Genomic DNA, 115,343 nt, shown 5'->3' on the forward strand with positions numbered 1-115,343 from the left:
TTTCGGGTAGTAGTAGAGGCGCATCTCGGCCACGTTGATGACGATCCCTTCGCGGGGAGCGTTGGGCAGGATCAGCTGATGGGGAATGATCAGCTTGCTGCCAGCCTTGGGCAGGTAGGGGTCGACGCCCGGGTTGGCTTCCATGATGTTGGTCAGACCCAGCTGGAAGTCAGAGGCGATCTGCTCCAGCGGACGGTTGTCCGCGGGCACCACGTATTCCTGGTTCTCGCCGATCAGGCGGCTGTTGGCGGCGGGCAGCTGGTATTCAACGGCGGCAGCCTGCTGGCCGGCCAGTGCCAGCGTACATAAAAGAGCCGAAGCGGCAATGCGAAGGGGATTCATAAAATTCCTGTGTGGTTTCCTGTACCAAGTTGGCCGAAGGCCGTGTCATCCTCGGTTGCGCCGGGGCGCGAAGCTGGCGTCCGCGGTCGATTACCGAGCGCGCATTCTTTCCTGAGTCGGCCAAAATTTCAACGTCGAAAACGCTCTTTTTTGCATGAAAAGGCGCATCCGGCGCCACTGGCGCAGCCTGCTGTCATGATGGCCACGCTAGCAGCCACAAACTGAGCAGAAGCTGAACAAAAAGGGAGGCCGTCTGGCCTCCCCTTCATCACGGTATCAAGGTCGTCCGCCGAGCAGATCCGCCACGCTCGCGGCGATGGCGGCGCGGCCATCGAGCGCCGCCATCTCCTCGGCCAGCAGCCTTGCCCTTGCCCGATAGCGCGGCTCACTCACCACCTTGCGTACCGCCGTGGCCACCATGGCCGCCGTCGGCTCGTTGCTGTGCAGATTGATGCCGGCCCCGCTCCAGGCCACCCGGGTCGCCACCTCCGCCTTGTCCTCTCCGGTGCCCGCCACCACCAGCGGCACCCCGTGGGCCAGCGCGGACTGCACCGAGCCGTAGCCGCCGTTGGTCACCAGGGCGGTGGCGCGAGGCAGCGCCAGCTCGAACGGCACGTGGTCGGTGACGATGGCATTGGCCGGGATGGCATCGCCCAGCAGCGCCGGATCCCGCCCGCCGGTGGTCAGCAGCAGTTGCAGCTCGTCGCCGGCCAGCCCCTGCATGGCCGGCAGCAGCAACTGCCCCAGATCCACGTTGGCCAGGGTGCCCTGGCTGACGATGACCAGCGGCCGCTCATCGAGCCTCTCCCACCAGGACGGCGGTGTCAGCTCAAGCCGGGGTGGCAGCAGCGGGCCGACATAACGGATCACCCCCTCCAGCTCCGGCCGCTCGTATTCAAAGCCGGCGCAGGAGAGCTGCAAAAAGGCATCGGGCGCCGTCACCATCACGTCGGTGAAGGGGGCCGTCAACGGCGGCGCCCCCGCCTCGGCCAGGGCGGCATCAAAGCGCTGTTGCACCTCCCTTTGCAGTTGCCGGGTCGGCTCATCGAGCCAGGGCAGCTCGCCAAGGGAGCGGCGCAGCTCGGGGGGAATGCGCGGGCCGTAGAAGATGGCGTCCGGACTCGAGAAAGAGACAGGGTTCACCCCCAGCATCAGGATCGGCACCGGCCGGCCATGGGGCTGCTGCAACAAGGGCAGCGCGCCGTAGAAGCCGTTCTCCACCAGCAGCAGATCCACCCTCTCCGCCGCGATCAGCGCCCGCAGCTGACTGTCGTGCTGCGCCATGGGGGCGGCGAAGAAGCGTTTGAGTGCCAGCGCCATCTGGGCGGTGCCGCTCAAGCTGGCCCGCTCGGGAAAATGCCGCTCCAGCACCCGGTAGTCAAAGTCCACCTCGGGGGCGAAGGGCACGAACTCGGCACCGGTTGCGCGGATGCGCTGCTCGAACAGGGCGCCGCACAGCATCAGCACTCTATGCCCCTGCGCCACCAGCAGACGGGCCGCCGCCAGCATGGGATTGACGTGGCCCGGGGTGGCGGTGGCCGCCAGCAACAGGGTCGCCATCACGCCGCCCCTTGCGGCGCCAGCGCCGGGTTGAGGCAGACCGGGCTGGCCTGGATGTGGACCCGCTGGATGTGGCGCGCGGAGCGGGCGGTGAACCCCTCGCGGCCGTGCAGCAGGCCGAGGTTGTCGGCGATCACCACGTCCCCCCCCTGCCACTGGTGGGCATAGAAATAGCGCGGGTCATAGAGCCGCTCGTGCAGATCCTGCAGGAAGGCGGCCTGCTCGGCCGGCGCCACCCCCTCGATGTCGAGGGCATGCTGGTTGAGAAAACGCACTCCCTCGCGCGGCGGCTCGTTGTAGCGCAGCACCGTCTCGCCGCTCACCGGGTGGGGCACCAGCAGTGGCGAGCGCACCTGGCCGCCGTAGTGCACCACCTGCTTGATGCGATAGGTGATGTGCACCCGCTCCCAGCGGGCCAGCCGCTCGCCATCGAGCTCGGTGAGCAGCTGGCGGGTATTGATGAAGGTGGTGCGCCCCCCTTCGTCCGCCGCCGGGGCGTGCACGCAGTGAAACAACTGGAACTCGGGCAGGGTCGGCTTGTACATGCCGTCCCAGTGCAGCGGCACATAGCTGGAGTCGAAGATGTGGTCGGTGGCGTTCTCGTGCTCCTTCACGTCCAGCACGGCGCCGAAGGGCCACATCATGATCTCGCCCCACTCCTCGCCGTAGCGGGTCAGCCGCTCGGGATCGGTGAAGCCCGACTCGAACCCGCGCAGGATCAGCACGCCGTGGCGGCGGGCCAGCTCGCGCAGCGCCTCGATAGCCAGGCTCTGCACCGGCTGGCCGTTGCGGGTCGGCTCAATCAGCAGGCCGAACGGGGCCTGCGGCAGAATGCGGCAGCGCTCGCCGCCGAGGGTAACGATGGATGCAGTCATGGGAAACTCCTCAGGCGGCGGCCTGCTTGCCGTTGATCAGGTAGTGGCTCGGACGGCCGTGGATGTGGACCAGCTCATGCTCCATCGCCAGTACGTCACGCCGCTTCATCAGCACGAACTGGCCATCCAGGTTGGCCGCCACCCCGTGCCAGGGGGTGAGCCAGTCATCCCGGGTCGGCAGCATGTGGATGCCCATCTTCAGGCTGTGGCTCGCCTGGGGGTGGATGGAGAGACGGATCGCCTCGGGGAAGCGCTCCGCCAGCAGGTTGCCCCAGGCGCGGCTGCGCTGGATCACCGCATGGGTGCGCCCTTTGGCATCCCGCTGCAGCGCCGTGTTGGAGAGCGGGGTGTCCGGCAGCTGGCTGTCTTCATAGAGGAAGCGGGTCATGGCGCGATAGAGGCGAATGCCCTCCTCGGTGCTTCTCACCTCCTGCGCAATCAGTTCCAGCGGCTCGGCGTAGCGCTCCACCAGCTGTTCGCGCAGGGTGTCGAAGTCGCGGCTGGCGCAAAACTCGGCCATACCCGCCACCATGCCCAGGTGGAAGACCCCGAGATGGGTCGCCCCCAGCTCCAGGATCAGCTGCTCGATATGGGCCTGATAGGCATCGATGGCCGGATCGGGCACCCGGATGAGGTCACCGAACACGTGGCCATCCGAGCAGATGAGGATCCGCATGCCGGGCGCATAGTGCAGCTGGATGCGCTGGCAGAGGTGGTTGAGAAAACTGAGGGAGAGCCGCTCCGCCATGTCCGGCAGAGAGCCCAGCACCTTGTTAGGATTGGGCGACTTGGTGGGAAAGGCGGGCAACACGCAGAGGATGGTCTCGCCCCGCTCGATGAAGTCTTGCAGACGGGGGATCTGGATGGCGGCCACCTCTGCCTCCTCCTGCTGCCGATCCAGGATGGGATCGGGGAAGCGGCGGCGATAGGGCAACAGCTCGGCAAATATATTCTGGGCAATTTGATGGGAAGATAAACCACTCATTATTCCGGCTCCTTTGGCAGGATTAAAATCAATAAAGATGACTCTTTATCAATGCGTCCAGTCTCTGTTGTTATTATTTGTGTATCCGTTTGCTACCCAAACGAATCGAGAGGGGACAGTAGCCGAGATAAAGTCAGGCTATCAATTCGCCATTGATGTAAACAGCTTCAACCCTGCGCTAATAATCTTTACCGCATAAGCAATTCACATTTATCTATATGAATAAAAACAAAATAATGAATATTAAAGCGGTTACAAAAAACCCTTTTTCCAAAAAGTTCCCTAGCCATTATTTTATTTGGTCACAAGTTGACTCAGCCATTATTTAGCAGAGCTTAATAGTGATAGCGGCTCAACGGAATAATAGTGACCACTTCGCCGAAAATATCGCAAACAATTATTTATTCACATAATAAGCCGATGCGCCATGGCCGGGTTCCGGGATGGCGCAGACACAAAAAAACCGGGTTGCCCCGGTGCTTTGCATCTCGTCCCAGCGACGCTGCCTATGGTCGACCGAATCTCCTCAGGCCGGCACCGGCTCCGCCGCCAGATAGTCGAGGGCTGCCTGCCAGCCCATCCGGTAACCCTGCTCCAGCCTCGCCCGGTCGGTGGTCATGCGGCCGACCCGAAAGTGTGCCGGCGGTACTATGACCCGGATGCGGCAATCGGCCGGCGGCTGGCGGATGAAGTCGATGGCATCGTTGTAGCTTTGATGGCGCGACAGGCTGGCGCGAGCCAGCGCCGGCGTCTCGCGCAGCAGGTAGCGATGCAGGGCAGGCAGGCGCGGCGCCCGCTTGCGATAGCCCAGCGGCCGGGAGAGCACCACTGTGATGTCGCGCGCCCCCTGCTCATAGGCGTGGCGCACCGGAATGGAGTCGGCCACCCCGCCGTCCGTCATAGCCTCCCCGTCGATGCGCACGAAGTCCCGGTAGACCAGCGGTACCGAGCAGGAGGCCTTGATCTGCTGCTCCAGCTCGGCGGCATTGGCCCTGAGGTAGGCGGCCTGACCGTCCGTGACCCGGGTGGTCACCACCGTCAGCGGCACCGGGTTGGCGGCAAAGCGCGCCAGATCGAGCCGGCACTCGCGAATGGTGATCGCCCACAGCCAGTCGAGATCGAGCCAGTGACCGCCGCGCACGAACTTGGCCAGGTTGATGAACTCGGGACGGCAGGAGTAGTCGGTGATGACGTTGTGGTTGCGCCCCTGCTGGCCGGCCAGAAAGGCCGCCAGATTGACCGCCCCGGCCGATACCCCGATGCAGTGATCAAACGCCGTGCGCCCCTTGGCCAGAAACGCATCCAGCACCCCGGCGGCAAAAATGCCGCGCATGGCGCCCCCCTCGACCACCAGGGCCGTTTGTCGCCGACTCATCTCGCCTCCCCGTTTTGCTCTGTGAATGGTCTCACACTTTGGCCCATTCAGAGCCCGGCTGCCTGCCGGGATCCCTATAATGGGCCCTCCTTCGCTCCCCATGAGCAAGGTATAACTTATTGATGCTACGGAATATTACAATGAAAAATATCAGCAAGTCCCTGCTCGCGGCTGCCATTTCCCTCGGATTGATGGCAGGCTGTAACAGCCAGAATGACTCCGAGACCCCGACGCCCATGGTTCGCTTCGCTACTTTCAACCTCTCCTTCGATCGCACCGCCGCCGGCATGCTCGCCGGTGAACTGGCTCTGAGCCGCACCGAGCAGGACGCCCTGCTGGCCCGCCTCGCCGACGGCACCTTGAGCGGCGCCGAGAAGACCAAGGCCCTCGACGTGCAGCAGATCCGCAACATCGCCGAAATCATCCAGCGCACCCGACCCGACGTCTTCCTGCTCAACGAATTCGACAATGACGGCAAGGGCAGCGACACCAAGGACCTCAAAGCCTTCAACGACAACTACCTGGCCCACGCCCAGCACGACGAGGTGAAGGCCATCAGCTACCCGGTGCTGCAGAACTTCGCCACCAACACCGGCCTGATGAGCGGCCATGACCTCAACCTGGACGGCAAGGTCAACAACGGGCCGGACGACGCCTGGGGCTTTGGCAACTATCACGGCCAGTACGCCTTCGCCGTGATGTCCCAGTACCCCATCGATACCAAACAGATCCGCACCTTCCAGAAATTCAAGTGGAAGGATATGCCGGGCGAAACGAACCCCGTCATCGACGACTGCAACAATGCCAAGGCGCCGATCCCGGCCGGCCGCCAGTGCGGCGATGCCTGGTATGACGACGCCGCCTGGCAGGCCTTCCCGCTCTCGTCCAAGAACCACGCCGACGTGCCGGTGCGCATCAAGCGCGGCAACAAGGAGGAGGTGATCCACTTCCTCATCTCCCACCCGACCCCGCCCATCTTCGGCAACGCGGCGCGCCACAACGTCAAGCACAACCGGGCCGAAGTCGCCTTCTGGCAGGACTACGTGGAGACCGCCAGCTACATGGTGGATGACGCCGGCAAGGCCGGTGGCCTGCCCGCGGGCGCCAAGTTCGTCATCGCCGGCGATCTCAACGCCGATCCCCAGATTGGCGATGGCGACCTCACCGCCATTCAGGATCTGCACAACCATGTGCTGGTCAATCAGGCCGTCACCAACGGCGCCCTGATCCCGGTCAGCCAGGGCGGCCCCGAGTGCCTCGCCAGCCAGCCGGATCAGTGCAAGCGCAACAACAACCGTCCCACCCCGGAGCGCATCACCAGCAGCAGCGGCCTGCAACTCGACCACGTGCTGCCCTCCGCCAACCTGAATGCGGTCGCCTCCGGCGTGTTCTGGCCGGCCAGCTTCGAGCCGGGCTACCACCTGGTGTATGACGCCAAGCTCGGCATCGCCAAGGGAGTCAGCTCGGATCACCGCCTGGTGTGGGTCGACTTCAAGCTCGACTGATCGTGCCAGGCAGACCAAGGGGGCCTGCGGGCCCCCTTGTGCTTTTGTGGCCGCCGACGAAATTCAAAGAGGCCCCTGACCCCTGGATCTCCTCTGATCTGCCACCTCATCGTCCCCGGCACCCACCCGTTCGGCACCATGACGCCTGTCGCAGGCCCAGCAGTGCCTGGCCTCTCTTTGGTTAAAAATCGGTCTCATCAGGGTACATGGCGAGTCGATCACAGAACCCGACGCCGGATCGGGCTAGAATGGGGGCTTCCGTCAGCCGGCCGGGGCCGGTGACCTCTTCGCGCTTTCACTTATCGAGGACACGCTTCATGGAACTGCTTCTTCTCAGCAACGGCAAAGCCACCGAATGCCCGGGCCTGCTCGGTTGGGCCCGGGATCGGGTGCAGACCCTGCTCGCCCGTAAACAGGTCAAGCGCATCCTGCTCATCCCCTACGCGGTGATCCGCAGCGACTGGGATGCCCGAGCCCTGGAGCTCAGCGAGAGCCTGGGAGTGGAGGCCATCAGCATCCATCAGTTCGACGATCCGGTGGACGCCATCCAGCAGGCGGAGGCCATCTTCATCAGCGGCGGCAACACCTGGCGCCTCAACCAGTTGCTGCACGAAAACGGCCTGGTGGTGCCCATCCAGCGCGCCGTGCGCGAGCGAGGCGTGCCCTATGTGGGCTGGAGCGCCGGTTGCAACGTGGCGACCCCAAGCATTCGCACCACCAATGACATGCCGGTCTGCAGCGCCGCCGTGCTGCCGGCGCTGGGGCTGTTCCCGCTGCAGATCAACCCCCACTACTTGGACGCCAGCATCAGCGGCCACATGGGGGAGACCCGCGACGAGCGCCTGGCCGAGTTCTGCGCCATCAACCCGAGCGAGCACGTGGTGGCCCTGCGCGAGGCGAGCCTGCTGCAGGTAAGTGGCGAGCAGATCGAGTACTGGAGCGCCCGCGGCGAAGGCTTCAAGATCTTCAAGCACGCCGAGACCACCCAGGAGTTCAGCACGGCGGCGCCGCTGGCCGAGCTGACGCCGTTTCGCCTGCGCGGCTGATTGGCACTGACCGGCGGATAATTCGACAGGGGCGCAGGATGTCGCCCCTTTTTCGCAATGAAGGGAGAACGAGATGAAGAGCAGGAGTGAACACGACAGCTTCGGCGAGATAGCCGTACCGGCCGACCGGCTGTGGGGAGCCCAGACCCAGCGCTCCCTGCAGCACTTCGATATCTCCGGCGAGCGCCAGCCGATGGCGCTGATCCACGCGCTGGCCCGCATCAAGTCGGCCTGTGCCCGGGTCAATCACGCCAAGGGGCTGCTGCCCGCCCGCACGGCGCAGGCCATCATGAGCGCCGCCGACGAGATCCTGTGCGGCCAGCATGATGAAGAGTTCCCGCTGCGGGTATGGCAGACCGGCTCCGGCACCCAGACCAACATGAACCTCAACGAGGTACTGGCCAACCGGGCCAGCGAGCTGCTCGGCGGAACCCGTGGCGAGGGGCGGCTGGTGCACCCCAACGACGAGGTGAACAAGAGCCAGTCCAGCAACGACGTCTTCCCGAGCGCCATGAACCTGGCCGCCGTCACCACCCTCACCCAGCAACTGCTGCCCGCCCTGGCCACCCTGAGCGCTACCCTGGCCGGCAAGGCGGCTGCCTTCGACGACATCGTCAAGATAGGCCGCACCCATCTGCAGGATGCCACCCCGCTCACCCTGGGGCAGGAGTTCTCCGGCTGGGTGGCCCAGCTCGAGCAGGGGGAGCGCCATATCCGGGCCACCCTGCCCCATCTGTGCGAGCTGGCGCTGGGGGGCACCGCCGTCGGCACCGGCCTCAACACCCCGCCCGGTTTCGCCGAGGCGGTAGCCGCCACCCTGGCCGAGCAGACCGGCCTGCCGCTGGTGAGCGCCCCCAACAAGTTCGAGGCGCTGGCCGCCAGCGACGCCCTGGTGCATGGCCACGGCGCCCTCAAGACGCTGGCCGCCTCCCTCATGAAGATCGCCAACGACGTGCGCTGGCTGGCGAGCGGCCCCCGCAGCGGGCTGGGGGAGCTGCTCATCCCGGAGAACGAGCCCGGCTCCTCCATCATGCCCGGCAAGGTCAACCCGACCCAGTGCGAGGCCCTCACCATGCTCTGCGCCCAGGTGATGGGCAACGACGTGGCCATCAACATCGGCGGCGCCAGCGGCAACTTCGAGCTCAACGTGTTCAGGCCGATGATCGCCCACAACTTCCTGCAAAGCGTGCGGCTGCTGGCGGACGGCATGCAGAGCTTCCACGATCACTGCGCGGTCGGCATCAGCCCGAACCAGCCCCGCATCGACGAGCTGCTGGCCCGCTCCCTGATGCTGGTAACGGCGCTCAACCCTCATATCGGCTATGACAAGGCGGCAGAGATCGCCAAACGGGCCCACCATGAGGGGCTCAGCCTGCGGGAGGCGGCCATCGCCTCCGGCCACCTGACGGCGCAGCAGTTCGATGCCTGGGTGCTGCCGGCCGACATGGTGGGCCGACACGGCAGCTGAAGCACCCTGGCGGAAGAGACGAGATAAAAAAGAAGCCGGGCTGCACCGGCTTCTTTTTATCGACAAATCAGGATTTGATCAGCTTGCTGAGCGCGTCCAGCTCGCGTTGGGCGGCCAGCAATTTGGTCTGGGCCTCTTCCAGCTTGGCCTGCTTCTTGGCGATCTTGTCGGGCTTGCCCGTCACCCGGGCGTTCTGCAGCTCGACCAACCGCTCGTTGACCTGCTCCTTGAGCTCGGCCACCCGCTGCTGCTGCTCCTTGAACAGGCCCGCATCGGTGCAATGGGTCTCGATATTGCGCAGGGCCCGCTCCAGCCCGGCCACCTGGTCCCCGTTGTCGTGCGCCTTGGCAATGGCCAGCTGCTCCTTGACGGCCTGCTGGCGCGCCTTGCAACCGACAGCCTCACTGCCGTAGGCCTGACCGGCCAACAGCAGCATGCTCATTCCGATAACCTTCCACATAACGACCTCGTTCCCCTGTCATGTTTGATGGCCGCCTATCAGACCGTACTCAGCCGGCCGGGTCAAGGCGCGGGCAAACCGCTACGACAGAGTTTGTGCGACGTCACGCCAATGGTGGGCTGCTGGGTCTACAATGGCGACTTTCATGAGGAGTCTGTTATGAATCAAGAGATTGTCATCATCGCCAACGGCGCCCCCTATGGCAGCGAATCCCTGTTCAATGCCCTGCGCCTGGCCATCGCCCTGGGCGAACAGGGCGGTACCAGCCTGAAACTGTTTCTGATGTCCGATGCGGTCAGCGCCGCCCTGGCGGGCCAGGCCCCGGCCGAGGGCTACAACCTGCGCCAGATGCTGGAGATCCTGCTGGCCCAGGGGGTCACCATCCGACTTTGCAAGACCTGTACCGATGCTCGCGGCATCACGGCGCTGCCGCTGATCGAGGGGATCGAGATCGGCACCCTGCCGCTGCTGGCCCAATGGACTCTGGCCGCCCACAAGGTGCTCACCTTCTAGCACAAGGCAAAAATGGGCGCAGAGTTGATCTGTCACAACACTGCGCCATTTGAAAACCTGCTTCAGACTGTTACTGTCTACACTGTCAATTACATAACAATGCGTGCGCCTTCATTTTTGCTCGGGAAACTGTCATGAACCCAACCGAACAGACGCTGCTGGAACAGATGCGGATCACAGAGTTCGAAATCGCCCATCGCAAGGAGCTACTGCTGCTGGACGAGCAGGATTTCCTCCTGCTCGCCAGCTATCGTCCCAAGATCGAGCCCCACATCGACGCCCTGGTCGACAAGTTCTACACCCTGCAGACCGGGATCACCGAGATTGCCCTGCTGATCGGCGACGCCGACACCCTGACCCGGCTGCGGGCGGCCCAGCGCCGCTACATTCTCGACCTGTTCAGCGGCCTGTATGACCTGGAGTACGTCAACAACCGGCTGCGCATCGGGCTGGTGCACAAGCGGATCGGGGTGGAACCCAAGCTCTACCTGGCCGCCATCAACACCCTGAAAGGGCTGCTCATCGAGGATATCTTCACCCAGATCCCCAGCGAGCAGGAGCGGGTCACCATGCTCACCGCCCTCGACAAGCTGTTCCTGTTCGACATCACCCTGGTGTTTGAGACCTATATCCGCAGCCTGGTGTCGGAAATAGAGTCCTCCAAGGAGAAATCCGAGCTTTACGCCAAGGCGCTGGAGGAGAAGGTACGCGAACGCACCCAGCAGCTGGAGGAGATGAGCCGGACCGATGCCCTCACCGGCCTGCTCAGCGTGCGCCATCTGCAGGAGAACCTCACCCGCACCCTGCGCACCTGCCAGCGTCGCTCCGAGCCGGTGGTCATCGCCTACCTCGACATCAATGACTTCAAGCAGATCAACGACACTCAGGGCCATCAGCGCGGGGACGAGATCCTGCGCATCGTCGGCGACTGCATCCGCCAGGTGTCACGGGTGGAAGATAGCTGCTTCCGCTACGGCGGGGACGAATTCTGCCTGATCCTGCCCAACTGCAACGAGGATCAGGCCAGAGACGTCTTTCTGCCCCGTCTCAACAAGACACTGGCCGAACGGACCGGTGACGTGACCCTCAGCATAGGGCTGGTGCAGACCGGGCCGGTGCAGTTCGACGAGGGCAACAGCCTGATCCGGCTGGCGGACGAGCGCATGTATGCCGCCAAGAAGGCGATGAAACAGGTCGCCCAGAAGGGTACTCACTGACCCGGGTTGGCCCGGGCCAGCTCGGGGCGCGGAATGCGGGCGCCCCACTCATAGAGCAGGAAGGTCAGCAGGCAGAGCAGCGCCATCAATGCATAGAGCAGCTGCCCGTTCCACTGGGCAAGGATCCAGCCTCCCAGCAGAGCGCCGATGGCGCCACCCAGCCCGGCCAGCGCGCCGGCCCCGAAGTAGCTCCCCTTCTGATGCGGGGGCGACATCTGATCGATCAGCACGTTGAGCAGCGGGAACAGTATGGTCTCCCCCACGCTCAGCATCAGCACGGCACCGATCCAGTGCGACCACTGCTGCGGATCCCCCAGCGCAAACAGCACCTGAGCCCCCAGAAACAGGGTGATGCCGACCTGCAGGCGCACCTTGCCCGGCCAGCGGGCCAGCAGATGCAGCAGAGGAAACTGCAACAGCACCACGGTCAGGGCATTGGTGGCTACCAGGATGGCGATGAGGCTCGCCACCTCCGGGGTCCCGGCCCGGGTCAGGTACTGCACCAGCGGTGAGTGGAACTGGGAATAGACCAGGTTCATCAGCAGGTTGGCCAGCACCAGCAGCAAGAAGCCCCGATCCCGCCACAGCACCTTGATAGCCACCCGCAAGCCCAGCTCGTTGCCACGGGTCGCCGCAACCATCCCTTGCGCAAATCCCCAGAGGAAGGCAGCCCCCAGCAGCAGATAGCTGCCGCTGAGCAGCAGGAAGGTCTGCTGCTGGGCATTGATGCCCAGGGTCACCCCCAGCAAGGGGCCGAGGGCCGCCCCCAGATTGAGCAGAAAGTAACGCAGGTGCAGCGCCAGCTCGCGGGCCTTGGCCGAAGCCAGGCTGTCGGCCATCAACGCCTTGCCGGGCGCATCGATGAGACCGGAGGAGAGGCCGCTGCCGAGCACCCCGAGCCCGAGCCAGAACACAGAGTGGGAAAAGCCGAGCAGGCCGTAGCAGAGCACGGAGACCAGGCAGCCCGCCAGCAGGATGTTGCGCCGCCCCAGCTTGTCGGAGAGCCAGCCACCATAGAAGCTGACCAGAGTGGAGATGGCTGCGGTCGCCCCCAGCATGGCGCCGATGGCGGTCGCCGAGAGACCATACTCCCGATAGAGCAAGATGGAGAGAAACGGCCAGACCATGTAATAGCTGGTGCGCACCATGAAGGTGCCCAGGATCACGGTCCAGACCAGGGGAGGAAACTGTCTGAGGAGGGCCCACGACATCACACTGCTCCTTGTTGCCCGTCGTGCGAGAAGCCTTTCGTTATAACAAGGGGCCTCAAGAGAGACAACATCAGGCAGTAAATATAAAAAAGCCGACCCTGAGGTCGGCTTTTTCAGCAAGCAGCGGCTTATTCGGCAGCCGGCTCTTCGACGGCAACGGCAGCCGGAGCGGCGGCAGCTTCGGTCGGGGCGTTCGCTTCCTTGATGGAGAGACGTACGCGGCCCTGACGGTCCACTTCCAGTACCTTCACCTTCACCACGTCACCGATCTTCAGGTAGTCGGCCACGTTCTGCACGCGCGCATCGGTGATCTGGGAGATGTGTACCAGACCGTCCTTGCCCGGCAGGATGTTGACGAAGGCGCCGAAGTCGGCCAGACGGACGACCTTGCCTTCGTAGATGCGGTTCACTTCGATCTCGGCGGTGATGGCCTCAATGCGGCGGATCGCTTCCTTGGCAGCGTCACCGTCAACGGCGGCGATGCGGACGGTACCGTCATCATCCAGCTCGATGTTGGTGCCGGTCTCTTCGGTCAGGGCGCGGATCACGGAACCGCCCTTGCCGATGACGTCCTTGATCTTCTCCGGGTTGATCTTGATGGTGTGGATGCGCGGGGCGAAATCGGAGATCTCGGCACGCGGCGCCTGGATGGCTTCGTCCATCACTTTCAGGATGTGCAGGCGAGCACCACGAGCTTGCTTCAGGGCAATCTCCATGATCTCTTTGGTGATGCCTTCGATCTTGATGTCCATCTGCAGGGCGGTCACACCTTCGGTGGTACCGGCAACCTTGAAGTCCATGTCGCCCAGGTGATCTTCGTCACCCAGGATGTCGGACAGCACGACGAAACCTTCTTCTTCCTTCACCAGACCCATGGCGATACCGGCGACGGAGGCCTTGATCGGTACACCGGCGTCCATCAGCGCCAGGGAGGAACCACAGACGGAGGCCATGGAGGAGGAGCCGTTGGATTCGGTGATTTCAGAGACCACGCGTACCACGTACGGGAACTCGTCGGCGCTCGGCATCACGGCGGCAACGCCGCGCTTGGCCAGACGACCGTGACCGATTTCACGACGCTTCGGGCTACCCATCATGCCGGTCTCACCGACGCAGTATGGCGGGAAGTTGTAGTGCAGCATGAAGCGATCGGCGCGGTTGCCGGTCAGCTCGTCAATGTTCTGGGCGTCACGCTCGGTACCCAGGGTCGCAACGACCATGGCCTGGGTTTCACCGCGGGTGAACAGGGCGGAGCCGTGGGCACGCGGCAGTACGCCGGTGGCGACGGACAGGGCGCGGATCATTTCCGGATCGCGACCATCGATACGCGGCTCGCCACGAACGACGCGACCACGGACGATGCGGCTTTCCAGGCTGTGGAACTCTTCGCCGATCTTCTTGGCATCTTCTTCCACGCCGGAAGCGATGACTTGTTCAACCACGCGAGCCTTGATGGCACCGATGGTTTCGTAACGCACGGCCTTCTCGGTGATGCGGTAGGCTTCACCCAGCTCAGCTGTCGCCAGCTCGGCAACCTTGGCTTTCAGCGCTTCGTTGACGGCAGGCGCAGTCCAGTTCCACGGCTTGGTGCCGACGTCGGCAGCGAATTCGTTGATGGCGTTGATGACGGCCTGCATCTGCTCGTGACCAAAGACCACGGCGCCCAGCATCACCTCTTCGGAGAGGATGGCCGCTTCGGATTCCACCATCAGCACGGCGTTGGCGGTACCGGCAACCACCAGATCCAGATCGCTCTGGGGCAGTTCGGTAGTGGTCGGGTTCAGCACGTACTGACCGTTCATGTAACCCACGCGGGCTGCACCGATCGGGCCGCCGAACGGGATGCCGGAGATGGCCAGTGCCGCGGAGGCACCGATCATGGCAACGATGTCAGGAGAGACGGCCGGGTTCACGGACATGACGGTGGCAACCACCTGAACCTCATTGAGGAAGCCTTCCGGGAACAGCGGACGAATAGGACGGTCGATCAGACGGGAGATCAGGGTCTCGCCTTCGCTCGGGCGACCTTCACGACGGAAGAAACCACCCGGGATACGACCAGCAGCATAGGTACGCTCCTGGTAGTTGACGGTCAGCGGGAAGAAATCACGGCCGTGATCGGCCTCTTTCTTGCCAACGACGGTCACAAATACGCAGGTATCGTCCATGCTGACCATGACGGCCGCAGTGGCTTGACGGGCCATCACACCGGTTTCCAGAGTGACGGTGTGTTGACCGTACTGGAATGACTTTACAATAGGATTCACGTGAATTTCCTTTTTACAATTTGGCGCTTTAAATTCGCGTGCAAGTATACTTGATTCGATGCAAAAGGTAAGCAGTGACACAAATTCTGTGAGGGCGGCAACAGCCTGACGCGCAATAAAAAAGGGGAACCCGGAGGTTCCCCTTTTTCGCGAAATCTGATGGTCGATTAACGACGCAGACCCAGCTTGGCGATCAGAGCAGCGTAACGCTGAACGTCTTTACGCTTCAGGTAGTCCAGCAGCTTACGACGCTGGGAAACCATGCGCAGCAGACCGCGACGACCGTGGTGGTCCTTGGAGTGCTCCTTGAAGTGACCTTGCAGATGGTTGATCTGGGCAGTCAGCAGGGCAACTTGCACTTCGGGGGAGCCAGTGTCGTTGGCGCAACGAGCGTTGTCAGCAACGATTTGAGCTTTGATCTCAGCATTTAGAGACATGGTAATACTCCAGTAGAGTGTTTAAAGGTTCACAGCCAATCTCTAATTCAGCCGTGAAATGAGGGCGGTATCATAATCGTCCCCGCCCCTTTTCGCAACGATAAAGACGCGCAACGGGCAAGCAACCTGATACCGCCGGAGGATCACTCCTCGTCGTGGTAGCGCACCAGACGCTTGGGCGCCACGCGTCCCTCGTCGTCGATCTCGCCAACCCCGATAAATTCGCGCTCCGGGCCGACCGTCATGCGGACCTGGCCGCTCTGCGGGCTACCTGCCACCTGCACGGCCTGGCCCTGGTTCACATAGGCGGCCACGGCAGCCAGCATGTTCACCTCGGGCAGGGAAGCCACCGCGGTATCCATCGGCAGCAGCAGGGGATCCAGCTGCTCGCGCGGTGGAATGCTCTCGGCCTTGGCCTGCTCGAAGATGCACTCGAGCTGCTCCAGGGTCAGCATCCGCTCATAGGGGTAGCTGGCCACCTGGGTGCGGCGCAGCTGGGTGACGTGGGCGCCACAGCCCAGCACTTCCCCCAGATCGTCCACCAGGGAGCGGATGTAGGTACCCTTGCTGCAGTGCACCTCAAGTCGCACCTCATCTCCTTCAAAGCTCAGCAGTTTGAGCTCGAAGACGGTGATAGGACGGGCTTCCCGCTCGATCTCGATGCCTTCACGGGCATATTCGTAGAGCGGACGGCCGTTGTGCTTGAGGGCCGAATACATGGACGGCACCTGCATGATGGGGCCGCGGAACTGGTCCAGCGCCTCGATCAGGGTACCCACGGCCACGTTCACCGGACGGGTGGAGACCACCTCGCCATCGGAGTCGCTGGTGTTGGTACGCTCGCCCAGCTTGGCGGTCACCTCATAGCGCTTGTCCGCCTCCAGCAGATACTGGGAGAACTTGGTGGCCTCGCCGAGGCAGATCGGCAGCATGCCGGTTGCCAGCGGGTCCAGGGCGCCGGTGTGACCAGCCTTGGCGGCGTTGTAAATCCGTTTGACCTTCTGCAACACATCGTTGGAGGTCAGGCCGGTCGGCTTGTCCAGCAGCAGGATACCGTGTACGTCACGGCCCTTGAAACGACGTCTACGAGACATCTCAGGCTTTATCCTCAGTAGTGTCATCCGGCGCGGCTTCGTCTTCTTCACGACCGGATTCGGCCATGCGACGCTTGTCTTCGCGGATGGTGTTGGTCACCAGGTTGGAGAGGCGCATCCCCTCAACCAGGGTCTGATCATAGAAGAAGCGCAACTCGGGCACCACGCGCAGGCGCATGGCACTGCCCAGCAGGCTGCGGATGTAGCCGGCGGCTTCAGTCAGAGCCTTGAGCCCTTCCTTGATGCGCTCGGCATCATTTTCCAGCTGCAAGAAGGTGACATACACCTTGGCGTAATTGAGGTCACGGGACACTTCCACATCGGAAACGGTCACCATGCCGATGCGCGGGTCTTTTACCTCGCGCTGCAGAATGAGCGCGATTTCGCGCTGGATCTGCTGTCCGACCCGACGGGTCCGGCTAAATTCTCTGGCCATATTCTATCCTGCGATAAAAGGGGGCCGCGGCCCCCTATTTAATCTGACTCTTGGCTTACAGAGTCCGTTGGATTTCAACGGTCTCGTAAACTTCGATCTGGTCGCCTTCGCGTACGTCGTTGTAGTTCTTGACCGCGATACCACACTCGTAGCCATTCTTGACTTCGTTGACGTCATCCTTGAAGCGACGCAGGGATTCCAGCTCGCCTTCATAGATAACCACGTTGTCGCGCAGAACGCGAATACGGTTGGAACGCTTGACCACACCTTCGGTAACCATACAGCCGGCAACGGCGCCGAACTTCGGTGACTTGAAGACGCTGCGCACTTCGGCCAGACCGATGATTTCCTGACGGTACTCGGGGGCCAACATGCCGCTCATGGCCTGCTTCACTTCGTCGATCAGGTCATAGATGACGGAGTAGTAACGCAGATCCAGGCTCTCGGCATCGATGACCTTGCGAGCAGAAGCATCGGCACGGACGTTGAAGCCCACCAGGATGGCGCTGGACGCGGCCGCCAGGGTGGCGTCGGTCTCGGTGATACCACCCACGCCGGAACCAACGATCTTCACCTTCACTTCGTCGGTGGAGAGCTTGACCAGCGCATCGCAGATCGCTTCCACGGAACCCTGTACGTCGGCCTTGATCACCACGTTCACTTCGGACACTTCGCCTTCGGTCATGTTGGCGAACATGTTCTCCAGCTTGGCCTTCTGCTGGCGAGCCAGCTTGACTTCGCGGAACTTGCCCTGACGATAGAGTGCCACTTCGCGGGCCTTCTTCTCGTCACGCACGACGGTGGCTTCGTCACCGGCAGAGGGAACGCCGGACAGGCCGAGGATTTCCACCGGCAGGGACGGACCGGCCTCTTTGATCTCGCGACCCAGTTCGTCACGCATGGCACGGACACGGCCGTATTCGAGACCACACAGCACGATGTCGCCCTGACGCAGGGTACCTTCCTGTACCAGCACGGTGGCAACCGGACCACGGCCCTTGTCGAGGAAGGACTCGATCACGACGCCGTTGGCCATGCCGTCAACCACGGCTTTCAGCTCCAGTACTTCAGCCTGGATAAGAATGGCTTCCAGCAGGTCGTCGATGCCTTCGCCAGACTTGGCGGAGACGTGCACGAACTGGCAGTCACCACCCCAGTCTTCGGACATGACGTTGTAGCGGGCCAGCTCGGTCTTGACGCGATCCGGATCCGCTTCCGGCTTGTCGATCTTGTTGACCGCAACAACCAGCGGCACACCGGCAGCCTTGGCGTGCTGGATGGCTTCGATGGTCTGCGGCATCACGCCGTCGTCAGCAGCAACAACCAGCACCACGATGTCGGTTGCCTTGGCACCACGAGCACGCATGGAGGTAAACGCCGCGTGACCCGGGGTATCCAGGAAGGTGATCATGCCGCTGTCGGTCTGTACGTGGTACGCACCGATGTGCTGGGTAATACCACCGGCTTCACCGGCAGCCACCTTGGCTTTACGGATGTAGTCCAGCAGCGAGGTCTTGCCGTGGTCAACGTGACCCATGATGGTCACGACCGGCGCGCGCGGCTTGGCTTCGGAGGTTTCGTCACGATCGGACAGCACCGCCTCTTCCAGCTCGTTCTCACGACGCAGCACCACCTTGTGACCCATCTCCTCGGCGACCAGCTGAGCAGTCTCCTGGTCGATCACCTGGTTGATGGTGGCCATGGCACCCATCTTCATCATCACCTTGATGACTTCAACACCCTTGACGGCCATCTTGTTGGCGAGCTCTGCCACAGTGATGGTCTCGCCGATGATGACGTCACGGTTGACGGCGGCAGCCGGCTTGTTGAAGCCATGCTTCATCGCATTCGGGGTAGCCACCTTACCACGCTTGCCTTTACGGGCGCGCGGGTCACGGGAGTTGCGGTCGTTGCGATCGTCGTCGCGGCGACCGGCCTTCTTCGGCCCCTTGGCAGCAGCAGCGGTGCGGCGGCTGGTCTCTTCCTTGCGATCCAGCTCGTCTTCAGCAGCCTGGGCGTGCTTGGAGGTGGTCACATGGTAATCGCTGCTCTCTTTGGCGCGAGCGGCTTCTTCTTCAGCCCAGCGGGCTGCGTTCTGTTCCGCCATGACGCGAGCCTCTTCGGCTTTCTTGGCGGCGAGTTCTTCAGCCTTTTGCAAAGCTGTTTGTTCCTGTTGGCGCTTCAGTTCTTCTGCTTCGCGCTTGGCCATCTTTTCTGCCTCTTGCTGAGCTGTGCTACTGGCTGCTTTGGCGGGCTGTTGAGCCTGTCGAGCCTTTTGTTGTGCCTCGATCCGCGCCTTTTCCTCAGCTTCACGACGAGCCTGCTCAGCCTCACGGCGAGCCTTCTCTTCAGCATCGAGACGAGCCTTCTCTTCGGCTTCGCGACGAGCTTTTTCTTCTGCTTCCAAACGCGCTTTTTCCTCGGCTTCCGCCTGACGCTGTTCATCTTCCAGCGCCGAGCGTCTTACATAGGTGCGAGACTTGCGCACTTCTACCTGCACTTCCTTGTTCTTGCCGCCAGTCCCCTGAACACTGATGGTGCTCTTGGTCTTGCGTTGCAAGGTCATGCGGGCAGGTGCGGCGACCTCGTCACCTCCATGCTGTTTCTTCAGGTGAGTCAGCAGAGTCTGTTTCTCAGACTCGCTGACCATGTCGTCGGCCTTGCTCTTGCTGATACCGGCATCGACAAACTGCTGGAGAAGACGATCAACCGGTGTGTCGATGTCAGTGGCAAGTTGTTTGACTGATACTTCTGCCATTCATTTTCCTCCGTTTGATCTTAACTAGACTGCTCTTCTCCGAACCAACAGATATTGCGAGCAGCCATAATCAGCTCACCGGCCTTCTCGGCGGTCAGCCCTTCGATATCAGCAAGGTCATCGATGCCTTGCTCTGCCAAATCTTCCAGGGTACCGATGCCGCGAGCGGCCAGGGCGTACGCCATTTCACGACCGAGGCCGTTCAGATTGAGCAGTTCTTCGGAAGGTTCAACACCTTCAAAGGATTCTTCTTTGGCCAGCGCCTTGGTGGTCAGGGCGTCTTTGGCACGCTTGCGCAGCTCTTCGACCATGTCTTCATCCAGACCGTCGATGGCCAGCAGCTCGTTGACCGGTACGAAGGCGATCTCTTCCAGGGTGGAGAAGCCCTCTTCCATCAGCAGGCCAGCGAAATCGTCATCGATGTCCAGGGTGCTGGTGAACAGGTTCATGATGCGGTCGTTTTCGGCCTGGTGCTTGGCACGCATGTCCTCGACGGTCATCACGTTCAGTTCCCAACCGGTCAGCTGGGAGGCCAGACGCACGTTCTGACCGTTGCGGCCGATGGCCTGAGCCAGGTTGGCGGCTTCCACGGCGATGTCCATGGTGTGGTTGTCTTCATCGACGATGATGGAGGCCACATCAGCCGGCGCCATGGCGTTGATCACGTACTGGGCCGGGTTGTCATCGTACAGCACGATGTCGGCGCGCTCGCCGCTCAGCTCGGCGGAGACCGCCTGAACGCGGGCACCGCGCATGCCGATACAGGCACCGATCGGGTCGATGCGGCGATCGTTGGTCTTGACCGCGATCTTGGCGCGGGAACCCGGATCACGGGCGGCGCCCATGATTTCGATCATCTCTTCGCCGATTTCCGGCACTTCGATGCGGAACAGCTCTTTCAGGAAGTCCGGGCTGGAGCGGCTGACGAACAGCTGGGAACCACGGGCTTCCGGACGCACAGCGTAGAGCAGACCACGGATGCGGTCGCCCGGACGGAAGGTCTCGCGCGGCAGCATGTCGTCACGGAAGATCACGGCCTCGGCGTTGCTGCCCAGATCCAGGATCACGTTGTCGCGGTTGCTCTTCTTGACCACGCCACTGATGATGGTGCCTTCTTTGTCCTTGAACTGGTCAACGACTTGTGAACGCTCGGCTTCGCGCACTTTCTGCACGATGACCTGCTTGGCGGTCTGGGTGGTGATGCGGTCGAAGGTGACGGAGTCGATCTGATCTTCAACATACTCACCGATCTGGATGTCCGGCTGCTCGATCTGCGCCGCTTCCAGGGTGATCTCGGCGTAGGGGTTCTCCATGGCGGCCTGATCCGCGATGACGACCCAGCGGCGATAGGTGTCGTAGTCGCCGGTCTTGCGATCGATCTCTACCCGAACTTCGATCTCGCCTTCATATTTTTTCTTGGTCGCCGTCGCCAGTGCGGTTTCCAGAGCCTGGAAAATCTTCTCGCGGGGAACCGCCTTCTCGTTGGACACTGCGTCAACGACCAGCAAAATCTCTTTATTCATATCCGATAGCCTCGTTAACCAAAGTTCGGCACTATGTTCGCTTTTTGGATATTGGTGAAAGCCAACACTTCGTCCTTACCATCTACCGTCAGAGTGATCATGTCGCCCTGCACGGCTTTGATTACGCCTTTGAACTTGCGGCGGTTGTTTGTTGCCATCCGAAGCGAAACCGCCGCCTCTTGGCCAACGTATTTTTCGAACTGGGCAACCTTGAACAGGGGACGATCCAGACCCGGGGAGGACACCTCGAGGTAATACTCCTCGGTGATGGGATCCTCGACGTCCATGATGGCGCCAACCTGATGGCTGACTTCTGCACAGTTCTCGACGCTCACGCCATGCTCGCCGTCGATGTAGACGCGCAAGGTGGAGTGTTTACCCGCACGGATAAACTCGATACCCCACAGTTCAAAACCCAAGGCAACGACAGGAGCCTCGAGCAGATCGGTCAAACGTTGTTCCAACGTAGCCAAAGTCACCCTCCGAAAAACAAAAAAAGGGCATAAAGCCCAGATAGAAATAGATTCAGAGTAAATTGCACATAACAAAAAGCCCCGATGTCAAATCGGGGCTTTGCGCTTTACCCTGATTGTCGCCTCGCAGCGACCGCCTTCCTGAGCGTAGGAAATGCGTGAAATTTGGTTGCGGGGGCCGGATTTGAACCGACGACCTTCGGGTTATGAGCCCGACGAGCTACCATGCTGCTCCACCCCGCGTCCGAAATCGTGCGAGATTATAGCCACTTCACTCTCGTCACACAAGACTGACTGGCTATAACACACCTGGTCACCCAGGCTTACTGCTTAATTGGTGCCGTGGGCGGGACTCGAACCCGCACACCCTAGAGCACTACCCCCTCAAGATAGCGTGTCTACCAATTCCACCACCACGGCAAAACTCTTACTCGGGAACGTCAGTGTCTTTTTTTACTGGCGCTTTGCTCTGCTCAACCTGTTGGGTCTGTTGCAGATTTTCCCATTCACTACCCTGTTTGACCTTGTTGCTGGACATAGAGCCAAGCACCAGGCTAATCAAAAAGAACAGAGTAGCCAAAATCGCTGTTGTGCGGGTCAGGAAACTGCCTGAACCACCGGAGCCGAATACGGTATTCGATGCCCCTGCGCCGAAGGAGGCGCCCATGTCAGCCCCTTTACCTTGCTGAATCATCACCAGACCAATCAGAGCCAGTGATACCAGCAGATAAACGACCAAAAGAATCTCGTACATTTAACTTGCACCCTTTGCCGCTTCAACAATTCCCAAAAACGTCTGGTCATCGAGACTTGCTCCACCAATCAGGCCGCCGTCAACGTCGGGCTGGGCAAACAACTCTCTCGCATTGGCCGGTGTCACGCTCCCACCATAGATGATTCTGACTTTCTCACCTATGACCGGAGTATCCTCCGCCAAGCGACCACGTATAAAGGAATGAACCTCTTGTGCCTGCTCGGGTGTGGCGCATTTACCTGTACCTACAGCCCAAATCGGCTCGTAGGCGATGATAGCATTATCGAAAGCCATCGCGCCATTTTTCTCTATGACGATATCCAGCTCTTCGGCAATCACCTCGAAGGTTCTTCTTGCCTGCCTTGCCGCACCCGACTCGCCCAAACAGAGGATTGGAACAAGCCCTGCCGACCTGGCCGCCGCAAACTTCTCTGCGACGATAAAACTGGTCTCACCAAAGAGACGCCTGCGCTCGGAGTGCCCTACCAACACGTATCGACACCCTGCCTCGACCAGCATCTGACACGAGATTTCACCCGTGTAAGCGCCCTGTCTGTGCTGGCTCACATTCTGAGCCCCCAACTTCATCACCCTCTGCTCATCGAGCAGAGCGGCCGTGAAGTCGAGATGCACATGAGATGGACACAAGACCACGTCTACCTGTTCATCAACGCCTTTCAGGCATTGGCCGGCAAACTGCTCTAACTGCGACCTACTACCGTGTAACTTCCAGTTGGCTGCTACAAACGGCTTGCGATGTCCCATCGGCAACTCCCTTGCGAAAGCGGGGCTGATAATATCCAGAGGATTGTCAGCTGACAAGCGCTATTTTTAAATTTTTGAATCGTTTGAACAAGATACAACCAGGGCGGCTAAAAAGCCGCCCCATTTGTTCATTAAAACGCCGATTCAACCTGTTGTGCAATGCGTTGTGCCATATCGCGCACCTGTTGCTCGTGCTCCCCCTCCACCATCACGCGGATCAGGGGTTCAGTGCCGGACTTGCGCAGCAGCACACGGCCACGACCGGCCAGCTCCTGTTCCACCCTGGCCACTTCCTGCTGTACGGCGTCAGCCGCCAGCGGGTCCTTGCCTTCGGCAAAGCGCACGTTGACCAGCACCTGCGGGAACTTGTTCATACCGGAGCGCAGCTTGGCCAGCGGCATCTCCGCGGTACAGATGGCGGTCAGCACCTGCAGGGCGGCGACGATGCCATCCCCGGTGGTGGTCTGATCCAGGCAGATGATGTGACCGGAGTTCTCGCCACCGATGCGCCAGCCCTTCTCGTTCATCATCTCCAGCACATAGCGGTCACCCACCTTGGCGCGGGCGAACGGAATGCCCAGGGTCTGCAACGCCAGCTCCAGCCCCATGTTGGCCATCAGGGTGCCGACAACACCGCCCTTGAGGCGGCCGTTACGCAGGGCATCGCGGGCGATGATGTAGAGGATCTCGTCACCGTCGATGATGTAGCCGGTATGATCCACCATCACCAGGCGATCGCCATCGCCGTCGAAGGCAACGCCGAGATCAGCCTTGCACTCCAGTACCTTGGCGGCCAGTGCCTCCGGGGCGGTTGAGCCGACGCCGTCATTGATGTTGAGACCATCCGGGCTGCAGCCGATGGCGATCACCTCGGCCCCCAGCTCGCGGAAAACGGAAGGCGCGATGTGATAGGTGGCACCATGGCCGCAATCCACCACCATTTTCAGCCCTTCCAGACTCAGATTGGAGGGGAAGGTGCTCTTGCAGAATTCGATGTAACGACCGGCGGCATCGTCGATACGCAGCGCCTTGCCAAGCTCGGCGGACTCCACGCACTTCAGTTCGTGATCCAGCTCGGCTTCGATGGCCAGCTCGACCTCGTCAGGCAACTTGGTGCCATCGGCGGAGAAAAACTTGATGCCGTTGTCGTAATAGGGGTTATGGGAAGCACTGATGACGATGCCTGCCTCGGCACGGAAGGTGCGGGTCAGGTAGGCAACGGCCGGGGTGGGCATGGGGCCCATCAGGATGGCCTTGAGACCGGCGGCGGAAAGACCCGCTTCCAGCGCCGACTCCAGCATGTAGCCGGAGATGCGGGTATCCTTGCCGATCAGCACCTTGCGAGTACCCTTCTTGGAGAGCACCTTGCCCGCGGCCCAGCCCAGTTTCATCACGAAATCCGGAGTGATCGGGTATTCACCCACCTTGCCGCGTACACCGTCGGTGCCAAAATACTTTCTTGCCATTGTCTGTTCTCGTTTTTTTATTTGGATATGAAATCTTGTCCCGTCATGACCATCCAGCCGGTGCGCAGAGCATCCATGGTCGCTCGCACGTCGTGCACCCGGATGATCCGGGCACCACGCTGCATCCCGATAAGGGCACAGGCCAGGCTGCCGGCCAGCCGTTCATCAACCGGGCGACCGAGCAGGTTGCCTATCATAGACTTTCGCGACATCCCGACCAAGAGCGGCAGCTGGTAATCGAGCAATGACTCCTGCTGTGCCAGCAGCTGATAGTTGTGCGCAAGGGTCTTGCCAAAACCATAGCCAGGATCCAGCAGCAGCTGTTCACGAGCGATGCCGGCCGTCAAACAGGCGGCGATCCGCTCATCAAAGAAGGCTCTCACCTCCCCCAACAGATCATCGTAATGGGGCTCGGCCTGCATGGTTCTCGGTTGCCCCTGCATGTGCATCAGACACACGGGGACGTCGGCAGCGGCCGCCGCAGCCAGTGCACCAGGTTCGAGCAGGGCTCGTACGTCGTTGATAAGATGGGCCCCCACCGCGCAGCCCTCCCGCATGACCGCCGCCTTGGATGTGTCGAGGGAGATCATCACGTCGAGCTCACGTACCATGTGCTCCACCACGGGAAGGACCCTGTCCAGCTCCTCTTGTTCGCTCACGTCGGGAGCGCCGGGACGGGTCGATTCACCACCGATGTCGATGAGGGTTGCCCCCTCCGCCACCATCTGGCGCGCATGGGTCATCGCCCGCTCCAGCTGGTTGAAATGGCCGCCGTCGGAGAAGGAGTCCGGCGTCACGTTGAGGATCCCCATGACGTGGGGACGTTCGAGGGAGAGGCTGAGCCCCTTGCTGATTAGCTGCATCTTCACTTCCATGGACATAAAGAAAAACCCCGGGGCCAGCCCGGGGTTTGTATCATCACGACTTATTTGGCAGGCAGGTCGTTGGCCTTGTCGATATCGACATCGGCAACCTGTTCCGCCTCGGTCACGGTCGGCTTGGGCTCGGGTGCCACAGTCGCACCACCCTGCGGGGTATCGCCGTGCTCGTCATGCCAGTTGCTGGGAGCACGCACTTCGCGACGAGCCATCAGATCATCGATCTGCTTGGCATCGATGGTTTCGTACTTCATCAGCGCATCTTTCATGCTGTGCAGCACGTCCATGTTGTCCAGCAGGATCTGCTTGGCACGGTCGTAGTTGCGGTCGATCACCTGCTTGACCTCGGCATCGATAATGCGGGCGGTGTCATCGGACATGTGCTTGGCCTTGGCCATGCTGCGACCGAGGAACACCTCGCCATCTTCTTCCGCATAGAGCATGGGACCGAGACGCTCGGACATACCCCACTGGGTCACCATCTTGCGGGCGATGTCGGTGGCACGCTCGATGTCGTTGGATGCACCGGTCGATACCTTCTCGGCACCGTAAATCAGCTCTTCCGCCAGACGGCCACCGTACAGGCTGGAGATCATGGACTCCAGATGCTGCTTGGAGTGGCTCCAGCGATCCTGTTCCGGCAGGTACATGGTCACACCCAGCGCACGGCCGCGCGGAATGATGGAGACCTTGTAGACAGGGTCATGATCCGGTACCACGCGACCAATGATGGCGTGACCCGCTTCATGATAAGCCGTCATCTCCTTCTCGGACTCTTTCATCACCATGGAGCGACGTTCTGCGCCCATCATGATCTTGTCCTTCGCCTTCTCGAACTCGGCCATGGACACCACACGGCGGCTCTCGCGCGCAGAGAACAGAGCGGCTTCGTTGACCAAGTTGGCCAGATCGGCACCGGAGAAACCAGGAGTACCGCGGGCAATCAGCGCCGGGTTGACGTCATCCGCCAACGGCACCTTGCGCATATGCACCTTGAGGATCTGCTCGCGGCCACGCACATCCGGCAGACCGACCACGACCTGACGGTCGAAACGGCCCGGACGCAGCAAGGCAGGATCCAATACGTCAGGACGGTTGGTAGCGGCGATGACGATGATGCCTTCATTGCCCTCAAAGCCGTCCATCTCGACCAGCATCTGGTTCAGGGTCTGCTCACGCTCGTCATGACCACCGCCCAGACCGGCGCCACGCTGGCGACCGACGGCGTCGATCTCATCGATGAAGATGATGCAGGGGGAGGATTTCTTGGCCTGCTCGAACATGTCGCGTACCCGGGAGGCACCCACACCCACGAACATCTCGACGAAATCGGAACCCGAAATGGTGAAGAAAGGCACCTTGGCCTCACCCGCAATGGCCTTGGCCAGCAGGGTCTTACCGGTACCGGGAGGACCTACCAGCAGTACGCCGGTCGGGATCTTGCCGCCCAGTTTCTGGAATTTGCTCGGGTCGCGCAGATAGTCGACCAGCTCCTTGACCTCTTCCTTGGCCTCATCGCAACCGGCTACGTCGGCGAAAGTGGTCTTGATCTGATCTTCACTCATCAGGCGAGCCTTGCTCTTGCCAAACGACATGGCACCTTTGCCACCGCCGCCCTGCATCTGACGCATGAAGAAGACCCAGACACCGATCAGCAACAGCATCGGGAACCAGGAGATAAAGATAGAGGTGATCAGAGACGGCTCTTCCGGCTTCTCGCCCATTACTTTGACATTGTGATTGAGCATGTCGTTGAGCAGCTGGGGATCCGGCGCCGGGATGATGGTGGTGAAGCGTTCACCGGTGCGCTTGACGCCATTAATGACCTTGCCATCCATCCGTACTTCACGGATCTGCTCTTGGGTCACTTCTTTAACGAAGCTGGAATAGTCCAGCTGGCGACTGGTGGTATCGCTGGGGCTGAAGCTATTGAACACCGACATCAACACGACGGCGATGACCAGCCACAGGATTAGGTTTTTCGCCATGTCACTCAAATCAGTAACCTCGCAGACTGACAGTTAACGATGAAGGTTAGGGTACTACAGTTTAAAACCGGTAGCCACAATGTAGACTTCTCGTGAACGGGCACGAGACGAGTCTGGTTTACGAATCTTGACAGCAGAGAAAAGCTTACGGATTTCATTGAGATAGATGTCAAACCCCTCCCCCTGGAATACCTTGACCACGAAACTGCCGTTGGAACGCAGGACCTGATTGCACATGTCCAGCGCCAGTTCGACCAGATACATGGAACGGGCCTGATCCACCTGCTGGGTACCGCTCATGTTGGGTGCCATGTCGGACATGACAACGTCAACCTTGTCCGGACCAACCCGTTCAAGCAGTGCACCCAGTACAGTTTCCTCCCGAAAGTCTCCCTGCAGGAAATCGACACCGGCGATGGAATCCATCGGCAGAATATCGCAGGCGATCACCCGGCCCTTGTCACCGACCTGATCGATGGCAAACTGGGACCATCCACCGGGGGCCGCCCCCAGGTCCACCACCGTCATGCCGGGCTTGAGCAGTTTGTCCTTGCCCTGGATTTCGTCGATCTTGAACACGGCACGGGAACGCAGCCCCAACTTCTGGGCTTTCTTGACGTATTGATCGTCAAAATGCTCTTTTAACCAGCGGGTTGAACTGGGGGAATGTTTTTTCTGGGTCATGATTGTCGACTTTAAAAAACCACAAGGGTTATTAGTATTAAGGGCTAAGTGGGGGTAGAATACGCCCCTTTCAACCCTGACTTATGAAGAAATTGCCATGATTCTCAACAATAAACAGAAACAGTACCTCAAGGGCCTTGCCCACAGTCTGAAGCCGGTCGTCCTGCTGGGACAACACGGTCTGACCGAAGGTGTGCTGGCCGAGATCGATCTGGCGCTCAACCACCACGAGCTGATCAAGGTTAAGGTTGCGTCTGAAGATCGTGAGATGAAACAGCTGGTTATGGATGCCATCGTCCGTGAAACCGGCGCGGTGAAAGTACAGAGCATCGGCCACGTGCTGACCATCTACCGTCAGGCCAACGAGCCGAAAATCCAACTGCCCCGCAAGTAACAGGAAAGAGCATCGCTCTTTCCTCTCATTTTCTCTCTTCCCAAGTCGCTTGCCAAAGTAGTCGCCAGGCCCTTAACCTGCGATGAATACTCGTGGAAACCCGCTATGGATCACCATCAGATTCTCACCGAAGATGAACTGGCCATGCTACGGGACTTGGGAAACGATCAGGAGACGGCCGCCGGGCAACCCCTGAGCGGTTATCTCGCCACTCCCCTGCTTGGCCTGTTGCAACGCGCCGACCAGCTGGTGCTAGAAGCCCGCTTCGCCGGACACCAGCTCCGTTTCCCACTGCGTTTTACTCAGGGCGATGACGGCTTCGTCGAACCACGCATCGCCGCCCCCGTCATCAAGGAGCTGGGTTACCCTCATCCGCGCACCTGGCGGCTGGATGAACAGGCCCGCTTCCAGATGGGAGAAGAGGACTACCTGGTGCACAGCCTGTCGCTGGACGGGCTGGTGGTGGAAGGCTTGCCGGCGGAGCTGGCCATGGATACCACGCTGGCAGGCACCCTGCTGATCGAAGGTCTCCCTCCTCTGCCCCTCAGCGCAGAGCCGGTCAGGCGGATCCACCGTCGCAACGGCATACAGGGCTGGGCACTGCACTTCCAGATGGCCAGAGAGGATCTTGAACAACTGCGCGGATGGATGTTTCAGCGCCATCAGGACGCCTTCACCCAGGCTTATCAGCCCCGCTGAATACAAACAGGGGAGCCGGGCTCCCCTGTTGCTGGCTGGTCGCTACCTCAGAGGTAGGCGACTTCCAGGATCTCGTACTCCACGTCGCCGGACGGTGTCTTGACGATGGCGACATCGTCCACTTCCTTGCCGATCAGGGCGCGGGCAATGGGCGAATTCACGGAGATCATGTTCTGCTTGATGTCCGCCTCGTCGTCACCCACGATGCGGTAGACCACCTCTTCTTCCGTCTCGCTCTTGAGCAGCGTCACGGTCGCCCCGAAGATGATGCGACCATTGTTGGTCATCTTGGTGACGTCGATCACCTGGGCGTTGGAGAGCTTGCTCTCAATTTCCTGGATACGGCCTTCACAGAAGCCTTGCTGCTCACGGGCAGCATGATATTCGGCGTTTTCTTTCAGATCACCATGTTCACGGGCATCTGCAATCGCTTCGATAATCTGCGGACGAAGCTCGGTCTTGAGATATTCGAGCTCTTCACGCAGCTTTTCAGCGCCGCGAACAGTCATCGGAGTATGATTCATAGTCGAAACCTGGGTTGCTTGAAAAGAGAAGCTGCGGCTATCAGAGAGAGCCGCAGCTGTCGGTTCGGATGAGGCATCTTAATATGAAGCCGGCACAAAATCCATGTCGGTCCCTGCGAGGCAGATCGCGCTTTGGCATCACAATTGTCTGTGACTATTTCTGCTCCTGGGCACTGATCGGCGCAGATACGGTCGGCTTGCCCTGCATGATGGAGATCTCCACCCGCCGGTTCATGCGCCGGTTTTCCGGTGTCGTGTTGGGCACCAGCGGCTGAGTATCCGCCATGCCCTGCACCACCAGCCGGCTGCCATCAAAACCGGGCACCTTAATCATCTGGTGGGCCACTGCCACCGCCCGCTGGGAGGAGAGATCCCAGTTGGACTGGAACAGCTCATCCTCGGTGGCCACATTGTCGGTATGGCCGGAGATGGTGATCTCGCCGGGGACATCCTTGAGCAAGGCGGCGACCTTGCGCACCACAGGCCAGAACTGGGGCTGCAGGAAGGCAGAGCCCGCCGGGAAGGCGGCTTTCTCGCGGATCCGGATGATGATCTGCTGGCCCAGCGCCTCGATCTCGATCGCCCCATCCTGGATCTGCGCCTTCATCTGATCCGCCAGCGCCTTGGCCAGCGCATTGGACTGCTCCTGTTGCTGTTTCTGCGCCTCCTGCTGGGTATCGCCCCCCACCAGCTTGTCTTCGCTCTTGTCATGACCACCAGCCTTGTCGGCGTCACCGGGCTGGAATTCCAGCTCGGTCTGGGTCATGTCGATGGTCTGCTGCATGATGGTATCGATGGGCGTTGGTTCCGGGCGACCCGGTCTGAACTCCTGGGCAATGACGGAGGTTCCCTTGGGGATGTCCTTCACCTCGAGAATGTTCTGCACCCCGAACGCCTTCTCCATGGAGCCGGCAATCTGCTTGAACTTCTGCACATCCATCTCGGCAAACGAGAGCAGCAGCACGAAGAAGCACATCAAGAGCGACATCAGATCGGCGAAAGTCCCCATGTAACCGGGCAGCCCGGGGGGCGGACATTTGCAATCAGACATACAGCCCCCTATTCATCGCCATTGTTGCGTTTCGACTGGTTGAGGTAGTTCTGCAACATGGACTGGATCACCCGAGGGTTCTGGCCATCCTGGATGCCCATGATGGCGTCCAGCACCAGGCAGCGACTCAGCTTCTCCTCACCGCTGCGCAGCTCCAGCTTGTCGGCGATGGGGATGGCAAGCATGTTGGCCTCGATGGCGCCGTACAGGGTGGTGAGCAAGGCTACCGCCATGGCCGGACCGATGGATTTGGGGTCGCTCATATTGGCCAGCATGGCCACCAGCCCGACCAGGGTACCGATCATCCCCATGGCCGGCCCCAGATCCCCCAGCGAGCGAAACACCTTGATGGCGATGACATGGCGCTCGGCGGTGAGCTCTATGTCTTTTTCCATCACGGCACGGATGACGTCGGCGTCGTGACCGTCCACCAGCATGTCGATGCCCTTTTTCATGAAGGGGTTGGGCACCTCGGCCGCTTCCAGCGCCAGAAAACCGCCCTTGCGGGCCGCATCGGCCAGCTCGACTGCCTTGACGATCAGATCGTCAAGCTTGTCTCCCTTGTACATGAATGCCTTGCCGGCCACCTTGAACGCCATCAGGAACTGGCCGATGTTGAACTTCATCATGGCGATAAAGATGGAGCCTAACACCGTGATGCAGATTGAAGGAACGTCAATGTACATCCCCACAGGGCCACCCAGCAGCATGCCATAGATGACCACCCCAAATCCCAGCACTATGCCAATCAGACTACCTAGATCCACATCCCTACTCCTGTCAGCTGAAATTTGTTGTATCTGTAGTTTGTTGAATTTTCTGCTATTGGCTCACCAGCGGCAAGGGCCGCTACCATTTTCCCCTTTGGAAGATGGCTTATTATCGGCCACTTTTCCGAGAGTTTAAGCCGATGGCATTTTTCTGCCTCCCCCCTGCCCGCCGTCGATGTTAAGATAAGCCGTTTTTTTCAATCCCCGAGGATGGACATGGCCAGTAAAAAAATCGACCGCCTGAGTTTTGATGCCACTCTGGAAGAGCTGGAAACCATAGTTCATCAACTGGAACAGGGCTCCCTGCCGCTGGAAGAGGCCCTCAAGCAGTTCGAACAGGGCATTCACCTGGTGCGTGCCGGCCAGCAGAAGCTGGAGCAGGCCGAGCAGAAGATCCAGATCCTGCTGACTCAGGCCGATGGCAGCGAGCACGCAGTTCCCTTCCAGCCAGAGCAAGGAGAGGAGTGAGTGACGCTGGACGATTTTTCCCGCCTGCACCGGCAACGTATTGACGACTGTCTATCTGCACAACTTGAATCCTTGCCACCCATGGCCCCCCGCCTGCGCGATGCCATGCGCTATGGTCTGCTGCTGGGTGGCAAACGGGTACGCCCCTTTCTGGTCTACGCCGTCGGCGAGATGCTGGGAGTAAAGCGCGAGCTGCTGGACGGCCCCGCCGCCGCGGTGGAGTGCATCCACGCCTACTCCCTGCTGCACGACGATCTGCCCGCCATGGATGACGACGATCTGCGTCGCGGCCAACCGACGGTGCACAAGGCGTTTGATGAAGGCACCGCCATTTTGGCCGGTGACGCCCTGCAGACCCTGGCCTTCTCCATTCTGGCCGATCACCCGATGCCGGATTCACTGCTGGCCAACCGGGTGCGGATGCTGAGCCGGCTGGCGCGCGCCTCCGGTTATCTCGGCATGTGCGGTGGCCAGGCGCTGGATCTGCAGGCGGAGGGGCGTCAGATCACCCTGGCCGAGCTGGAGCAGGTACACCGCCACAAGACCGGGGCTCTCATCGAGTGCGCCGTGGCGCTCGGCGCCCTGTGCAAGGCCGACGTGGATGAAACTACCCTGAGCGCGCTGCAAACCTATGCCGCCGCCATCGGTCTCGCCTTCCAGGTGCAGGATGACATCCTCGACATCACGGGTGACACCGCCACCCTCGGCAAGCGACAGGGTTCCGATCTGGCGCTGGAAAAGAGTACCTATCCGGCACTGCTTGGGCTCGACAATGCCCGTGAGCTGGCTCGCGAACTGCATGGTAAAGCCTTAACAGCCTTGCAATCTTTGCCCTACAATACCGACATTCTGGAAGCGTTTGCCGATTACATCATCGAGCGAACCCACTAAACGCTGGATAACAGTAACAATATGAGCGTTGATATAAGCAATTTCCCCAACCTGGCCCTCGCGGATACGCCGGTCGAGTTGCGATCCCTGCCCTTCGAGCGACTGCCTGTGCTGTGCAACGAACTGCGTGAATATCTGCTGCGTTCGGTGAGTCGCTCCAGTGGTCATCTTGCCTCCGGGCTCGGCACCGTCGAACTGACGGTGGCGCTGCACTACGTCTACAACACCCCGTTCGATCGGCTGGTGTGGGACGTGGGCCACCAGGCTTATCCCCACAAGATCCTGACCGGTCGCCGCGATCGGATGCAGAGCATCCGCCAGAAAGACGGTTTGCACCCCTTCCCCTGGCGCGGCGAGAGCGAGTATGACGTGCTCTCCGTCGGTCACTCCAGCACCTCCATCGGTGCGGCGCTCGGCATGGCCGTGGCGGCCGAGAGCGAAGGGCTGGGGCGCAAGGTGGTGGCGGTGATCGGCGATGGCGCCATCACCGCCGGCATGGCGTTCGAGGCGCTCAATCACGCCGGCGATGTTCACAAGGACATGCTGGTGGTGCTCAACGACAACGAGATGTCCATCTCCGAGAATGTCGGGGCACTGAACAACCACCTGGCCCGCATCATGTCCGGCAAGCTCTACACCACCATCCGCGAGGGTGGCAAGAAGGTGCTGGCCGGCCTGCCGCCGGTCAAGGAGCTGGCCAAGCGGGCCGAGGAACACCTCAAGGGAATGGTGGTGCCCGGCACCCTGTTCGAGGAGTTCGGCTTCAACTACATAGGTCCCATCGACGGCCACGACATCGAGGCTCTGGTCGAGACCCTGCGCAACATGCGCAATCTCAAGGGGCCGCAGCTGCTGCACGTCAAGACCAAGAAGGGCAAGGGCTACGAGCCCGCCGAGAAGGACCCCATCGGTTATCACGGCGTGCCCAAGTTCAATCCGGACGAGTGCACCCTGCCCAAGGCGAGTGGCGGCAAGCCGAGCTTCTCCGCCATCTTCGGCCAGTGGCTGTGCGACATGGCAGCCAAGGATGAGCGGCTGGTCGGCATCACCCCGGCCATGCGCGAAGGCTCCGGCCTGGTGAAGTTCAGCCAGCAGTATCCGGATCGCTACTTCGACGTGGCCATCGCCGAGCAGCACGCGGTCACCTTCGCCGCCGGTCTCGCCATCGCCGACCAGAAGCCGGTGGTCGCCATCTACTCGAGCTTCCTGCAGCGGGCCTACGACCAGCTGATCCACGATGTGGCGCTGCAAGAGCTGCCGGTGCTGTTCGCCATCGACCGAGCCGGTCTGGTGGGGGCTGACGGCCCGACCCATCAGGGGGCATTCGATATCAGCTTCCTGCGCACCGTGCCCAACATGGTGATCATGACCCCGTCCGACGAGAACGAGTGCCGTCAGATGCTCTACACCGGCTACCAGTGCAACGGGCCGGCGGCGGTACGCTACCCCCGCGGCAGCGGCACCGGCATCCAGGTGGAGAGCGAGATGCAGGCGCTGGCGCTCGGCAAGGGGCGGATTGTGCGTCAGGGCAAGGGCACCGCCATCCTGGCGTTCGGCACCCTGCTGCAACAGGCCAAAGCGGCTGCCGAGGCGCTCGACGCCACCCTGGTGGACATGCGTTTCGTCAAGCCGATGGACGAGGCCCTGGTGCTCTCCCTAGCCGCGACCCACGATCAGTTCGTCACCCTCGAGGACAACGCCATCATGGGTGGCGCGGGCTCTGCGGTGAACGAGCTGCTGATGCGCAGCAAACAGTGCAAGCCGGTGCTCAACCTCGGCCTGCCGGATCGCTTCGTGGAGCAGGGTACCCAGGAGGAGATCTACGCTCTGCTGGGGCTCGATGGCGCCGGCATCCAGCGCAGCATCGAGCAGTGGCTGCAGGCTTGATCCCTCAGCACACATAGCAAAAGGGCGCCGTTATGGCGCCCTTTTCGTTTGTCTGTCTCGTTTGTTTATCTGTGACCATCAGCCCTTGTAGAGCTTGGGATTGAACACATCCCGCAGCCAGTCACCCAACAGGTTGATGACCAGCACCAGCACCACCAGGCAGATGCCCGGGAAGGCGGTGATCCACCAGGAGCCGGAGAAGATGTAGTTGAAGCCTACGCTGATGAGCGAGCCCAGCGACGGCTGATCCACCGGCATCCCCAACCCCAGGAAGGAGAGCGCCGCCTCGCTCATGATGGCGTTGGCCACCTGCACCGTGGAGATGACCAGGATCGGCGACAGGCAGTTGGGCAGAATGTGGCGGAACATGATCCGCGGGGCACGAAAGCCCATCACCTTGGCCGCTTCCACATACTCCTTTTTCTTCTCCGCCAGCACCGAGGCGCGCACGGTTCGGGCGTACTGCGGCCACTCGGCGATACCGATGATCACCACCAGCATCAGGATGGCGAACTTCGAGTAGAACTCGGAGCCAAAGGTAGCCTGGAAGATGGCGGAGATGATGATCGCCACCATCATGGTGGAAAACGACAGCTGCACATCGGCAAAGCGCATCAGCAGGCTGTCGATGCGGCCACCGAAGTAGCCGGCCAGCAGGCCGATGACGATGCCGAGCACCAGCTGCAGCCCCACCGCGAACAGACCTATGGTGAGCGAGATGCGGGCGCCATAGAGGATGGTGCTCCAGATGTCGCGACCCTGGTTGTCGGTACCGAGCCAGAAACGCTCCTCACCCCCTGCCAGCCAGGAGGGCGGCAGTTCGGCATCCATCAGATCGAAGCTGGTCTGGTCATAGACGTTGTACGGGGCGAGCCAAGGCGCCAGCATGGCGGCCAGCACGAATACCACGAACACCGCAAAGCTGAACATGGCTACCTTGTCCCGCAGGAAGTAGTAGACGATGTCGGAATTTTTGAATCGAGCCCAACGGCTTGGGCTTGCAGTTACTGCATTGCTCATGTGCTTACCCCTTAGCGGTCAAGTTGACGGTCGGGTTGATCAACCCGTAGAGCAGGTCGACCAGGGTATTGGTCACCACGAAAATGAGCCCGACGAAGATGACGTAGGCGGTGATGAGGGGCGTATCGACCCGGTGGATCGCCTCGAGGAACAAAAAGCCGGTCCCCGGCCACTGGAACACGCTCTCGGTCAGTATGGTGTAAGCCACCATGGTACCGATCTGCACACCACCGACGGTAATGACCGGCAGCATGGTGTTCTTCAGGGCGTGCTGGTAATAGACCTTGTTGTTGTCCAGTCCCTTGGCGCGGGCAAACTTGACGTACTCGGAGGAGAGCTGCTCCAGCATCTCGGAGCGCACCAGCCGGATGAACAGCGGCAGCATGATGGAGGAGAGCGCCACCGCCGGCAGGATCAGATGCTTGATGCCGTCCCAGGTGAAGAAGCCCGACTCCCAGCCCAGCAAGTTGTAGGTTTCGCCGCGGCCATAGGCCGGCAGCCAGCCCAGCTGGATGGAGAAGAGGTACATCAGCATGATGGCGGTCAGGAACACCGGGATCGAGATGCCGATGCTGCTCCCCGCCATGATGATCTTGGTCGGTATGCTGTGCGGGCGGATCGCCGAGTAGACCCCAAGCGGAATGGAGACCACCACGATGATCAGCGCAGCGCCAAACACCAGCTCAAGAGTAGCCACCAGCTTGTCGAGGATAACCTCGAGAGCGGGTCGCTTGAAGAAGTAGGAAGTGCCCAGATCCCCGTGTACCGCGTTCTTCAAGAAGCGGCTGTATTTGACGAGGAAAGGATCGTTGAGGCCCATCTTCTCGCGCAATTCGTGGCGCTGGGCTTCGGAGACGGATTGTCCCACCAGCTCGCGCAGCGGATCCCCCAGGTTGTCCTGGATGGAGAAGGCGACCAGGCTGATGACGAACATCACTATCACGGCCTGATAGAACCGTTTCAGCAGGAATGTAAACATGCTTGTCCTTCTACGTGGCCTGTGTCATGGCACAGGCTTCTGTTAGCAGGCGGGGTGGCCGGCTGACCACCCCGCCCCGTCCTTCCTTGCGACTTGCGCTTACTTGCCGACCACCAGGTCACCCAGGTAAGGGAAGTTCATTACGTTGACCACCGGCTTGATGTCGGCGTTCTTCTTGGCGCCGTAGGCCAGATCTTCCCAGTGCAGCGGCACGTAGGCGGCGTCGTCGATCAGCATGGCTTCGACCTTCTTCAGCATCTCGGCGCGCTTGGCCGGGTCGGTCTCGGCGTTGGCCTGCTCGACCAGCTTGTCAGCCTCGGCGTTGGCATAGCCGGCACAGTTGTACTGGCCCATGCCGGTCTTAGCATCCTTGGTGAAGGTCAGGAACTCGAAGAAGTTCGCGGTATCTTCGGTGTCGGAGTGCCAGCCGATCAGCTGCATGTCCGCGGCGCACTTGTCAAACTCCGGCCAGTACTGGGCCACCGGCATGGTCTTCAGATCAACCTTGATGTTGATCTTGGCCAGCATGGCGGAGACGGCCTGGGCAATCTTGACGTCGTTGACGTAGCGGGCAGCCGGGGAGATGAAGCTCATCTTGAAGCCCTTCTCGTAGCCGGCTTCCTTCATCAGCTCCTTGGCCTTGGCCAGGTCATACTGGGGCTTGAGCGCCTCGTTGTGACCGGCATAGCCTTTCGGGCTCAGCTGGCCGGCGGGGGTGCCAAAGCCCTTGTTGATCTTCTCGACGATACCCACCTGGTTGATGGCGTAGTTGATCGCCTGACGCACGCGCTTGTCTTTCAGCGCCGGGTTGGTGTTCTGGTTCAGCTCGATGATGATGGCGCGGGTACCGGACAGAGTCACCAGCTGGGTGTCCTTGCCATTCTTCACGCGCTCCAGATCGTTCGGCGCAACCGGATAGATCATGTCCACGTCGCCACCCAGCAGGGCCGCCACGCGGGTGGCGTCTTCCTTGATGGGCACCACGGTCAGGTTGTCAACGTTGCCCTTGGAGGCCTTGTCCCAATAGTTGGCGTTGCGCACGTACTCCAGCTTCACGCCCTGCTCGCGGAACTTGACGCTGAACGGGCCGGTACCGGAGACGTGGGTGGAGGCGTAGGAGTCGCCGTTCTTGACGATCTCGCCCTTGTCCTTGCCCGCCTCTGTCTTGCCGGTATAGAACTTGGAGTCCATCGGGAAGATATAGGTCACGGTCTGCAGCACCAGCGGGAATGGCTTGGCGGTGACGAGATCCACTGTGTACTCATCGACCTTCTTCACTTCGGCGATGGGGTCGAAGATGGCCTTGAAGTCGACGGAGGACTTCAGACGGTTGACGGTCCACACCACGTCGTCGGCGGTGAAGTCGTTGCCAGAGTGGAACTTGACGCCCTTGCGCAGGAAGAAGCGGACGGTCTTGTCGTCGATGCGCTCATACTTCTCGGCCAGGCGCGGCTCGAACTGCAGGTCCTGGGTGTAACGCATCAGCGGATCGAACACCAGGTGGGACATCTCCAGGGTCTGACCGGAGAGCTGCTCCTGCGGGTCCAGCGAGGTGGCGTCAGAGGCGACACCGACCTTGATGTCGACAGCGGAGACGTTAAAGGCGAAACCAGCGGCAAACAGCGCCAGTGCAATCTTGGACAATCCTTTTTTCATTGTTTTCTCCATGCTTTTGGCTTTTTTATTGACATAGATACCGGCGAGCCGGTGCTTTCCTAGCTTGCGATTTCCAGCCCCTCGCGGGACATTCCCTTGAACTCCGGCATGAGGGAGATCAGCTTGCGGCTGTACTCATGCTCGGCATTGGTAAACAGTTTCTCGGTCTCGGCCACCTCCACTAGGTGACCGTGCTGCATCACCCCAATGCGATCGCACATCTGGCGGATGACTGGCAGATCGTGGCTGATGAACAGCATGGTGAGGCCAAGCTCCTGCTGCAGATCCTTGAGCAGGTTCAGGATCTGGGCCTGCACCGACACATCCAGCGCCGAGGTGGGCTCGTCGCAGATGAGGAAACGGGGCCGGGTCGCCAGGGCCCGGGCGATGGAGATGCGCTGACGCTGGCCACCGGAAAACTCGTGGGGGTACTTGACCCCGGCGCCGCGGCCGAGCCCCACGTGATCCAGCAGATCCCCCACTATGCCGGCGATCTGGCTCTCGCTGCCCGCCAGCTTGTGGAAGCGGATCGGCTCGGCAATGATGTCGCGCACCTTCATGCGCGGGTTCATCGACGAGTAGGGGTTCTGGAACACCATCTGCATCTGGCGACGCAGCGGGCGACGCTCATGCTCGCCCTTGAGGGCGGTGAGATCGATCCCCTCGAAGAAGATCTTGCCGGTATCGGGCGGATAGAGGCCGGTGATGGCGCGGGCGATGGTCGACTTGCCGGAGCCAGACTCCCCCACCAAGCCGAAGGTCTCACCTTCGAAGATCTCGAAGCTGATATTGTTGCAGGCCCGTACATACTGGCGGCGGCTCGGGAAGAAGGAGTCCTTGGTGACGAACTTCAGATCCACGTTTTCCACCCGCAACAGCGCCCCTTCATAGGCGCGTTCGTCCTGGCTCTGACCGAGCCAGTGGGTCTTGAGATCGATGCTGGTATCCGCCGCACCGGCATCCTCGATATAGGAGACCAGCGGGAAGCGCACCAGCTTCACATCCGAGCGGGGCACCGCCGAGATGAGGCTGCGGGTGTAAGGGTGGTTGGGGCGACCCAGCACCTGTTCGGTGGTGCCGAACTCCACCAGATCGCCGCGATACATGACCGCCACCTTGTCGGTGACGTTGGAGACCACGCCCATGTCGTGGGTCACCAGCATGCAGCCCACCTGCCGCTCCTTGCAGAGGGTGCGGATGAGCTGGAGGATCTGATCCTGGATGGAGACGTCCAGCGCCGTGGTCGGTTCGTCGGCGATGATGAGCTCGGGATCGCCGGAGAGGGCGATGGCGATGACCACCCGCTGGCGCATGCCGCCGGAGAACTGGTGCGGATACTGCTTGATGCGCAGCTCCGGGCTCGGGATCCCGACCGCCTTCATCAACTCGAGCGCCTTGGCAAAGGCCGCCTCACGTGACAGGTCGGTGTTGGCGAGGATGGTTTCAACCAGCTGATGTTCGACGGTGAACAGCGGGTTGAGGGAGGTCATGGGGTCCTGAAAGATGAAACCGATGCGCGAGCCGCGAATGGCCCGCATCTCGTTCTGGCTCTTGCCGGAGATGAGCTCGCCATTGAGGTAGATATCGCCACGGGCGATGCGACCCGGCGGGCTCAGGAGATCGATGACGGCGTTGCCGATGGTGGACTTGCCGGCGCCGGATTCACCCACGACACCGACTATCTCCCCTTTTTCGATGGAAAAAGAGAGATCCTTCACTGCGGCCAGTACCCCGTAGCGGGAGGGATACTCGATCCGCAAGTTTTTCACTTCGAGCAAGGACATGGTTACCTCTGCGGGGGACATCCGTCCCAAATAATTCGTCCGTAAATCGGCCGCAGATGCCGGTCGTGCCTTGGCGTGATCGTGAGTGTTTGATATGACGACTAAACGCTCAATCCATGAGACAACGAAACCAGCGATCCGGGCGGGTTTTTTGCATTTTTTTGGAATAACCCGCGAGTAACTTAGACGGTTTGACGGCGAGTGTAAATGATCGGGTTATACAATTTCGCAATACTTTGCTCAGTTAGCAGCCAGCTCTACAGTCATAAATGATGACTGCAATCACATATCCAGACTTTATGACCACATAAATGATGATCTAGTGCTTTTACTTTCAACAAGGGTGTAACAGGCGGGAATATTCACTATTGACACAATAGTCTCAAGCCTCGAATGAGTAGTGAATATTTATGTGAAATGATTTTTTAACGGCAGCATATGCCGATGAATGAAAACTAAACAGAGATAAATAGGGGGATGCCAGCGCTGCATTCCCCCTCGTAATCCCCGTCACCCCAGCCAGTATGCCAGCGATTGCATACAAAACAGGGCGAACAGGGCGGCGATGAGATCGTCGAGCATGATGCCGAAGCCACCGTGGATACGGCGGTCGAACCAGGAGATGGGCCAGGGCTTGAGCACGTCGAACAGGCGAAACAGCACGAAGCCGGCCAGTATCCACTCCCAACCGGCCGGCGCCGCTATCATGGTGACGCCAAAGCCGATTACCTCGTCCCAGACGATGGCCCCGTGATCCGGCATGCCGATGGCATCGGTGGCGCTCTGGCAGATGCGGATGCCCGCCACGAAACCCGCCACCAGCAGGGCGATGAACCAGAAGGTTGGCAAGCCGCTCACCAGCAGATAGAGGGGGATGGCGGCCAGCGTCCCCATGGTGCCGGGCGCCTTGGGCGAGAGGCCGGAGCCAAACCCCACCGCCAGGAAGTGAAGCGGGTTCCTGAGGTTCAACCGCTTCAGCTCGGGCTTTATCATGAACCAGCTCATGCGAAGTGATCCCACCCTTTCAGCGTCAGCTCGACCGGCTGCTCGCCGTGCAGATAGTCGATGCCGGGCTCACCGGCCAGGATCCGGCCGATGCGGGTGAACTTGACGCCGCAGTTGGCCAGCGCCGTATCCAGCGCGCCGCGATGCTCCTCCGGCACGGTGAAGCAGAGCTCGTAGTCATCGCCACCGGCCAGCGCCAGCTGCCAGGCATCCTGCTCGCTCACCGCATCCTGCAGCACGGGTGAGAGCGGCAGCAGACCGAGATCGATCTGGGCCCGCACGCCGGACGCCTTGAGCACGTGGCCGAGATCCGAGGCCAGGCCGTCGGAGAGATCCAGCGCGCTGCTGGCCAGTCCGCGCAGGGCCTGACCGGCCAGAATGCGGGGATGGGGGTGATCGAGGCGCGGCAGCACGGCCGCCAGCTGGTTCTCGTTGAGGGTGCGCTTGGCCAGCAGGTGGGAGAGCGCCAGCGCGGCATCGCCCAGGGTGCCGGTCACATAGACACCGTCGCCGGCCTTGGCACCACTGCGCAGCAGGGCACGGCCGGCCGGCACCGAGCCCTTGACCGATACCGTGATGGAGAGGGGGCCGCGGGTCATGTCCCCGCCCACCAGCGCCACGTTGTAGTATTCGGCAAGCTCGAGGAAACCTTCCGCAAAACCGGCCACCCAGGCTTCGTTGATGGTGGGCAGGGTCAGCGCCAGCGACACCCAGCGCGGCTCGGCGCCCATGGCGGCCAGATCGGAGAGATTGACCGCCAGCGCCTTGTAGCCGAGGTCTACCGGATCCATGTCGGGAAAGAAGTGTACGCCGCTCACCAGGGTATCCGTGCTCACCGCCAGCTGGGTGTCGGGGGGCAGGGTCAGCAGGGCGCAGTCGTCTCCAGGGCCCATCACCACGTCCTTGCGGGCGTGGGGGACCTTGAAGTACTTATCAATCAGCTCAAATTCACCCATACAGTAAAAAGCCAGCGATTAAGCTGGCTCCTCTATTAGATGCTGTTGCGGCTCTTGCTGCGAGACCGTGTTCAAGGCTGGTCGCTGCCGGGCTCTTCATGTATTGCCATACACGTCGGCCTGGCGCTGCGCTTCACCTTGCTGACGACGGCTCGCGACAGAGCATCGATCAGCATGGAATGCTGATGAACAGGGATCAGCGCTTGTCCAGCGACTTGATCACCTTGTCCAGTACACCGTTGACAAACTTGTGGCTGTCATCGGCAGCAAAGGCTTTGGCCAGCTCGATCGCTTCGTTGATCACCACGCGCGGCGGCACATCATCACGACGGGTCAGCTCATAGGTCGCCAGACGCAGGATCGCCTTGTCCACCATGTCCACTTCTTCCAGCGGACGGGAGAGGAAAGGTGCGAAGACCTTGTCCAGCTCGTTGCAGTGGAGGGCTACCCCGAACAGCAGATCGCGGAAGTAGTTCAGATCCACACCCTTGGTGTCCTGATCGATCTTGAACTGCTCTTCGATGTCGCCCACGTTGGCCTTGGTCATCTGCCACTGGTAGATGGCCTGGGTGGCGCAATGGCGGGCCTTGCGGCGCTCAGACGGTTTCAATGCATTTCTCCTCGTTACACGTCCAGTTCTTTCAGGACGTTGATCATTTCGAGCGCTGCCAGTGCAGCCTCTGCACCCTTGTTACCCGCCTTGGTACCTGCACGCTCGATGGCTTGTTCAATGTTTTCAGTGGTCAGTACGCCGAAGGCAACCGGAATTTCATATTCCATCATTACCTGGGCCATGCCCTTGCTGTTCTCGTTGGCGACCAGATCGAAGTGGTAGGTGCCGCCACGGATGACGGTGCCGACTGCCACGATGGCGTCATAGTTGCCGCTCTTGGCCAGTTTCTTGATGACCAGCGGCATTTCAACCGCGCCCGGCACTTTCACCAGGGTCAGGTTGCTGTCCTGTACCTGGCCTTGACGCTTCAGTACGTCCAGTGCACCACTCACCAGGCTGTCGTTGATGAAACTGTTGAAACGAGCAACGACAATCGCAACGCGCGCTTCAGGAGCGGCGATATTTCCTTCGATAACCTTCATTGGAAATCCTGTATCTGTGAAAGCAAAAGGGCCGGAGTCAAAAGTGCGCACATTCTAGCACAACAGACCCACGACAAAAAACCATGGCCGCAACGGGCGGCCATGAGGATGATTTCAGCCGTATGCGGCGCTTACTCGCCGACGTACTCCACCACTTCCAGGCCGAAGCCGCCGAGAGCGTGATACTTCTTCGGCGAGCTCAGCAGGCGCATCTTGCCCACCCCCAGCGCCTTGAGGATCTGGGAGCCGACGCCGACCCGGCGCGAGGTACCCTGCCACTTGGCTCCTTCCGGCGCCAGCCCCTTGTCGGCGGCCTCGAAGCCCTTGACCCTGGCCAGCAGCTCGGCACCGTGGGCTTCCGCCCCCAGGATCACCAGCACCCCGCCCTCGTCGGCGATGCGGGCCATGGATTTGGGCAGCGGCCAGCTGCGGGCGGCGTGGCGGTCGGTCTGCAGCAGATCGCTCAGCACGTCGTGCAGATGGACCCGCACCAGGGTTGGCTGGTCGGCACTCACCTCGCCTTTTTTGAGGGCGAAGTGCACCTGGTTGTCGATGGTGTCGCGGAAGGTGATGAGGTCGAACTCGCCATATTCGGTGGGCAGCTTGCACTCGGCCACCTTCTCGACTGTGGTCTCATGCTGGTTGCGGTATTCGATGAGATCCGCAATGGTGCCAAGCTTGATGCCGTGCTGCTCGGCGAAGATCTCGAGATCAGGGCGGCGCGCCATGGTGCCATCCTCGTTCAAGATCTCGACGATGACGGAAGCGGCCTCGTAACCGGCCAGCCGGGCCAGGTCACAACCCGCCTCGGTGTGGCCGGCGCGAGTCAGCACGCCGCCATCCTGGGCCATCAGCGGGAAAATGTGGCCGGGTTGCACCAGATCGGAAGCCTTGGCATCGGGCGCCACTGCCGCCTGCACGGTGACGGCCCGGTCGGCGGCGGAGATGCCGGTGGTCACCCCTTCGGCCGCTTCGATGGTCACGGTGAAGGCGGTCGAGAACTGGGCGTTGTTGCGGTCGACCATCAGCGGCAGCGCCAGCTGCTTGCAGCGATCCCGGGTCAGGGTCAGACAGATGAGCCCCCGGCCGTAACGGGCCATGAAGTTGATATCTTCCGGGCGGACACAGGAGGCGGCCATGATGAGGTCCCCTTCGTTCTCCCTGTCTTCGTCATCCATCAGGATCACCATCTTGCCAGCCTTGATATCGGCAATGATTTCCTGGGTCGTGCTCAGCGCCATGGGCTACTCCATCAACATGCTTCGGGGATTGAGCCAGTCGGCTCGACGTGATACTGCCTATTGTGCTCTAGATGGGGCACGCGGGGCCCCATTTCAATCGGAGCGGGATCACAGAAAAGCGTTTTTCCCGCCGAGGTTCCGTCACAGGAAACCGGAGCGGGCCAGCTTCTCCAGGGTCAGGGTGGAAGCACTGCTCTCCTGGCGCTGACCCGTCATCAGCCGCTCCAGATAGCGGGCTATCTGATCCACCTCGAGATTGACGCTCCTGCCCGGCTTCCAGCCGGCTATGGTGGTCTCCTGGGCGGTGTGGGGCACGATTGTCAGCCGGAACAGATCCCCCTGCACGGCGTTGACGGTAAGGCTGATGCCGTCCACCGCGATGGATCCCTTCTCGGCGATGTAGCGGGAGAGCTCCGTCGGCGCCTTGATCCAGTACTCGATGGCACGGCCGCTGCTGGAGACGCTCTTGACCTCCCCCACCCCGTCCACGTGGCCGGAGACCAGGTGACCGCCGAGGCGGGAGGTGGGCATCAGCGCCTTCTCGAGGTTGACCCGATCGCCCACCTTGGCGGCAGAAAAACCGGTGCGGGAGAGGGTTTCCAGCGAGACGTCGGCGGTGTAGCGCTTGTCGCCCAAGGCGATCACGGTAAGACAGACGCCGTTGGTGGCGATGGAGTCGCCCAGTTTGACGTCGCCAAAATCCAGGGTGGGCGCGTGCACGGTGAGGGCCATGTCTTCGCCCTGGCGACGCAGCTCGGCCAGGGTTCCCACCGCTTCGATAATTCCGGTAAACATGCAGATCACCTTGCTGATGACGGGGGCGACAATGCCCCCTTTAACATTGATAAATCAGGCTATTTTGGCGGTAATACGAATATCCTGGCCAACCATGCGCACATCCTTGATGTTGAGCTTGGGTGCCTGGAACAGCCGGGTCAGCGCCGGCAGGTGGAACAGCCCGCGCCCCTCGTCCCCCATCAGTTTGGGCGCCTGATAGAGCACCAGCTCGTCCACCAACCCCTTGTCCAGCAGGGCGCCGCACAGGCGGGGCCCCGCCTCCACCAGTACCGAGTTGACGTTTTGTTTCGCCAGCAGCATGAACAGGCTGACCAGATCCAGCTTGCCATCCAGCAGCGGCACCTCCAGCTGCTGTACCCAGGCTGGCCAGTCGCCGTCCGCCTTGTGGCGGGCCAGCAGCACCGGGCTCTCGCTTTGGAACAGGGGCAGATCCGGGGTCAGCCGGTTCTGTGAGTCGACGATGACCCGCAGCGGCTGGCGCAGGGTCTCTTTGGGATAGACAGCCTTGACCGAGGGGGGCAGCTCGTCCCAGCGCACGGTGAGGGAGGCGTTGTCCACCAGCACGGTTTCGGCGCTGGAGAGCACCGCATCGTGGCGGGCCCGCAGTCGCTGTACGTCGCGGCGCGCCTCCGGGGAGGTGATCCACTGGCTCTCGCCGCTCGCCATGGCGGTGCGGCCATCCAGGCTGGCGCCGAGCTTGACCGTCACCTGCGGGAAGGCGGTACGCATCCGCTTGAAAAAGCCCGGGTTGAGCGCCTCGGCTTCGCTTGCCAGCAGACCGAAATCGGTCTTGATGCCCGCCTCGGAGAGCATGCGCAGGCCGCGCCCCCCTACCTGAGGGTTGGGGTCTACCATGGCGGCCACCACCCGGCTCACACCGGCCTTGATCAGCGCCTCGGCGCAGGGCGGGGTGCGACCGTGGTGGGAACAGGGCTCCAGGGTCACGTAGGCGGTGGCGCCGCGGGCCTCTTCACCGGCCGCGTGCAAGGCATAGACCTCGGCATGGGGCTCGCCGGCCCGCTGATGCCAGCCCTCTCCCACCACCACGCCAGCCTTCACCAGCACGGCACCGACACAGGGGTTGGGGGCCGTGGTGTAACGGCCGCGGCGGGCCAGTTCGAGGGCCCGGCTCATCCATTGGTAATCGTCTTGACTAAACATCTGGGCTCCTCTGACAGCACATCCAGGCTTACGCAATATCGTAGGTTCGATTAGCGCAGCGTAATCGAACGCGGCAACCTGGTTTGGAAGAAAGACTCACTTCTCCAGCTTGGCGATCTCTTCACCAAACTCACGAATGTCTTCAAAGCTGCGATAGACGGAGGCAAAGCGGATATAGGCCACCTTGTCGAGCCCCTTGAGCTCGTCCATCACCAGGTTGCCCACCAGCTCGGAGGCCACTTCGCGCTCGCCGGTGGCCCGCAGGCGGGATTTGATGTGGTTGACCGCCTTCTCGATGGCCTCCATGCTCACCGGCCGCTTCTCCAGTGCCCGCAGGATGCCGGCACGCAGCTTGTCTTCGTTGAAAGGCTCGCGCGAGCCGTTGGACTTGATGACGCGGGGCATGACCAGCTCGGCCATCTCGAAGGTCGTGAAGCGCTCGTGGCATAGCAGGCATTCGCGACGGCGGCGTACCTGATGGCCTTCGGCCACCAGACGGGAATCGATCACCTTGGTATCTACCGCACTACAGAAAGGGCAATGCATCGGACCTCCGGCGTTGACGGAAAAGGGCGCCGACCACCGGGGCCGGCTCTAGGCCGGCCAGTGTAGCACGGCCATCCGGAACCGGTAAAAGCCCGTGAAAACAAGGGAAGTGACAGATGCCATCAGCAACCACGAAGTGCATCAATGGCGACATCAGGCAGCCAGAGCACAGTATTGGTGTCGCTCTCTATCAGCTCGACGATGGCGTCTCTCGGACCTTTTCTCCATGCATCCGTGGCATAGAATGCCGCCTGTGAACGGGTCAGATCGTCAAGATCAGCGTAAGCCCGCATCAAAAAATAGACGTCCGGATGGTGCAAGGAAGGGCCATTATTCACCACATCCATTCCCCACTCGCGGTGCAGCGGTAAACTCTGCTCTGCAACCAGCCTATGAAACTCTGCCCGGCTACCGGCCTTGAGCCGGTAGTTCCGGATCTCCAGCACTCTCTTCATTGAGCTATCTCCTGCCATCCGTTTCTTGAACATCAAAGCTGTTTTAGGCGCCCATCCCAGTCATCCATTCGACCGGGCTCAGTCATCATAAGGCAGGGTATCCGGGTCACAATCCTGATAGTCGGGCGCCGGATCCACGGCAAAGCGGCGCGCCTCGATATGGCTGTGGCCCAGCATCAATGCCTTGCCCACCCGGTGCATGCCGTCCATCACCCGGCCGGCGCTGTCCAGCAGGATGGGATAGGCGAGATCGGCCGCCATCATGAGCTGGCAGTGCTCCACCACGCTGCGCACCGTGGGGCTGGCGGCGCCATGGCCGTACCAGTGCAGCTGGTCGAGCTCGGCAATCTCACCGAGTGCCACCGCCTGCACCGGCAGATCGCGGCTCAGCCACACCAACCGGCGCACGTCCCAGGCCAGCAGCCCCTGTTCGCTGGCGCGAAAGTGATACTGGGCACGGATCGCCTGCCTGAGCGCTGCCGACGCCAAGTCCCTCTCAGTTTTTCCCCCACCCCCTGTGCCCTGCAACTGCTCTTTGCTGTGCTGACTCATAGCCCCTCTCATGTTGCCAGACGCCACAAAAAACAATGCCACCCGAGGGTGGCATTGCGGTTCAACCTGAAAAGCAGGCCGATTATGCGTAAACCGGGAAACGGCGGCAGATATCCAGCACCTTCTCGCGCACGGTGGCCAGCACTTCGTCGTTGTCGTGGTTGTCCAGCACGTCGCAGATCCAGTGGGTCAGCTGGATGGACTCGGCTTCCTTGAAGCCGCGGCGGGTGATGGCCGGGGTACCGATGCGCACACCGGAGGTGACGAACGGGGAGCGCGGGTCGTTGGGCACCGAGTTCTTGTTGACTGTGATGTTGGCTTTGCCCAGCGCAGCATCAGCATCCTTACCGGTCAGCTCGCGGCCGATCAGGTCAACCAGCATCAGATGGTTGTCGGTGCCGCCGGAGACGATCTTGTAGCCGCGCTCGATGAAGGTGGCAGCCATCGCCTTGGCGTTTTTGACGACCTGGGCCTGATAGGTCTTGAACTCGGGCTCCAGCGCCTCTTTGAAGGCAACGGCCTTGCCGGCGATGACGTGCATCAGCGGACCACCCTGACCACCCGGGAAGACGGCGGAGTTGAGCTTCTTGTAGAGCTCCTCGTCGTCAGCGGCGGAGAGGATCAGACCACCGCGCGGACCGGCCAGGGTCTTGTGAGTGGTGGAAGTGACCACGTGAGCGTGGGGCACCGGGTTCGGGTAGACGCCGGCGGCGATGAGGCCAGCCACGTGGGCCATGTCGACGAACAGCCAAGCACCGATCTTGTCGGCGATTTCGCGCATGCGGGCCCAGTCGACAACGCCGGAGTAAGCGGAGAAGCCACCGATCATCATCTTCGGCTTGTGCTCAACGGCCAGACGTTCCATCTCGTCGTAGTCGATCTTGCCGGACTCGTCGATGCCGTAGGGGATGATGTTGTACAGCTTGCCGGAGAAGTTGACCGGGGAGCCGTGAGTCAGGTGACCACCGTGAGCCAGGTTCATACCCAGCACGGTGTCGCCCGGTTGCAGCAGGGCCATGTAGACGGCGCTGTTGGCCTGGGAGCCGGAGTGCGGCTGCACGTTGGCGTAGGTGGCACCGAACAGCTCTTTGGCGCGCTCGATAGCCAGGGTTTCAACCACATCCACATACTCGCAACCACCGTAGTAGCGCTTGGAGGGGTAACCTTCGGCGTACTTGTTGGTCAGCTGGGAGCCCTGGGCTTCCATGACGCGGGGGCTGGTGTAGTTCTCGGACGCAATCAGCTCGATATGCTCTTCCTGACGACGGGTCTCGTCTGTGATGGCCTGCCACAGCTGGGGATCATAGCCGGCAATGGTCATGTCACGTTTCAACATCCGTTTCTCTCCTGAAAATCGTTTGCGCGATAGGTGAAGTGGGCAGGCGCATTGTAACGTGAGCTGGATCAAAGAGACAGTCCAACCACCCAAAAATTTGTTTAAAAAATGTAAAATGCGTCGCAAATTTCACACCGACCAGGCGGGCTGCGACCCGCCGGCGAGCCCACGCCCGCCCGGCCGGCGCACTCTTCATCTGCCGCCGATACACTCGGCCAAGTGCCGGAGCATGGCTCATCAGCCGGCCAAAACCAGAGCCAGATCATGGATATAGCATTTACTAACAGATAACATCTTTAGCAGGCACAGCAGTTGCCCGGCGCGCAGGCCGGCAACGGAAGGGCCCCTCACCGCATCCGGTCAACTGCTGCTCGCGTCACCCTCTTGTCTTGTCACACCGCAGACTCACGGGAGTAAGCCATGCTGGATAACTTGATGCTGTTTCTGATTATTTCGGTATTCGCGCTGTTCTACTGGATCTACTACACCGGCAGTCGCAAGAGCCCTTTCACCACCCAATGGGATCAGTTGCCCACCCGCGAGCAGTATCTGGCGGCCCACCCGGACGCCATCGACGGCGACATCATCTTCTGCATTCACTGCGGCCATCATCAGCAGCTGGATGTGGGCCTGGTGCACCAGGCCGACTTTCGCCGTCAGCACCTCTGCGCCCAGTGCAGGCAGCCGCTCTACCGCGAAGAGCAATGACTTTCCTGCGAGGGTGTGAACCACGCCCCCTTGCCGCTAATCCGGCAGATGCTTCGTCTGCCACGCCTGCAAACCGGCCAGCGCCTGCTCAAACGGCCCGGCCAGCGCCCCCCCATCCAGCCGCCCCTGCTCCACGGCGGCGCACTGCGCCGCGAAATCATCCAGCCCGAGCGCCAGGGCGCTGCCCTTGAGCCTGTGGGCCAGCGCGCGCTGCGCTTTCCCTTCGCTGTGCGCCAGCTCGGCCACCAGGGGCGCCCCCTGCTCGGCAAACAGGGCGATGAGCTGGCGGATGCGCTGACTGCCGAGCAGGGTCAGATCCGCCTCCAGCACCCGGTTGGAGGTCCCGCTACCAGCGAGCGGCTCGCCCGCCACCAGGGGAGGCGCCTCCTCCCCCGCTGACAAACGGTCGATGGCCGCGGCCAGCGCCCCCAGCCGCACCGGCTTGCCGACGAAATCGGCAAACCCCGCCGCCAGACAGGCGCGCACATCCTCCGGGTACATCTGGGCCGAGACCGCGATGGCGGGCAGGCCGCAGCCATGCTCCTCCTCGCTGATGGCCACCAGATCCTCGCGCAGCGTCATGCCATCCATGTCCGGCAGGTTGATGTCGAGCAGGGCCAGCTCGAAGGGGCGCTCGGTCACCCGCGCCAGCGCGCTGCGTCCATCCTCGGCCAAGGTGACTCTGTGGCCGAGGCGCACCAGCATGCCCTCGGCCACCAGCCGGTTGATCTCGTTGTCCTCCACCAGCAGGATCTCCCGCGGCTGGCCGAGGCGCACCGGCTGGGCACTGGCCGGCAGCTGGGCCGCCGAGCGCTGCAGCGGCAGGCTGAAGCTGAATTCACACCCCTGCCCCGGCTCGCTGGAGAGCGTGAGCTCTCCCCCCATGGCGGCCACCAGCCGGCGGCTGATGGCGAGCCCCAGTCCCGTGCCCCCCTGATGACCCATGTCCCGCTTGCGCTGACGAAAGGCCTCGAACACCGCCTCCTGCTCCCCGGACGGGATGCCGGGGCCGGTGTCTTTCACCACGAAGCGGATGCAGGGCTCGGTGCAGGGACCCGCGCAGGCCAGCGGCGCCACCACCAGGGTGATGCGCCCCTTGACGGTGAACTTGACCGCATTGCCCAAAAGGTTTGAGAGCACCTGGCGCAGCTTGCCCAGATCCCCCTCCACCACGGGAGGGAGCGAGGGGGCATACTCCAGCGCCAGCGTCACCCCTTTCGCGTCGGCCCTCGGCCCGAACAGGGCGATCAGCTCCTCGGCCAGCGGGCGCAGGGAGAAGGGCTCGCGGCGCGCCTCCACATGGCCGGCCTCGATCTTGGAGTAGTCGAGAATGTCGTTGAGGATCTCCAGCAGGGATTCGCCGCTCTGCTCGATGGCGGCCAGGTAGCGCTGCTGGGTCTCGCTGAGGTGGGTGTCCTCCAGCAGGGTGAGGCCACCGAGGATGCCGTTCATGGGGGTGCGAATCTCGTGGCTCATGGTGGCAAGGAACACCGATTTTGCCCGGTTGGCCTGCTCCGCCTCGGCGCGGGCCAGCCGCTGTTTCTCCACCTCCTCGTTGAGGCGCGCATTGGCGTGGCTGAGCTGCTCCGTGCGCTCCTCGACCCGCGACTCCAGCTCCCGCTGGTAGCGGCCAAGCTCGATGGCGTTGTCACGAAACACCTGCAGCGCCCGCGCCAGCTCCGCCAGCTCGTCACGCCCGACCTCCCCAACCGGCGTCAGCGGCGCCAGATCCCCCTTCGCCAGCCGGCTCATCCCGGCGACCGCTCGCTGCAGCGGCCAGACGATGCGACCATAGACCATGCGCCACATCAACAGGATGAGCAGCACCAGGGTGAGCAGGCCGATCACCATCAGGGCCTGCTCCAGCAGCTTGAGCCGCTGGCTCAATGCCTGCTGGCTCTCTCTCAGGGAGTCGCGGGCCTGACTGACCAGGGTGCCGACCTGACGGTTGAGACTCCCCATCAGGGCCTCGTTGGCGGCGGCCAACACCCGCAGCGCCTCCCCCTTGCCGAGCCAGTCGCTGCGCAGTTGCACCAGCCGATCGCTCTGCTCCAGCTCGTCCAGCGCCCGCTCCACCGCCTGGCGGCGGGCCGGATCGGTCACCGCTCCCGCTCGCAGCCGCAAGATAGCCAGCTCACCGCGCACCTCCTGCAGCAGGGTTTGCAGCCCGTCCTGCCGGTCGCTGCGCCAGATCTCCTCGATACGCTGCTGCTGCATCAGGGTGCGATGGCGCAGCTCCGTCATCTGCTCCAGCCAGTCGAGATCCTGCTCCAGCAGCCGGTCGATCGCCCGATCTGCAGATCGCCCTTGCAGTGAATAGAGGGAGCCGAGCCCCGCCACCATCACGGTTTCGGCGTTCTCCATCTGGCTGCGGGCCAGCTCCGCCACCTGACCGGCGGCCGTCACCAGCCGGGAGCGCAGGGCGCTACCTTCGGCCATCAGCGTGAGCCGTTCCCCCACCAGCCAGCCCTGCTGGCCCAGGTTGCCGATGATGGTCTGGCTGAGGCGATGCAGCTCATCTGGGGTCTGCTTGCCGCCACCATGGCCCAGCTGCTCCAGCACCTGTTGCATCTGCTGCCCCTGCAGGGTGAGCAGCCGCCCCTGATGCTCCCGCTCCCCCTCGCTGGTGGCGGAGGCCAGCAGGTGGGAAGAGCTCTGGATCTCGCCGCCGAGCCGCGCCAGGGTGCGGGCCAGCTCCTGATCCGCCAGGGTCTGCTTAACCCCCTGCTCCAGCTGGCGCAGATGAGTGAGCCCAAACCAGCCCAGCAGGGAGGCCCCCAGGGTCAACAGCGCCATCAGGGAGAAGGCCAGCAGCAGCTTGCCACCCAGGCCGGAAAAGATTCTCACGCGAAGCCCCTTGGTTGTGGTCGACTTTGACCGGATAATATGGCCCCACACTTTAACAAAACCCCCGGCCATGCGAAGCGTCTGTCTCTCCCTGTTGCTCCTGCTGCTCCCGGCCTGCGCCCTCGCCTTCGAGGTGGATCACTGGCCGGATGGCGCCTTCGGCGGCAAGCCGGCCCGCCTGAACTGGCAAGGGCCCACCCCCGTCACGCGCCCCCTGACCCTGTGCGCTCTCTACCCCCACCTGCGCGACGCCTACTGGCTGTCGCTCAATCAGGGCATGGTGGAGGAGGCCAAGCGGCTTCGCGTGAAGCTGCGCATCCACGAGGCGGGCGGTTACGGCGCCCTTGCCGAACAGCGCCGCCAGTTGCAGCAGTGCGTGAGCGAGGGGAGCAACGCCATCCTGCTCGGTGCGGTGAGCTACGATGGGCTCGGCGAGGCGATCGGCGCCAGCCCGCTGCCGGTGTTCGGCCTGGTCAACGACCTGCCCGCCGGACTGGTCAAGGCCAAGGTGGGGGTCTCCTGGTATCAGATGGGCTGGCAAATTGGCCACTGGCTGGCAATGCGCCACCCTGCCGGCAGCCCGCAGGTGACGGTGGCGCTCTTTCCCGGCCCGCAGGCGAGTGGCGGCAACAACTTCGTCGAGCCCGGCTTTGCCGCAGCCATCCAGGGCAGCGCCATCAGACTGGTGACCACGGCGCGCGGTGACAACAGCCGCGAGATCCAGCGCACCCTGGTGCAGCAGACCCTGGCCCGCCACCCCGACCTCGACTATCTGGTGGGGGGCGCCATCGCCGCCGAGGTGGCGGTCAACGAGCTGGCCCAGCGCCAACTCACAAAACCCCAAGTGTTGAGCACCTACTTCAGCCACGGGGTGCAGCGCGGCCTGCGCCGGGGCAAGGTCCTGGCCGCCAACAGCGATCAGATGCGCCAGCAGGGGCGCCTTGCAGTGGCCCAGGCGGTCTGCCTGTTGCAAAGTCCCGAGGCCGGCGAGCAGCAGTGCCCGCGGGTGATGGGCCCCCCCATCCTGACCCTGGAGGCCCCCCTGGCCAATCCCGCCAACTCTCTGTCCGATGGCACCTTTCGCCCCGTCTACCGGGTCGGCTTCGACGCCAGCGGCAACTAACCCAGCACTCAAGGAGAAGAGATGAACACATTGCATGCGAGCTGCCTGTGCGGCGCCGTGGCCCTGACCCTGCCGGATCAGTTCGACTACATGGGCAACTGCCATTGCAGCGAGTGCCGCAAGTTTTCCGGGGCGGACTACGCCTCCGTCGGCGGGCTGGATGGTGACAAGGTGACCATCGCGAAGGGGAGCGAGGCCATCGGCCGCTACCAGAAATCGGACGAGACCAGCCTCGCCTTCTGCCGCCACTGCGGCTCCAGCCTGTTCAGCCAGAAGCGCAGCACGGGCAAGATCAATCTACGGCTGGGGATACTGGACGAGGCGCCGAGCCAGAAGCCCGCGTTTCACATCTTCGTCGGCTCCAAGGCGCCCTGGCACCAGATAGGCGATGACCTGCCCCAGTTCCCCGAACGCCCCGGCCGCTAAGCGCCGGCAAACCCTGTGTTCTCCCAAGGCACGAGTCACGGGAGGGCGCCTGCTCATCCTTCAGGACGCCGCTTCGTCCTCCTGGTGCCCGATAAGATCCATCAGGTGGGCGCAGCACGCCTCCACCCCCTCTTGCGGGAGATTGGTGATGCCGAGCAGCAGGCCCGGCCTAGCCCGCGCCGGATCGGCGTACCAGACGGACAGGGGGGCAGGCGTCAGCCCGAAGGCCTCGGCCCGATGCGCGATGGCACGATCGTCACAGCCCACAGGCAGGCGCAGCAGCAGCGCCAGCCCCGCCAGGGTGACCGCCTCGGCGGGGACCGGCAGAGCCTGTTGCAGCGCCGCCGCCCGCGCACGGTAGAGCCGCTTCATCTTGCGCAAATGGCGCAGATAGTGGCCCTTGCGCATGAACTCGGCGAGGGCCAGCTGGTTGGCCACCGAGCCTGCGGGCGCCAGCGCGGCGGCCACCTCCCCCACCCGCTCGACTAGGGCAGGGGGCAGCACCATAAACCCGAGCCGCAGGCCAGGGCGGATGGTCTTGCTAAAGGTGCCGACATAAATGACCCGGCCATGGCGGTCGAGGGAGGCCAACGCCGGCGCCGCCCGGCCGGTGAGTTGCAATTCGCTTAAGTAATCATCCTCGACGATCCAGCCGCAGCCACTGGCCGCCCATTCCAGCAGCCGATGACGGCGGGCCAGGGAGAGGGTCATGCCCAGCGGCGCCTGCTGGCCGGCGGTGACGATGGCCAACGCTGCGTCCCCCGCCCGGGCTATCCCCTCCTCCACATCGAGCCCCTCTGCCGTGACCGGGACTGGCACCGGCGTCATCCCCGCCATGGCTAACGCCATGCGAGACAGGGGATAACCGGGATCCTCCAGCCAGGCAGCCTTCCCTTTAAGTTCAAGCGCATGGACGAGCAGCCCGAGAGCGCCGCTGTAACCGGAGGTGATGACGATCTGAGCCGGCGAGCAGCTCATCCCACGGGCCACACTGAGATACGCGGCGATCTCGGTGCGCAGGGGCAGCTCGCCACGGGGATCGGGATAGCTGACCATCCCAACGGCAGCCTCACTGGCAACCTGGGCCGCCACCCGCGACCACAGCTTGCCGGGAAAGCCATCCTGCGCGGGCACGCCGACCTGAAACACTCGGGGAGGCTCACCGAAAGGGTGCTGGTAAATTTCGGGCAAGGGATTGCGGGGAGTCGGAATGTCGGGTGGCAAGTGCACCGGCAGGCTCTGGGCGACGAAGGTCCCCGCCGCCCCCTGTGAGACGATCAGTTGTTCGTCGATGAGCCGTTCATAGGCAGCGCGGACTGTGCCCCGCGCGACGCCGAGCTGGATGGCCAGATCGCGCCATGAGGGGAGCCTGGCCCCCGCATAGAGCGTGCCCTGGCGGATAGACAGGCCGATGGCCGTGGCAATCTGGTCGACCAGAGAGCCGCCGGTTTCGCGGCGCAGCACGATGTGCAGCTCACGCATCGCCACAGGCCAAAGTACGCGATGGTACAGTGAAAACTGGCATTCCTGGTCCTTATTCTTGGACTATCAAACTGCATACAATCGGGTCATTAAACCATCCCCGATACATGTTCGAAAGCATTTAAGGAGTCCATCTTGCTCAAACCACTCGCTGCCTTGTTGCTCCTGCTCAGCCTCGGCCATTCCGCCTACGCGAACGACAACAGCTACGACGCCGAAGGCGAGCAACGCGCCAAGAGTGCGGGCAGCCCCCTGATCGGCCAAGCGGCCCCGGCGGTCACACTGACCACCCTGGACGGCAAGCAGATCGATCTGGCCCAACTCTATGGCAAGAAACCGGTCTATCTGAAGTTCTGGGCCACCTGGTGCGTGCCGTGCCGCCAGCAGATGCCGGGCTTTGAGGCCATCAAGCAGAAACTTGGCGATCAGCTCGAAGTGATCGCGGTCAACACAGGCTTCTCCGACGACGCAGAGGCCATCCGCGCCTACCGCAAAGCGCAGGGCCTGACCATGCCCATTGCCATCGATGACGGTACTCTGGCGACAGCGCTGAACCTGCGGGTCACGCCCCAGCACGTGGTGATCGGACGAGATGGCAAGATCATGCACGTGGGCCATCTGGACGATCAGGCGCTGCACACCGCGCTGCAACAGGCGATCTCCGAAAAGGCGCAGCCCGTCGCGCCGGCTGCCGGTGCCAGCGCCGCCCCCACCTTCACCGTGGGCGACAAGGTCAGCCATCTCGGGATCACCCTGCTCAATGGCCGCCCCATGGACTTCGCTGCCGCCAACCAGAAGCCGCGCGCCATCGTATTCTTCGCTCCCTGGTGTGAATCCTACCTGGCCGAGAGTCGCCCTCAGACTGCCAAGAGCTGCCAGTTCGTGCGCGAGGAGGCCGAGAAGCTGATGGCGAGCGAGAAGCACGTGGAGTGGGTCGGCGTCTCCTCCGGCCTCTGGGTCTCCCAGGCCGATCTGCAGGAGTACCAGAAGAGCGGGGGCAGCAGCCTGCCGCTGGCGCTGAACGAAGATGACTCCCTGTTTCGCGCCTTTGGCATTCGCGACATCCCGAGCGTGGTGCTGCTCGATAGCCAGAACCGCGTCGCCCGCATCCTGGGCCCGCAGGACCGCCAGTTGGCCGACGCCATCAAGAACCTGAAATAAGCGCCAACCGTGATGGACACCGCTCCGATGGACCGGTGTCCTGTTGCACCCAAAGAAGACGCCCCATGAAAATCAACACCCTGAAACGGCAACTGCTCGCGCTTTGCCTGACGCTCACCCCCTTGCTCGCGGCCGCCATGCCCGGCGCCGGAGAGACACTGATCGCCTCCTCACTGCACGCCGCCAGCCCAACCCCCTCCGCCCATGGCGGCACCACCCTGGCGATCGCGATGACGCCGCAGCCGGGATGGCATGGCTACTGGAAACAACCGGGGGATGCGGGCCTGGCTCCTCAACTGACCTGGCACCTACCCGCTGGCGTCAGCGTCGGCAAGCCCGCCTATCCGCTGCCACAGACCCAGCGCTTTGGCGGCATCATGAACCACGTCTATGGCGAGCCCTACGCACTGCTGGCCGAACTGACCATCGCCGAGGGGATCCCCGTGGGCACACCGCTGCCGATCCGCCTCGACATGCAGTACCTGGCCTGCCGTGACGACGCCTGCGTGCCGGAACGCGCCAGCTTGCAGACCACGCTGCGGGTCGGCCACGGCGAGCCCGACGTCGCCCTCGCCGCCGATTTTGCCAAGTGGCGCCAGGCGCTGCCGAGGCCGCTCGGCGCCCCTGTCGGCTTTACCGTGCAGCAGCAGCGGCTGCGCCTCGAGGTGCCGCTGCCCGCCGATATCCCTCTCGATAAGCCCCATCTCTTTCGCGCCAGCGGGCACGCCATCGTCGATGCCGCCCCCCAGCACTTCGAACGCCAGGGTGATCTGCTCATCGTCGAGACCCAGGCCGGCGCCACCCCGACCGAGCCGTTCCAGGCAACCCTGGTCCTCGGCCACGGCCTGGGGCTGAGCCTGGACGCCCGACTTGCCACCGCGCCCCAGGAGCACGGCGTCACCGCCCTGCTGCTGGCCCTGGCCGGGGCGATCGCAGGGGGGCTACTGCTGAACCTGATGCCCTGCGTCTTTCCCATCCTCAGTCTCAAGGCGATGAGCCTGGCGAGGGCCGGCACCGGTGCGCGCACCGCACGGCGCGAGGCGCTGGCCTATACGGCCGGCGTGATGGTCACCTGCATGGCGCTCGGTGGTGTGCTGCTGGCCCTGCGGGCAGGCGGTGCCCAGCTCGGCTGGGCCTTCCAGCTGCAAGATCCACGCATGATCCTGCTGTTGCTGCTGCTGACCTGCGTCATCGCCTTCAACATGGCGGGCCTGTTTGAGCTCAGCAGCGTCGATGCCGGAGCCGGACTGACCCGACGCGATGGTGCCACCGGGGCCTTCTGGACCGGTGCCCTGGCCGCCTTCGTCGCCACCCCCTGTACCGGCCCCTTCATGGCGGCGGCGCTCGGCACGGCCCTGATCCTGCCCCCCGCAGCGGGCATGCTGGTGTTCGCCGGGTTGGGTTTTGGCATCGCGCTGCCCTTCCTGCTGCTGGGGTTTACCCCGGCGTTGCAGCGCATGATGCCCAAACCGGGCCCCTGGATGGCGACCTTGCGCCGCCTGCTGGCCATTCCCATGTTCCTGACCATGCTGGCACTGCTGTGGGTGCTCGGCCAACAGGTGTCCGTCAATGCGCTGACCGCCAGCGTGGGCTGCGCCATGTTGCTGGCGCTCGGTCTCTGGCTGACCGGTCTGCGCCAACGAGCGCTCAAGCCGATGGCCTGGCTGCCCGCCCTGCTCGCGGCGGTATTGTCCATCGCCCTCGGCCTGAGCCAGGTGACCGAACGCTCCGTTCCCACCCAGCCCGCTGCCAACCTGCTCCCCTTCGATGAAGCCAAGCTGGAACCCTTGCTAGCGGGCGACAAGCCGGTATTTCTCTACTTCACTGCAGACTGGTGCATGACCTGCAAGGTCAATGAGCAGGTTGCCATCGATCGCGACGCCACCCACGAGGCCTTTGTCAAGGCCGGGGTGGTGGTGATGCGGGGAGACTGGACCCGTGGCGACGCCGCGATCACCGCCTTCCTGGCCCGGCACGCCCGCTCCGGTGTACCGCTCTATCTCTGGTATACGCCGGGTCAGCGCGAGCCCAGGGTGCTGCCCCAGGTGCTTGGACCCAACACCCTGATAGCGCTGGCACATGCCAGACCCTGAACGGCGCCAGCCATGTCCCCCTACCAGCTCTTCTCCGCCCTGGAGAAGGGCGCAGCCGCGCCATACCAGGGCGCGGCCATCATGGACTTGTCGCACGAGGTACTTCGGGCCGGTTGCTTGGCGCAATGAGGAGATCATCCTTTTTATGATCAAAAGGATATAAAACATGGTGGCGGGAAGTTTTTGCCGCTCTGTCACACGGGCACAGCGTGACTCACAGGCGTGGGAAGCGGGCCGCAGACCCGCATGGTGAGCTGATGCCTAGTTGCTTATCTCGCCGGCGAACAGGTAGCCTTCCCCGTGCACTGTGACAAACAGCTGGGGATCCCGGGGATCCTGCTCCATCTTGCCTCGCAGCCGGCGGATCAGTACGTCTATGGTGCGATCGCTCGGGCCATCGCCGCGGTGGCTGGTGAGGGCCAGGAGCCGCTCCCGGCTCAGCACCCGCCCGGCGTTGGCGATGAAGGCCACCAGCACCTCGTACTCCGCCTTGGTCAGGCGCACCGGCACCCCATCCTTGCTGAGCTGGCGGCGGGGGATGTCGAAGCGCCAGGGGCCAAAACGCACCGCATCGTCCGCCACCACAGGCTCGCTCGGCTGGGCTGCGGCCAACGAGATGCGCCACAGCAGGTTCTTGACCCGCACCAGCAACTCCCTGAGCTCAAACGGCTTGGTGACATAGTCGTCGGCCCCCATCTCGAGGCCCACTATCCGGTCTACCGCATCGCTGCGGCCAGTCACCAGGATGATCCCCACCGTGCTGCGAGCGCGCAGCTCGCGGGTCAGCAGCAGGCCATCCTCCCCCGGCAGGTTGATGTCCAGCATCACTAGGGCCACCTCCTGCTCTGCCAGCACGGCCCGCATCTCCTGGCCGTTCTCGACCGCGGTCACCCGATAGCCCTCCCGCTCGAAATAGCCGGTCAGCTTCTCGCGGGTCACGGCATCGTCTTCAACAACCAGAATGTGGTGGCTCATGGGCAGGGTCCGCAGGGTTCGACAGAGTTCAACATAGGGGGATTATTCTATTCATAATTTTTCATAAATACCCCTATTTCGTTAATTTTCGGCGGCAGCCCTGTTCACAACGCCTCCCTATCATGGCCTCCATCAAAAAAGTGATGTGAGAGAACATGATGAAAAAACTGTGGCATTTCCTGCGCACCCCCAGCCGCCGCTGGTCGGTACTGGCGCTGGTGCTGGCGGGCGTCGGGGTCACCCTGGCCGGCAGCGTCGGCCTGCACTATGGCTTCGAGAAAACCAGTACCCTCGAGTTCTGCATCTCCTGCCATACCATGAAGGACACCGTCTACCCCGAGTACAAGGAGTCCGTCCACTTCAAGAACGCCTCCGGCGTCCAGGCCATCTGCACCGACTGCCACCAGCCGAAGGACTTCGTCGGCAAGGTGGCCCGCAAGATGGAGGCGGCCAACGACCTCTATCAGCAGTACATAGGCCACAGCATCGACACCCAGGAGAAGTTTGAGGACAGGCGCCTGCACCTGGCCGAGAAGGTGTGGGCCCGCATGAGCAGCCAGAACTCCAAGACCTGCAAGTCCTGCCACAGCTACGACAACATGGACCACGCCAAGCAGTCCCCCGCCGCCGCCCTGGCGATGAAGGATGCCGCCGCCAAGAACATGAACTGCATCGAGTGCCACAAGGGGATCGCCCACGAGCTGCCGAACATGGCGGGCGGCTTCCGTGCCACCTACGCCACCCTGGCAAGCGATGCGCAAGAGGCACCGGCTGCCGAGACCCTCTACACCCTGGGCGAGAAGGATCTCTACGAAAGCGAAGAGAGTACCGAGCCGGTCGGCAAGCTGCTGCCCGCCTCCCGCATCGACGTCGTGGCTCGCAGCGGCGATCGCCTCAAGGTGACCATCGAAGGCTGGCGCGAAACCGCAGGCAAGGGCCGCGTACTGAGCGAATACATGGGCAAGCGGGTCTTCGTCGCCACCATCCGTGACGAGCTCAGGGCCAACGAGCAGATCCTGAAACAAGAGACCGACAACGCCACCCATATCAAGTGGGAACAGGTGCAGGTGCAGGCCTGGGTCGATGGCAAGGGCCTCGAATCCTCCCTCAAACCGATCTGGGATTATGCCGGCGAGATGTACAAGTCCACCTGCAACTCCTGCCACGCGGCGCCGGATCCGGCTCACTTCACCGCCAACGGCTGGATCTCGGGTCTCAAGGCCATGTCCGCCTACTACCGCCTGAGCAAGGAAGAGGAGCGCACCCTGCTCAAGTACCTGCAAAACCATGCCGCCGATACCGGTGGTCAGGGCAGCCACTAATTCCGGATTCGAAAGAGGAATAACAAGATGATCAATATTTCCCGTCGTGGTTTTCTGGGTGGCTTGCTGGCCAGCGGTGCCAGCGCCCTGATCGGCCCCTCCCTGCTCGGTCGCGCCGTGATGGCCGCCGAGTCCGGCGAAAAACTGGTGCAGTCCGGCTCCCACTGGGGTGCCTTCCGCGCCCGTGTGGTCAACGGCCGCTGGGTCGAGACCCTGCCGTTCGAGCATGACAAGCATCCGACCGAGATGCTCAAGGCCCTGAGTGAAGTGGTCTACAACCCCTCCCGCATCCGCTACCCCATGGTGCGGCTGGACTGGCTGCGCAAGGGCCACCAGTCCGACACCCGCGAACGCGGCCAGAACCGCTTCGTGCGGGTGACCTGGTCCCAGGCGCTGGACTTCTTCTATCACGAGCTGGAGCGGGTGCAGAAGACCTATGGTCCGAGCGCCCTCTACGCCGGTCACTCAGGCTGGCAGTCGGTCGGCAAGCTGCACTCCGCCGGCGCCATGCTGGGCCGCGCCATGAACCTGCACGGTACCTATCTGGCCAAGGCCGGTGACTACTCCACCGGCGCCGCCCAGGTGATCCTGCCCCACGTGGCGGGCGCCATGGAGGTGTACGAGCAGCAGACTTCCTGGCCGCTGGTGCTGGAGCACAGCAAGACCATCGTCATCTGGGGTTCTGATCCCATCAAGAACCTGCAGGTGGGCTGGCTGGTGCCGGATCACAGCGTCTACGAATACTGGGCACAGCTGAAAGATAAAGTGGCCAAGGGCGAGATCAGGGTCATCAGCGTCGACCCGGTCAAGTCCAAGACCCAGAAGTACCTCAATTGCGATCAGGTGACCCTGAACCCGCAGACCGACGTCCCCCTGATGCTGGGTATCGCCCATACCCTCTACAGCGAGAAGCGTCACGACGAGGCGTTCCTGAAGAACTACACCACCGGCTTTGACAAGTTCCTGCCCTACCTGCTGGGCACCAGGGATGGTCAGGTGAAGGATGCAGAGTGGGCGGCCGCCATCTGTGGCGTGCCTGCCGAGACCATTCGCGAGCTGGCACGTACCATGGCCAGCGGCCGCACCCAGCTCATCGGCGGCTGGTGCGTGCAGCGCATGCACCACGGCGAACAGTACGCCTGGATGCTGGTGGTCCTGGCCTCCATGCTGGGCCAAATTGGCCTGCCGGGGGGCGGCTACGGTTTTGGCTGGCACTACAACGGCGCCGGTACCATCACCAGCACGGGCCCCATCATGTCCGGCTTCAGCTCCGTCATCCCCGGGGTCAAGCCGCTGCACGACGGCGACTGGAAGGGCTACTCCAGGTTCATCCCGGTGGCCCGTTTCGTCGACTGCATCCTGAACCCGGGCAAGCAGATTGCCTTCAACGGTCAGACCATCACCTACCCCCAGATGAAGATGGCGGTGTTCTGCGGCAACAACCCGTTCCACCACCAGCAGGATCGCAACAAGATGATCGCCGCCTGGCGCAAGCTGGAAACCGTGGTGAGCGTGGATCACCAGTGGACCGCCAGCTGCCGCTTCGCCGATATCGTGCTGCCGGCCACCACCACTTACGAGCGGGATGACATCGAGCAGTGGGGTTCCCACTCCAACGCCGGCATCCTGGCCATGCACAAGGTGGTCGAGCCGCTGTTCGAGGCGCGCGACGACTACGACATCTTCGCCGATCTCTGCCGTCGTTTCGATCGCGAGGCCGAGTTCACCGGTGGCAAGAGCAAGCTGGAGTGGATCCAGAGCATCTATGACGACGCCCGCCTGCAGGGCCGCGGCATCGGTATCCGCCTGCCCCGCTTCAGCCAGTTCTGGCACGGTGAAGGCTTCGTCAGCTTCCCGGCGGGCCAGCCCTGGGTGCGGCACGAGTCGTTCCGCAAGGAGCCGGATCTGGAGCCGCTGGGCACCCCGTCCGGCCTCATCGAAATCTACTCCAAGACCATCGCCGACTACGGCTACGCGGATTGCCCGGGCCACCCGGTCTGGATCGAGCCTTACGAGCGCTCCCACGGCGGTCATGGCAGCCAGCAGTTCCCGCTGCACCTGCAATCCTGTCACCCGGACAAGCGGCTGCACAGCCAGCTCTGCTCCTCCGACAACTACCGTGCCACCTACACGGTGCAGGGGCGCGAGCCTGTCTACATGAACCCGCAGGACGCCAGGGCGCGCGGGCTCAAGGACGGGGATCTGGTGCGGGTCTTCAACGGCCGCGGTCAGGTGCTGGCCGGTCTGGTGGTGAGCGAAGACTACGCCCCCGGCGTGGTGCGCATCCAGGAGGGGGCCTGGTACGGCCCGCAGGAAGGCGGCAAGGTGGGGACCTTGTGTACCTATGGCGATCCCAACGTGCTGACTGCCGATATCGGTTCCTCCAGCCTGGCGCAGGCCACCACGGCCCACACAGCGCTGGTGGAGATCGAGAAATTCCGCGGGCAGGCGCCGGCCGTCACCGCCTTCGGAGCGCCGGAATCCGCCAAGGGCATCGATCCCATGTTCCCGGCACTGTGACCCGAGGGGACGAAAGTCACCCCTTGAGTTTCCTTTATTTTTAAAGTCGTTAGAATCGGGAGCCTCTATGGCTCCCGATTGTCATCCACGGAGGATAAATGCAGGAATTCATGGCTACCAGCGAACGCCGGGCCGAGCTTTACTGGTGGTTCTCCACCCTGTTCGCTGCCGAGCTCAGTGATGCACAGATCGCTGAATACGACACCTACGACGTGCGCAGCTTCTTGAAGAGCCTCTCCACTCTCGACCCGATGCGCGAGGCCGTGGCCGAACTGAACGAGGCCATCGCCCGCCTGCTGGTGCGCCCCGATCGCCAGCTGGAGCTCGCCGCCGACTTCGCCGGTCTGTTCCTAGTGGATCCCAAGCAGGGCGCCCTGCCCTACGAGTCGCTCTATCGCGGCGAGGGCAAGCTGCTGATGCAGGCCCCCATGAGCGAGATGCAGGCCCGCCTCGATCGCCTCGGCATCAACGTCAGCGACAAATACAAGGAGCCTGCCGATCACCTGGCCATCGAGTTGGATCTGATGGGCAACCTCATCATCCGTGCCGCCGAGGCGACCACCGCCGCCCAGCGTGAAAGCTGGCTCGGCGAGCAGGAGTCCCTGCTGCACGGCCACCTGCTCGGCTGGTTCGACAAATTCGAGAGCGCCTGCCGCGCCGCCGACCAGTTCGGCTTCTACGGCGCCAGTGCCCGGCTGCTGGGGGTATTCCTCAAGATGGATGCCAACTACCTCAGTCTGGTCAAACCGGCGCAAACCGCCGACTAAGCCGATGAAAACAGCCCTGCTCCTGATCGCATGCTGGCTGCTGGCCCTGATCCCGCAGGATCAGGGCATTACTCCCCTCGCCGCGCTGCTGCTGAACCCGGATCGGGAACTCTACGGCACCGCCCAGCTCACCGGCTTCGCCGGCATACTGCTGACCCTTTACCTTGCCAACCTCGGCGTCGAGGTGGTGCTGCGCCGCCGCTTCCAGATAGCGGGCATGCTGGCCCTGCTGGCCGCCTGGATCGACTTCATCCACAGCAGTGGCAGCGAGGCCCACTGGCTGCTGCTCTACGCCATGGCGCTGCCGTTTCACGTGGTCGGCTGGCTGGTCCTGGTGCGCGGCATCCAGGCGTTTGGCCGCCAGAAAGGCTGAAAAAGCGCCAAAACTATTACAAATCATGACAGCCCGATCCCCCCGGTTGCCCTTGTGGCAAGGTCAGCGGGGTAATTGCAGGTAACATTCGCTTACATTCAGCTCCCGTTCAGTTTCACGACAACCGCTATAGTGCCGCTCCTTTTCCGACCGATACAGGAGCATCAGCATGCCTCCACAGGATGCGCGCATCACGGGCCTCGATCTGCTGCGAGGGCTCGTCATCTTCATGGCCGTCTTCGAGCACTACACCGGCTACCTCAACTACTGGTACATCGACTTCTTCAATCGGGAGCACGCCCTGTGGGACAGCTTCTACCTCTCCCACAAGGCGATGGCCGGTCAGCTGCTGCCCATGGATCATCTGACGGCCCAGGTGTCGGCCTGGCTCATCCCCTGGGTCAGCCAGATCTACCTGGCGCTGGCCGCCTTCAACCTCAGTCGCCGTGATCAGGCCAGCTTCAGACCGCAGCTGGGCGGCAAGCTGGTGCTGTTCGCCAGCATCATACTGGTGCTCTATGTGGAAGGACTGGTGATCGCTCCCAACTTCGGCGAGGCGATCTCTTTCTATCCGGTGATGCTGTGGATGTGCCTGCTGGCGCTCTTCTCGCTGGTCTACGCCTGGTTCGGCATCCGCGGCATGCTGCTGCTGACCCTGCTCAGCCTGCTGCTGGATCAGCTCGGCGTGCAGGATCTGCTCGGTCACATCGACGGCTGGATGAAGCTGCATGTACACCCCGACTACGAGCTGGATGCCCGCCTCGACCTCTTCATGGCCAGCGGTTGCTTCGGCTTCCTCTACGGCTGGTGCTGGCATCAGCGGCCCCAATGGCGGGACCGCCTCAACACGCTGGTGCTGACGCTCTCGCTGGTGGCACTGGCCTGCTATCTCATGTTCGGCGAGACCAGCACGGTCGAGCTCAGCGACATCTACGCCAACGAGCACGAGCTGGCGATGGACATGATCGGGCGTGCCGGCATCTGGGGCATGGAGTTTCTGGTGATCGGGGCCGTGCTCTGGCTGCATCAGCGCAACATTCGCCTCTGCTGGCGCCCGCTCAACTGGATCGGCATGTACTCGCTGACCGTCTTCATCTTCCACAAGAGCATCTTCGTGCACCTGTGGGGCCCGCTCCTGCTGTGGTGGACCGCCCGCCAGGGCACTATCCTGCCCAACAATTTCGGCCTCATCATGGCGCTCAGCGCCACCAGCGTGCTGCTCATCTACGCCTTCCAGCGTTCCGGCATCATCTGCCACCTGATGGGCATGCATCAGGATCGGGACTGGGTGCGGCTCTATGGCAACAAATAAGCACTGGCTGGTGCTGCTCCTGGCGCTGCCGGTCTGCGCCAAGGAGCTGGCCATCGGCGGTCAGTGGCAGCTGGATAGCAAGCAGGCGGGCAGCGGCAGCAGCGACAGTACCCAGTTCTGGGTCGGCTACGAGCGGGAGACCCAGGTCGGCCTCATCTTCGCCGACGGCCAGAGCGCCGGGGTGGCGCTGCCGCTCTACGACAAGAGCTTTATCGCCCTCGGCGTCAGTCCGATGGAGGTGATCGACCGTACCCGCTTCAGCGCACTCTGGCGCCTGGGCTGGCAACTGGATGACGATCACCAGCTCACCCTGGGCCAGCTCTATGACGTCAGCGGGCGCTATGGCCAGCTCTGGTACATGGAGCACAGCCTGCCGCTGCCTGCCGGGCTCTCCCTCAATCTCTGGCTGACCCGCGGCAGTCAGGCCCACATGGCCGCCTATGGGGCGAACGAAGGCTTGCGGGACTGGGGGCTCACGCTGGAGCGCAGCTGGTGCTGGCAGCAGTGGCGACTGGGCACCGAGTTCGGCGCCAAGCAGTGGCTCATCAAGGAGCATGACTGGCAACCGATGATCAACCTCACCCTGAGCTACCACTTCGGAAAATAACCAAATTGGGGGCAAATGAGCCCCCACCTCTTCCCTCCAGTAGGCTTCATGCCATACTGACAACACCTCAAATGACAAAACAGTCAATTTCGGAGTCCCGTGATGGGGAAAGAGCTTTTCGACGCCATGCCCGATCCGCCGCAGGCGGGGCAGTTGAGCGTGAACGAGCTGCAGCAGCTGTTCGAACTGGCCCCGTTTGGCATAGGCATCTTCGATCGCCACTTTCGCTGCCGCAGCGTCAACCAGACCCTGGCCGACCTCAACGGCCTCTCCCGGGAGGAGCACTACGGCCACACCCTGCGGGAAATCGTCCCGGCCCTGGCCCCCGTGCTGGAACCCCTGTTCCAGCAGATCATCAGCAGCGGCGTCCCCCGGGTCGAGCTGAACCTGAGCGGCCATACCGCGGCTCATCAGGGCCAGCAACGCCACTGGCAGGCGATCTACAGCCCCATGCTCGACGAACAGGGCGTGCCCGACGGCATTCTCACCATAGTGCGCGACGTGACCGAACAGGTCGAGTCGCAGCGGCGGCTGCAACTGGCCATGAACGCCGGCCGGATCGGGGTGTGGGAGTGGCACGTCAAGGAGGATAGACTGCAGTTTGACGGCCGGGTCGAACAGTTGCTCGGCACCGCCGCCAGCGAGTTTCAGGGGGGAATGGAGCAGTTCATCAAGCGCTTCGATCCACTCTCTGGCGAGCAGCTCAGGGCGGCGCTCAAGGGCACGGCCCCCATTCATCTCACCCTAGGTTACCTGGGGCCCGATCAGCAGCGAGGCTGGGTCGACATCCATGCCGATCACGTGGCAGCCAGCGAACATCTGGGGCGACGCATCACCGGGGTGATCCACGACGCCACCGATCGCTGCACCCAGGAAGACAAGCTGCGCCAGGCCAACGTGGTATTCGAAACCGCCTCCGAAGGCATCATCATCATGGATGGCCAGCGCCAGATCATCTCGGTCAACCCGGCCTTCTGCAGCATGACCCAGTACGAGGAGGACGAGGTCGTCGGCAAGTCACCGGAAGCCATCATGCACCCGCGCCGCCACACCGACATCGACTACCCCTGGCACACCCTGCTGCCCGGCAGCCACGCCTGGCATGGCGAGATGATGTGCCTGCGCAAGGATGGCGGCTACTTCACCTCCTGGCAGCATGTCAGCGCCGTCCACGACAGCCGCCACAACACCACCAACTATGTCATCGCCTTCTCCGACATCAGCGCCATTCGCAAGGCCGAGGCACAGCTCAACCACCTCGCCTATCACGATCCCCTGACCGAGCTCGGCAACCGCAACCTGCTGCAGGAGCGGCTTGAGCTGGAGATCAAGACCGCCCACCTCAACCGGCAGCAGCTCGCCTTGCTGTTCATCGATCTGGACGGCTTCAAGCTGATCAACGACACCCTGGGCCACCGGGCCGGGGACGAGCTGCTCAAGCTGCTGGCCGAGCGCATTCGCCGACTGCTGCACCACAATGACGTGGCGGCCCGGCTGGGGGGCGACGAGTTTCTGGTGCTGATCCCCTACTTCGAGCAGCCAGAGGAGCTGGCCAGGCTCGCCGAGCAGCTGCTGGCCCGCCTGCGCGAACCGGTCGAGCTGGATCACGAGCGGGTGGCCGTCTCCGCCAGCATCGGCATCGCCCTCTATCCGGAACACGCCACCACCCCGGACACTCTGGTCAGTGCCGCCGACAGCGCCATGTACGAGGCGAAGAACCAGGGCCGCAACGGTTACCTCTTCTATACCCCGGACATGACAGAACAGACCCGGGAGCGACTGAGCATGGAGCAGGGGCTGTTCCAGGCCATCGAGCAGCAGCAGCTCTGCATCCTCTATCAACCCATGACGGATCTGGCCAGCAACCAGCTGAGCGGGCTGGAAGCCCTGCTGCGCTGGCAACACCCCAGCGAGGGCATGATAGGGCCGACCCGCTTCATTCCGGTGGCCGAGGAGTGCGGCCTCATCGAGCAGATCGGGGAGTGGGTGATGCGTACCGCCTGTCAGCAGGGGCAAGCCTGGCTGGCCGCAGGGCTGGCGGTGCCCAGACTGTCGGTCAATGTGTCGGTACGGGAGATGCGCTCGGCAGGTTACGTGGAGCGGGTCGCCGCCATCCTGGCCGAGACCGGTTTTCCGCCGCAGCGGCTGGAGATAGAGGTCACCGAGAGCATCATCCAGCGGGTCGACCAGAGTCTGCAGCTGTTCAAGCGGCTGAAGGAGCTGGGGGTGCAGATCGCCATCGACGATTTTGGCACCGGCTTCTCATCCCTGAGCCTGCTGAAAAGCCTGCCCATCGATCGGATCAAGATAGACAAGACCTTCGTGCAGGCGCTGCCCGATGACAAGCACAGCCGGGAGCTGTGCCGCACCATCGTCAACCTGGCCGACAGCCTGGGCATGATGGTGACCGCCGAAGGGATAGAGACCCAGGCCCAGCGCCAGTTTCTGCAATCCCTCCACTGTCAGGAGGGGCAGGGCTATCTGTTCAGCCATCCGCTGGCCGAGCCCCATCTGGCGGCGCAGCTGGCATCGGGCAGGAATCACTGGTGCTGACCCCCGCGCCAGGGGGGTGACAGCCACTGCCGGCTCAATCGTTGAAGGTCAGCCTGGCGTCCCACCCTTCGTCCTGCTGCCGGCGTGACTCTTCCAGCAAGGAGTCCTGCGGATAGGAGGACTTTTTCTCCCCGAGGGTGACGGACACCGGCGGCTTGCGCGCCAGCCATGCCTCGCTCAGCTGGCCGCTGATGTGATCCCGCAGTGAGGGTGAGTCGGGCTGTGTCGGTGTCAGTTCAAGACCGTTGGCATGGGGGGCGGCCAATGCGGCCTCATCGGTGGCCTTCGGGGCCTCGAACTGCCAGAGGGAGGAGCAAAGAAGCAGGGTCAACACGGGGGCTGTCTCCATCGGTAAAAGCGACGTTTTACCCAATCGGCGATGAATTGTCATCGACGCGACTGTAAGCGGATGTTGCCATCTATCCAAAAGTCTAATTGCCCTCCCCCGCCAAAGGTATAAGTTGTTATCCAATCATTACAAAAATGTATTCAAAGGAGTGACACATGAGCGAGAGCAAGGTCTACCCGGTCAAAGCCCACATCAGCCAGGGCGCCCTGCTGGACAAGGCGGGATATGAGGCCATGTACCAGGCCTCGGTGCAGACCCCGGATGCCTTCTGGGGTGAGCAGGGCAAGATCCTCGACTGGATGAAGCCTTATACCCGGGTCAAGAACACCTCCTACGATCCGGGCCACGTCTCTATCAAGTGGTATGAAGACGGCTTGCTCAACGTCTCTGCCAACTGCCTGGATCGCCATCTGAGCGAGCGCGGCGACAAGGTCGCCATCATCTGGGAAGGGGACAACCCGGCCGAGGATCGCAAGCTCACCTATCGCGAGCTGCACACCGAGGTGTGCAAGTTTGCCAACGTCTTGAAGGCACAAGGGGTGCATCGCGGCGACGTGGTCTGCCTCTACATGCCCATGGTGCCGGAAGCGGCCATCGCCATGCTGGCCTGTACCCGCATCGGCGCCGTGCACAGCATCGTCTTCGGCGGTTTCTCGCCAGAAGCCCTGGCCGGTCGCATCATCGACTCCGGCTCCACCATCGTCGTCACCGCCGATGAGGGGCTGCGCGGTGGCCGCCCGGTGCCGCTCAAGAAGAACGTGGATGAAGCGCTCACCAACCCGGAGACCAAGGTCAGCAAGGTGATCGTGCTCAAACGTACCGGCGGCAACATCGCCTGGCACAACCACCGCGACCTGTGGTGGCATGAGGCAACGGCTGCCGTCAGCAGCGACTGCCCGCCGGAGGCGATGGGGGCCGAAGACCCGCTGTTCATCCTCTACACCTCCGGCTCCACCGGCAAGCCCAAGGGGGTGCTGCACACCACCGGCGGCTATCTGGTCTATGCCACGCTCACCTTCAAGTACATCTTCGACTACCACGAGGAGGACATCTACTGGTGTACCGCCGACGTGGGCTGGGTCACCGGCCACTCCTACCTGGTCTACGGGCCGCTCGCCAACGGCGCCACCACCATCATGTTCGAAGGGGTGCCCAACTACCCGGCGAGCAACCGCATGAGCCAGGTGGTGGACAAGCACCAGGTCACCATCCTCTACACCGCCCCCACCGCCATCCGCGCGCTGATGGCCAAGGGCAACGAGGCAGTTGAGGGTACCTCCCGTTCGAGCCTGCGCATCATGGGCTCGGTGGGCGAGCCCATCAACCCGGAAGCCTGGGAGTGGTACTACCGCACCATAGGCGACGAGCGTTGCCCCATCGTCGACACCTGGTGGCAGACCGAGACCGGCGGCATCCTCATCAGCCCGCTGCCCGGCGTCACCGATCTCAAGCCAGGCTCGGCTACCCGCCCCTTCTTCGGCGTGCAGCCGGCGCTGGTGGACAATATGGGTGAGCCGCTGGAGGGGGCCACCGAGGGCAACCTGGTGATCACCGACTCCTGGCCGGGCCAGATGCGCACCGTATTCGGCGATCACGAGCGCTTCGAGCAGACCTACTTCTCCACCTTCCCCGGCCGCTACTTCACCGGCGACGGTGCCCGTCGCGACGAGGATGGCTACTACTGGATCACCGGCCGGGTGGATGATGTACTGAACGTCTCCGGCCACCGCATGGGCACCGCCGAGATCGAATCCGCGCTGGTGGCTCATCCGAAGATCGCCGAAGCGGCTGTGGTGGGCGTGCCGCACGAGATCAAGGGCCAGGGCATCTACGCCTATGTCACCCTGATCGCCGGCGAAGAGCCGAGCCGGGAGCTGCACAAGGAGGTGAAGGAGTGGGTCCGCAAGGAGATCGGCGCCATCGCCACCCCGGACGTGATCCACTGGGCCGAGGGGCTACCCAAGACCCGTTCCGGCAAGATCATGCGGCGCATTCTGCGCAAGATCGCCACCGGCGAGACCGACAGCCTGGGGGATATCTCCACCCTGGCGGATCCGGGCGTAGTGGACAAACTCATTCGCGAGAAGTCCGAAGCCGCCTGATCCCGTCTGCCTTTTGCCTCCAAAGCCGGCCCTGTGCCGGCTTTGTCATTCCTGCTAGTGAGTGTTTTGACAACCGACCAAATAGAGCAAAAAACAGACAGATGTAGAGATTAGACCAGTAAAATGCTGCTAATTTTCACGAAATCAATATAATTGCGAAATCTGTGTGCCAGTGCACACCGATTTGAGCAGAAAATGGCTAGATTTCTGGTAGTCCACAAGATAGCTGACAGATAGCAGCATTATCATCGAGGATGTACTCAATATGTCGCAAAAACACCGAATTCTCCTGCTCAACGGGCCGAACCTGAACCTGCTGGGCAAACGGGAACCGGGCATCTACGGCAGCAAGACGCTCGATGAGATCGTCGCCGATCTGACGCTAAGTGCCGGCGAACTCGGGGTCACACTGGAACACCTGCAATCCAACGCCGAACATGAGCTGGTCGGCCGCATCCACCAGGCCATGGGTCAGGTGGACTTCATCATCATCAATCCGGCCGCCTTCACCCACACCAGCGTCGCCATCCGCGATGCGCTGCTGGGTGTGGCCATCCCCTTTATCGAGGTTCACCTGTCCAACGTCCACGCCAGGGAACCCTTCCGTCATCACTCCTATCTGTCTGATGTCGCCAAGGGGGTCATTTGTGGGCTGGGGGCCGATGGCTACCAATTCGCTTTAACCGCGGCCGTGCACCAGTTGCGCGCGGCTTGATAATCACTGATCAGATAAAGAAGAAAGAGAATGCTAATGGATATCCGCAAAATCAAGAAGCTGATTGAACTGGTTGAAGAGTCCGGCATCGCCGAACTGGAGATCTCCGAAGGTGAAGAGTCCGTTCGCATCAGCCGCAACTTCTCCGGTCAGGTGACCGCTGCTCCGCAGATGATCATGCCGCAGGTTGCTGCTCCGGTAACCGCTCCTGTCGCCGCCGCCCCGGCCGCCGCAGCACCGGCTGCCGACGCCACCCCGGCCGGTCACCTGATGCGCTCCCCCATGGTCGGTTCCTTCTACCGCTCTTCCAGCCCGGAAGCCAAGCCGTTCGTGGAAGTGGGCCAGCACGTCAATGTCGGCGATACCCTGTGCATCGTCGAAGCCATGAAAATGATGAACCAAATCGAATCCGACAAGGCCGGCGTGATCAAAGCGATCCTGGTTGAAAATGGTCAGGCCGTCGAATTCGACGAGCCGCTGTTCATCATCGAATAAGGGAAATCGCCACCCATGTTGGACAAAGTAGTCATCGCCAACCGCGGTGAAATTGCCCTGCGGATCCTGCGCGCCTGCAAAGAGCTCGGGATCAAGACAGTGGCCGTTCACTCCACCGCCGACCGGGAGCTCAAGCATGTGCTGCTGGCCGACGAAACCATCTGTATCGGCAAACCGGCCAGTACCGACTCCTACCTCAACGTGCCGGCGATCATCGCCGCCGCCGAGGTGACCGGTGCCGTTGCCATTCACCCCGGCTACGGCTTCCTCTCCGAGAACGCCGACTTTGCCGAAGTGGTCGAGAAATCCGGCTTCGTCTTCATCGGCCCGCGCGCCGAGACCATTCGCCTGATGGGTGACAAGGTCTCCGCCATCGAGGCGATGAAGAAGGCGGGCGTACCCTGCGTACCGGGCTCCGACGGTCCGGTTGACAGCGATGCCAAGCACAACGCCGCCATTGCCAAGCGCATCGGCTACCCGGTGATCATCAAGGCCGCCGGTGGCGGTGGTGGTCGCGGCATGCGCGTGGTGCGCAGCGAAGCCGAGCTGGCTGCCGCCATCGCGCTGACCAAGTCCGAAGCAGGCCAGTTCTTCAAGAATGACATGGTCTACATGGAGAAGTACCTGGAGAACCCGCGCCACATCGAGATCCAGGTGTTGGCAGACGGCCAGGGCAACGCCCTCTATCTGGGCGAGCGCGACTGCTCCATGCAGCGTCGCCACCAGAAGGTGGTCGAAGAGGCACCGGCGCCGGGCATCACCGCCGAGATGCGCAAGTTCATCGGTGAACGCTGTGTGCGCGCCTGTATCGAGATCGGCTACCGCGGTGCGGGTACTTTCGAGTTCCTGTACGAAAACGGTGAGTTCTATTTCATCGAGATGAACACCCGTATCCAGGTAGAGCACCCGGTTACCGAGATGGTCACCGGCGTCGACCTCATCAAGGAGCAGCTGCGCATCGCCGCCGGCCAGCCCCTGTCGATCACCCAGCAGGACATCCGCATCCGTGGCCACGCCATCGAGTGCCGGATCAACGCCGAAGACCCGGCCACCTTCATGCCGTCTCCTGGCCTGATCCAGCGCTTCCACGCGCCGGGCGGTCTGGGCGTACGTTGGGACTCCCACATCTACGCCGGCTACAAGGTGCCGCCCTACTACGACTCCATGATCGGCAAGCTGATCTGTTACGGTGAAAACCGCGACGTCGCCATTGCCCGCATGCGTCAGGCACTGGACGAGCTGGTGGTGGAAGGGATCAAGACCAACGTCTCCCTGCAAAAAGAGATCATGAAGGACGAAAACTTCCAGCACGGTGGTACCAATATCCACTACCTGCACAAGAAGCTGGGTCTGTAAGACTCGCGTCCGCAGATCTTCTGCTGAAAAAGGGCCATGGCGACATGGCCCTTTTTTGTTATCCTTGCGCCCCTCGAAATTGTCGGAGGCCAAGGTGAACCGTTTTGCGCTCGCTCGTCGGGAAGCAGCACTCTGCCTGCTGCTGACCCTGCTCTACTTCCTTGCCTGGTATGGCACGGCCTATTTCATCCCCGAAGAGATCGAATTCTGGGATATGCCGCTCTGGTTCCTGCTCAGCTGCATTCTGATGCCGCTGCTGTTCATCGTGCTGTGCGGCCTGATGGTGGATCGCCTGTTCGTGGATATCCCCCTCGACTCCCAGCCCCTCGATGACAAGGAGCCTCCCCATGAATCTTGAGCTGCTGCTGCCGCTGTGCATCTATCTGGTGCTGGTGCTGGGGGTCGGTTTCTGGGCCAGCCGCCACCGGGTGGGCGGTGACTTCGTGCAGGAGTACTTCATCGGCAACCGCAGCATGGGCGGCCTAGTGCTGGCCATGACCCTGGTGGCCACTTACACCTCGGCCTCCTCCTTTATCGGCGGGCCGGGTGCCGCCTACAAGATTGGCCTCGGCTGGGTGCTGCTGGCGATGATCCAGCTGCCCACCGTCTGGCTCACCCTGGGGGTGCTTGGCAAGAAGTTCGCCATCATAGCCCGCCGGGTCAATGCGGTGACCATCAACGACATGCTGTGGGCCCGCTACCAGAGCAGGGCCGTGGTGGTGCTGGGCTCGGTCACCATCATCCTCGCCTTCATCGCCACCATGGTGGTGCAGTTCATCGGCGGCGCCCGCCTGCTGGAGACCGCCACCGGCCTCTCTTACCAGCAGGGACTCTTGCTGTTTGCCGGCTGCGTGCTGCTCTACACGGTGATCGGCGGCTTTCGCGCCGTGGTGATGACGGATGCGCTGCAGGGGATCATCATGCTGATCGGCACCGGCGCCCTGCTGGCGGGGATCCTGATCGCGGGGGATGGTTTGCCCAACCTCATCCACCAGCTCAAGGCGATCGATCCCAAGCTGGTGAGCCCGCAGGGGGCCGGCGACATGCTGACCCAGCCCTTCATGCTGAGCTTCTGGGTACTGGTCTGCGTCGGGGTGGTGGGGCTGCCCCACTCGGCCCTGCGCTGTTTTGGCTATCGCGACAGCAAGGCGCTGCATCGCGGCATCCTGATCGGCACCGTCGTCAGCGCCTTCCTGATGTTCGGCATGCACCTGGCCGGGGCGCTGGGCCGCGCCATCCTGCCCGGCATGGACAGCCCGGACAAGATCATGCCCTCCCTGATGATGGAAGTGCTGCCCCCCTGGCTGGCCGGGGTCTTCCTGGCGGCCCCCATGGCAGCCATCATGTCCACCATCGACTCCCAGCTGATCCAGGCCTCCGCCACGCTGGTGAAGGATCTCTACCTCAACTACCTGAGCCCGGAGAAGGCCGGCCAGGAGAAGCTGGAGGTACGGGTGCCGCGCCTCTCCCTGCTCTGCACCCTGATCCTGGGTACCCTGGTGCTGCTGGCGGCGCTGCAGCCTCCCGAGATGATCATCTGGCTCAACCTGCTCGCCTTTGGCGGCCTGCAGGCGGTGTTCCTCTGGCCGCTGGTGCTCGGCCTCTACTGGTCACGGGCCAACGGCCCGGGCGCCCTGGCCAGCATGGTGTGCGGCATCCTCTGCTACGCCGTCCTGAGCCAGTGGGGGATCAAGCTGGCCGGTCTGCACGCCATCGTGCCGAGCCTGGCGCTGGGGCTGGTCGCCTTCGTGCTGGTCAGCCTGCTCACCCCGGCTCCGAGCCAGAGCGTGCGGCGACTCTTCGAACCTTGTTCAGCAATGGATTAATAAAGGGTTCCGAAACTATCCCAAAATGGGTGTTTTAAGGGTAAACTGTGCGCCATATCACAAAACAGTGCACTCTTATGCCCGTCCAGAACGCCAGACAGATCCTGACCCAAGCCCTGCAGCGACTCGGTTACGCCCTGTTGCTGCCGGTCTCCATCCTGCCGCTGGCGGCCCTGCTCTATCGGCTCGGCCAGCCGGACGTGCTGGATCTGGCGGTACTCTCCCTCACCGGTCGCGCCCTGTTCAGCCAGATGCCGCTCATCTATGCGGTGGCCATCGCCTTCGGGCTGAGCCGCCAGGGTGAGGGGAGCCAGGCGCTGGCCGGGGCGGTCAACTTCCTGCTGCTGAGCTCGGCACTCGGCACCCTGGCCCCCGGCCTGCACAGCGACATGATCTGCGGCCTGCTGGCGGGATTGACCACCGCCATCGTCTACCCCTGGCTCAAGCGCCACCCCATGCCCCACTGGCTGCGGCTGATCAATGGCGATTTCACCAGCCTGCTCGCCTCGGCGCTGGCCTGCCTGCTGCTGGCCTTCCCCCTCGCGCTGCTCTGGCCGCTGCTGGAGCAGGGCATCACCCTACTCGCCTCCGAGCTGCTCACCACCCCGCTCGGCGCCTTCTGCTACGGCGTGCTGAACCGGCTGCTGATCCCGCTCGGCTTGCACCAGGTGCTGGGCAGCCTCATCGGGCTGGGGGAGAGCAACCTGCAGGCGCTGGCCAGCGCCCAGCCGCTGCACGAAGGCTATGTGGCCGGGCTCTACCCCATCATCATGTTCGGCCTGCCTGGCGCCTGTTTCGCCATCTGGCTGCACCGCCAGCGCATGCAGCGGTTGCCGCAAGGGGGGCTGCTGCTCACCCTGGCGCTCACCTCGGCGCTGGTGGGGATCACCGAACCCATCGAGTTCCTGTTCGCCTTCACCGCCCCCTGGCTGTTTCTGGCCCACGCCCTGCTGACCGGATTATCGCTCGCCACCTGCAGCGCGCTCGGCATCAAGGTGGGCAGTTACTTCTCCGCCGGCCTGCTGGATCTGGTGCTGAGCTACCACGCCGGCGAGCACAGCTTCTGGCTCATTCCGGTCGGCATCCTGTTCTTCGTCGCCTACACCTTGCTGTTCTACCAGCTGCTGGAGCGCACGCCCCTCAGCCTGCCGAGCAAGCCCATCGCCCCGGAACACCCACGGCTGGCCAGCGTCGCCCCCTCCGATCCCCAGATGCTGGCGATCCAGTACCTCAAGGTGCTGGGAGGCATGGACAACCTGCAGGCCATGAGCGTCTGCCTGACCCGCCTCAGCCTGCGGGTACGCGACATCTCGCAGGTGGATCAATCCCGCCTGCTGGGGCTGGGCTGCCTCTCCTGGATCCAGCTCAATGACCATCAACTGGTACTGGTGCTGGGCCCCAACGCCAGCCTGATCGAGGGGCAGATCCGCATGCTGGCGGAGCGTCAGTCGGTGCCGCTCGGCCTCAAGCCCAATCAGGAGTCCGCCGGCCAGAGCGGCTGGTAGCCTCAGGCAAACGGCAACCGCTCGGCCACAAAATCCATCAGGCTGCGCAGGGCGGGGGCCAGGTGCTCCCGGCTCGGGTAGATGAGATAGAAGGGGTTGGGCGGCACGGCGAGCTCGGGCAACACCTTCTGCAAGCGGCCACTCGCCAGATCCCCTTCGCAGACGTGATGGGGCAGCAGGGCAATTCCCCCTTCATTGATGGCCAGCTCCCGCAGCGCCAGCAGGCTGTTGCTGATACAGGCCCCCTGCGGCCGCCAGCCCCCCTCCTGCAGCGGCCACACCGGCAGCGACGTGTGCACCAGGCAGGCGTATCGACCCAGCTCGCTCAGCTGTTGCGGCATGCCGTGGGCCGCCAGATAGGCGGGGGCCGCCACCAAGTACCGCGGCACCTGACCGATGCGCCGGCAGATGAGGCTGGAGTCTTTCAGCGGCGCCGCCCGCAGCGCCAGATCATAACCCTCCCCCACCAGATCGAGCTGCTCATCGCAGAGGGTCAGCTCCAGCACCACCTCTGGATAGAGGGCCCGAAACTCGGCCAGGATCCGGCCGAGCAGCAGGGTGCCAGTGGCCTCCGGCGCGGTGATCCGCACCCGGCCGGCCGGGGCCGCGCGCAGCCGCGCCATCGCCAGATTGGCGCTGCGGGCCAGCGCCAGCAGCGCCCGGCACTGCTCCACATAGACCTCTCCCTGCGGGGTCAGGCTCAGCCGGCGGGTGGTGCGCTGCAACAGGCGCACCCCGAGCTGGGATTCGAGCCGCGAGATCTTCTGGCTGACCGAGGATTTGGGCATGCCAAGCAGCTCGGCCGCGCCGGTAAAACTGCCCTGCTCCACCACGGTGGCAAACAGCCCCATCAGCTCCAGTTCGACATTGTTCATATATTCAAACAGTCTTTACCAATTACCCATCTTAATCTGAATAATCAACCAGACTAGAGTGGCTGGCAATCCCCATCCAACCGATTTGAAAGGAACTGCCATGAAAGCCATCGCCCTGACCCACTATCTGCCGAGCGATCATCCCGACTGCTTCATCGAGGCCAATCTGGCCGACCCGACGCCGGGCCCGCGCGACCTGCTGGTGCGGGTCAACGCCACCTCCATCAACCCGGTCGACACCAAGGTGCGCGCCCCCAAGGCCAAGGTCGAGAGCAGCCCGCGGGTACTGGGCTGGGACGCCGTGGGCGAGGTGATCGCCGTCGGCCGCGAGGTGACCCTGTTCAAGGCGGGCGACCGGGTCTGGTATGCCGGCGACATCAGCCGCCCCGGCAGCAACAGCGCCCTGCAACTGGTGGATGAGCGCATCGCCGCCCTCGCCCCCGCCAGCCTGAGCGACGTGGAAGCGGCCGCCCTGCCGCTCACCGCCATCACCGCCTGGGAGACCCTGTTCGAGCGCATGAGCCTCAGCCGCGAGAGCCGCGGACGACTGCTCATCATCGGCGGCGCCGGCGGGGTCGGCTCCATCGCCATCCAGCTGGCCCGCCAGCTCACCGGCATGGAGGTGATCGCCACCGCCTCGCGCCCCGAAACCCGGACCTGGTGCCTGCAGATGGGAGCCCACCAGGTAGTGAGCCATCACCAGTTGCAGGAGGAGCTCACCGCCCTTGGCATCAACCAGGTGGACGCCATCTTCTGCACCAATGCCACCGAGCAGCACTGGGATGCCATGGCCAGCCTCATCAGCCCGTTCGGCCATATCTGCACCATCGCCGAATCGAGCGAGCCCTGGGATCTCTCCCTGCTCAAGAGCAAGAGCGTCACCTTCAGCCAGGAGTTCATGTTTACCCGCTCCCTGTTCCAGACCCCGGACATGATTGAGCAGCACAACCTGTTGGGGCTGGTCGCCGCCCTGGTGGATCAGGGCGTGGTCAAGAGCACCCTCAGCAAGGTGGTACCCGAGCTGACCCCGACGACCCTGGCTCAGGCCCATGCCGAGGTGGAAGCCGGCCGCATGGTGGGCAAGCTGGTGATCGACATGAGTCGGTTCGGCAACTAATCCCTTATGGGTAAAAACTGCACCATCATGGGGTGAACTCACCAGTGACAAGCCCCATCACTGCACAGCACATATCAGGCAACAGACAGTCACCACGCAGCTTCACCATAAAAAAGCCAAAAAAAGGGGCCATCCCGCCGGGATGGCCCTAAATACCTGAACGTTGGGGTAACAATCACACACATATCCTTATGCAGGACCTCTGAACCTTTGCAGCTAGTGTGCCAATCCCACCCCTCTCCCCGCTTGCTTGCCACATTGTGCCCTGCCACCTGGGTCTGTAGCCCCCGGCCACTCTGCGGGCAAAAAAAAGCCACCCGAAGGTGGCTGAAAAAGATGACGGAACTTTCCTAGAGCAAAGCATTCAGCGGGAACAGGTTGCTTCCCGTCACCCAATGAGGAATACATGAACCGTGCCAACTCGGCAAAGTCCGTATCCTCCACCACACTGCATGGGCAAACCACGACAGCACACGCCCATGATGATAGAATCCCGCGGTTTCACATTTATGAAGAGTCGACGCCATGCCCTGGATACAAATTCGAATCAACGCCACTGCCAAGACCGCAGACAAGGTGAGCAACATGCTGCTGGGGCGTGGTGCCCAGGCGGTGACCTTTATGGATGCCAAGGATGTGCCCGTCTATGAACCCATGCCAGGCGAGACCCCGCTCTGGGGCGAGACCGAAGTGATGGGGCTGTTCGACGCCGAAACCGATCCGGCGCCCACCATCGCCTTCTTCCAGCAGATCTTCGGCGAAGACGTGGGCTACAAGGTGGAGCAGCTGGAAGACAAGGACTGGGTGCGCGAGTGGATGGATCACTTCCACCCCATGCAGTTCGGTGAGCGCCTGTGGATCTGCCCGAGCTGGCGCGACGTGCCGAACCCGGATGCGGTCAACGTCATGCTGGACCCGGGTCTGGCCTTCGGTACCGGTACTCACCCCACCACGGCGCTCTGCCTGCAGTGGCTGGACGGGCTGGATCTGGCCGGAAAAACCGTGGTCGACTTTGGTTGCGGCTCCGGCATCCTCGGCATCGCCGCTCTGAAACTGGGCGCTGCCCGGGTCATCGGCATCGACATCGATCCGCAGGCCATCCAGGCCAGCCGTGACAACGCCGAGCGCAATGGCGTCGCCGACCAGATCGAGCTCTACCTGCCGGCGGATCAGCCGCAAGATGTCGAAGCGGACGTGGTGGTTGCCAACATTCTGGCCGGCCCGCTGCGCGAGCTGGCGCCGCTTATCGCCGGCCACGGCAAGGCGGGCAGCCTGATGGCCCTCTCCGGCGTGCTGGAAAGCCAGGCGCCGGAGCTGGAGACCATCTACGGCCAGTGGTTCGAGATGGACCCGACCGCCGTCAAGGAAGAGTGGTGCCGTCTCTCCGGCCGCAAACTCGGCTGAGAAGCAACAAGCTATGGCGGCTGCCAACCCATCGGCCGCAAACTCGGCTGATAAGCAATAAGCCACGGCGGCTGCCAGCCCATCAGCTACAAACTCGGCTAAGCGGCACTTGCCAAACTATCAACGGGGCTCCTACACGGGAGCCCCGTCTGTTTTCGGCCCGCCGGCGGCAGCCGCTTCTTCGCTGATTCCACCACCCAGCGCCATACATGCTCATTTGACCACACAGCTCACCCCGTTTCCGGTAGGATAGGCCGCCAGTCCCCCCTGCGACACGGAGTGCTTATGCGGATTGCCATACTGGACGACTATCAGGATCAGGTGCGTCATCTGCCCTGCTTTACCCGCCTGGCGGGCCACGACGTCACCATTCTCACCCGAAGCGAACCTGACCCCGAGCGCCTTGCCGCCAGGCTGGCAGGGGTGGAGGCGCTGGTGCTCATCCGCGAGCGCACCCGCATCGACGAAGCCTTGCTGCGCAGACTCCCCTCCCTTCGCCTCATCAGCCAGACCGGCAAGATCAGCCAGCATATCGACCCCCTCCTGTGTCAGCGCCACGGGGTGGCCGTCGCCGAAGGCATCGGCAGCCCGGTGGCGCCCGCCGAGCTCTGCTGGGCCCTCATCATGGCGGCCTCCCGCCACCTCCCGGCCTATTGCCATGCCCTCGCCCAGGGGCAGTGGCAGCAGTCCGGCACACTGGGGCTGGGGCGTACCTTGCAGGGGCTGACGCTCGGCATCTGGGGCTACGGCAAGATTGGCAGACTGGTGGCCGGTTACGGTCGGGCCTTCGGCATGTCGGTGCTGATCTGGGGCAGCGAGGGCTCCCGCCGGCAGGCCGAGCAGGATGGCCATGCCAGCGCCTGTGACAAGGAGAACTTCTTTCGCGAGGCCGACGTCCTCTCTTTGCATCTGCGCCTGAACAAGGCCACCCGTGGCTGCGTGACCCGCGCCGATCTCGCGCGGATGAAGGCCGACTCCCTGCTGGTCAACGTCAGTCGGGCGGAGCTTGTCGAGCCCGGCGCCCTTTATGCCGAACTCGCCTCCAACCCGACCCGGCGCGCAGCCCTCGACGTGTTCGACGCAGAGCCCGCCACGGTGCAGAGCGAGCCTTTGCTGCGCCTGCCCAATGTGCTGGCTACGCCTCATCTCGGCTATGTGGAGCGCAACAGCTACCAACTCTACTTTCAGGCCGCCTTTGACAACCTGATTGCCTTTGCCGAGGGCAGGCCGACCAATCTGGTGCTGCCCGTAGCGGGCCGCTGATCACGGTTATCCGGCGACCGGGCCGCTAGCATGTATAACCCAGGCGCCACAAAGACAAGCCACAGGAGCCCCCATGACCGAGTACGACAAGATGATCGCCAGCCAGCCTTACAACTGCATGGCACCGGAACTGGATCTGTTGCGCCGGGAGACGGCCCGCCTGTACCGCCGCTTCAATCGCAGCGACGAGGAGGATGAACAGCTGGCGCTGCTGCAGCAGATCGTCGGCGAGCTGGCCCAGGGCGCCTTTATCTGCCCGCCCCTCTACTGCACCTATGGCCGCCACATTCACCTAGGCGAGCGCAGCTACATCAACATGGGAGCCACCCTGCTGGACAACGCCCCCATTCGCATCGGCGCCGAGGTGATGATAGGGCCGAACGTGCAGATCTATACCGCCGCCCACGCGCTGGATGCCGATGAGCGGACTCAGGGGGTGGAGACCGCGCTGCCGGTCACCATCGAGGACAGGGTCTGGATCGGTGGCGGCGCCATTCTGCTGCCCGGTGTCACCATAGGGCGGGAGGCCATCGTGGGCGCCGGAGCCGTGGTCACCAAAGACGTGCCGGCCGGTGCCCGGGTGGCCGGCAACCCGGCCCGCGTATTGCCCGCCAAAGGCAAGACGCCGGTAAGCTAGCGGCGCGCGCCGGGCGCTACGGAATTAAGGGGATCGGCACCTGCAAAGTGCCCATCAAAATGAAGCTCAATGTCATCAAGACCATGCTGGCCTGTAAAAAGGTGACCTTTCCGGCCCTAGGAGGTTGAGGGTACCGGTACCTAAAAAATGCCCATAAAAATGAAGGCCAACGCCATCAAGACCATGATGGCCTGTAAAAAGGTGACCTTTCCGGTCCTAGGAGGTTGAGGGTACCGGTACCTAAAAAACGCCCAAAAAAATGAAGCCCAATGTCATCAAGACCATGCTGGCCTGTAAAAAGGCGACCTTTCCGGCCCTAGGAGGTTGAGGGTACCGGTACCTAAAAAACGCCCAAAAAAATGAAGCCCAATGTCATCAAGACCATGATGGTCTGTAAAAAGGTGACCTTTCCGGTCCTAGGAGGTTGAGGGTACCGGTACCTAAAAAGCGCCCAAAAAAATGAAGCCCAATGTCATCAAGACGTTGGGCTGTAAAAAGGTGCTACGGAATTGCGACTCTCATCGCAGAAAATTAGAAGGGGTCACCTTCTAAACTGGCACAGGGATATTAACGAGGCGCAAACGTTTTACATAGCGTAATAAACCAGGATTGAGAACGGCATCTCACTATTTAAAAAATTCCCTGCCAGCCACGGCCTGCCTCTTGGCAATTTTTCATTTATCAGTACAGCCTGTCGCCAGAAACAAAAAAGCCCTGACAAGTCAGGGCTTTATCGACAGTTCATCAGACTAGAAGCGACGCACGAACTCGCTCATCGGCAGCTCGCGCAGCTTGCGGGCCTCCAGCATGGGGGTGCCGAGGTAGAGGAAGCCCACCAGCTGATCGTCTGTGCCAAGGCCAAGGCCGGCCTGGATCTGCTCGTCAAAGATAAACCAGCCGGAGCGCCAGATGCCGTTGAAGCCCTGGGCCTGGGCCGCCATCTGCATCGCCATCAGGGCGCAGCCGGCGGAAAGCTCCTGTTCCAGTCGCGGCACCTTGGGGTGCTCCTGATGGCGGGTCGCCACCGCGATCACCAGGGGCGCGCGCAGCGGAGCTTCCCGGCACTTCTTGATGCTCTCTTCATCCTCACCGCGGCTACGGGCGGCTTCCGCCAAAAGGGTGCCCAACCGCTCGCGGCCCTCCCCTTCGAACAGGATGAACTGCCAGGGGGTCAGGGTGCCGTGATCCGGCGCCCGCAGCCCGGCCTTGAGGATATTGTCGAGTACCTCACCGCTCGGGGCGGGCTCGGCCAGACGGCCACAGGAGTGGCGGTTGAGCAATAACGTCAGTGCATCCATCAAAATCTCCTTCATTGAGAAAAGGTCGGGCCTAGGCTCAGAATGACCTGGAAAGATTGAGCCTCCATTCCCAGACATTCAGCCCCCCCTGACCCAGGCTGAGATAACCGGTACTGGCCGTGACCGTGGTGTCTCCACCCAGCAGAGTGCGCAGCCCGACCCGCATAGTGCCGCTCAACGGCTGGGTGCGGGCCATGTCCAGATTGCCCGTCAGGATATAGCCATCGTTAGGTCTCTCAAAGCCATAATCGAGACCCAGTTCCCCATAAGGCATCACCGGCACACCATCGCGGGTATGATAGAGCCGGCTCAGCTCCAGCGTCCCCGTCAGGTTGCCCTGGTTGTAACTGTCGCTCCCCCGTTCCAGCTGCAGGGGCAGGCCACGGTAATCCCCTTGCAACCGATAGCCGTCACTGCGGCCATGACTGTAACTGATCGCTAGTCGGGGACGGAGGGTGAACGCGTCCCACTCGAACTGGGCCGAGCCCCCCAGGTTGCCGCTCACGGACGTCGAACCGTAGTCACCGCTGAGAAACAACAAGCCTTGCTCGTTGTCCATCCAGCCATACATCAGGGTCGCATCCAGCATCCAGCGTTCCGACAATTGATAAGTGAAGTAGGGGCCCAGATTGTAGCCCCCTGCAGCCAGCCTCATCCCCCCTTCGAAGGCACTTGCCTTGCTGTCGAGTCGGGAGACGGCAAATCCCAGCGACATAGCCTGATCGAGACGAGCCTCTGCCCCCAAGGTAAACACATTGGTACTGCCGGACAGATCGCTCCCTTCCCGGTGATCCACTATGTCGTAGTAGACCTCGTCCCCCCACAAGGCCCAGCGTCTGGGCTGTGGCTGCCCCACCACAACCACAGCCTCCCGGGAAGAGGGACAATCCGGATATCGATCGCGCAGAGTGGGCGGCAGCTGTGCTCGTTCGTCTGCCATGACGCACAATCTGGTTTCATTCCAGGCGCGCTCGCTCGCCAGCTCTCCGGCCGGATGCGTTACCATCGGGAGCACAGGTGTGGGCAGCAGACCTGTGGGCGGCTGTAAAACTCCGGGTCGAGTCGGCATCACTCCCTGCGGCGGCAGAGTGCCCACCGGCGGTGTTACGCCGCCGGGCAGGGTCGGCATCATCCCCTGTGGCGGTAAAGTGCCCACCGGCGGTGTTACGCCGCCGGGCCGGGTCGGCATCATCCCCAGCGGCGGCAAAGTGCCCATCGGCGGTGTTACGCCGCCGGGCCGGGTCGGCATCATCCCCTGTGGCGGTAAAGTGCCCACCGGCGGTGTTACGCCGCCGGGCCGGGTCGGCATCATTCCCTGCGGCGGCAAAGTGCCCACCGGCGGTGTTACGCCGCCGGGCCGGGTAGGCATCATCCCCTGCGGCGGCAAAGTGCCCATCGGCGGTGTTACGCCGCCGGGCCGGGTCGGCATCATCCCCTGCGGCGGCAAAGTGCCTATCGGCGGTGTTACGCCGCCGGGCCGGGTCGGCATCATCCCCTGCGGCGGCAAAGTGCCCATCGGCGGTGTTACGCCGCCAGGCCGGGTCGGCATCATCCCTTGTGGCGGCAGAGTACCTATCGGCGGTGTTACACCGCTCTCGGGAGGCAAAACAGCGATAGGAGGGAGCGGCCTGGTCGGCAGAGTGGGCGGAGTGAAATTACCGGGAAAGGTGAAATGTCCATTTTGCTGGTTATCCGTATCGAGCAGGACTCGTTTACCTGATGTCGTATCCAGATAGGCATATAGCTTGTGGGTGCCGCCGTTTTGTACCTCGGGTGACAGGGTCAGATGCAGGCCTCTGCGGTCCTGACTCCAGTTGTCATAGACTTGCCCCTGCTTGGCCGACTCCACCTCAAACTGGCCGGATGACACGGCTGAGAGCCAGACCGAATGCAGTTGATCGCTGGTCCAACCAAGAAAGATCAATCTGCCGGCAGGATCCGCCAACGCCGGTGAGCAATACAGCATCACCGCCAATGCGACTGAGCCAACACGAGGAGCAGGGTTGCAGACTGGGTTTATGGGTGTTGCCGGGCACATGGTAATGTCCTTATTGCCTTGTCCGGGAGAGGGGATTGGCCGACACGTTCAGGCCAATGGTGGCACCAAGGGGGCATATCTGGCTTGCTGAGCCTGCCCCCGTCTGGCGGTATATCCCTCATGACGCCAGACAGGTATTTGTTGACCCTATGTTAATTTCAGTCAAGCCACAAGCGCCGGCTCTGCCAGAGCAAGGAGATTTCCTATGCAAAGAGGGGCTTGTCGCCCCTCTCACTTTCCCGTGCCTGAACCTCTTCTAGATGAGGGCCGCCAGCTCGGCCCCCTGGCGGATGGCGCGCTTGGCATCCAGCTCGGCGGCCACGTCGGCCCCGCCGATGATGTGTACCGGCTTGCCCGCCGCCTGCAGACCGGCCTGCAGCTCCTTGAGGGGCTCCTGGCCGGCGCAGATGATCACCTGATCCACCGGCAGACACTGCTGCTGGTCGCCCACCCGGATGTGGAGCCCCTCGTCGTCGATGCGCAGGTACTGCACGCCGGAGAGCATCTCCACCTTGCGGTTCTTGAGCACGGTGCGGTGGATCCAGCCGGTGGTCTTGCCCAGACCGTCGCCCACCTTGCTCTCCTTGCGCTGGAGCAGCCAGATCTGGCGCTCGGGGGCGTCGATCACCGGGGTCGTCAGACCGCCGCGCTCGCCGAGCTGCTTGTCGATGCCCCACTCCTTGAGCCAGTGATCCCGGCTCTGGCCCCCATCCGCCCGTTTTTCCACCAGATATTCGGCCACGTCGAAGCCGATGCCGCCGGCACCGATCACCGCCACCTTCTCGCCCACCGGCTTGTGATCCCGCAGCACGTCCAGGTAACTCAGCACCTTGGGATGCTCTATACCCGGAATGTTGGGGGTGCGCGGGCGGATGCCGGTGGCGAGGATCACCTCGTCAAAACCGCCGCCGAGCAAGCTCTCGGCGCTCTGGCGCTGGCCCAGATAGAGCTCGACGCCGCACTTCTCCAGCCGCTTGGCAAAGTAGCGCAGGGTTTCGTGAAACTCCTCCTTGCCCGGGATCTGCTTGGCGAAGTTGAACTGGCCGCCGATTTCGCTGGCCTGATCGAACAGGCTCACCTGATGGCCACGCTCGGCGGCGTAGCAGGCAAACGCCAGCCCGGCCGGACCGGCCCCCACCACCGCCAGCTTCTTGGGCTGGGGCACCCGGCCGAAGTTGAGCTCGGTCTCGAAACAGGCGCGCGGATTGACCAAGCAGGAGGCACGCTTCTGCTTGAAGATGTGGTCGAGGCAGGCCTGGTTGCAGGCGATGCAGGTGTTGATCTCGTCCGCCCTGTCTTCGGCCGCCTTGATGACGAATTCGGGGTCGGCCAGGAAGGGGCGCGCCATGGAGACCATATCCGCCTCGCCGCCCGCCAGAATGCGCTCGGCCACCTCTGGGGTATTGATGCGGTTGGTGGTAATAAGCGGCACCTTGAGGTGTTTTTTCAGCTCGGCGGTCACCCAGCTGAAGGCGCCGCGCGGCACGCTGGTGGCGATGGTGGGAATGCGCGCCTCGTGCCAGCCGATGCCGGTGTTGATAAGGGTGACCCCCACCTGCTCCAGCGCCTTGCCGAGCGCAATCACCTCTTCCAGGGTCGAGCCCTGCTCCACCAGATCCAACATGGATAGGCGGAAGATGATGATGAAATCCGGCCCGACCCGCTCGCGGATGGCGCGGACGATCTCTACCGGGAAGCGCATGCGGTTTTCGCTGCTACCACCCCAGCCATCGGTGCGCTTGTTGGTGCGCTCACAGATGAACTGGTTGATGAGATAGCCTTCCGAGCCCATCACCTCGACCCCGTCGTAGCCCGCGCTCCTGGCCAGCTGCGCGGTGGCGGCGAAGTCGCGGATAGTACCGCGGATCTGCCGCTCGCTCATGGCGCGCGGCTTGAACGGAGAGATGGGGGCCTTGAGGGCGCTCGGCGCCAGGCTGAACGGATGATAGGCGTAGCGGCCGGCATGGAGGATCTGCAGCGCTATCTTGCCCCCCTCCTGATGCACCGCACTGGTCACCTTCTTGTGCTTGGCCACCTGCCAGGGAAAGCTCAGCTGGGAGCCGTGGGGCACCAGTCGGCCACGCAGGTTGGGGGCGATGCCGCCGGTCACGATGAGGCCGACCCCGCCCCGGGCCCGCTCGCCATAGAAGGCGGCCAGCTTGTCAAAGCCCCCCTTCTCCTCTTCGAGGCCGGTGTGCATGGATCCCATCAACACGCGGTTGCGCAGCTGGGTAAAGCCCAGATCGAGGGGGGTCAGCAGGGTCGGGTAACGGCTCATCATGAACTCCTTGTCGGGGCCGGGCTGGATGGCACCACGCCCATCCCCCGCCGTCCGGACTCAGGCCTGGAACAAGGCGGCAGCATGGGTGGGCGGCTCACAGGGCCTCCAGTTAATTTTTTGTTATCAAACCGAGGCTAGAGTAAAGAATCAAAAATGCTTTTTCAAACAAATGTTTGGACAATTTTTCGGCGAACAGACGTGTTCCGAACTCACCGGCTCCGATCCTCTCCAAGCGGAAATGGCATTTCACCGGCCAACTGGTTAATAATGGCGCTTCCCTCCCCATTAACAGGGCGATAACGCGACTATGTCTATTTTCAAAGGTCTGGGTTGGCTGTTTCGCAGCCTGTGGCGCCTGCTCAATTTCACCCGGCTGATGCTGGTCAATCTGCTGTTTCTCGTCGTGGTCTTGATCATCGTTTTCAGCGTCAGCCAGAAAGAGGCCCCCAGCGCCCCCATCGAAGGGGCTCTCACCCTCAATCTCTCCGGCGTACTGGTGGAACAGCGCTCGCAAACCGATCCCACTGTGCAGCTGCTGCGCCAGGTGGACAACAGCGACGAACTACCCAGCGAGATCGTCCTCTCCGATCTGCTGTGGGCCATCAAGAACGCCAAGGATGACGATCGCATCAAGGCACTGGTGATCAAGCCCCAGGGGCTGCAGGGCACCAGCTTCTCCAAACTGCAGGAGGTGGCGAGCGCCATCGATGCATTCAAGGAGAGCGGCAAGCCGGTCATCGCCATGGCCGACTTCTACACCCAGGGCCAGTACCTGCTGGCCGCCCACGCCGATCACGTGCTGCTCAACCAGAGCGGCGCCGTGGTGATCGAGGGGCTCGGCGTCTACCAGACCTACTACAAGTCGGCGCTGGAGAAGCTCAACATCACCCCGCACGTGTTCAAGGTCGGTACCTACAAGTCTTTCGTCGAACCCTATACCCGCGACGAGATGTCCCCCGAGAGCAAGGAGGCAAACCAGCGCTGGCTGGATCAGCTGTGGCAATCCTATGTGACCGACGTGGCCGAGCAGCGTGAAATCGAACCGGACGCCGTGGCACCGGGCAAGGACCGCTTCCTCGAGCTGTTGCGCAAGGCCGGCGGCAACGCGGCCAACTACGCCCTCGACAACGGTCTGGTGGACCAGCTGGCGACCCGCGACGAGATGACCCAGGCGGTGATCAAGGAAGTGGGCGAGAGCGATGACCACGGCTGGAAGGGGGTTGGCCTGAAAGAATACCTGGCCGCCATTCCGAACCAGTATCCCCAGAGCGGCAAGGATGAAGTGGGCCTCATCGTCGCCAGCGGCGCCATCATGGATGGCGTCCAGCCCGCCGGCACCATAGGCGGTGACAGCCTCGCCGATCTGCTGGCCGATGCCCGCCGCGACGACAAGGTGAAGGCCGTGGTGCTGCGGGTTGACAGCCCCGGCGGCAGCGCCTTCGCCGCCGAGCAGATCCGCGCCGAGCTGCTGGCCCTCAAGCAGGCCGGCAAGCCGGTGGTGATCTCCATGGGCAGCTACGCCGCCTCCGGCGGCTACTGGATCTCCGCCGATGCGGACAAGATCTTCGCCTCCCCCAACACCCTCACCGGCTCCATCGGGGTGTTCGGCATGTTCGCCACCATCGACAAGGCGCTCTCCCAGTACGGAGTGCACACCGACGGCGTCGGCACCACCGACTATGTCGGCGTCGGCCTGACCCGTGCCCTGCCGGAACACGTCGGCCAGGCGATCCAGCTGAGCGTGGAAGATACCTATCAGCGCTTCGTCGGTCTGGTGAGCAAGGGCCGCGGCCTGAGCCCGGAAGAGACCGAGAAAGCGGCCGAGGGCCGGGTCTGGACCGGTCAGGATGCCAAGGCGCTGGGCCTGGTGGACGAGTTTGGCGATCAGGAGGCGGCCATCAAGGCGGCAGCCGAGCTGGCCAACCTCAAGGAGTGGCAGGTCGCCCCCATCGAGCAGGAAGAGTCGGCCAAGGACAAGTTCCTGCGCCAGCTGTTCGACAGCAGCGCCCAGGTGCTGGCTTCGCACCTGCAGAGCTGGCTGCCGGCCGGCCTTGGCAAGGCGCTGGTGGAGGTGAACCGCAGCCTGGACCCGCTGACCCGCTTCAACGATCCGCAGGGCACCTACGCCCTCTGCCCGGTCTGCACACCCTGATCGGCAACCAACGCAAAAAAACCGCCAATCGGCGGTTTTTTTATGGTGCAGTGAAAGTGCTCAGCCCAGCAGGCCGGCACAGTGCCAGTGCTGCAGTTCGGCCAGCACCCGCGTCTCCCGCGCCGTCCACTGGGGGCAGGAGCCCGCCAGCTGGGTCTTGTTGGTCTGCAGCGCCTCGGCCAGCTCGAACCAGCCTGGCGTAAAGCCGAGCCTGATCTCGTAGGGCTGGGGCCGCGGCTCGCTCCAGTTCTCCCCCACCTGACAGAGGTAGTAGAAGGAACGGATGCAGTAGGCGTCGTAGTCGGCCTCGCGGGCCGGACGGTACTCCCGCGTCTGCCCGAGCAGGGCGCCGACCGCCACCAGCTCGGCGCCGCACTCTTCGCGCAGCTCGCGGGCCAGAGCGGTGCGGTGACACTCGCCGTGCTCGATGCCGCCACCGGGAAACATGAGATCGCCGTTGACACTGGAGTGCACCAGCAGCAGCTGGTCGCCACGCAACACGATGGCCCGGACGGTGACCCGCTCCAGCTGGCGGCCATCTGTGTTGACCCGGCCATGGGTGAGCCGGATATCGAAGGGGTGCGGCCAGTCGCTGGCCAGAGGTTCAATGTGCTTCATCAGGATTCAGGGACGATAGGTTCCGCTTTTCAGCTGTTCGACCAGGATGGCGGCCTGGCTGTCCAGCCCCTCCTGCTGTTGTTTGCTCAGGGAGTGGTAGAGGCTGAAACGGCTGGCCGACACCTCGGCAGCGTTCTGGAACGACTCGCTCACCTTGCCCCACAGATAGGCCTGCCCGTACTCCTTCTGGCCCATGTAGAGGGTGCTGAGGGAGGTGAGGATGCGGCCGTTCACCTGATCCCCTTCCCGGTAGAGAGAGAGGGCGTGTTGCATCAGCGCGATAGCCTTTTGCGGCTCGCGCTTGGCATAGATGCCCCCGAGCGCCAGCTGCAGTTCGGGCTCCTCGAGCGCGGGCTGCCCCTCCAGCGCCAGAAACTGCTGGCGGGCCAGCTCGTTGGTGTTGTTGGTCCAGTGCCAGAGCAGCAGATAGGGATCCTTGGCATTGCGGGTAGCGGCATCGAGCTGGGCCAGCTGGTCGCCGGCCGCCAGCATCCCCTCCACCCGCGGGCTCTTCTGCTCGCGGGCATTCTTGTACTCGATGTTGGTGGAGCGCTCGGCACATTTGAGGTAGCGCTCCAGGCTGCGCATCAACTCGTACTGATGCCGCTCCGTCTGCTCCGCCTGCAGATAGTAGCGGGCCCGGATGATGTCGCTGCGCTCATAACGACACCAGCCGTCGTCCACCAGATCCTGACAGAGGGCCGGATAGTTGGCACAGATGTTGTGGATCCTGTCATCGTCACAGGCGGTGAGCACCAGGCCGCAACAGAGGCCGAACAGCAGGGTTCTAGCTGGAAAAGGGGTCATGGTTCACATCTTGTTGGTAACAATTGCAGCCCGCTATAGCCACCCTTGGCTAGCAAACGAATTACATATCCATTACAATGCGCGCGCCGTATAAGGCCGCGATTGCAGAATAATATAACGAAATATACACCCCTACACTGATCTGCATTCGACGAATTTCTATTTGCCCCAACAACGTGAAATAAAGGATCTGGTTAATGACCCACGAGCACTATCTGCAGGCGTGGCAGGAGAGCCAGGAGCTCGCCGAAGCCATGCAACCCCTGATCGGTCGCCTCTACCGTCAGCAAGGGATCGAGATCACCATCTTCGGACGCCCGCTGCAAAACGCCTCCACCATCGATATCCTCAAGGCCCACCGGGTCGTTCGCCGCCACCAGGGAGCCCCCCTCCCGATCCAACAGAGCTTTCCCCTGCTGCAAGCCATCCTGGCCCTGAACCCGACCGCCGCCGAGATAGATCTGGGCAAGCTGGCCGTGGGTTACTGGCAGGATCACCAGGATGAAGCCGGCATCGACGACTACCTGCGTGCCAAGCTGGCACCGGCTCTGGGTCGCGGCGTACCGGCTCCGACCGACGTGGTGTTGTACGGCTTTGGCCGCATCGGCCGTCTGCTGGCCCGGTTGCTGATCGAGCGCACCGGCGCCGCCAACTCCCTGCGGCTGCGCGCCATCGTGGTGCGTGGCGGCCGCGACGGGGATCTGGAGAAGCGTGCCAGCCTGCTGCGCCGTGACTCGGTGCACGGCCCCTTCAACGGCTCCATCGAAGTGGATAGTGAACGCAGCGCCATCATCGCCAATGGCACCTTCATCCAGGTGATCTATGCGAACAGCCCGGCCGACATCGACTACACCGCCTACGGCATTCACGATGCGCTGATCGTCGACAACACCGGCGTCTGGCGTGACGAGGCGGGTCTGTCCGAACACCTCAAGGCGCGTGGCGCCGCCCGGGTGCTGCTGACCGCTCCCGGCAAGGGGGAGATGAAGAACGTGGTGTTCGGGGTCAACCACGAGGTGATAGGGCCCGATGACAAGATCATCTCCGCCGCCTCCTGCACCACCAACGCCATCACCCCTGTGCTCAAGGTGATGCAGGACAAGTACGGCATCCGCCACGGTCACGTGGAGACGGTCCACTCCTACACCAATGACCAGAACCTCATCGACAACTATCACAAGGGCGAGCGACGCGGTCGCAGCGCGGCCCTCAACATGGTGATGACCAGCACCGGCGCCGCCAAGGCGGTGGCCAAGGCGCTGCCCGAGCTCAAGGGCAAGCTGACCGGCAACGCCATCCGGGTGCCTACCCCCAACGTGTCGCTGGCCATCATCAACCTGTCGCTGGAGCAGACCACCGATCGGGAGAGCCTCAACGCCTATCTGCAGCAGATGGCGCTGAGCTCGGCCCTGCATCGCCAGATCGACTTCAGCGCCAGCACCGAGCTGGTCTCCTCCGACATGGTGGGCTCCCGCTTTGCGGGCATTGTCGACTCCCAGGCCACCATCGCCGAGGGGGATCACTGCGTGCTCTACGTGTGGTATGACAACGAGTTCGGGTACAGTTGTCAGGTAGTGCGGGTGATGGAGCAGATGGCTGGCGCAGTCCGTCAGGATCTGCCTGCATAACCCGCCAGGATCTGCCGCTTAAGCCCGGGTTCATGGCTCAATTTCAAGGAGAAGGCCGGATGTCATTTCAACAAGGTGAGTTTTTGCAAGCAATCAGGCAGATGCCCGCAGAGGTGTACGAGCGCCTCAAGACCGCGGTCGAGCTCGGCAAGTGGCCCGATGGCAAACCGCTCACCGACGAGCAGAAGGCCACGTCGCTGCAGGCGGTAATGGCCTGGCAGGCGATGCACCTCGACAACCCCGAGCACATGAACATCGGCCGTGACGGCGAGATCGTGATGAAGAGCAAGAGCGAGCTCAAGCGCCAGTATCGCGACGAGGAAGAGATAGTGCGGGTCGACCTCAGCCACTGAGGCAGGCCGCACGTCACCTATCGCGGTAACAAAACGAAAGAGGGGAGCCATGATGGCTCCCCTCTTTTTTATCTCTGCAAAGTGATCCCCCTCATCCCCAGCCCTTCTCCCGCCAGGGGAGAAGGGAGCAGGCTCGCAGCTGCGAACCGTAAGCGGGCCACCTGCCGGCGATCTTCATGGCAAGCTTCGCGGCCAACAGCACCTCGAGCTATCCCCTCTCCCCTGGGGAGAGGGTTAGGGTGAGGGGGACACCAGTCAGGGGGTCAGCTCACCACGCAGGGACTGCTGCATCAGCTCGCGGATGCGCGGCGCCGGCAGATCCTGGCTCAGCAGGAAGTGCAGCTTGGTCAGCGCCGCCTCGGCGGTCATGTCAAAACCCGAGATGACCCCGGCCCGCGACAGGGCGTTGCCGGTGGCATAGCCCCCCATGTTGACCTTGCCGTGCAGACACTGGCTCAGGTTGACGATGATGACGCCGCGGGCGGATGCCTCGGAGAGCAGCGCCAGCATGGCCGGATTCTGCGGTGCATTGCCCACCCCGAACGAGAGCAGGATCAGCGCCCGCACCGGTTGCTGCAGGATGTTCGCAATCACCTCGGCCGAGATGCCGGGATAGAGGGTCACCACGCCGATGGGTTGAGGGGTGATGTCGTGCAGCACCAGCGGCCGCTCGGACGGCACGCCCAGCTCGCCTGCCTCCAGCGAGATGGCGATGCCGGCGTTGAGCAGCGGCGGGTAGTTCGGCGAGTCGAAGGCGTGGAAGCCGTCGGCGTGCACCTTCTTGCTGCGGTTGCCGCGATAGAGCTGGTTGTTGAAGAACAGCGTCACCTCGTGGATCGGGTAGTTGGCCGCAATGTAGAGGGCGTTGAGCAGGTTCTGCTGACCGTCGGAGCGCAGCTCGGCGAGCGGGATCTGGGAGCCGGTGATGATCACCGGCTTGTGCAGATCTTCGAGCATGAAGGAGAGCGCCGAGGCGGTGAACGACATGGTGTCGGTGCCGTGCAGGATGACGAAACCGTCGTATTTCTCGTAGTTGTCACGAATGTCCTCGGCGATGCGCTGCCAGTCCGCCGGAGTCATGTCGGAAGAGTCGATGAGAGGCGCATATTCGTGAATATGGTAATCCGGCATCTCGGGGCGATGGAACTCGGGCATCCGCGCCAGACAGTCTTCCATGAAGCCCGCCATCGGCACATAGCCGTGGTCGGAACGTTGCATCCCTATGGTGCCGCCTGTGTAGGCGATATAGATGGACTTCTTCACACCCTCTCCTCTTTGATGGGCACAACAGCCGCGAATCGTGGCTCAAACGGGACGAAACGGCGGCATCGACTGCCTGCCGCATTCGCCATGGGCCGAAAGCCCGCACATGATAGCGCGCCAGGCTGCCGGCTCACATCCCACCAGTGCCGTCCGCGGGCCAAAAACCGCCGAATTATAGGGACTGGCGCCCCAAATGACAGCCAGGAAATAGCCCTCACCCCGGCTTGCACCGCGACTAACCCGATAGTGTTAAATTTCACAACAAACACAATGAGCGACCATTTATCTGACAAATGTGGATATAAGTGGTGTTTTTTGCTACTATCCGCTCGATTTTTCATAAATCTCATCTGGATGCCTGATCAATTCAGGCCCGCACCGGTCCCATTCTTACGTGGGGCGGGGGCATGGCGCCCCTTCTTTGTTGGCACCTGAGCCACACTGTTTTTATCCCGGCTGAATCTGTGAGTCTGCATCAACGAAAGACACAGCCAATCAACATGGGAGTACTGAATGCTACAACTTGATTCCTACGCCACCCTGGTCGCAGCCACCCTGGTGTTGCTGCTCGGTCGTCTGCTGGTGACCCGAGTCGGGCTGCTGCGCACCTTCAACATCCCCAAACCGGTTGCCGGCGGCCTGGTGGTCGCCCTGGTGCTGCTGCTGCTGCGCGCCACCCTGCAAATGGAGCTGCAGTTCGATACCAGCCTGCAAACCCCGCTGATGCTGGCGTTCTTCGCCTCCATCGGTCTCTCCGCCGATCTCGCCAGCCTCAAGCGCGGCGGCAAGGCGGTGCTCACCTTCCTGCTGGTGGTCACCGGCCTGCTGCTGGTGCAGAACAGCCTGGGGGTGGGTCTGGCCACCCTGCTCGGTCTGGATCCCCACATGGGGCTGCTGGCCGGCTCCATCACCCTCTCCGGCGGCCACGGCACCGGGGCGGCCTGGGGCGCCACCTTCACCGAGAAGTACGGGGTGCAATCCGCCGCCGAGCTCGCCATCGCCTGTGCCACCTTCGGCCTGGTGCTGGGGGGCCTGATCGGTGGTCCGGTTGCCCGCTATCTGGTGAAGAAGGTGCAGGTGCCCGGCGAGGAGCACAACCGGGACGACGCGCCGCAAGGCTTCGAGATGCCGGACATGGAGCGCCCGCTCACCACCTTCAGCCTGATCGAGACCCTGGCGCTGATCGCCATCAGCCTGAAGGGGGGCGAGATGCTCTCCGCCTACCTCAAGGGCGGCGCCTTCGAGCTGCCGGTGTTCGTCTGCGTGCTGTTCGTCGGCGTGCTGCTGCGCAACGTGCTGACCCTGCTCAACTGGCACGAGGTGAGCGACCGCGAAGTCTCCCTGCTCGGCAACGTCAGTCTGTCGCTGTTCCTGGCGATGGCGCTAATGAGCCTGCGACTGTGGGATCTGGCCAACCTGGCGCTGCCCATCTTCATCCTGCTGGCGGCCCAGACCGTGGCCATGGCGCTCTACGCCATCTTCGTCACCTTCCGGGTAATGGGCCGCAACTATGATGCGGCCGTACTGGCAGCGGGCCACTGCGGCTTTGGTCTGGGGGCCACCCCCACCGCCATCGCCAACATGCAGGCCATCACCCAGCGCTTCGGTCCCTCCCACCTGGCGTTTCTGGTAGTGCCCATGGTGGGCGCCTTCTTCATCGACATCATCAACGCCATGGTGATCAAGCTGTTCCTGGCACTGCCCTTCCTGTAATTCCTTTCCCGTCAGACGTATATGAACAGAGCCCACCCCCTGGTGGGCTCTGTGCCATTTCTGCTGGCCAACTTCTCTGCACCACTTCCTTCATGGATAGCCGTGGCGAGACCCATAAACAAAAAGCCCCGCACTCGGCAGAGTGCGGGGCTTGGTCATGGCGGCCGTGTTCGCCGCGTTCAAGCACTTACAGGATAAAGGTCGAGACCTGCTTGTTCAGGTCGGTGGCCCGCCCCTTGAGACTCTCGGCCTGATCCAGATCGCGCATGGCGGCGGCGGTGATCTCGTCACTCACATCCTTGATGGCGGTGGTGTTCTGGGTGATCTCGCCGGTCACCTGGGTCTGCTCCTCGGCGGCCGTGGCGATCTGGCCTGCCATGTCGGAGATGAGGCTGACTGCCTGAGTGATCTCTTCGAGCGCAGCGGCGGCGGCATCGGCGTCTTTCACGCTGTTGTCCGCCAGCCCCTGGCTGGTCTGCATCAGGCTCACCGCGCGGGCCGTGGTCTGCTGTAAGGTCTCGATGGTGGACTGGATCTCCTGGGTGGAGTCCTGGGTACGGCGCGACAGCACCCGCACCTCGTCCGCCACTACCGCGAAACCGCGACCCTGTTCACCGGCACGGGCCGCTTCGATGGCGGCGTTCAGTGCCAGCAGGTTGGTCTGCTCGGCGATGCCCTGAATGGTGGAGAGGATGCCGGAGATGGCCTGGGCGTGGCGGCTCAGCTCGCCGATCACCTCGGTCGCCTGCCCCACTTCCTCGGCCAGACCGTTGATGGACTGACGAGTCTGGTTCACCAGCATCTTGCCCTGCTCACTGCTCTGGGCAGACTGCTGGGCCGCGGCGGCAGTGTTCTCGGCGTTGCCGGCGATCTCCATGGTGGCGCTCGCCATCTCGGTGACCGCGGTGGCGACCATGGTCACCTCCTGTTGCTGGCGCTGCAGCTCGTCCACGGCGGCCTGGTTGGTCACCAGACTGCGCTCGGCATCGGCGTTCAGTTCGTTGGCCAGCTGACGGATGTTGCCGATCAGCTGGTGCTGGCTGCCGACGAAGCGGTTGAAGCTGTTGGCCAGCTGACCCACCTCGTCGTTGGTGTCGATCTTGATGCGCTGGGTCAGATCGCCGTTACCGTCGGCGATGCGGGCCAGCGCCTGGGAGACCTTGCCGAGCGGGCCGAGCAGCAGGCTGACCAGCCAGGAGATGGCGAGGATGCTGCCCACCAGCACCAGCAGGGCCAGGCCGAGCTGAGTCATCAGCAGGGAAGAGAGCGGCGCCTCCAGAGTCTCCTTGTCCAGCACCAGCACCAGCTCCCAGTCGGTGTCGGGAATATCCACCGCCCACAGCAGCTTGTCGCGCCCTTCGCCGTCGAAGTAGGCCGGCACCAGGCTGTTGCTGGTCTTGCTCTGCTCGATCAGGGCATTGGTCAGATCGTTGTCGATCTCGGTGGCCGGTTTCATCGCCTTGGCCGCGTCCTTGTAGGCGATGACGGTGCCATCCTTGTGCATCATGATGGCGAAGCCGTCGGCCGGCAGCTTCATCTTGGTGACGTCTTCCACCAGGGAGGCGATGGAGAGGTCGCCACCGACCACGCCGCCCTGCGCCGGCTGGGCCAGGGTCACCACCATGATGTTGTAGGCCACGTCAAGGTAAGGCTTGGTGACGATCATGCCGCCCTTGCCCATCGCCTCCTGATACCAGCCACGGGAGCGGGGATCGTAACCGTCACGATTGATGGAGGGATCGGAGTCGTTCATCTTGCCGCTGCTCTCGCCAAAGTAGGTGAGCTGGAAGCGGCCGGAGACTTGCGCCTGTTGCAGGGCGTTGAGGGGTTCGGCACCGGCCTTGTTGCCGAGCGCCTGAATGACGTCGCGACGGGCCGCGAGCCAGTCACTGACGCTGGCGGCCTGCTGGTTGCCGAGGCGCTGCACCTGTTCCTGACTGCCTTGCAGCAACAGGGACTTCTGGCTGGTGTAGCTCTGCCAGGAGAGCAGCAGGATCACCAGCGAGAGGGCGATGACCACTGACAACAGTATCTTCTGCTTGAGTGATAGATTTTTCATCATGCGTTCTTCTTATGGAGGTCAGGAACAGGATTTCCCAAAAAGTGCACAGCACTGCGTAGTTATTAACGACCCGTCGGCACAAAACTGAACCGGAAAATGGGGCGGTGGGCGATATTTTCCACCGAGTTGGGGAAAACTGCACCAGAAATTGACTACCGGGCACGCACAAGGACAGCCGACCCTGTTTATTCCTTCCACAATTGGCTAGAATATCCCGTTTTTAAATCACATCGACCCCGAGAGTTTTCACGATGTTTGAAGTCAATCCTGTATTAAACAAGCTTAAGGAGCTGTCTGAGAGGACCGAGCTGCTTAGGGGGTACCTTTGACTATGACGCCAAGAAAGAGCGTCTAGAAGAGGTCAACGCCGAGCTGGAACAGCCGGACGTCTGGAATGAACCCGAGCGCGCACAGGCGCTGGGCAAGGAGCGCGTCGCGCTGGAAAACGTGGTCGGCACCATCGACACCCTGACCCAGGGTGCTGACGACGTGGCCATGCTGGTCGAGCTGGCCGTGGAAGGTGAAGACGAAGATACCTTCAACGAAGCCGTGGCCGAAGCCGACGTGCTGGAGTCCAAGCTGGTGGACCTCGAGTTCCGCCGCATGTTCTCCGGTCAGCACGATCCCTCCGACTGCTACATCGACATCCAGTCCGGCTCCGGCGGTACCGAGGCCCAGGACTGGGCCAACATGGTGCTGCGCATGTACCTGCGCTGGGGCGATGCCCACGGCTACAAGCCGGAGCTCATCGAATGCTCCGAAGGCGACGTGGCCGGCATCAAGTCCGCCACCATCAAGTTCACCGGTGAGTACGCCTTCGGCTGGCTGCGCACCGAGACCGGCGTCCACCGCCTGGTGCGCAAATCGCCGTTCGATTCCGGCGGTCGTCGCCACACCTCGTTCTGCTCCGTGTTCGTCTACCCCGAGATCGACGATGACATCGACATCGAGATCAACCCGGCCGACCTGCGCATCGACGTCTACCGTGCCTCCGGCGCCGGTGGTCAGCACGTCAACCGGACCGAATCCGCGGTACGTATTACCCACATTCCCACTGGGGTCGTGGTACAGTGCCAGAACGATCGTTCCCAGCACAAAAACAAAGATCAGTGTATGAAGCAGCTGAAAGCCAAGCTCTACGAGCTGGAAATTCAGAAGCAGAATGCCGAGAAGCAAGCCCTCGAAGAGACCAAGTCCGACATCGGCTGGGGCAGCCAGATCCGTTCCTATGTGCTGGATGATGCGCGCATCAAGGATCTACGTACCGGCGTCGAAACCCGCAATACCCAGGCGGTACTCGACGGCGATCTGGACAAGTTTATCGAAGCTAGCCTGAAGTCAGGCCTGTAAAAAAAACAGAACAGCAGGAATCACCATGTCTGAACAAACCACCACTCCGGAAGTCGACCAAACTCTCGAACTGAACAACGAGATGCAGGAGCGTCGTTCCAAGCTGGCCGCCTTGCGCGCCCAGGGCAACCCCTTCCCCAACGACTTCCGTCGTGACCACCTCTCCGGCGATCTGCACGCCGAGTTTGGCGACAAGAGCGCCGACGAGCTGGCCGCACTGGGTAAACGGGTGAAGATTGCCGGTCGCATCATGACCCGCCGGATCATGGGCAAGGCGTCTTTCGCCACCCTGCAGGACATGGCAGGCAAGATCCAGGTCTACGTCACCCGTGACGACCTGCCGGAAGGCTTCTACAACGAGCAGTTCAAGAAGTGGGATCTGGGCGATATCGTGGGTGTCGAAGGTACCCTGTTCCGCACCAACACAGGCGAACTCTCCGTTCACGTCTCCGACATTCGCCTGCTGACCAAAGCCCTGCGCCCACTGCCCGAGAAGCACAAAGGTCTGACCGACCAGGAAGCCCGCTGCCGTCAGCGTTACCTGGATCTGATCGCCAACGAAGAGTCCCGCAAGACCTTCGTGACCCGTACCAAGGTCGTGGCCGGTATCCGCAAGTTCCTGAACGACAAGCGCTTCATGGAAGTGGAAACCCCCATGATGCAGGTCATCCCGGGTGGCGCCTCTGCCCGTCCGTTCATCACCCACCACAATGCGCTGGACATCGACATGTACCTGCGTATCGCTCCGGAACTCTATCTGAAGCGTCTGGTGGTCGGTGGCTTCGAGCGTGTCTACGAGATCAACCGCAACTTCCGTAACGAAGGTATCTCCGTTCGCCATAACCCCGAGTTCACCATGCTCGAGTTCTATATGGCCTACGCCGACTACATCGATCTGATGGATCTCACCGAAGAGATGCTGCGCACCCTGGCGCAAGACATCCTGGGCGACACCAAGATCCGTTACGCCAAAGAGGGCGAAGAGGGCCTGACCATCGATTTCGGTCAGCCGTTCCAGCGCCTCTCCATGGTTGACTCCATCCTGAAGTACAACCCGGATGTGACCCGTGACGATCTGGCGACCTTGGAGAAGGCCACCGCCGTCGCCAAGCGCCTGCACATCGAGCTGATGAAGAGCTGGGAGCTGGGCCACGTGATCACCGCGATCTTCGAAGAGACCGTGGAACACATGCTGCTGCAACCGACCTTCATCACCGAGTACCCGGCCGCCGTCTCTCCGCTGGCCCGTCGCAACGACCAGAACCCGGACGTCACCGACCGCTTCGAATTCTTCATCGGTGGCCGTGAGCTGGCCAACGGCTTCTCCGAGCTGAACGATGCGGAAGATCAGGCCGAGCGCTTCCAGGCTCAGGTTGACCAGAAAGCCGCCGGCGATGACGAAGCTATGTTCTACGACGCCGACTTCGTCACCGCGCTGGAACACGGTCTGCCGCCGACTGCCGGTCAGGGTATCGGTATCGACCGTCTGGTGATGCTGTTCACCAACAGCCACACCATCCGCGACGTCATCCTGTTCCCGGCTCTGCGTCCGCAGAAGTAAGGCCGTGGTAGAACGCTGCCGTCCATGACAATCAAAACGCCCCGCCACTGCGGGGCGTTTTTTATGGTGGACACAAACCGCTGGCGAACACTCAAGCCACCGTTAGTCTCGCGCTTATGAGGCAGGTGGCAGCTGCCACTCCCCCTGCCACAGGGTGACGGCCTGACCGGCCATCAGCACCCGATCTCCCTTCAATTCAAGCCGCAGCTCACCGCCCCTGGCCGAGATCTGGCGGGCCCGCAGTTGCTGTTTGCCGAGCCGTTCGGCCCAGAAGGGCACCAGGGCGCAGTGGTTGGAGCCGGTCACCGGATCCTCGTCTACCCCGACCCAGGGGGCGAAGTAGCGGGAGACGAAGTCATGGTCTGGATCGCGCGAAGGCGCCGTCACCATCAGGCCGCGACCGGGCAGCGCACGCAGGGCCTGAAAATCTGGGCTGAGCGCGCGGACCTCCTCCTCGCAGGCGAGCTCCAGCAAGAACTTGGCGCCAGCCGCCAGGGTGTGCAGTGGCTGGCAACCGACCGCCGCCGCATAGGCTGGATCCAGCTCGAGCGGCGCCGGGGCAATGCGCGGGAAATCGAGCCAGATCCACACCCCTTCGCGCCGGGCCAGCAGCTCGCCGCTGCGGGTCTCGAAGCCAATGACCTCATCCTCTGCCACCGCCCCCGTCTGCCACAATACGTGGGCCGCCGCCAGAGTGCCGTGACCGCAGAGATCCACTTCCAGCTCGGGGGTGAACCAGCGCAGCTGGTAGCGGGAGCGGCCCAAAGGCACCAGAAAGGCGGTCTCCGACTGGTTGAACTCGGCCGCCATGGCCAGCAGGGTGGCATCCGGCTGATTCGGCCCCAGCGCCACCACCGCCGGGTTGCCGCCAAAGGGGTGGCGGCTGAAGGCATTGACATGAAACAAGCTGATGATCGACATTCACGCTTCCTGTGTGGGTAATACGGGCTCATTCATTGCCCTTTATACCATGTGAACCCTGTCGACCTGAGTCGCCTTGCGACCCTTTCCATCATCTTTTTAATGCAGTAATAGAATAAAAAAGACATTTTTATTCTTTGTTGTTATCCATCACACCCCTTAACCTGACCAAAAATCAGACCATGGAAGACGTGTGTGATGCAATTGAAGGACTCCCTGACCAACCTGACTCCCCTCTCTGACGAGCAGCAGCGACAGCTGAGCCAGGCGCTATCGACCCTCAATACCCAGCAACTTGCCTGGGTGAGCGGTTATCTCTACGGTCTCTCCCAGGCGGGCAGCCAGCCTGTCGTGACCGGGGCAGCAGCCACCCCCAGCGGCAATCTGACCATTCTCTACGGCTCCCAGACCGGCAACGCCAAGGGCGTGGCCAGCGCCATCAAGGCGCAGGCCGAGGCCCGTGGCCTGCCGGTGACCCTCACCTCCATGGCGGACTACAAACCCAAGCAGCTCAAGAAAGAGACCCACCTGCTGCTGGTAGTGAGCACTTACGGGGAGGGTGAACCGCCGGAGAGCGCGGTCGATCTGTACGAGCAGCTCAAGAAGGGCAAGGTCGGCAAGCTGGAAGGGCTCAAGTTCGCCGTGCTGGGGCTGGGTGACAGCTCCTATGAGTTCTTCTGCCAGACCGGCAAGGACTTTGACAGCCTGCTGACCAAGGCCGGCGCCGACCGGGTGCATGAACTCGCCAGCCTGGACGTGGATTATCAGGATGCCGCCAAGGCGTGGGGCGAACAGGCGCTCAACGCCATCGCCGCCACCCTCTCTGCCGGCCCCGCCGGCAGCAGCGTAGCCAGCGCGGTACAGCAGGCGGTCGGCCACAGCCAGTACAGCAAGGAGAACCCCTTCCCGGCCAGGCTCTCGGTCAACCAGAAGATCACCGGTCGCGACTCGACCAAGGATATCCGCCACATCGAGATCAGCCTGGAAGAGTCCGGCATCCGCTATCAGCCAGGGGATGCGCTGGGCATCTGGTTTGACAACGATGCCGACCTGGTCGGTGAGGTCTTGGCGCTGGCTCATCTTTCCGGCGACGAAGCCACCGCTCGCGGTAGCCTGCGCGAGGTGCTCAGCCGCGAGCTGGAGCTGACCCGCTTGCACGGCGGCTTTATCACAGGGCTCGCTGACATATCGGACAACGCGGCCCTCAAGGATCTGGCCGGCGACAAGGCCCAGGTCAACGCCCTGGTGGCCTCTGCCCAGGTAGTGGATGTGCTCAAACGCTTCCCGACCGCGCTCACAGCCGAACAGCTGATCGGCCTGCTGCGCCCGCTCACTCCGCGCCTCTACTCCATCGCCTCCAGCCAGAGCGAGGTGGAGGAAGAGGTGCACCTGACCGTCGGCGTAGTGCGCTACCCGCAGGAAGACGGCACAGTGCGCAGCGGCGCCGCCTCCTCCTATCTGGCGGACCGTCTGCCGGAAGATGCCGAGGTGCGGGTATTCGTGGAGCACAACGACAACTTCCGCCTGCCTGCTAACCCCGATACCCCTGTCATCATGGTGGGCCCGGGCACCGGCATCGCCCCCTTCCGGGCCTTCTTGCAGGAGCGGGAAGCGCAAGGGGCCGACGGCAAGAACTGGCTCTTCTTCGGCAATCCGCACTTTACCCAGGATTTCCTCTATCAGGTGGAGTGGCAGCGCTATGTGAAATCCGGCCTGCTGTCGAAGATCTCCCTGGCCTTCAGCCGGGATCAGGCCAACAAGATTTATGTGCAGGACCGCCTGCGAGAGGCAGGGCTCGAGCTCTACCAGTGGCTGGAAGCCGGCGCACACTTCTATGTGTGTGGCGACGCCAACCACATGGCGAAAGATGTGCAGGAAGCCCTGCTGGAAGTGATTGCCGAACATGGCCAGAAGAGCCGTGAGGAAGCAGAAGAGTATCTGAGCGAATTGCGTCGTGCCAAACGTTATCAAAGGGATGTCTACTGATGAGCAAACAAGTTATTCCGGGACCGGTCGAAGGACCGCTGGCCGACAACGAGCGCCTCAAGCGCGAGAGCAACTTCCTGCGCGGTACCATAGAGCAGGATCTCAAGGACCCGCTCACTGGCGGCTTCAACGGCGACAACTTCCAGCTGATCCGCTTTCACGGCATGTATCAGCAGGATGACCGCGACATTCGCCCCGAGCGCGCGGCCCAGAAGCTGGAGCCACTGCACAACGTCATGCTGCGTGCCCGCCTGCCCGGCGGCATCATCACCCCGGCCCAGTGGCTGGTGATCGACAAGTTCGCCGAGGAACACAGCCTGTACGGCAGCATCCGCCTGACTACCCGCCAGACCTTCCAGTTCCACGGGGTACTGAAGCGCGACATCAAGCTGATGCACCAGACCCTCAACAGCACCGGCATCGATTCCATCGCCACCGCCGGCGACGTGAACCGCAACGTGCTCTGCACCAGCAACCCGGTGGAGTCCGAGCTGCACCAGGAGGCCTACGAGTGGGCCAAGAAGATCTCCGAGCACCTGCTGCCCAAGACCCGCGCCTACGTGGAGATCTGGCTGGACGGCGAGAAGCTGGGGGATGACGAGGAGCCGATCCTGGGTTCCAACTACCTGCCGCGCAAATTCAAGACGACCGTGGTGATCCCGCCCCACAACGACGTGGACATCCACGCCAACGATCTGAACTTCGTGGCCATCGCCGAAGGTGGCAAGCTGGTGGGCTTCAACGTGCTGGTGGGCGGTGGTCTGGCCATGACCCACGGTGACACCACCACTTATCCGCGCAAAGCGAGCGACTTCGGTTTCGTGCCGCTCTCCCACGTGCTGGAGGTGGCGGCCGCCGTGGTCAGCACCCAGCGCGACTGGGGCAACCGGGTCAACCGCAAGAACGCCAAGACCAAGTACACCCTCGAGCGCGTCGGCGTCGAAGCCTTCAAGGCCGAGGTGGAGAACCGTGCCGGCATCCAGTTCGGGCCGGTGCGCCCCTATGAGTTCACCAGCCGTGGTGATCGCTTCGGTTGGGTCGAGGGGATCGACGGCAAGCACCACCTGACCCTGTTTATCGAGAACGGCCGCCTGCTGGACTTCCCGGGCAAGCCCCTCAAGACCGGCATGCTGGAGATCGCCAAGGTGCACCAGGGGGACTTCCGCCTGACCGCCAACCAGAACCTCATCATCGCCGGCGTCCCGGCCGGCGAGAAGGCCCGCATCGAGGCTCTGGCCCGCCAGTACGGCCTGCTCGACGACGGCGTGAGCGAGCAGCGCAAGCAGTCCATGGCCTGTGTGGCCCTGCCTACCTGCCCGCTGGCGATGGCCGAGGCCGAGCGCATGCTGCCCGCCTTCGTCACCGACATCGAAGGCTTGCTGGCCAAGCACGGCCTGGCGGATGACGCCATCATCTTCCGGGTCACCGGCTGCCCCAACGGCTGCGGCCGCGCCATGCTGGCGGAGGTGGGTCTGGTGGGCAAGGCGCCGGGCCGCTACAACCTGCACCTGGGGGGCAACCTGGAGGGGACCCGCATCCCGCGCCTGCACCTGGAGAACATCACTGAGCCGCAGATCCTGGCCGAGCTGGACGCCCTGATCGGCCGTTGGGCCAAGGATCGCAACCCTGGCGAGTGCTTCGGCGATTTCGCCATTCGCGCCGGGATCATAGCCCCGGTCATCGACTCCGCGAGGGACTTCTATGCAGCCTGAACAGACTGATACAGCCCGGCTGGCGCGCACCGCCGACGGCCGGCTCGACCTCGACGCCCTGCTGGCCCTGGGCCGGGAGGAGCAGGTCGAGGCGCTGGCCCCCCTCAACCGGGCGCTGGACGCCATGAGCGCCCCCGAGCGGGTGCACTGGGCCCTGGCCAACCTGCCGGGGGAGCACGTGCTGTCGTCGAGCTTCGGCATCCAGGCGGCGCTGATGCTGCACCTGGTGAGCCGCGAGCGGGCCGACGTGCCCGTGGTGCTGACCGATACCGGTTATCTCTTCCCCGAGACCTACCGCTTCATCGACGAGCTGACCGAGCGTCTCGCCCTCAACCTCAAGATCTACCGGGCCGCGCTCACCCCTGCCTGGCAGGAGGCCCGCTTCGGCCTGCTGTGGGAGCAGGGAGTGGAGGGGATCACCCGCTACAACCAGCTCAACAAGGTGGAGCCCATGGACCGCGCCCTGAACGAGCTGGGCGCCCGCACCTGGTTCTCTGGCCTGCGCCGGGAGCAATCCGGCAGCCGGGGCAAGCTGCCGGTGCTGGCCATCCAGCGCGGTCGCTTCAAGTTCCTGCCGGTGATCGACTGGAGCAACAAGGACGTCTTCTACTACTTCAAGGAGTTCGACCTCCCCTACCACCCCTTGTGGGAGCAGGGCTACCTGTCGGTCGGCGACGTGCACACCACCACCAAGTGGGAGCCCGGCATGAGCGAGGAGCAGACCCGCTTCTTCGGCCTCAAGCGCGAGTGCGGTCTGCACGAGGAGAGTGGCGAGAGCGATGGCTCCGGCATCTAAGCCGGACTTTCCACCCGCACGGCTCCCATAAAAAACGCCCGGCAACTGCCGGGCGTTTTTCTTTGCGCAAAAAAGCGACCTACCGCCCTCATTACCTGGCGGCGGCGCGCGCCTGGGTCAGCCAGTCGTTCACCAGCGCCTCATGGCCCTTGAGCCAGGCATCGGCGTGACGCTCCACATCCGCCGGCTTGTTCTGTCCCTTGTTCATCAGGCCGTTCTGCACGTTGATGTCATTGAGTGGCAGCTTGACGATGGAGAAGAGCTTGGCGGCCGCCGGGTTGGCCTCGGCGAACCGCTTGTTGGCGACGATGTGCATTGTGTTGACCGGGAAGCCGTAGTTCTTGCCGTTCGGCAGCCGGGTCTTGGCCGCATCAGGGCCATCGGCGGGCACCTGTAGCCACACCACATCCCGGCCGGGCACCAGCTCGCTGCTGAGCCAGTAGGGGGTCCAGGTGTAGTAGAGCACCGGCTTGCCGCTCTTGAAGCGAGCCTGGGTATCGGCGATGAGCGCCGCATAGTTACCCTGCTTGTGGGTGACGGTGGGGGTCAGCCCGAACTCGGCCAGATGGCGGTTGATCGCCTCTTCGCAACCCCAGCCCGGGTTGCAACCGATGAGATCGGCCTTGCCGTCGCCATCGCCGTCAAACAGCGCAGCCAGCTTGGGATCCTTGAGCTGTCCCAGGTTGGTGATGCCATAGCGGGTCGCGGTCTGCTTGTCGATGAGATAACCCTGAGCGGCCCCGGCCACATAGGTGCCCTCACGGAAAAACACCTTGTCGCCGCCAGCCTGTTCGTACTTGTTGTTTTGCAGCGGTATCCAGTTGAAGGCCAGAAAAGTGCCATCCCCCTGCGCCACCGAGGCGTAAGCCACGTTGTAGTCCACCTCCTGAGCCGGCAGGACGTCATAGCCGAGGCGCGCCATCAGCTTGCTGACCAACAGGGTCTGAAAGCTCTCCTCCGGCAACGAGCTCTGCAGGGGCTGAACGCGCACGCCCTCCCCCGGCAGCTCGGTACTGGCCATGGCGAACGGGCCGAACAGCTGGGCGCTCAGCAGCAGGGAGCCCAGGGTCAGCGTCTTGGTGATCAGTCTCATGCATTTACTCCTTTGTAATCGATTGGCTTGTCGCGACCGAGCAGGCGCAGCAGCAGGGCGGCGGGGCCGCGCTGATACCAGCGTCCGGTCCGGTTGCGATCCGGCTGCCCCATCGCCTGGGTGAGGCGGTCGAGCACGATGGCCAGCAGCACTATGCCGAGGCCGCCGATGGAGGCGAGCCCCATGTCAAGCCGGCCGATGCCGCGCAGCACCATCTGGCCGAGGCCCCCTACCGCGATCATGGAGGCGATCACCACCATGGAGAGCGCCAGCATCAGGGTCTGGTTGACCCCGGCCATGATGGTGGGCATGGCGAGCGGCAGCTGTACCTTGAACAGCAGCTGGGAGGGGCTGGCACCGAACGAGTGGGCCGCCTCTACCAGATCGGAGGGCACCTGGCGGATCCCCAGCATGGTGAGCCGGATCATGGGCGGCAGCGCAAAGATGACGGTCACCACCACCCCGGGCACGTTGCCGATGCCGAACAGCATCACGATGGGGATGAGGTAGACGAACGCCGGGGTGGTCTGCATGGCATCCAGCAAGGGCCGGGTCCAGCGCGACAGTCGCTCGCTCCGCGCCAGCAGGATGCCGGCCGGCAACCCGAGCAAGACGCAGAAAAAGAGCGAGGTCAGTACCAGCGACAGGGTCACCATGGCATCGGACCAGGCGCCGATAAGCCCCACCATCACCAGCGAGACCAGGGTCCCCAGCGCCATGCGACCGTTCACCAGTTGCCAGGCGATCAGGGTCAGCAGGCCGATCATCAGGGTGGAGGGCACCGTCTGCAGCAGATGGGTCATGCCGTTCAGGGTCAGCTCCACCGGCGCGCGGATCAGCTGGAACAGCGGTCGCAGGTTCTCCACCAGCCAGCCGATGCCACCCTCGACCCAGCTGTCCAGCGGCACCAGCGCCTGCTGGAAGGGATCCAGCCAGTCGACGGCGGCTGTGGTATCCACCGTCTCGATCTGGTTCTGCCAGTCGGTGGCGGCGGTGGCGGTATCGCTCCAGGGATCGGCCACCTCGGTGGCACTGGAGGCCGTGGCGCCCCAGGGGTCGGCCGCCACCTCATCGGCCCGCAGGGAGGGGCTCGCCAGCAGCACCAGGGCCAACAGCCCGCTCAGCAAAAAATGGGAATTCATCCGCTTCATGCCGGGGTACTCCTGTCCAGGGTGTTCAGCAGGTTGGCCTTGGAGATGAGGCCCAGATAAGTGCCATCCTCCTCGACCACGGGCACCTGACAGTGGGCGGCCGCCACCTGACTGATCAGTTCGTTGAGGGCGGTGTCCGCCAGGATGGGCTGGATGTCCGCCAGCAGCGCCTGCTCCAGGCTGCCTTTGGCCCTTACCGCCTGACCGAGCGACTCCACCGAGACGACCCCGAGGAAGCGACGCCGGCGATCCACCACGTAACCGAACTCCCGCTCCTGCTCCTTGAGCTGGCGCAGAGCGTTGCCCGGCCCGTCGGTGGTGTGCTTCTTGATGAGCGGCATCTGCTTGCGGCTGGCCACGTCGCGGGCGCTGAATACATGGGCCAGATCCACCCCGCGAAAGAAGGCACGCACATAGTCGTTGGCGGGCTGGTTGAGGATCTCGTCCGGGGTGCCGACCTGCACCAGCTGGCCGTCCTGCATGATGGCGATGCGATCGCCGATGCGCATCGCCTCGTCCAGATCGTGAGAGATGAAGACGATGGTACGCTGCTGGCTGGCCTGCAGCTTGAGCAGCTCATCCTGCATCTCGGTGCGGATCAGTGGATCCAGCGCCGAAAAAGCCTCGTCCATCAGCAGGATGTCGGGGTCATTGGCAAGGGCACGGGCCAGCCCGACCCGCTGCTTCATGCCGCCGGAGAGCGCATCGGGAAAGGCATCGACCCACTGCCCCAACCCCACCTGCTGCAGCGCCTGGCGGGCGCTCTGCTGACGTTCCGCCAGCGGCACCCCGGCCAGCTCCAGCCCGAAGGCGGTGTTTTCCAGCACGCTCAGGTGCGGCATCAGGGCGAAGGACTGGAATACCATGCTGATCTTCTTGCGGCGTACCTGACGCAGCTCGCTGTCGGAGATGGCGGCAATATCCTCGCCATCGATCAGCACCTGACCGCGGCTCGGCTCGATCAGCCGGTTGAAGAGACGCACCAGGGTGGATTTGCCCGAGCCGGAGAGGCCCATCACCACGAAGATCTCCCCTTCGTCGATGGCCAGATTGACATCCTGGACCCCCAGGGTCTGCCCGGTTTTTTGCAGTATGCTGGCGCGGTCATGGCCTTTGGCCAGCAATTTGAACGCTTTTTCCGGCTGATCGCCGAAGATTTTGTAGAGTGATTTGACCTCGAGTTTGACTGTCATATTGTCCTTTTTTCTTGGCCGACGGGCTGCCTGGCAAACCGTCGAACGTGAGCCAATTACTTTTAACACTAAGCAATTAAAAGCAAAAACAAAATAACCAAAAGAGTCCCATCCGAATGAGATACATACAAGCAATTGATTTAGCTTGTTAATTTGAGCAACAAAAAACACAAACTTATATGCAAAGATCGACAATTGACTAATGCATTCGTTAGATAACTAATCGTTATTGCGTTTTGACAAACCAAGAAAAGTGAAAATCAGGCAGATTGGAGAGGGCAACCAGACAGGATCCCGCACAGGCCGAAGGACTAGGCAATTCCTTACGGCTCTATTGATAGACAGGCAATAAATAAGGGAATGCTAGAGGGCAGTTAAGTGAAGCAATAAAAAAGCTCCACATACTGGACAATACCAAGGCCGGGCACAGGCCATGTCCTGTTATCTGGTAACCAGTTCGGCACCTTTTGGGATTGGCTTGTACGAACTTTTGCAATAGTAACCGCAGTCACCGTTATCTTGTTTTCATGTGGTCTTGAGTACATCACCCCGCCGTGGTGGCCATTTAGGGAGACCTTGGGCCAGAACTGCCTCCAGCTCGCGCAGACCAGACCAGACACCGGGCGCTGCGGATGCGGGGGGCTGGCACATCTGCGCCAACAGTCCCGGAGCTTCGGGGTAATGAGTGGCAAAGTGGCGCGGCAGGGCTTCATAAGGCCACACCTCGGCGGGATCCTCCAGCGCAGGTGGCAGCGCATCAAAAGGCGCAGCCATCAGGGAATGCTCTACTACCGGCAAGGGCAACCCCGCCCATTGACGCAGGCGCAATACCAGCAGCACCTCCAGCGGCCAGTAGTGCCACCAGCCGATGATCGCCTCCTCTCGATGAAAACGGGGATCCTTGAGCTTGCCGTAAGTGTGCAAATGACATGCCTGGGTCAACAAATATCCCACCGTGCCCACATCGTCACTGTCCCACAAGGTCAACAGCGCTAGATAGAGCGGCTCCTGAGCCAGGTCGACGCCCAGTGGCAAGGGCCCCCACCCCAGAAAGCGGCTGGTGAGCTGCAAGGCAAAGGTTTCTATAAAATAGGGACGAATATACCTAGTCGCTGGGCAGATAGCCGGGGCGCTATGAACCAACGCCACACAATCCGTCAAACGACGGCGATCACCGAGCAAGGCCAGCAACATCGCCACATACCCCATGCGCCCAAAGTCAAATCCTGCATGAGGCTGCAACAGGTTCAACTGTCTGCTGCGATGCAACTCTATCTGGTAGTAACGCACCAGTTGCCAATAGAGCAGCGGATAGCGGCGATATTCTGTATGTGGCCAACGGCCTGCCAGCAGGCTTGTACCCAGCAAGTGATCCAGCTCCGCCAGGCAAACGCTCTCAACCCTTGGCAACACCGCGTATGCATCCCCTTCAGGAACGGGGATATTGGCGAGCGTCTTGTCAATCCATTGTCGATCTCTATCGTAAAATTGATTTTCACTGGAAACCCTTGCTAGCAACTTCTTGCGACAATAGGGCTCTCGCTTGGGAAAGCGGGGCCAGGAAGCGTAATCAAATTGGGCGAGCAAGGCGCTCAGGCAAGGAGACATACAGATTCTCTTATGGGGTCGATGAGGATGCCGTGGCACTCTTTCTGCCCGGTGTGGGAGCATCACCACGCTGTGGCGGCCATTTGGGCACACCACGTGAGAGCACCTGCTCCAGTTCACTCAGCGTTGGCCAGACACCGGGCGCGGCGGATGCGGGTGGCTGGCACATCTGCGCCAACAGTGCCGGGGCTTCGGGATAGTGGGTGGCAAAGTGGCGCGGCAAGGCTTCGTAAGGCCACACCTCGGCGGGATCCTCCAGCGCAGGTGGCAGCGCATCAAAAGGCGCAGCCATCAGAGGATGCTCTACTACCGGCAAGGGCAACCCCGCCCATTGACGCAGGCGCAATACCAGCAGCACCTCCAGCGGCCAGTAGCACCACCAGCCGATGATCGCCTCCTTTCGATGGAAACGGGGATCCTTGAGCTCGCAGTAAGTGTGCAAATGACATGCCTAAGTCAACAAATGTCCCACCGTGCCAACATCGTCACTGTCCCACAAGGTCAACAGCGCCAGATAGAGCGGCTCCTGAGCCAGGTCGACGCCCAGTGGCAAGGGCCCCCACTCCAGAAAGCGGCTGGTGAGCTGCAAGGCAAAGGTTTCTATAAAATAGGGGCGAATAAACCTAGTCGCTGGGCAGATAGCCGGGGCGCTATGAGCCAATGCCACACAATCCATCAAACGACGGCGATCCCCGAGCAAGGCCAGCAGCATCGCCACATACCCCATGCGCCTAAAGTCAAATCCTGCATGAGGTTGCAACAGGTTCAACTGTCTGCTGCGATGCAACTCTATCTGGTAGTAACGCACCAGTTGCCAATAGAGCAGCGGATAGCGGCGATATTCTGTTTGTGGCCAACGGCCTGCCAGCAGGCTTGTTCCCACCAAGTGATCCAGCTCCGCCAGGCAAACACTCTCGACCCTTGGCAGCAACGCGTATTCATCCCCTTCAGGAACGGGGATATTGGCGAGCGTCTTGTCAATCCATTGTCGAGCATGATCGTAAAGTTGATTTTCACTTGAAACCCTTGCTAGCAACTTCTTGCGACAATAGGGCTCTCGCTTGGGAAAGCGGGGCCAGGAAGCGTAATCAAATTGGGCGAGCAGGGCGGCAATAGGCACTGTTGAATCACTATCCATGTCATTCACTCAAAAAACGTCAATCCATTATTGAATAGGGGTCACACGACCATACTGGTCTCAACGCCGCTGCCAGGTCTCGAAACGGTAGGGGTGGGGGTTCTTCTCGTCGGGCTGATGTGACTCGCGCTCGATGCAGGACCAGTCGCCCTCGTCGAAGGCCGGGAAACGGGTATCCCCCTCCACCGCCAGATCGATGCGGGTCAGATAGAGTCTGTCGGCCCGTGGCAGCAGCTGGCCGTAGAGATGACCGCCCCCGATCACCATCAGCTCGGCCACGTCGTTGCCGGCCAGCAGCGCCAGCGCCGCGTCCACCGAGTCGATGACCTCCACGCCGTCGGCCCGGTAGTCGGGGTTGCGGCTGATCACCAGGTTGCGGCGGCCAGGCAGCGGCCGCCCGATGGATTCAAAGGTCTTGCGCCCCATCAGCACCGGCTTGCCCAGGGTCACCCGCTTGAAGTGGGCCAGATCCGCCGGCAGGTGCCAGGGCATCTGGTTGTCCAGGCCGATCACCCGATCGTGGGCCATGGCGGCAATCATGGAAATCATCATGGGGTCAACCTCTCGCACCGTCTGTCAGATAATGGGGCGATTACGGTACACGACCAGGGACGGGATCGCCAAACCGAAACTCAGGGCCCCCACGATAAACAACGCCTTGAGGCCGTTTTCCACCGCGCTCTGGATAAGCTCCATGGTCACCCCGGAGATATTGAGCTCCACCACGGCGATCATCGCCTTGAAGGCGTAGCTGCCCGGGATCATGGGAATGATGGAGGCAACGCTGAACACCGGGCGCGGCGCCAGCAGCCGGCGCGACCAGTAGACGCAGACAAAACCGACCGTGGTCGCCGCCGCCAGAGTGGCCCACTCGATGGGCATGCCATGGTGAATGAGCAGGGTGCGCAGGCTGTGAGCCAGGGCGCCGCCCATGGCGCAGTACTTCAACATCCGTGGCGGCACGTTGAACAGCATGGCAAAGCCCACCGCCGGAATGGCCGACCAGAAGGCGTCCTTGGCCAGCAGCCAGAGCAGATCCATCATGGCTCCCTCCCCCAGCTTCCTGTCACCGACATGGCGAGAATGATCCCGATATGGTTCCGTGCGCTGATGGATAGCCGGTTTACCCCGCTCAACAGGGTCGATACAGCGTCAAAGCTCTTCATACCTTCCACCCCCAGATACCGGTCACCGACATTGCGAGGATGATGCCTATCGCCGCGCTGATGGTGAGCAAAGTCGCCGTGCCCCAACGGGCCAGCCCCATGTTGAAGTAACCCTTCACCATGTCGGAGACCGCATTGATGAGCGGAAAGCCCGGCACCAGCAGCAGTACGCTGGCCGCCATGGCGAGATAGGG

At 62.4% G+C, this 115,343-nt stretch carries 102 protein-coding genes, 2 tRNA genes and 1 pseudogene (2 of these 105 running past the window's edge); 42 read left to right on the forward strand and 63 right to left on the reverse strand.

Annotated elements, in window-relative coordinates:
* The 5 genes from I6L33_RS20990 to I6L33_RS21010 all read right to left on the reverse strand — a co-directional run.
* Positions 1-342: the 5' portion of a L,D-transpeptidase family protein gene (locus I6L33_RS20990; protein WP_005298188.1), read on the reverse strand. 585 nt of this gene lie to the left of the window's left edge; 342 of the gene's 927 nt are visible here — the first part of the coding sequence; it begins with the start codon at positions 340-342; its stop codon lies beyond the left edge, outside the window.
* Between the two features lie 276 nt (positions 343-618).
* On the reverse strand, positions 619-1,902 hold the full coding sequence (locus tag I6L33_RS20995) for a glycosyltransferase (RefSeq protein ID WP_216973285.1): 1,284 nt from the start codon (positions 1,900-1,902) through the stop codon (positions 619-621).
* Positions 1,902-2,777 carry a TauD/TfdA family dioxygenase gene (locus I6L33_RS21000; protein ID WP_216973286.1) on the reverse strand — a complete coding sequence of 292 codons (876 nt, stop codon included), beginning with the start codon at positions 2,775-2,777 and terminating at the stop codon, positions 1,902-1,904. Before I6L33_RS21000 ends, I6L33_RS20995 begins: the two co-directional genes overlap by 1 nt.
* A 10-nt stretch (positions 2,778-2,787) precedes the next feature.
* A complete protein-coding gene (locus I6L33_RS21005; RefSeq protein ID WP_017788430.1) occupies positions 2,788-3,762 on the reverse strand; it encodes an L-tyrosine/L-tryptophan isonitrile synthase family protein in 975 nt (324 codons plus the stop codon).
* A 526-nt stretch (positions 3,763-4,288) separates the two neighbouring features.
* Positions 4,289-5,137 carry a patatin family protein gene (locus tag I6L33_RS21010; RefSeq protein ID WP_216973287.1) on the reverse strand — a complete coding sequence of 283 codons (849 nt, stop codon included), beginning with the start codon at positions 5,135-5,137 and terminating at the stop codon, positions 4,289-4,291.
* Positions 5,138-5,277: 140 nt separating this feature from the next.
* On the opposite strand from I6L33_RS21010, the gene I6L33_RS21015 reads away from it, so the two are divergent.
* The 3 genes from I6L33_RS21015 (at position 5,278) to fumC (ending at position 9,156) form a co-directional block, all read left to right on the forward strand.
* On the forward strand, positions 5,278-6,642 hold the full coding sequence (locus tag I6L33_RS21015) for an endonuclease/exonuclease/phosphatase family protein (RefSeq protein ID WP_005298178.1): 1,365 nt from the start codon (positions 5,278-5,280) through the stop codon (positions 6,640-6,642).
* Positions 6,643-6,959: 317 nt separating this feature from the next.
* Complete coding sequence (pepE, locus tag I6L33_RS21020) at positions 6,960-7,688, forward strand: dipeptidase PepE (RefSeq protein ID WP_095592174.1); 729 nt, start codon at positions 6,960-6,962, stop codon at positions 7,686-7,688.
* Between the two features lie 73 nt (positions 7,689-7,761).
* Complete coding sequence (gene fumC / locus I6L33_RS21025) at positions 7,762-9,156, forward strand: class II fumarate hydratase (RefSeq protein WP_216973288.1); 1,395 nt, start codon at positions 7,762-7,764, stop codon at positions 9,154-9,156.
* Positions 9,157-9,223: 67 nt separating this feature from the next.
* On the opposite strand, the gene I6L33_RS21030 is transcribed toward fumC, so the two are convergent.
* The gene (locus I6L33_RS21030) at positions 9,224-9,598 is read right to left on the reverse strand and encodes a DUF1090 domain-containing protein (protein ID WP_010633120.1); all 375 of its coding nucleotides are present in this window, start codon (positions 9,596-9,598) and stop codon (positions 9,224-9,226) included.
* A 177-nt stretch (positions 9,599-9,775) separates the two neighbouring features.
* Here I6L33_RS21030 and I6L33_RS21035 point away from each other — a divergent pair, with 177 nt between their 5' ends.
* Positions 9,776-10,129 (forward strand): DsrE/DsrF/TusD sulfur relay family protein, encoded by a 354-nt coding sequence (locus I6L33_RS21035; protein WP_005298170.1) that lies wholly within the window; start codon positions 9,776-9,778, stop codon positions 10,127-10,129.
* Between the two features lie 134 nt (positions 10,130-10,263).
* Entirely contained in the window at positions 10,264-11,346 is a 1,083-nt protein-coding gene (locus I6L33_RS21040; RefSeq protein WP_010633118.1) for a protoglobin domain-containing protein, read from the forward strand.
* Here the strand turns inward: I6L33_RS21040 and I6L33_RS21045 are convergent.
* The 16 genes from I6L33_RS21045 to rlmE all read right to left on the reverse strand — a co-directional run bounded on the left by I6L33_RS21045 (position 11,340) and on the right by rlmE (position 28,080).
* A complete protein-coding gene (locus I6L33_RS21045) occupies positions 11,340-12,557 on the reverse strand; it encodes an MFS transporter (RefSeq protein WP_216973289.1) in 1,218 nt (405 codons plus the stop codon). The genes I6L33_RS21040 and I6L33_RS21045 overlap by 7 nt on opposite strands.
* 128 nt (positions 12,558-12,685) lie before the next feature.
* The gene (gene pnp, locus I6L33_RS21050; protein WP_005298164.1) at positions 12,686-14,824 is read right to left on the reverse strand and encodes a polyribonucleotide nucleotidyltransferase; all 2,139 of its coding nucleotides are present in this window, start codon (positions 14,822-14,824) and stop codon (positions 12,686-12,688) included.
* Between the two features lie 167 nt (positions 14,825-14,991).
* Positions 14,992-15,261 (reverse strand): 30S ribosomal protein S15, encoded by a 270-nt coding sequence (gene rpsO / locus I6L33_RS21055; RefSeq protein ID WP_005298162.1) that lies wholly within the window; start codon positions 15,259-15,261, stop codon positions 14,992-14,994.
* 143 nt (positions 15,262-15,404) lie between these two features.
* Entirely contained in the window at positions 15,405-16,355 is a 951-nt protein-coding gene (truB, locus tag I6L33_RS21060) for a tRNA pseudouridine(55) synthase TruB (protein WP_019839525.1), read from the reverse strand.
* Position 16,356: 1 nt separating this feature from the next.
* Positions 16,357-16,791 carry a 30S ribosome-binding factor RbfA gene (gene rbfA, locus I6L33_RS21065; RefSeq protein WP_005298154.1) on the reverse strand — a complete coding sequence of 145 codons (435 nt, stop codon included), beginning with the start codon at positions 16,789-16,791 and terminating at the stop codon, positions 16,357-16,359.
* A gap of 55 nt (positions 16,792-16,846) precedes the next feature.
* Complete coding sequence (gene infB / locus I6L33_RS21070; protein ID WP_005298153.1) at positions 16,847-19,549, reverse strand: translation initiation factor IF-2; 2,703 nt, start codon at positions 19,547-19,549, stop codon at positions 16,847-16,849.
* A gap of 20 nt (positions 19,550-19,569) precedes the next feature.
* On the reverse strand, positions 19,570-21,072 hold the full coding sequence (gene nusA, locus I6L33_RS21075; protein ID WP_005298150.1) for a transcription termination factor NusA: 1,503 nt from the start codon (positions 21,070-21,072) through the stop codon (positions 19,570-19,572).
* A gap of 14 nt (positions 21,073-21,086) precedes the next feature.
* A complete protein-coding gene (gene rimP, locus I6L33_RS21080; RefSeq protein ID WP_005298148.1) occupies positions 21,087-21,545 on the reverse strand; it encodes a ribosome maturation factor RimP in 459 nt (152 codons plus the stop codon).
* Positions 21,546-21,711: 166 nt separating this feature from the next.
* Positions 21,712-21,788 (reverse strand) — tRNA-Met (locus I6L33_RS21085).
* Positions 21,789-21,880: 92 nt separating this feature from the next.
* Positions 21,881-21,965, reverse strand: a tRNA-Leu gene (locus I6L33_RS21090).
* Between the two features lie 7 nt (positions 21,966-21,972).
* Positions 21,973-22,299: a preprotein translocase subunit SecG gene (gene secG / locus I6L33_RS21095; protein WP_010633113.1), complete on the reverse strand. Its 327-nt coding sequence runs from the start codon at positions 22,297-22,299 to the stop codon at positions 21,973-21,975.
* Positions 22,300-23,064: a triose-phosphate isomerase gene (gene tpiA / locus I6L33_RS21100; protein WP_010633112.1), complete on the reverse strand. Its 765-nt coding sequence runs from the start codon at positions 23,062-23,064 to the stop codon at positions 22,300-22,302. It abuts the gene before it with no gap.
* A 131-nt stretch (positions 23,065-23,195) separates the two neighbouring features.
* The gene (gene glmM / locus I6L33_RS21105) at positions 23,196-24,530 is read right to left on the reverse strand and encodes a phosphoglucosamine mutase (protein WP_005298142.1); all 1,335 of its coding nucleotides are present in this window, start codon (positions 24,528-24,530) and stop codon (positions 23,196-23,198) included.
* A 17-nt stretch (positions 24,531-24,547) separates the two neighbouring features.
* Positions 24,548-25,393, reverse strand: coding sequence for a dihydropteroate synthase (folP, locus tag I6L33_RS21110; protein WP_216973290.1), 846 nt, complete (start codon positions 25,391-25,393; stop codon positions 24,548-24,550).
* A 62-nt stretch (positions 25,394-25,455) separates the two neighbouring features.
* Positions 25,456-27,405 (reverse strand): ATP-dependent zinc metalloprotease FtsH, encoded by a 1,950-nt coding sequence (gene ftsH, locus I6L33_RS21115; protein WP_017765155.1) that lies wholly within the window; start codon positions 27,403-27,405, stop codon positions 25,456-25,458.
* Between the two features lie 45 nt (positions 27,406-27,450).
* On the reverse strand, positions 27,451-28,080 hold the full coding sequence (gene rlmE, locus I6L33_RS21120) for a 23S rRNA (uridine(2552)-2'-O)-methyltransferase RlmE (protein ID WP_005298136.1): 630 nt from the start codon (positions 28,078-28,080) through the stop codon (positions 27,451-27,453).
* A gap of 97 nt (positions 28,081-28,177) precedes the next feature.
* Between rlmE and yhbY the strand changes: the two genes are divergently transcribed.
* Together yhbY and I6L33_RS21130 are read left to right on the forward strand one after the other, a co-directional pair.
* The gene (gene yhbY, locus I6L33_RS21125) at positions 28,178-28,474 is read left to right on the forward strand and encodes a ribosome assembly RNA-binding protein YhbY (protein WP_005298134.1); all 297 of its coding nucleotides are present in this window, start codon (positions 28,178-28,180) and stop codon (positions 28,472-28,474) included.
* Positions 28,475-28,579: 105 nt separating this feature from the next.
* Entirely contained in the window at positions 28,580-29,173 is a 594-nt protein-coding gene (locus I6L33_RS21130) for a hypothetical protein (protein ID WP_010633109.1), read from the forward strand.
* A 47-nt stretch (positions 29,174-29,220) separates the two neighbouring features.
* On the opposite strand, the gene greA is transcribed toward I6L33_RS21130, so the two are convergent.
* The 3 genes from greA to pomA form a co-directional block, all read right to left on the reverse strand.
* Positions 29,221-29,697, reverse strand: a complete 477-nt coding sequence (gene greA, locus I6L33_RS21135) for a transcription elongation factor GreA (RefSeq protein WP_005298120.1) — start codon at positions 29,695-29,697, stop codon at positions 29,221-29,223.
* Positions 29,698-29,851: 154 nt separating this feature from the next.
* Positions 29,852-30,748: a flagellar motor protein MotB gene (locus I6L33_RS21140; RefSeq protein ID WP_216973291.1), complete on the reverse strand. Its 897-nt coding sequence runs from the start codon at positions 30,746-30,748 to the stop codon at positions 29,852-29,854.
* Between the two features lie 8 nt (positions 30,749-30,756).
* A complete protein-coding gene (gene pomA / locus I6L33_RS21145) occupies positions 30,757-31,515 on the reverse strand; it encodes a flagellar motor protein PomA (protein WP_005298116.1) in 759 nt (252 codons plus the stop codon).
* A 219-nt stretch (positions 31,516-31,734) separates the two neighbouring features.
* Here pomA and xseB point away from each other — a divergent pair, with 219 nt between their 5' ends.
* The 3 genes from xseB to dxs are packed head-to-tail and all read left to right on the forward strand — an operon-like array spanning position 31,735 to position 34,764.
* On the forward strand, positions 31,735-31,986 hold the full coding sequence (xseB, locus tag I6L33_RS21150) for an exodeoxyribonuclease VII small subunit (protein WP_005298113.1): 252 nt from the start codon (positions 31,735-31,737) through the stop codon (positions 31,984-31,986).
* Complete coding sequence (ispA, locus tag I6L33_RS21155; RefSeq protein ID WP_216973292.1) at positions 31,987-32,877, forward strand: (2E,6E)-farnesyl diphosphate synthase; 891 nt, start codon at positions 31,987-31,989, stop codon at positions 32,875-32,877. It abuts the gene before it with no gap.
* Positions 32,878-32,898: 21 nt separating this feature from the next.
* On the forward strand, positions 32,899-34,764 hold the full coding sequence (gene dxs / locus I6L33_RS21160; protein WP_042049657.1) for a 1-deoxy-D-xylulose-5-phosphate synthase: 1,866 nt from the start codon (positions 32,899-32,901) through the stop codon (positions 34,762-34,764).
* Positions 34,765-34,842: 78 nt separating this feature from the next.
* Here dxs and I6L33_RS21165 read toward each other — a convergent pair whose 3' ends face one another.
* The 15 genes from I6L33_RS21165 to glyA form a co-directional block, all read right to left on the reverse strand.
* Positions 34,843-35,784: an ABC transporter permease gene (locus I6L33_RS21165; protein WP_010633105.1), complete on the reverse strand. Its 942-nt coding sequence runs from the start codon at positions 35,782-35,784 to the stop codon at positions 34,843-34,845.
* 4 nt (positions 35,785-35,788) lie between these two features.
* Positions 35,789-36,763 carry an ABC transporter permease gene (locus tag I6L33_RS21170; protein WP_054545417.1) on the reverse strand — a complete coding sequence of 325 codons (975 nt, stop codon included), beginning with the start codon at positions 36,761-36,763 and terminating at the stop codon, positions 35,789-35,791.
* A gap of 99 nt (positions 36,764-36,862) precedes the next feature.
* Complete coding sequence (locus I6L33_RS21175) at positions 36,863-38,419, reverse strand: ABC transporter substrate-binding protein (protein ID WP_005298104.1); 1,557 nt, start codon at positions 38,417-38,419, stop codon at positions 36,863-36,865.
* Positions 38,420-38,478: 59 nt separating this feature from the next.
* Positions 38,479-40,203: an ABC transporter ATP-binding protein gene (locus I6L33_RS21180; protein ID WP_214454825.1), complete on the reverse strand. Its 1,725-nt coding sequence runs from the start codon at positions 40,201-40,203 to the stop codon at positions 38,479-38,481.
* A gap of 510 nt (positions 40,204-40,713) precedes the next feature.
* Positions 40,714-41,208, reverse strand: coding sequence for a phosphatidylglycerophosphatase A (locus I6L33_RS21185; RefSeq protein WP_216973293.1), 495 nt, complete (start codon positions 41,206-41,208; stop codon positions 40,714-40,716).
* Positions 41,205-42,164 carry a thiamine-phosphate kinase gene (thiL, locus tag I6L33_RS21190; protein WP_201988303.1) on the reverse strand — a complete coding sequence of 320 codons (960 nt, stop codon included), beginning with the start codon at positions 42,162-42,164 and terminating at the stop codon, positions 41,205-41,207. Before thiL ends, I6L33_RS21185 begins: the two co-directional genes overlap by 4 nt.
* A 196-nt stretch (positions 42,165-42,360) precedes the next feature.
* The gene (gene nusB / locus I6L33_RS21195; protein WP_005298096.1) at positions 42,361-42,774 is read right to left on the reverse strand and encodes a transcription antitermination factor NusB; all 414 of its coding nucleotides are present in this window, start codon (positions 42,772-42,774) and stop codon (positions 42,361-42,363) included.
* 14 nt (positions 42,775-42,788) lie between these two features.
* On the reverse strand, positions 42,789-43,259 hold the full coding sequence (ribE, locus tag I6L33_RS21200) for a 6,7-dimethyl-8-ribityllumazine synthase (protein ID WP_005298094.1): 471 nt from the start codon (positions 43,257-43,259) through the stop codon (positions 42,789-42,791).
* 131 nt (positions 43,260-43,390) lie between these two features.
* Complete coding sequence (gene ribBA / locus I6L33_RS21205; protein ID WP_010633099.1) at positions 43,391-44,500, reverse strand: bifunctional 3,4-dihydroxy-2-butanone-4-phosphate synthase/GTP cyclohydrolase II; 1,110 nt, start codon at positions 44,498-44,500, stop codon at positions 43,391-43,393.
* Between the two features lie 141 nt (positions 44,501-44,641).
* On the reverse strand, positions 44,642-45,295 hold the full coding sequence (locus tag I6L33_RS21210) for a riboflavin synthase (RefSeq protein WP_005298090.1): 654 nt from the start codon (positions 45,293-45,295) through the stop codon (positions 44,642-44,644).
* Positions 45,296-45,349: 54 nt separating this feature from the next.
* The gene (gene ribD, locus I6L33_RS21215) at positions 45,350-46,459 is read right to left on the reverse strand and encodes a bifunctional diaminohydroxyphosphoribosylaminopyrimidine deaminase/5-amino-6-(5-phosphoribosylamino)uracil reductase RibD (RefSeq protein WP_216973294.1); all 1,110 of its coding nucleotides are present in this window, start codon (positions 46,457-46,459) and stop codon (positions 45,350-45,352) included.
* A 96-nt stretch (positions 46,460-46,555) separates the two neighbouring features.
* Complete coding sequence (gene nrdR / locus I6L33_RS21220) at positions 46,556-47,005, reverse strand: transcriptional regulator NrdR (RefSeq protein WP_005298086.1); 450 nt, start codon at positions 47,003-47,005, stop codon at positions 46,556-46,558.
* 122 nt (positions 47,006-47,127) lie between these two features.
* A complete protein-coding gene (locus I6L33_RS21225) occupies positions 47,128-47,460 on the reverse strand; it encodes an NIPSNAP family protein (RefSeq protein WP_024941228.1) in 333 nt (110 codons plus the stop codon).
* 78 nt (positions 47,461-47,538) lie between these two features.
* Positions 47,539-48,012 carry a hypothetical protein gene (locus I6L33_RS21230; protein WP_216973295.1) on the reverse strand — a complete coding sequence of 158 codons (474 nt, stop codon included), beginning with the start codon at positions 48,010-48,012 and terminating at the stop codon, positions 47,539-47,541.
* 82 nt (positions 48,013-48,094) lie between these two features.
* Positions 48,095-49,348 (reverse strand): serine hydroxymethyltransferase, encoded by a 1,254-nt coding sequence (gene glyA / locus I6L33_RS21235; protein WP_099358765.1) that lies wholly within the window; start codon positions 49,346-49,348, stop codon positions 48,095-48,097.
* A gap of 420 nt (positions 49,349-49,768) precedes the next feature.
* Here glyA and I6L33_RS21240 point away from each other — a divergent pair, with 420 nt between their 5' ends.
* Positions 49,769-50,056: a hypothetical protein gene (locus tag I6L33_RS21240; RefSeq protein ID WP_017783746.1), complete on the forward strand. Its 288-nt coding sequence runs from the start codon at positions 49,769-49,771 to the stop codon at positions 50,054-50,056.
* 36 nt (positions 50,057-50,092) lie between these two features.
* Here I6L33_RS21240 and torS read toward each other — a convergent pair whose 3' ends face one another.
* A complete protein-coding gene (torS, locus tag I6L33_RS21245) occupies positions 50,093-52,903 on the reverse strand; it encodes a TMAO reductase system sensor histidine kinase/response regulator TorS (protein ID WP_216973296.1) in 2,811 nt (936 codons plus the stop codon).
* A gap of 70 nt (positions 52,904-52,973) precedes the next feature.
* Here torS and torT point away from each other — a divergent pair, with 70 nt between their 5' ends.
* Positions 52,974-54,026 carry a TMAO reductase system periplasmic protein TorT gene (gene torT, locus I6L33_RS21250; protein ID WP_216973297.1) on the forward strand — a complete coding sequence of 351 codons (1,053 nt, stop codon included), beginning with the start codon at positions 52,974-52,976 and terminating at the stop codon, positions 54,024-54,026.
* 21 nt (positions 54,027-54,047) lie between these two features.
* On the forward strand, positions 54,048-54,452 hold the full coding sequence (locus tag I6L33_RS21255) for a GFA family protein (protein ID WP_216973298.1): 405 nt from the start codon (positions 54,048-54,050) through the stop codon (positions 54,450-54,452).
* Positions 54,453-54,512: 60 nt separating this feature from the next.
* Here I6L33_RS21255 and I6L33_RS21260 read toward each other — a convergent pair whose 3' ends face one another.
* Together I6L33_RS21260 and I6L33_RS22105 are read right to left on the reverse strand one after the other, a co-directional pair.
* A complete protein-coding gene (locus tag I6L33_RS21260) occupies positions 54,513-55,601 on the reverse strand; it encodes a PLP-dependent aminotransferase family protein (RefSeq protein ID WP_254204984.1) in 1,089 nt (362 codons plus the stop codon).
* Positions 55,602-55,709: 108 nt separating this feature from the next.
* A pseudogene (locus tag I6L33_RS22105) lies at positions 55,710-55,934 on the reverse strand (GntR family transcriptional regulator); the annotation flags it as partial.
* A gap of 135 nt (positions 55,935-56,069) precedes the next feature.
* On the opposite strand from I6L33_RS22105, the gene I6L33_RS21265 reads away from it, so the two are divergent.
* Complete coding sequence (locus tag I6L33_RS21265) at positions 56,070-57,095, forward strand: thioredoxin family protein (protein ID WP_215269783.1); 1,026 nt, start codon at positions 56,070-56,072, stop codon at positions 57,093-57,095.
* A gap of 65 nt (positions 57,096-57,160) precedes the next feature.
* Positions 57,161-59,188: a protein-disulfide reductase DsbD gene (locus tag I6L33_RS21270; protein ID WP_117402456.1), complete on the forward strand. Its 2,028-nt coding sequence runs from the start codon at positions 57,161-57,163 to the stop codon at positions 59,186-59,188.
* Positions 59,189-59,449: 261 nt separating this feature from the next.
* On the opposite strand, the gene torR is transcribed toward I6L33_RS21270, so the two are convergent.
* Positions 59,450-60,163 (reverse strand): two-component system response regulator TorR, encoded by a 714-nt coding sequence (gene torR / locus I6L33_RS21275; RefSeq protein WP_216973299.1) that lies wholly within the window; start codon positions 60,161-60,163, stop codon positions 59,450-59,452.
* A 155-nt stretch (positions 60,164-60,318) separates the two neighbouring features.
* Between torR and torC the strand changes: the two genes are divergently transcribed.
* The 7 genes from torC to I6L33_RS21310 all read left to right on the forward strand — a co-directional run bounded on the left by torC (position 60,319) and on the right by I6L33_RS21310 (position 69,617).
* The gene (gene torC, locus I6L33_RS21280) at positions 60,319-61,485 is read left to right on the forward strand and encodes a pentaheme c-type cytochrome TorC (protein WP_216973300.1); all 1,167 of its coding nucleotides are present in this window, start codon (positions 60,319-60,321) and stop codon (positions 61,483-61,485) included.
* Between the two features lie 27 nt (positions 61,486-61,512).
* Positions 61,513-64,005 carry a trimethylamine-N-oxide reductase TorA gene (torA, locus tag I6L33_RS21285; protein WP_216973301.1) on the forward strand — a complete coding sequence of 831 codons (2,493 nt, stop codon included), beginning with the start codon at positions 61,513-61,515 and terminating at the stop codon, positions 64,003-64,005.
* Between the two features lie 98 nt (positions 64,006-64,103).
* Entirely contained in the window at positions 64,104-64,772 is a 669-nt protein-coding gene (gene torD, locus I6L33_RS21290) for a molecular chaperone TorD (protein ID WP_065016766.1), read from the forward strand.
* A 4-nt stretch (positions 64,773-64,776) separates the two neighbouring features.
* Positions 64,777-65,145 (forward strand): hypothetical protein, encoded by a 369-nt coding sequence (locus I6L33_RS21295; protein WP_216973302.1) that lies wholly within the window; start codon positions 64,777-64,779, stop codon positions 65,143-65,145.
* A gap of 169 nt (positions 65,146-65,314) precedes the next feature.
* Positions 65,315-66,457, forward strand: a complete 1,143-nt coding sequence (locus I6L33_RS21300; RefSeq protein WP_216973303.1) for a hypothetical protein — start codon at positions 65,315-65,317, stop codon at positions 66,455-66,457.
* The gene (locus I6L33_RS21305; protein WP_216973304.1) at positions 66,444-67,064 is read left to right on the forward strand and encodes a hypothetical protein; all 621 of its coding nucleotides are present in this window, start codon (positions 66,444-66,446) and stop codon (positions 67,062-67,064) included. The genes I6L33_RS21300 and I6L33_RS21305 overlap by 14 nt, the downstream gene beginning before the upstream one ends.
* 102 nt (positions 67,065-67,166) lie before the next feature.
* Entirely contained in the window at positions 67,167-69,617 is a 2,451-nt protein-coding gene (locus tag I6L33_RS21310; RefSeq protein ID WP_216973305.1) for an EAL domain-containing protein, read from the forward strand.
* Between the two features lie 34 nt (positions 69,618-69,651).
* Here the strand turns inward: I6L33_RS21310 and I6L33_RS21315 are convergent, their stop codons facing one another.
* Positions 69,652-69,951 carry a hypothetical protein gene (locus I6L33_RS21315; RefSeq protein WP_017779921.1) on the reverse strand — a complete coding sequence of 100 codons (300 nt, stop codon included), beginning with the start codon at positions 69,949-69,951 and terminating at the stop codon, positions 69,652-69,654.
* A gap of 170 nt (positions 69,952-70,121) precedes the next feature.
* Between I6L33_RS21315 and acs the strand changes: the two genes are divergently transcribed.
* From acs to I6L33_RS21350, 7 genes are all read left to right on the forward strand, one after another.
* Positions 70,122-72,068: an acetate--CoA ligase gene (acs, locus tag I6L33_RS21320; protein ID WP_216973306.1), complete on the forward strand. Its 1,947-nt coding sequence runs from the start codon at positions 70,122-70,124 to the stop codon at positions 72,066-72,068.
* 265 nt (positions 72,069-72,333) lie between these two features.
* The gene (gene aroQ, locus I6L33_RS21325) at positions 72,334-72,783 is read left to right on the forward strand and encodes a type II 3-dehydroquinate dehydratase (RefSeq protein WP_005298040.1); all 450 of its coding nucleotides are present in this window, start codon (positions 72,334-72,336) and stop codon (positions 72,781-72,783) included.
* Positions 72,784-72,819: 36 nt separating this feature from the next.
* Entirely contained in the window at positions 72,820-73,278 is a 459-nt protein-coding gene (accB, locus tag I6L33_RS21330) for an acetyl-CoA carboxylase biotin carboxyl carrier protein (RefSeq protein ID WP_216973307.1), read from the forward strand.
* 15 nt (positions 73,279-73,293) lie between these two features.
* Positions 73,294-74,634, forward strand: coding sequence for an acetyl-CoA carboxylase biotin carboxylase subunit (gene accC, locus I6L33_RS21335; protein ID WP_005298029.1), 1,341 nt, complete (start codon positions 73,294-73,296; stop codon positions 74,632-74,634).
* 79 nt (positions 74,635-74,713) lie between these two features.
* Positions 74,714-74,992, forward strand: a complete 279-nt coding sequence (locus I6L33_RS21340) for a YhdT family protein (protein ID WP_010633080.1) — start codon at positions 74,714-74,716, stop codon at positions 74,990-74,992.
* On the forward strand, positions 74,982-76,460 hold the full coding sequence (gene panF, locus I6L33_RS21345) for a sodium/pantothenate symporter (protein ID WP_216973308.1): 1,479 nt from the start codon (positions 74,982-74,984) through the stop codon (positions 76,458-76,460). Before I6L33_RS21340 ends, panF begins: the two co-directional genes overlap by 11 nt.
* 77 nt (positions 76,461-76,537) lie before the next feature.
* Positions 76,538-77,965 (forward strand): PTS transporter subunit EIIC, encoded by a 1,428-nt coding sequence (locus I6L33_RS21350; RefSeq protein ID WP_216973309.1) that lies wholly within the window; start codon positions 76,538-76,540, stop codon positions 77,963-77,965.
* A 2-nt stretch (positions 77,966-77,967) separates the two neighbouring features.
* On the opposite strand, the gene I6L33_RS21355 is transcribed toward I6L33_RS21350, so the two are convergent.
* On the reverse strand, positions 77,968-78,840 hold the full coding sequence (locus I6L33_RS21355) for a LysR family transcriptional regulator (protein ID WP_054545430.1): 873 nt from the start codon (positions 78,838-78,840) through the stop codon (positions 77,968-77,970).
* A 100-nt stretch (positions 78,841-78,940) separates the two neighbouring features.
* Here I6L33_RS21355 and I6L33_RS21360 point away from each other — a divergent pair, with 100 nt between their 5' ends.
* The 4 genes from I6L33_RS21360 (at position 78,941) to I6L33_RS21375 (ending at position 83,261) form a co-directional block, all read left to right on the forward strand.
* Complete coding sequence (locus I6L33_RS21360) at positions 78,941-79,957, forward strand: zinc-binding alcohol dehydrogenase family protein (RefSeq protein ID WP_216973310.1); 1,017 nt, start codon at positions 78,941-78,943, stop codon at positions 79,955-79,957.
* A 525-nt stretch (positions 79,958-80,482) separates the two neighbouring features.
* Complete coding sequence (gene prmA, locus I6L33_RS21365; RefSeq protein WP_010675412.1) at positions 80,483-81,361, forward strand: 50S ribosomal protein L11 methyltransferase; 879 nt, start codon at positions 80,483-80,485, stop codon at positions 81,359-81,361.
* Positions 81,362-81,646: 285 nt separating this feature from the next.
* Positions 81,647-82,624, forward strand: coding sequence for a D-2-hydroxyacid dehydrogenase family protein (locus tag I6L33_RS21370; RefSeq protein WP_216973311.1), 978 nt, complete (start codon positions 81,647-81,649; stop codon positions 82,622-82,624).
* 73 nt (positions 82,625-82,697) lie between these two features.
* Positions 82,698-83,261, forward strand: coding sequence for a sugar O-acetyltransferase (locus tag I6L33_RS21375; RefSeq protein WP_017765184.1), 564 nt, complete (start codon positions 82,698-82,700; stop codon positions 83,259-83,261).
* 749 nt (positions 83,262-84,010) lie between these two features.
* On the opposite strand, the gene I6L33_RS21380 is transcribed toward I6L33_RS21375, so the two are convergent.
* The 3 genes from I6L33_RS21380 to I6L33_RS21390 all read right to left on the reverse strand — a co-directional run bounded on the left by I6L33_RS21380 (position 84,011) and on the right by I6L33_RS21390 (position 88,875).
* A complete protein-coding gene (locus I6L33_RS21380) occupies positions 84,011-84,559 on the reverse strand; it encodes an NAD(P)H nitroreductase (RefSeq protein ID WP_216973312.1) in 549 nt (182 codons plus the stop codon).
* Positions 84,560-84,596: 37 nt separating this feature from the next.
* A complete protein-coding gene (locus I6L33_RS22110) occupies positions 84,597-86,075 on the reverse strand; it encodes an autotransporter domain-containing protein (protein WP_254204949.1) in 1,479 nt (492 codons plus the stop codon).
* A gap of 778 nt (positions 86,076-86,853) precedes the next feature.
* Complete coding sequence (locus I6L33_RS21390) at positions 86,854-88,875, reverse strand: NADPH-dependent 2,4-dienoyl-CoA reductase (RefSeq protein WP_124249687.1); 2,022 nt, start codon at positions 88,873-88,875, stop codon at positions 86,854-86,856.
* Between the two features lie 310 nt (positions 88,876-89,185).
* On the opposite strand from I6L33_RS21390, the gene sppA reads away from it, so the two are divergent.
* Positions 89,186-91,030 carry a signal peptide peptidase SppA gene (gene sppA, locus I6L33_RS21395; RefSeq protein ID WP_216973313.1) on the forward strand — a complete coding sequence of 615 codons (1,845 nt, stop codon included), beginning with the start codon at positions 89,186-89,188 and terminating at the stop codon, positions 91,028-91,030.
* A 60-nt stretch (positions 91,031-91,090) separates the two neighbouring features.
* On the opposite strand, the gene I6L33_RS21400 is transcribed toward sppA, so the two are convergent.
* Positions 91,091-91,648: an NUDIX domain-containing protein gene (locus tag I6L33_RS21400; RefSeq protein ID WP_216973314.1), complete on the reverse strand. Its 558-nt coding sequence runs from the start codon at positions 91,646-91,648 to the stop codon at positions 91,091-91,093.
* A gap of 6 nt (positions 91,649-91,654) precedes the next feature.
* Positions 91,655-92,455, reverse strand: coding sequence for a DUF2989 domain-containing protein (locus I6L33_RS21405; protein ID WP_216973315.1), 801 nt, complete (start codon positions 92,453-92,455; stop codon positions 91,655-91,657).
* Positions 92,456-92,652: 197 nt separating this feature from the next.
* On the opposite strand from I6L33_RS21405, the gene I6L33_RS21410 reads away from it, so the two are divergent.
* Complete coding sequence (locus tag I6L33_RS21410) at positions 92,653-94,083, forward strand: glyceraldehyde-3-phosphate dehydrogenase (protein ID WP_216973316.1); 1,431 nt, start codon at positions 92,653-92,655, stop codon at positions 94,081-94,083.
* A 59-nt stretch (positions 94,084-94,142) separates the two neighbouring features.
* Complete coding sequence (locus I6L33_RS21415; protein ID WP_024941476.1) at positions 94,143-94,436, forward strand: YeaC family protein; 294 nt, start codon at positions 94,143-94,145, stop codon at positions 94,434-94,436.
* Between the two features lie 255 nt (positions 94,437-94,691).
* Here the strand turns inward: I6L33_RS21415 and ansA are convergent, their stop codons facing one another.
* Positions 94,692-95,699: an asparaginase gene (ansA, locus tag I6L33_RS21420; protein ID WP_005297986.1), complete on the reverse strand. Its 1,008-nt coding sequence runs from the start codon at positions 95,697-95,699 to the stop codon at positions 94,692-94,694.
* A 513-nt stretch (positions 95,700-96,212) separates the two neighbouring features.
* Between ansA and gltS the strand changes: the two genes are divergently transcribed.
* Positions 96,213-97,412: a sodium/glutamate symporter gene (gltS, locus tag I6L33_RS21425; RefSeq protein WP_017780300.1), complete on the forward strand. Its 1,200-nt coding sequence runs from the start codon at positions 96,213-96,215 to the stop codon at positions 97,410-97,412.
* 187 nt (positions 97,413-97,599) lie between these two features.
* Here gltS and I6L33_RS21430 read toward each other — a convergent pair whose 3' ends face one another.
* Positions 97,600-99,471, reverse strand: coding sequence for a methyl-accepting chemotaxis protein (locus tag I6L33_RS21430; protein WP_017780299.1), 1,872 nt, complete (start codon positions 99,469-99,471; stop codon positions 97,600-97,602).
* 254 nt (positions 99,472-99,725) lie between these two features.
* On the opposite strand from I6L33_RS21430, the gene prfB reads away from it, so the two are divergent.
* Positions 99,726-100,824 (forward strand): peptide chain release factor 2 gene (prfB, locus tag I6L33_RS21435; RefSeq protein ID WP_099358782.1). Its coding sequence is split into 2 segments (ribosomal slippage): positions 99,726-99,800 and positions 99,802-100,824, totalling 1,098 coding nucleotides; the frame shifts between segments, so codons are not numbered across the junction.
* A 25-nt stretch (positions 100,825-100,849) separates the two neighbouring features.
* Positions 100,850-102,385, forward strand: a complete 1,536-nt coding sequence (gene lysS, locus I6L33_RS21440; RefSeq protein ID WP_005297982.1) for a lysine--tRNA ligase — start codon at positions 100,850-100,852, stop codon at positions 102,383-102,385.
* 114 nt (positions 102,386-102,499) lie between these two features.
* On the opposite strand, the gene I6L33_RS21445 is transcribed toward lysS, so the two are convergent.
* Entirely contained in the window at positions 102,500-103,306 is an 807-nt protein-coding gene (locus I6L33_RS21445) for a PhzF family phenazine biosynthesis protein (RefSeq protein ID WP_216973317.1), read from the reverse strand.
* A 198-nt stretch (positions 103,307-103,504) separates the two neighbouring features.
* Here I6L33_RS21445 and I6L33_RS21450 point away from each other — a divergent pair, with 198 nt between their 5' ends.
* From I6L33_RS21450 to I6L33_RS21460, 3 genes are read left to right on the forward strand one after another with little or no spacing between them, the layout of a single operon-like run.
* On the forward strand, positions 103,505-105,292 hold the full coding sequence (locus I6L33_RS21450; protein ID WP_216974154.1) for an assimilatory sulfite reductase (NADPH) flavoprotein subunit: 1,788 nt from the start codon (positions 103,505-103,507) through the stop codon (positions 105,290-105,292).
* On the forward strand, positions 105,292-107,004 hold the full coding sequence (cysI, locus tag I6L33_RS21455; protein WP_216973318.1) for an assimilatory sulfite reductase (NADPH) hemoprotein subunit: 1,713 nt from the start codon (positions 105,292-105,294) through the stop codon (positions 107,002-107,004). The genes I6L33_RS21450 and cysI overlap by 1 nt, the downstream gene beginning before the upstream one ends.
* The gene (locus I6L33_RS21460) at positions 106,994-107,800 is read left to right on the forward strand and encodes a phosphoadenylyl-sulfate reductase (protein ID WP_216973319.1); all 807 of its coding nucleotides are present in this window, start codon (positions 106,994-106,996) and stop codon (positions 107,798-107,800) included. The genes cysI and I6L33_RS21460 overlap by 11 nt, the downstream gene beginning before the upstream one ends.
* A 91-nt stretch (positions 107,801-107,891) precedes the next feature.
* Here I6L33_RS21460 and proX read toward each other — a convergent pair whose 3' ends face one another.
* From proX to I6L33_RS21505, 9 genes are all read right to left on the reverse strand, one after another.
* The gene (gene proX, locus I6L33_RS21465) at positions 107,892-108,893 is read right to left on the reverse strand and encodes a glycine betaine/L-proline ABC transporter substrate-binding protein ProX (RefSeq protein ID WP_216973320.1); all 1,002 of its coding nucleotides are present in this window, start codon (positions 108,891-108,893) and stop codon (positions 107,892-107,894) included.
* Positions 108,890-110,044: a glycine betaine/L-proline ABC transporter permease ProW gene (gene proW, locus I6L33_RS21470; protein WP_216973321.1), complete on the reverse strand. Its 1,155-nt coding sequence runs from the start codon at positions 110,042-110,044 to the stop codon at positions 108,890-108,892. Before proW ends, proX begins: the two co-directional genes overlap by 4 nt.
* Positions 110,041-111,237 carry a glycine betaine/L-proline ABC transporter ATP-binding protein ProV gene (gene proV, locus I6L33_RS21475; protein ID WP_216973322.1) on the reverse strand — a complete coding sequence of 399 codons (1,197 nt, stop codon included), beginning with the start codon at positions 111,235-111,237 and terminating at the stop codon, positions 110,041-110,043. The genes proW and proV overlap by 4 nt, the downstream gene beginning before the upstream one ends.
* Positions 111,238-111,762: 525 nt before the next feature.
* The gene (locus tag I6L33_RS21480; RefSeq protein WP_216973323.1) at positions 111,763-112,845 is read right to left on the reverse strand and encodes a hypothetical protein; all 1,083 of its coding nucleotides are present in this window, start codon (positions 112,843-112,845) and stop codon (positions 111,763-111,765) included.
* A 10-nt stretch (positions 112,846-112,855) separates the two neighbouring features.
* Entirely contained in the window at positions 112,856-113,287 is a 432-nt protein-coding gene (locus tag I6L33_RS21485; RefSeq protein ID WP_216973324.1) for a hypothetical protein, read from the reverse strand.
* Between the two features lie 9 nt (positions 113,288-113,296).
* Positions 113,297-113,983 (reverse strand): hypothetical protein, encoded by a 687-nt coding sequence (locus I6L33_RS21490; protein WP_216973325.1) that lies wholly within the window; start codon positions 113,981-113,983, stop codon positions 113,297-113,299.
* Between the two features lie 60 nt (positions 113,984-114,043).
* Complete coding sequence (gene folA, locus I6L33_RS21495; protein ID WP_017766390.1) at positions 114,044-114,535, reverse strand: type 3 dihydrofolate reductase; 492 nt, start codon at positions 114,533-114,535, stop codon at positions 114,044-114,046.
* A 24-nt stretch (positions 114,536-114,559) separates the two neighbouring features.
* Positions 114,560-115,027: a threonine/serine exporter family protein gene (locus I6L33_RS21500; protein ID WP_005297957.1), complete on the reverse strand. Its 468-nt coding sequence runs from the start codon at positions 115,025-115,027 to the stop codon at positions 114,560-114,562.
* Between the two features lie 118 nt (positions 115,028-115,145).
* A protein-coding gene (locus I6L33_RS21505; protein WP_005297956.1) for a threonine/serine exporter family protein crosses the window boundary here: on the reverse strand, positions 115,146-115,343 show its end. 600 nt of this gene lie beyond the right edge of the window; only the last 198 of its 798 coding nucleotides appear in the window; its start codon lies off the right edge, out of view; it ends in the stop codon at positions 115,146-115,148.

Origin of the sequence: Aeromonas sp. FDAARGOS 1403, assembly GCF_019047325.1 — a bacterium.
In the GTDB taxonomy this organism is placed as follows: Bacteria; Pseudomonadota; Gammaproteobacteria; order Enterobacterales; family Aeromonadaceae; genus Aeromonas; species Aeromonas dhakensis.

Excerpts from the sequence above, each read along its gene's own strand:
- I6L33_RS20995 (WP_216973285.1), bottom strand. The coding sequence starts at position 1,902 with ATGGCGACCCTGTTGCTGGCGGCCACCGCCACCCCGGGCCACGTCAAT.
- I6L33_RS21000 (WP_216973286.1), bottom strand. The coding sequence starts at position 2,777 with ATGACTGCATCCATCGTTACCCTCGGCGGCGAGCGCTGCCGCATTCTG.
- I6L33_RS21005 (WP_017788430.1), bottom strand. The coding sequence starts at position 3,762 with ATGAGTGGTTTATCTTCCCATCAAATTGCCCAGAATATATTTGCCGAG.
- I6L33_RS21010 (WP_216973287.1), bottom strand. The coding sequence starts at position 5,137 with ATGAGTCGGCGACAAACGGCCCTGGTGGTCGAGGGGGGCGCCATGCGC.
- I6L33_RS21015 (WP_005298178.1), top strand. The coding sequence starts at position 5,278 with ATGAAAAATATCAGCAAGTCCCTGCTCGCGGCTGCCATTTCCCTCGGA.
- pepE (WP_095592174.1), top strand. The coding sequence starts at position 6,960 with ATGGAACTGCTTCTTCTCAGCAACGGCAAAGCCACCGAATGCCCGGGC.
- fumC (WP_216973288.1), top strand. The coding sequence starts at position 7,762 with ATGAAGAGCAGGAGTGAACACGACAGCTTCGGCGAGATAGCCGTACCG.
- I6L33_RS21030 (WP_010633120.1), bottom strand. The coding sequence starts at position 9,598 with ATGAGCATGCTGCTGTTGGCCGGTCAGGCCTACGGCAGTGAGGCTGTC.
- I6L33_RS21035 (WP_005298170.1), top strand. The coding sequence starts at position 9,776 with ATGAATCAAGAGATTGTCATCATCGCCAACGGCGCCCCCTATGGCAGC.
- I6L33_RS21040 (WP_010633118.1), top strand. The coding sequence starts at position 10,264 with ATGAACCCAACCGAACAGACGCTGCTGGAACAGATGCGGATCACAGAG.
- I6L33_RS21045 (WP_216973289.1), bottom strand. The coding sequence starts at position 12,557 with ATGTCGTGGGCCCTCCTCAGACAGTTTCCTCCCCTGGTCTGGACCGTG.
- rpsO (WP_005298162.1), bottom strand. The coding sequence starts at position 15,261 with ATGTCTCTAAATGCTGAGATCAAAGCTCAAATCGTTGCTGACAACGCT.
- truB (WP_019839525.1), bottom strand. The coding sequence starts at position 16,355 with ATGTCTCGTAGACGTCGTTTCAAGGGCCGTGACGTACACGGTATCCTG.
- rbfA (WP_005298154.1), bottom strand. The coding sequence starts at position 16,791 with ATGGCCAGAGAATTTAGCCGGACCCGTCGGGTCGGACAGCAGATCCAG.
- infB (WP_005298153.1), bottom strand. The coding sequence starts at position 19,549 with ATGGCAGAAGTATCAGTCAAACAACTTGCCACTGACATCGACACACCG.
- nusA (WP_005298150.1), bottom strand. The coding sequence starts at position 21,072 with ATGAATAAAGAGATTTTGCTGGTCGTTGACGCAGTGTCCAACGAGAAG.
- secG (WP_010633113.1), bottom strand. The coding sequence starts at position 22,299 with ATGTACGAGATTCTTTTGGTCGTTTATCTGCTGGTATCACTGGCTCTG.
- tpiA (WP_010633112.1), bottom strand. The coding sequence starts at position 23,064 with ATGGGACATCGCAAGCCGTTTGTAGCAGCCAACTGGAAGTTACACGGT.
- glmM (WP_005298142.1), bottom strand. The coding sequence starts at position 24,530 with ATGGCAAGAAAGTATTTTGGCACCGACGGTGTACGCGGCAAGGTGGGT.
- folP (WP_216973290.1), bottom strand. The coding sequence starts at position 25,393 with ATGCAGCTAATCAGCAAGGGGCTCAGCCTCTCCCTCGAACGTCCCCAC.
- rlmE (WP_005298136.1), bottom strand. The coding sequence starts at position 28,080 with ATGACCCAGAAAAAACATTCCCCCAGTTCAACCCGCTGGTTAAAAGAG.
- yhbY (WP_005298134.1), top strand. The coding sequence starts at position 28,178 with ATGATTCTCAACAATAAACAGAAACAGTACCTCAAGGGCCTTGCCCAC.
- I6L33_RS21130 (WP_010633109.1), top strand. The coding sequence starts at position 28,580 with ATGGATCACCATCAGATTCTCACCGAAGATGAACTGGCCATGCTACGG.
- greA (WP_005298120.1), bottom strand. The coding sequence starts at position 29,697 with ATGAATCATACTCCGATGACTGTTCGCGGCGCTGAAAAGCTGCGTGAA.
- I6L33_RS21140 (WP_216973291.1), bottom strand. The coding sequence starts at position 30,748 with ATGTCTGATTGCAAATGTCCGCCCCCCGGGCTGCCCGGTTACATGGGG.
- xseB (WP_005298113.1), top strand. The coding sequence starts at position 31,735 with ATGGCCAGTAAAAAAATCGACCGCCTGAGTTTTGATGCCACTCTGGAA.
- dxs (WP_042049657.1), top strand. The coding sequence starts at position 32,899 with ATGAGCGTTGATATAAGCAATTTCCCCAACCTGGCCCTCGCGGATACG.
- I6L33_RS21165 (WP_010633105.1), bottom strand. The coding sequence starts at position 35,784 with ATGAGCAATGCAGTAACTGCAAGCCCAAGCCGTTGGGCTCGATTCAAA.
- I6L33_RS21170 (WP_054545417.1), bottom strand. The coding sequence starts at position 36,763 with ATGTTTACATTCCTGCTGAAACGGTTCTATCAGGCCGTGATAGTGATG.
- I6L33_RS21175 (WP_005298104.1), bottom strand. The coding sequence starts at position 38,419 with ATGAAAAAAGGATTGTCCAAGATTGCACTGGCGCTGTTTGCCGCTGGT.
- I6L33_RS21180 (WP_214454825.1), bottom strand. The coding sequence starts at position 40,203 with ATGTCCTTGCTCGAAGTGAAAAACTTGCGGATCGAGTATCCCTCCCGC.
- I6L33_RS21185 (WP_216973293.1), bottom strand. The coding sequence starts at position 41,208 with ATGAGCTGGTTCATGATAAAGCCCGAGCTGAAGCGGTTGAACCTCAGG.
- thiL (WP_201988303.1), bottom strand. The coding sequence starts at position 42,164 with ATGGGTGAATTTGAGCTGATTGATAAGTACTTCAAGGTCCCCCACGCC.
- ribE (WP_005298094.1), bottom strand. The coding sequence starts at position 43,259 with ATGAAGGTTATCGAAGGAAATATCGCCGCTCCTGAAGCGCGCGTTGCG.
- ribBA (WP_010633099.1), bottom strand. The coding sequence starts at position 44,500 with ATGGCGCTGAGCACGACCCAGGAAATCATTGCCGATATCAAGGCTGGC.
- I6L33_RS21210 (WP_005298090.1), bottom strand. The coding sequence starts at position 45,295 with ATGTTTACCGGAATTATCGAAGCGGTGGGAACCCTGGCCGAGCTGCGT.
- ribD (WP_216973294.1), bottom strand. The coding sequence starts at position 46,459 with ATGTTTAGTCAAGACGATTACCAATGGATGAGCCGGGCCCTCGAACTG.
- nrdR (WP_005298086.1), bottom strand. The coding sequence starts at position 47,005 with ATGCATTGCCCTTTCTGTAGTGCGGTAGATACCAAGGTGATCGATTCC.
- I6L33_RS21225 (WP_024941228.1), bottom strand. The coding sequence starts at position 47,460 with ATGAAGAGAGTGCTGGAGATCCGGAACTACCGGCTCAAGGCCGGTAGC.
- I6L33_RS21230 (WP_216973295.1), bottom strand. The coding sequence starts at position 48,012 with ATGAGTCAGCACAGCAAAGAGCAGTTGCAGGGCACAGGGGGTGGGGGA.
- glyA (WP_099358765.1), bottom strand. The coding sequence starts at position 49,348 with ATGTTGAAACGTGACATGACCATTGCCGGCTATGATCCCCAGCTGTGG.
- I6L33_RS21240 (WP_017783746.1), top strand. The coding sequence starts at position 49,769 with ATGCTGGATAACTTGATGCTGTTTCTGATTATTTCGGTATTCGCGCTG.
- torT (WP_216973297.1), top strand. The coding sequence starts at position 52,974 with ATGCGAAGCGTCTGTCTCTCCCTGTTGCTCCTGCTGCTCCCGGCCTGC.
- I6L33_RS21255 (WP_216973298.1), top strand. The coding sequence starts at position 54,048 with ATGAACACATTGCATGCGAGCTGCCTGTGCGGCGCCGTGGCCCTGACC.
- I6L33_RS21270 (WP_117402456.1), top strand. The coding sequence starts at position 57,161 with ATGAAAATCAACACCCTGAAACGGCAACTGCTCGCGCTTTGCCTGACG.
- torR (WP_216973299.1), bottom strand. The coding sequence starts at position 60,163 with ATGAGCCACCACATTCTGGTTGTTGAAGACGATGCCGTGACCCGCGAG.
- torC (WP_216973300.1), top strand. The coding sequence starts at position 60,319 with ATGATGAAAAAACTGTGGCATTTCCTGCGCACCCCCAGCCGCCGCTGG.
- torA (WP_216973301.1), top strand. The coding sequence starts at position 61,513 with ATGATCAATATTTCCCGTCGTGGTTTTCTGGGTGGCTTGCTGGCCAGC.
- torD (WP_065016766.1), top strand. The coding sequence starts at position 64,104 with ATGCAGGAATTCATGGCTACCAGCGAACGCCGGGCCGAGCTTTACTGG.
- I6L33_RS21295 (WP_216973302.1), top strand. The coding sequence starts at position 64,777 with ATGAAAACAGCCCTGCTCCTGATCGCATGCTGGCTGCTGGCCCTGATC.
- I6L33_RS21300 (WP_216973303.1), top strand. The coding sequence starts at position 65,315 with ATGCCTCCACAGGATGCGCGCATCACGGGCCTCGATCTGCTGCGAGGG.
- I6L33_RS21305 (WP_216973304.1), top strand. The coding sequence starts at position 66,444 with ATGGCAACAAATAAGCACTGGCTGGTGCTGCTCCTGGCGCTGCCGGTC.
- I6L33_RS21310 (WP_216973305.1), top strand. The coding sequence starts at position 67,167 with ATGGGGAAAGAGCTTTTCGACGCCATGCCCGATCCGCCGCAGGCGGGG.
- acs (WP_216973306.1), top strand. The coding sequence starts at position 70,122 with ATGAGCGAGAGCAAGGTCTACCCGGTCAAAGCCCACATCAGCCAGGGC.
- aroQ (WP_005298040.1), top strand. The coding sequence starts at position 72,334 with ATGTCGCAAAAACACCGAATTCTCCTGCTCAACGGGCCGAACCTGAAC.
- accB (WP_216973307.1), top strand. The coding sequence starts at position 72,820 with ATGGATATCCGCAAAATCAAGAAGCTGATTGAACTGGTTGAAGAGTCC.
- accC (WP_005298029.1), top strand. The coding sequence starts at position 73,294 with ATGTTGGACAAAGTAGTCATCGCCAACCGCGGTGAAATTGCCCTGCGG.
- panF (WP_216973308.1), top strand. The coding sequence starts at position 74,982 with ATGAATCTTGAGCTGCTGCTGCCGCTGTGCATCTATCTGGTGCTGGTG.
- I6L33_RS21350 (WP_216973309.1), top strand. The coding sequence starts at position 76,538 with ATGCCCGTCCAGAACGCCAGACAGATCCTGACCCAAGCCCTGCAGCGA.
- I6L33_RS21355 (WP_054545430.1), bottom strand. The coding sequence starts at position 78,840 with ATGAACAATGTCGAACTGGAGCTGATGGGGCTGTTTGCCACCGTGGTG.
- I6L33_RS21360 (WP_216973310.1), top strand. The coding sequence starts at position 78,941 with ATGAAAGCCATCGCCCTGACCCACTATCTGCCGAGCGATCATCCCGAC.
- prmA (WP_010675412.1), top strand. The coding sequence starts at position 80,483 with ATGCCCTGGATACAAATTCGAATCAACGCCACTGCCAAGACCGCAGAC.
- I6L33_RS21370 (WP_216973311.1), top strand. The coding sequence starts at position 81,647 with ATGCGGATTGCCATACTGGACGACTATCAGGATCAGGTGCGTCATCTG.
- I6L33_RS21375 (WP_017765184.1), top strand. The coding sequence starts at position 82,698 with ATGACCGAGTACGACAAGATGATCGCCAGCCAGCCTTACAACTGCATG.
- I6L33_RS21380 (WP_216973312.1), bottom strand. The coding sequence starts at position 84,559 with ATGGATGCACTGACGTTATTGCTCAACCGCCACTCCTGTGGCCGTCTG.
- I6L33_RS22110 (WP_254204949.1), bottom strand. The coding sequence starts at position 86,075 with ATGGGCACTTTGCCGCCGCAGGGGATGATGCCGACCCGGCCCGGCGGC.
- I6L33_RS21390 (WP_124249687.1), bottom strand. The coding sequence starts at position 88,875 with ATGAGCCGTTACCCGACCCTGCTGACCCCCCTCGATCTGGGCTTTACC.
- sppA (WP_216973313.1), top strand. The coding sequence starts at position 89,186 with ATGTCTATTTTCAAAGGTCTGGGTTGGCTGTTTCGCAGCCTGTGGCGC.
- I6L33_RS21400 (WP_216973314.1), bottom strand. The coding sequence starts at position 91,648 with ATGAAGCACATTGAACCTCTGGCCAGCGACTGGCCGCACCCCTTCGAT.
- I6L33_RS21405 (WP_216973315.1), bottom strand. The coding sequence starts at position 92,455 with ATGACCCCTTTTCCAGCTAGAACCCTGCTGTTCGGCCTCTGTTGCGGC.
- I6L33_RS21410 (WP_216973316.1), top strand. The coding sequence starts at position 92,653 with ATGACCCACGAGCACTATCTGCAGGCGTGGCAGGAGAGCCAGGAGCTC.
- I6L33_RS21415 (WP_024941476.1), top strand. The coding sequence starts at position 94,143 with ATGTCATTTCAACAAGGTGAGTTTTTGCAAGCAATCAGGCAGATGCCC.
- gltS (WP_017780300.1), top strand. The coding sequence starts at position 96,213 with ATGCTACAACTTGATTCCTACGCCACCCTGGTCGCAGCCACCCTGGTG.
- I6L33_RS21430 (WP_017780299.1), bottom strand. The coding sequence starts at position 99,471 with ATGAAAAATCTATCACTCAAGCAGAAGATACTGTTGTCAGTGGTCATC.
- lysS (WP_005297982.1), top strand. The coding sequence starts at position 100,850 with ATGTCTGAACAAACCACCACTCCGGAAGTCGACCAAACTCTCGAACTG.
- I6L33_RS21445 (WP_216973317.1), bottom strand. The coding sequence starts at position 103,306 with ATGTCGATCATCAGCTTGTTTCATGTCAATGCCTTCAGCCGCCACCCC.
- I6L33_RS21450 (WP_216974154.1), top strand. The coding sequence starts at position 103,505 with ATGCAATTGAAGGACTCCCTGACCAACCTGACTCCCCTCTCTGACGAG.
- cysI (WP_216973318.1), top strand. The coding sequence starts at position 105,292 with ATGAGCAAACAAGTTATTCCGGGACCGGTCGAAGGACCGCTGGCCGAC.
- I6L33_RS21460 (WP_216973319.1), top strand. The coding sequence starts at position 106,994 with ATGCAGCCTGAACAGACTGATACAGCCCGGCTGGCGCGCACCGCCGAC.
- proX (WP_216973320.1), bottom strand. The coding sequence starts at position 108,893 with ATGAGACTGATCACCAAGACGCTGACCCTGGGCTCCCTGCTGCTGAGC.
- proW (WP_216973321.1), bottom strand. The coding sequence starts at position 110,044 with ATGAAGCGGATGAATTCCCATTTTTTGCTGAGCGGGCTGTTGGCCCTG.
- proV (WP_216973322.1), bottom strand. The coding sequence starts at position 111,237 with ATGACAGTCAAACTCGAGGTCAAATCACTCTACAAAATCTTCGGCGAT.
- I6L33_RS21480 (WP_216973323.1), bottom strand. The coding sequence starts at position 112,845 with ATGTCTCCTTGCCTGAGCGCCTTGCTCGCCCAATTTGATTACGCTTCC.
- I6L33_RS21490 (WP_216973325.1), bottom strand. The coding sequence starts at position 113,983 with ATGGATAGTGATTCAACAGTGCCTATTGCCGCCCTGCTCGCCCAATTT.
- folA (WP_017766390.1), bottom strand. The coding sequence starts at position 114,535 with ATGATGATTTCCATGATTGCCGCCATGGCCCACGATCGGGTGATCGGC.
- I6L33_RS21500 (WP_005297957.1), bottom strand. The coding sequence starts at position 115,027 with ATGATGGATCTGCTCTGGCTGCTGGCCAAGGACGCCTTCTGGTCGGCC.